This is a genomic window from bacterium, assembly GCA_016708025.1.
Classification (GTDB): domain Bacteria; phylum Zixibacteria; class MSB-5A5; order GN15; family FEB-12; genus FEB-12.
Genome location: JADJGQ010000002.1, coordinates 230,686 through 346,028, shown reverse-complemented (window position 1 = coordinate 346,028; position 115,343 = coordinate 230,686). Strand labels below are relative to the sequence as shown.

At 53.6% G+C, this 115,343-nt stretch carries 95 protein-coding genes and 1 other RNA gene (2 of these 96 only partly in view); 42 read left to right on the top strand and 54 right to left on the bottom strand.

Annotated features, from left to right (window positions below):
- Positions 1-446 carry the 5' portion of a cysteine synthase family protein gene (locus tag IPH75_07735; protein ID MBK7141955.1) on the bottom strand. The gene continues 535 nt to the left of window position 1, outside the view, so the window shows 446 of its 981 coding nt (coding positions 1-446); its start codon is at positions 444-446; its stop codon lies beyond the left edge, outside the window.
- A 377-nt stretch (positions 447-823) separates the two neighbouring features.
- On the opposite strand from IPH75_07735, the gene kdpF reads away from it, so the two are divergent.
- From kdpF to IPH75_07705, 6 genes are read left to right on the top strand one after another with little or no spacing between them, the layout of a single operon-like run.
- Positions 824-910 carry a K(+)-transporting ATPase subunit F gene (kdpF, locus tag IPH75_07730; GenBank protein ID MBK7141954.1) on the top strand — a complete coding sequence of 29 codons (87 nt, stop codon included), beginning with the start codon at positions 824-826 and terminating at the stop codon, positions 908-910.
- Between the two features lie 9 nt (positions 911-919).
- On the top strand, positions 920-2,611 hold the full coding sequence (gene kdpA, locus IPH75_07725; GenBank protein ID MBK7141953.1) for a potassium-transporting ATPase subunit KdpA: 1,692 nt from the start codon (positions 920-922) through the stop codon (positions 2,609-2,611).
- 8 nt (positions 2,612-2,619) lie between these two features.
- On the top strand, positions 2,620-4,716 hold the full coding sequence (gene kdpB / locus IPH75_07720) for a potassium-transporting ATPase subunit KdpB (GenBank protein MBK7141952.1): 2,097 nt from the start codon (positions 2,620-2,622) through the stop codon (positions 4,714-4,716).
- Positions 4,717-4,726: 10 nt separating this feature from the next.
- A complete protein-coding gene (kdpC, locus tag IPH75_07715) occupies positions 4,727-5,299 on the top strand; it encodes a potassium-transporting ATPase subunit KdpC (protein ID MBK7141951.1) in 573 nt (190 codons plus the stop codon).
- Positions 5,299-7,992: a sensor histidine kinase KdpD gene (locus IPH75_07710; protein ID MBK7141950.1), complete on the top strand. Its 2,694-nt coding sequence runs from the start codon at positions 5,299-5,301 to the stop codon at positions 7,990-7,992. Before kdpC ends, IPH75_07710 begins: the two co-directional genes overlap by 1 nt.
- A complete protein-coding gene (locus IPH75_07705; GenBank protein MBK7141949.1) occupies positions 7,989-8,681 on the top strand; it encodes a response regulator in 693 nt (230 codons plus the stop codon). The genes IPH75_07710 and IPH75_07705 overlap by 4 nt, the downstream gene beginning before the upstream one ends.
- Here IPH75_07705 and IPH75_07700 read toward each other — a convergent pair.
- The 16 genes from IPH75_07700 to IPH75_07625 all read right to left on the bottom strand — a co-directional run bounded on the left by IPH75_07700 (position 8,678) and on the right by IPH75_07625 (position 35,114).
- Positions 8,678-9,019 (bottom strand): diguanylate cyclase, encoded by a 342-nt coding sequence (locus tag IPH75_07700; protein ID MBK7141948.1) that lies wholly within the window; start codon positions 9,017-9,019, stop codon positions 8,678-8,680. The genes IPH75_07705 and IPH75_07700 overlap by 4 nt on opposite strands.
- A gap of 32 nt (positions 9,020-9,051) precedes the next feature.
- Positions 9,052-10,518 (bottom strand): glutamate--tRNA ligase, encoded by a 1,467-nt coding sequence (locus IPH75_07695; protein ID MBK7141947.1) that lies wholly within the window; start codon positions 10,516-10,518, stop codon positions 9,052-9,054.
- Between the two features lie 33 nt (positions 10,519-10,551).
- Positions 10,552-12,570: a class I tRNA ligase family protein gene (locus IPH75_07690; GenBank protein ID MBK7141946.1), complete on the bottom strand. Its 2,019-nt coding sequence runs from the start codon at positions 12,568-12,570 to the stop codon at positions 10,552-10,554.
- 432 nt (positions 12,571-13,002) lie between these two features.
- The gene (locus IPH75_07685) at positions 13,003-14,697 is read right to left on the bottom strand and encodes a hypothetical protein (GenBank protein MBK7141945.1); all 1,695 of its coding nucleotides are present in this window, start codon (positions 14,695-14,697) and stop codon (positions 13,003-13,005) included.
- 17 nt (positions 14,698-14,714) lie between these two features.
- On the bottom strand, positions 14,715-18,974 hold the full coding sequence (locus IPH75_07680) for a hypothetical protein (GenBank protein ID MBK7141944.1): 4,260 nt from the start codon (positions 18,972-18,974) through the stop codon (positions 14,715-14,717).
- Positions 18,975-19,266: 292 nt separating this feature from the next.
- Positions 19,267-20,106, bottom strand: a complete 840-nt coding sequence (locus IPH75_07675; GenBank protein MBK7141943.1) for a protein-glutamate O-methyltransferase CheR — start codon at positions 20,104-20,106, stop codon at positions 19,267-19,269.
- Positions 20,103-21,245: a chemotaxis response regulator protein-glutamate methylesterase gene (locus IPH75_07670; protein MBK7141942.1), complete on the bottom strand. Its 1,143-nt coding sequence runs from the start codon at positions 21,243-21,245 to the stop codon at positions 20,103-20,105. Before IPH75_07670 ends, IPH75_07675 begins: the two co-directional genes overlap by 4 nt.
- Before the next feature lie 43 nt (positions 21,246-21,288).
- Positions 21,289-21,747: a chemotaxis protein CheW gene (locus tag IPH75_07665; GenBank protein MBK7141941.1), complete on the bottom strand. Its 459-nt coding sequence runs from the start codon at positions 21,745-21,747 to the stop codon at positions 21,289-21,291.
- A 62-nt stretch (positions 21,748-21,809) separates the two neighbouring features.
- Positions 21,810-23,501: a methyl-accepting chemotaxis protein gene (locus tag IPH75_07660; protein MBK7141940.1), complete on the bottom strand. Its 1,692-nt coding sequence runs from the start codon at positions 23,499-23,501 to the stop codon at positions 21,810-21,812.
- 61 nt (positions 23,502-23,562) lie between these two features.
- The gene (locus tag IPH75_07655; protein ID MBK7141939.1) at positions 23,563-26,727 is read right to left on the bottom strand and encodes a chemotaxis protein CheW; all 3,165 of its coding nucleotides are present in this window, start codon (positions 26,725-26,727) and stop codon (positions 23,563-23,565) included.
- Positions 26,717-27,052: an STAS domain-containing protein gene (locus IPH75_07650; GenBank protein MBK7141938.1), complete on the bottom strand. Its 336-nt coding sequence runs from the start codon at positions 27,050-27,052 to the stop codon at positions 26,717-26,719. The genes IPH75_07655 and IPH75_07650 overlap by 11 nt, the downstream gene beginning before the upstream one ends.
- Positions 27,049-27,495, bottom strand: coding sequence for an ATP-binding protein (locus IPH75_07645; protein MBK7141937.1), 447 nt, complete (start codon positions 27,493-27,495; stop codon positions 27,049-27,051). The genes IPH75_07650 and IPH75_07645 overlap by 4 nt, the downstream gene beginning before the upstream one ends.
- Complete coding sequence (locus tag IPH75_07640; GenBank protein MBK7141936.1) at positions 27,492-28,598, bottom strand: SpoIIE family protein phosphatase; 1,107 nt, start codon at positions 28,596-28,598, stop codon at positions 27,492-27,494. Before IPH75_07640 ends, IPH75_07645 begins: the two co-directional genes overlap by 4 nt.
- 452 nt (positions 28,599-29,050) lie before the next feature.
- Positions 29,051-29,677, bottom strand: coding sequence for a response regulator (locus tag IPH75_07635; protein MBK7141935.1), 627 nt, complete (start codon positions 29,675-29,677; stop codon positions 29,051-29,053).
- A gap of 19 nt (positions 29,678-29,696) precedes the next feature.
- A complete protein-coding gene (locus IPH75_07630) occupies positions 29,697-30,089 on the bottom strand; it encodes a response regulator (GenBank protein MBK7141934.1) in 393 nt (130 codons plus the stop codon).
- A 75-nt stretch (positions 30,090-30,164) separates the two neighbouring features.
- Positions 30,165-35,114 carry a PAS domain S-box protein gene (locus IPH75_07625; GenBank protein MBK7141933.1) on the bottom strand — a complete coding sequence of 1,650 codons (4,950 nt, stop codon included), beginning with the start codon at positions 35,112-35,114 and terminating at the stop codon, positions 30,165-30,167.
- 379 nt (positions 35,115-35,493) lie between these two features.
- Here IPH75_07625 and IPH75_07620 point away from each other — a divergent pair, with 379 nt between their 5' ends.
- A complete protein-coding gene (locus IPH75_07620; GenBank protein MBK7141932.1) occupies positions 35,494-35,907 on the top strand; it encodes a bacteriohemerythrin in 414 nt (137 codons plus the stop codon).
- A gap of 416 nt (positions 35,908-36,323) precedes the next feature.
- Here IPH75_07620 and IPH75_07615 read toward each other — a convergent pair whose 3' ends face one another.
- The 4 genes from IPH75_07615 to IPH75_07600 all read right to left on the bottom strand — a co-directional run bounded on the left by IPH75_07615 (position 36,324) and on the right by IPH75_07600 (position 45,362).
- Positions 36,324-37,691 carry a sigma-54-dependent Fis family transcriptional regulator gene (locus tag IPH75_07615; protein ID MBK7141931.1) on the bottom strand — a complete coding sequence of 456 codons (1,368 nt, stop codon included), beginning with the start codon at positions 37,689-37,691 and terminating at the stop codon, positions 36,324-36,326.
- Positions 37,692-37,727: 36 nt separating this feature from the next.
- Positions 37,728-39,959, bottom strand: coding sequence for a HAMP domain-containing histidine kinase (locus tag IPH75_07610; GenBank protein MBK7141930.1), 2,232 nt, complete (start codon positions 39,957-39,959; stop codon positions 37,728-37,730).
- A gap of 271 nt (positions 39,960-40,230) precedes the next feature.
- The gene (locus IPH75_07605) at positions 40,231-42,771 is read right to left on the bottom strand and encodes a PD40 domain-containing protein (protein ID MBK7141929.1); all 2,541 of its coding nucleotides are present in this window, start codon (positions 42,769-42,771) and stop codon (positions 40,231-40,233) included.
- 371 nt (positions 42,772-43,142) lie between these two features.
- On the bottom strand, positions 43,143-45,362 hold the full coding sequence (locus IPH75_07600) for a HAMP domain-containing histidine kinase (protein MBK7141928.1): 2,220 nt from the start codon (positions 45,360-45,362) through the stop codon (positions 43,143-43,145).
- 269 nt (positions 45,363-45,631) lie between these two features.
- Here IPH75_07600 and IPH75_07595 point away from each other — a divergent pair, with 269 nt between their 5' ends.
- The gene (locus tag IPH75_07595; GenBank protein ID MBK7141927.1) at positions 45,632-46,561 is read left to right on the top strand and encodes an RtcB family protein; all 930 of its coding nucleotides are present in this window, start codon (positions 45,632-45,634) and stop codon (positions 46,559-46,561) included.
- A 99-nt stretch (positions 46,562-46,660) separates the two neighbouring features.
- Here the strand turns inward: IPH75_07595 and ssrA are convergent.
- The 7 genes from ssrA to IPH75_07560 form a co-directional block, all read right to left on the bottom strand.
- Positions 46,661-47,023, bottom strand: a transfer-messenger RNA (tmRNA) gene (gene ssrA, locus IPH75_07590).
- Between the two features lie 412 nt (positions 47,024-47,435).
- Positions 47,436-47,912 (bottom strand): methylated-DNA--[protein]-cysteine S-methyltransferase, encoded by a 477-nt coding sequence (locus IPH75_07585; protein MBK7141926.1) that lies wholly within the window; start codon positions 47,910-47,912, stop codon positions 47,436-47,438.
- Between the two features lie 55 nt (positions 47,913-47,967).
- On the bottom strand, positions 47,968-48,513 hold the full coding sequence (locus tag IPH75_07580; protein ID MBK7141925.1) for a methylphosphotriester-DNA--protein-cysteine methyltransferase family protein: 546 nt from the start codon (positions 48,511-48,513) through the stop codon (positions 47,968-47,970).
- A 337-nt stretch (positions 48,514-48,850) separates the two neighbouring features.
- The gene (locus tag IPH75_07575; protein ID MBK7141924.1) at positions 48,851-50,581 is read right to left on the bottom strand and encodes a serine/threonine protein kinase; all 1,731 of its coding nucleotides are present in this window, start codon (positions 50,579-50,581) and stop codon (positions 48,851-48,853) included.
- Between the two features lie 94 nt (positions 50,582-50,675).
- The gene (locus tag IPH75_07570) at positions 50,676-51,062 is read right to left on the bottom strand and encodes a hypothetical protein (protein ID MBK7141923.1); all 387 of its coding nucleotides are present in this window, start codon (positions 51,060-51,062) and stop codon (positions 50,676-50,678) included.
- A 3-nt stretch (positions 51,063-51,065) separates the two neighbouring features.
- A complete protein-coding gene (locus IPH75_07565) occupies positions 51,066-52,235 on the bottom strand; it encodes a P1 family peptidase (GenBank protein ID MBK7141922.1) in 1,170 nt (389 codons plus the stop codon).
- 44 nt (positions 52,236-52,279) lie between these two features.
- Positions 52,280-53,326 (bottom strand): NAD-dependent epimerase/dehydratase family protein, encoded by a 1,047-nt coding sequence (locus IPH75_07560; GenBank protein MBK7141921.1) that lies wholly within the window; start codon positions 53,324-53,326, stop codon positions 52,280-52,282.
- Between the two features lie 237 nt (positions 53,327-53,563).
- Between IPH75_07560 and IPH75_07555 the strand changes: the two genes are divergently transcribed.
- From IPH75_07555 to IPH75_07545, 3 genes are read left to right on the top strand one after another with little or no spacing between them, the layout of a single operon-like run.
- Positions 53,564-54,232, top strand: coding sequence for a hypothetical protein (locus tag IPH75_07555; protein MBK7141920.1), 669 nt, complete (start codon positions 53,564-53,566; stop codon positions 54,230-54,232).
- A complete protein-coding gene (locus IPH75_07550; protein ID MBK7141919.1) occupies positions 54,229-56,001 on the top strand; it encodes a HAMP domain-containing protein in 1,773 nt (590 codons plus the stop codon). Before IPH75_07555 ends, IPH75_07550 begins: the two co-directional genes overlap by 4 nt.
- A 7-nt stretch (positions 56,002-56,008) precedes the next feature.
- Positions 56,009-57,136: a hypothetical protein gene (locus IPH75_07545; protein ID MBK7141918.1), complete on the top strand. Its 1,128-nt coding sequence runs from the start codon at positions 56,009-56,011 to the stop codon at positions 57,134-57,136.
- Here the strand turns inward: IPH75_07545 and IPH75_07540 are convergent.
- The 3 genes from IPH75_07540 to IPH75_07530 are packed head-to-tail and all read right to left on the bottom strand — an operon-like array spanning position 57,133 to position 59,737.
- Positions 57,133-58,317 carry an aminotransferase class V-fold PLP-dependent enzyme gene (locus tag IPH75_07540; GenBank protein ID MBK7141917.1) on the bottom strand — a complete coding sequence of 395 codons (1,185 nt, stop codon included), beginning with the start codon at positions 58,315-58,317 and terminating at the stop codon, positions 57,133-57,135. The two genes, IPH75_07545 and IPH75_07540, sit on opposite strands and share 4 nt — an antisense overlap.
- A gap of 14 nt (positions 58,318-58,331) precedes the next feature.
- On the bottom strand, positions 58,332-58,751 hold the full coding sequence (locus tag IPH75_07535; protein ID MBK7141916.1) for a hypothetical protein: 420 nt from the start codon (positions 58,749-58,751) through the stop codon (positions 58,332-58,334).
- Entirely contained in the window at positions 58,751-59,737 is a 987-nt protein-coding gene (locus IPH75_07530) for an SDR family NAD(P)-dependent oxidoreductase (GenBank protein ID MBK7141915.1), read from the bottom strand. The genes IPH75_07535 and IPH75_07530 overlap by 1 nt, the downstream gene beginning before the upstream one ends.
- A gap of 51 nt (positions 59,738-59,788) precedes the next feature.
- Here IPH75_07530 and IPH75_07525 point away from each other — a divergent pair, with 51 nt between their 5' ends.
- A complete protein-coding gene (locus tag IPH75_07525) occupies positions 59,789-60,139 on the top strand; it encodes a hypothetical protein (GenBank protein MBK7141914.1) in 351 nt (116 codons plus the stop codon).
- Between the two features lie 454 nt (positions 60,140-60,593).
- Here IPH75_07525 and amrB read toward each other — a convergent pair whose 3' ends face one another.
- From amrB to IPH75_07505, 4 genes are all read right to left on the bottom strand, one after another.
- Positions 60,594-62,045, bottom strand: coding sequence for an AmmeMemoRadiSam system protein B (amrB, locus tag IPH75_07520; GenBank protein MBK7141913.1), 1,452 nt, complete (start codon positions 62,043-62,045; stop codon positions 60,594-60,596).
- Positions 62,046-62,284: 239 nt separating this feature from the next.
- Positions 62,285-62,659, bottom strand: coding sequence for a hypothetical protein (locus IPH75_07515; GenBank protein MBK7141912.1), 375 nt, complete (start codon positions 62,657-62,659; stop codon positions 62,285-62,287).
- Positions 62,660-62,736: 77 nt separating this feature from the next.
- Complete coding sequence (locus IPH75_07510; protein ID MBK7141911.1) at positions 62,737-63,705, bottom strand: SPFH/Band 7/PHB domain protein; 969 nt, start codon at positions 63,703-63,705, stop codon at positions 62,737-62,739.
- A gap of 26 nt (positions 63,706-63,731) precedes the next feature.
- Positions 63,732-64,148, bottom strand: coding sequence for an NfeD family protein (locus IPH75_07505; GenBank protein MBK7141910.1), 417 nt, complete (start codon positions 64,146-64,148; stop codon positions 63,732-63,734).
- A gap of 268 nt (positions 64,149-64,416) precedes the next feature.
- On the opposite strand from IPH75_07505, the gene IPH75_07500 reads away from it, so the two are divergent.
- The 3 genes from IPH75_07500 (at position 64,417) to IPH75_07490 (ending at position 67,221) form a co-directional block, all read left to right on the top strand.
- Entirely contained in the window at positions 64,417-65,115 is a 699-nt protein-coding gene (locus tag IPH75_07500) for a class I SAM-dependent methyltransferase (GenBank protein MBK7141909.1), read from the top strand.
- Positions 65,105-65,659: an ECF transporter S component gene (locus tag IPH75_07495; GenBank protein MBK7141908.1), complete on the top strand. Its 555-nt coding sequence runs from the start codon at positions 65,105-65,107 to the stop codon at positions 65,657-65,659. The genes IPH75_07500 and IPH75_07495 overlap by 11 nt, the downstream gene beginning before the upstream one ends.
- 62 nt (positions 65,660-65,721) lie before the next feature.
- Positions 65,722-67,221, top strand: a complete 1,500-nt coding sequence (locus IPH75_07490; GenBank protein ID MBK7141907.1) for a hypothetical protein — start codon at positions 65,722-65,724, stop codon at positions 67,219-67,221.
- A gap of 5 nt (positions 67,222-67,226) precedes the next feature.
- Here IPH75_07490 and IPH75_07485 read toward each other — a convergent pair whose 3' ends face one another.
- Both IPH75_07485 and uvrA read right to left on the bottom strand, forming a co-directional pair.
- Positions 67,227-67,625, bottom strand: coding sequence for a VOC family protein (locus IPH75_07485; GenBank protein ID MBK7141906.1), 399 nt, complete (start codon positions 67,623-67,625; stop codon positions 67,227-67,229).
- A 6-nt stretch (positions 67,626-67,631) separates the two neighbouring features.
- Positions 67,632-70,535, bottom strand: coding sequence for an excinuclease ABC subunit UvrA (uvrA, locus tag IPH75_07480; GenBank protein MBK7141905.1), 2,904 nt, complete (start codon positions 70,533-70,535; stop codon positions 67,632-67,634).
- Between the two features lie 210 nt (positions 70,536-70,745).
- On the opposite strand from uvrA, the gene IPH75_07475 reads away from it, so the two are divergent.
- The 3 genes from IPH75_07475 to IPH75_07465 all read left to right on the top strand — a co-directional run bounded on the left by IPH75_07475 (position 70,746) and on the right by IPH75_07465 (position 72,039).
- On the top strand, positions 70,746-71,171 hold the full coding sequence (locus IPH75_07475) for an OsmC family protein (GenBank protein MBK7141904.1): 426 nt from the start codon (positions 70,746-70,748) through the stop codon (positions 71,169-71,171).
- Between the two features lie 12 nt (positions 71,172-71,183).
- On the top strand, positions 71,184-71,576 hold the full coding sequence (locus tag IPH75_07470; protein ID MBK7141903.1) for a DUF302 domain-containing protein: 393 nt from the start codon (positions 71,184-71,186) through the stop codon (positions 71,574-71,576).
- Positions 71,577-71,823: 247 nt separating this feature from the next.
- Complete coding sequence (locus IPH75_07465; GenBank protein ID MBK7141902.1) at positions 71,824-72,039, top strand: zinc ribbon domain-containing protein; 216 nt, start codon at positions 71,824-71,826, stop codon at positions 72,037-72,039.
- Positions 72,040-72,232: 193 nt separating this feature from the next.
- Here the strand turns inward: IPH75_07465 and IPH75_07460 are convergent, their stop codons facing one another.
- Complete coding sequence (locus IPH75_07460) at positions 72,233-72,628, bottom strand: hypothetical protein (protein ID MBK7141901.1); 396 nt, start codon at positions 72,626-72,628, stop codon at positions 72,233-72,235.
- Positions 72,629-73,149: 521 nt separating this feature from the next.
- Here IPH75_07460 and IPH75_07455 point away from each other — a divergent pair.
- From IPH75_07455 to IPH75_07405, 11 genes are all read left to right on the top strand, one after another.
- Positions 73,150-73,338: a hypothetical protein gene (locus tag IPH75_07455; protein MBK7141900.1), complete on the top strand. Its 189-nt coding sequence runs from the start codon at positions 73,150-73,152 to the stop codon at positions 73,336-73,338.
- Between the two features lie 1,269 nt (positions 73,339-74,607).
- On the top strand, positions 74,608-74,796 hold the full coding sequence (locus IPH75_07450) for a CPXCG motif-containing cysteine-rich protein (protein MBK7141899.1): 189 nt from the start codon (positions 74,608-74,610) through the stop codon (positions 74,794-74,796).
- A 5-nt stretch (positions 74,797-74,801) separates the two neighbouring features.
- Entirely contained in the window at positions 74,802-76,205 is a 1,404-nt protein-coding gene (locus IPH75_07445) for a hypothetical protein (GenBank protein ID MBK7141898.1), read from the top strand.
- Between the two features lie 30 nt (positions 76,206-76,235).
- Positions 76,236-77,135 carry a GNAT family N-acetyltransferase gene (locus IPH75_07440; protein ID MBK7141897.1) on the top strand — a complete coding sequence of 300 codons (900 nt, stop codon included), beginning with the start codon at positions 76,236-76,238 and terminating at the stop codon, positions 77,133-77,135.
- A gap of 202 nt (positions 77,136-77,337) precedes the next feature.
- Positions 77,338-77,760, top strand: a complete 423-nt coding sequence (locus IPH75_07435; GenBank protein ID MBK7141896.1) for an Rrf2 family transcriptional regulator — start codon at positions 77,338-77,340, stop codon at positions 77,758-77,760.
- The gene (locus IPH75_07430; protein ID MBK7141895.1) at positions 77,750-78,808 is read left to right on the top strand and encodes an Mrp/NBP35 family ATP-binding protein; all 1,059 of its coding nucleotides are present in this window, start codon (positions 77,750-77,752) and stop codon (positions 78,806-78,808) included. Before IPH75_07435 ends, IPH75_07430 begins: the two co-directional genes overlap by 11 nt.
- Positions 78,809-79,280: 472 nt before the next feature.
- Positions 79,281-80,588: a chromosomal replication initiator protein DnaA gene (dnaA, locus tag IPH75_07425; protein MBK7141894.1), complete on the top strand. Its 1,308-nt coding sequence runs from the start codon at positions 79,281-79,283 to the stop codon at positions 80,586-80,588.
- Positions 80,589-80,867: 279 nt separating this feature from the next.
- Entirely contained in the window at positions 80,868-81,980 is a 1,113-nt protein-coding gene (gene dnaN / locus IPH75_07420; GenBank protein MBK7141893.1) for a DNA polymerase III subunit beta, read from the top strand.
- Between the two features lie 47 nt (positions 81,981-82,027).
- A complete protein-coding gene (locus IPH75_07415; GenBank protein MBK7141892.1) occupies positions 82,028-83,110 on the top strand; it encodes a DNA replication/repair protein RecF in 1,083 nt (360 codons plus the stop codon).
- Positions 83,110-84,165 carry an ABC transporter ATP-binding protein gene (locus IPH75_07410; GenBank protein MBK7141891.1) on the top strand — a complete coding sequence of 352 codons (1,056 nt, stop codon included), beginning with the start codon at positions 83,110-83,112 and terminating at the stop codon, positions 84,163-84,165. Before IPH75_07415 ends, IPH75_07410 begins: the two co-directional genes overlap by 1 nt.
- Before the next feature lie 79 nt (positions 84,166-84,244).
- On the top strand, positions 84,245-85,129 hold the full coding sequence (locus IPH75_07405) for a hypothetical protein (GenBank protein ID MBK7141890.1): 885 nt from the start codon (positions 84,245-84,247) through the stop codon (positions 85,127-85,129).
- 11 nt (positions 85,130-85,140) lie between these two features.
- Here IPH75_07405 and mutM read toward each other — a convergent pair whose 3' ends face one another.
- Genes mutM through nadC form a run of 3 tightly spaced genes read right to left on the bottom strand, consistent with a single transcriptional unit; the run spans position 85,141 to position 87,936 of the window.
- Entirely contained in the window at positions 85,141-85,995 is an 855-nt protein-coding gene (gene mutM / locus IPH75_07400; protein MBK7141889.1) for a bifunctional DNA-formamidopyrimidine glycosylase/DNA-(apurinic or apyrimidinic site) lyase, read from the bottom strand.
- Between the two features lie 52 nt (positions 85,996-86,047).
- Positions 86,048-87,061 (bottom strand): biotin--[acetyl-CoA-carboxylase] ligase, encoded by a 1,014-nt coding sequence (locus IPH75_07395; GenBank protein ID MBK7141888.1) that lies wholly within the window; start codon positions 87,059-87,061, stop codon positions 86,048-86,050.
- Complete coding sequence (gene nadC / locus IPH75_07390) at positions 87,058-87,936, bottom strand: carboxylating nicotinate-nucleotide diphosphorylase (protein ID MBK7141887.1); 879 nt, start codon at positions 87,934-87,936, stop codon at positions 87,058-87,060. The genes IPH75_07395 and nadC overlap by 4 nt, the downstream gene beginning before the upstream one ends.
- Before the next feature lie 47 nt (positions 87,937-87,983).
- Here nadC and ilvC point away from each other — a divergent pair, with 47 nt between their 5' ends.
- From ilvC to IPH75_07325, 13 genes are all read left to right on the top strand, one after another.
- A complete protein-coding gene (gene ilvC, locus IPH75_07385; GenBank protein ID MBK7141886.1) occupies positions 87,984-88,940 on the top strand; it encodes a ketol-acid reductoisomerase in 957 nt (318 codons plus the stop codon).
- 180 nt (positions 88,941-89,120) lie between these two features.
- Positions 89,121-91,349, top strand: a complete 2,229-nt coding sequence (locus IPH75_07380; protein MBK7141885.1) for a TonB-dependent receptor — start codon at positions 89,121-89,123, stop codon at positions 91,347-91,349.
- Positions 91,350-91,362: 13 nt separating this feature from the next.
- Entirely contained in the window at positions 91,363-92,427 is a 1,065-nt protein-coding gene (locus tag IPH75_07375) for an HmuY family protein (GenBank protein ID MBK7141884.1), read from the top strand.
- A 430-nt stretch (positions 92,428-92,857) separates the two neighbouring features.
- A complete protein-coding gene (locus IPH75_07370; GenBank protein ID MBK7141883.1) occupies positions 92,858-94,861 on the top strand; it encodes a peptidylprolyl isomerase in 2,004 nt (667 codons plus the stop codon).
- Positions 94,858-95,652, top strand: coding sequence for a hypothetical protein (locus IPH75_07365; protein ID MBK7141882.1), 795 nt, complete (start codon positions 94,858-94,860; stop codon positions 95,650-95,652). Before IPH75_07370 ends, IPH75_07365 begins: the two co-directional genes overlap by 4 nt.
- Complete coding sequence (locus tag IPH75_07360; GenBank protein MBK7141881.1) at positions 95,642-96,139, top strand: adenosine-specific kinase; 498 nt, start codon at positions 95,642-95,644, stop codon at positions 96,137-96,139. The genes IPH75_07365 and IPH75_07360 overlap by 11 nt, the downstream gene beginning before the upstream one ends.
- A gap of 15 nt (positions 96,140-96,154) precedes the next feature.
- Positions 96,155-96,358, top strand: a complete 204-nt coding sequence (locus IPH75_07355; GenBank protein ID MBK7141880.1) for a transcriptional coactivator p15/PC4 family protein — start codon at positions 96,155-96,157, stop codon at positions 96,356-96,358.
- A gap of 17 nt (positions 96,359-96,375) precedes the next feature.
- Positions 96,376-97,161, top strand: coding sequence for a GNAT family N-acetyltransferase (locus IPH75_07350; GenBank protein MBK7141879.1), 786 nt, complete (start codon positions 96,376-96,378; stop codon positions 97,159-97,161).
- A 193-nt stretch (positions 97,162-97,354) separates the two neighbouring features.
- On the top strand, positions 97,355-97,990 hold the full coding sequence (locus IPH75_07345) for a hypothetical protein (GenBank protein ID MBK7141878.1): 636 nt from the start codon (positions 97,355-97,357) through the stop codon (positions 97,988-97,990).
- A gap of 135 nt (positions 97,991-98,125) precedes the next feature.
- Complete coding sequence (locus IPH75_07340; GenBank protein ID MBK7141877.1) at positions 98,126-100,135, top strand: DUF2075 domain-containing protein; 2,010 nt, start codon at positions 98,126-98,128, stop codon at positions 100,133-100,135.
- A gap of 137 nt (positions 100,136-100,272) precedes the next feature.
- Positions 100,273-102,087 carry an oligoendopeptidase F gene (pepF, locus tag IPH75_07335; GenBank protein MBK7141876.1) on the top strand — a complete coding sequence of 605 codons (1,815 nt, stop codon included), beginning with the start codon at positions 100,273-100,275 and terminating at the stop codon, positions 102,085-102,087.
- A gap of 5 nt (positions 102,088-102,092) precedes the next feature.
- Positions 102,093-102,407: an antibiotic biosynthesis monooxygenase gene (locus IPH75_07330; protein ID MBK7141875.1), complete on the top strand. Its 315-nt coding sequence runs from the start codon at positions 102,093-102,095 to the stop codon at positions 102,405-102,407.
- Between the two features lie 82 nt (positions 102,408-102,489).
- A complete protein-coding gene (locus IPH75_07325) occupies positions 102,490-103,092 on the top strand; it encodes a DUF2179 domain-containing protein (GenBank protein MBK7141874.1) in 603 nt (200 codons plus the stop codon).
- Between the two features lie 222 nt (positions 103,093-103,314).
- On the opposite strand, the gene IPH75_07320 is transcribed toward IPH75_07325, so the two are convergent.
- The 13 genes from IPH75_07320 to yidC all read right to left on the bottom strand — a co-directional run.
- Positions 103,315-104,214 (bottom strand): DUF58 domain-containing protein, encoded by a 900-nt coding sequence (locus IPH75_07320; protein MBK7141873.1) that lies wholly within the window; start codon positions 104,212-104,214, stop codon positions 103,315-103,317.
- Between the two features lie 3 nt (positions 104,215-104,217).
- A complete protein-coding gene (locus tag IPH75_07315; protein ID MBK7141872.1) occupies positions 104,218-104,904 on the bottom strand; it encodes a hypothetical protein in 687 nt (228 codons plus the stop codon).
- On the bottom strand, positions 104,894-106,108 hold the full coding sequence (locus IPH75_07310; GenBank protein ID MBK7141871.1) for a site-specific DNA-methyltransferase: 1,215 nt from the start codon (positions 106,106-106,108) through the stop codon (positions 104,894-104,896). The genes IPH75_07315 and IPH75_07310 overlap by 11 nt, the downstream gene beginning before the upstream one ends.
- A gap of 81 nt (positions 106,109-106,189) precedes the next feature.
- Positions 106,190-107,197 carry a MoxR family ATPase gene (locus IPH75_07305; GenBank protein ID MBK7141870.1) on the bottom strand — a complete coding sequence of 336 codons (1,008 nt, stop codon included), beginning with the start codon at positions 107,195-107,197 and terminating at the stop codon, positions 106,190-106,192.
- A gap of 415 nt (positions 107,198-107,612) precedes the next feature.
- On the bottom strand, positions 107,613-108,056 hold the full coding sequence (locus IPH75_07300; protein ID MBK7141869.1) for a polymer-forming cytoskeletal protein: 444 nt from the start codon (positions 108,054-108,056) through the stop codon (positions 107,613-107,615).
- Positions 108,031-108,816: a M23 family metallopeptidase gene (locus IPH75_07295; GenBank protein ID MBK7141868.1), complete on the bottom strand. Its 786-nt coding sequence runs from the start codon at positions 108,814-108,816 to the stop codon at positions 108,031-108,033. The genes IPH75_07300 and IPH75_07295 overlap by 26 nt, the downstream gene beginning before the upstream one ends.
- Before the next feature lie 2 nt (positions 108,817-108,818).
- On the bottom strand, positions 108,819-109,679 hold the full coding sequence (locus IPH75_07290; protein ID MBK7141867.1) for a ParB/RepB/Spo0J family partition protein: 861 nt from the start codon (positions 109,677-109,679) through the stop codon (positions 108,819-108,821).
- Positions 109,676-110,434, bottom strand: a complete 759-nt coding sequence (locus tag IPH75_07285) for a ParA family protein (protein ID MBK7141866.1) — start codon at positions 110,432-110,434, stop codon at positions 109,676-109,678. Before IPH75_07285 ends, IPH75_07290 begins: the two co-directional genes overlap by 4 nt.
- A gap of 92 nt (positions 110,435-110,526) precedes the next feature.
- Positions 110,527-111,126, bottom strand: a complete 600-nt coding sequence (locus tag IPH75_07280) for a class I SAM-dependent methyltransferase (GenBank protein ID MBK7141865.1) — start codon at positions 111,124-111,126, stop codon at positions 110,527-110,529.
- Positions 111,123-112,991 carry a tRNA uridine-5-carboxymethylaminomethyl(34) synthesis enzyme MnmG gene (gene mnmG / locus IPH75_07275; protein ID MBK7141864.1) on the bottom strand — a complete coding sequence of 623 codons (1,869 nt, stop codon included), beginning with the start codon at positions 112,989-112,991 and terminating at the stop codon, positions 111,123-111,125. The genes IPH75_07280 and mnmG overlap by 4 nt, the downstream gene beginning before the upstream one ends.
- A gap of 18 nt (positions 112,992-113,009) precedes the next feature.
- Complete coding sequence (locus IPH75_07270) at positions 113,010-113,573, bottom strand: c-type cytochrome (GenBank protein ID MBK7141863.1); 564 nt, start codon at positions 113,571-113,573, stop codon at positions 113,010-113,012.
- A gap of 199 nt (positions 113,574-113,772) precedes the next feature.
- Entirely contained in the window at positions 113,773-115,158 is a 1,386-nt protein-coding gene (gene mnmE, locus IPH75_07265) for a tRNA uridine-5-carboxymethylaminomethyl(34) synthesis GTPase MnmE (GenBank protein ID MBK7141862.1), read from the bottom strand.
- A gap of 3 nt (positions 115,159-115,161) precedes the next feature.
- Positions 115,162-115,343, bottom strand: partial view of a membrane protein insertase YidC gene (gene yidC, locus IPH75_07260; protein MBK7141861.1) — the end only. 1,525 nt of this gene lie beyond the right edge of the window; only the last 182 of its 1,707 coding nucleotides appear in the window; its start codon lies beyond the right edge, outside the window — the gene reads right to left on this strand; it ends in the stop codon at positions 115,162-115,164.

Below are 115,343 nucleotides of genomic sequence, written 5' to 3'. Positions count from 1 at the left end.
TCCGGGAAATAGCAATGCGCCATTTCTTTGGCGAGACGCGGGGTGATATTGTTGTACGAATCGGGTGATTCGGGAGGAAGCGAGGTATCCGCTTTGACGACATCAACTCCCAGAGCCAGGAGCTGGCTCAGCTTCTCTTTGCTGATCGTGTCGCGCACCACCACTTTGAGGCGATAGCCACGCTGTATGGCGATCAAGGCCAGCCCCATCGCCATATTCCCCGAGGAGTTTTCGATAATGGTATCCCCCGGCTTGATCCGGCCATCCTTCTCCGCCTTCAGGATCATGTGCTTGGCGACTCTATCCTTGATACTCCCGGAAGGGTTGAGGAACTCCAGCTTGGCGTACACCTCGCATGGTCCACCGGTGATGATCCGATTCAGTTTCACCAGCGGGGTGTGACCTATCGCATCCAGGATATTTTCGTATCGCTCGCCTCGTGACATCTCTCTCTGCTCCTCGCGGGATAAGTTAACCCGATCCATATCCACATTTCTCGCCTGAATACAGTCCTGCAATCCAACGTAATTCGCTGTAGCACGGCTGGTCGCCTTCAGGCAGGAGCAATGGAACAATGGATGGGTCTGAATGTCAAGATTAAGAGACAGGTCGACGCGGAGACAGCACTAAGTGATTGGGAGGTAGCTGATTCAGTCTTCGGCTCCTTTTGTCGCTTTGCACATTCTTTATATCTCTGTGGCTCTTCCTTATTCTCCTAAACCGCTGATCTCGCCGTTCTTATCTGACGTAAGGCAGCATCGGCTCGGACGGTTGTTTCCGGTGACGGTGATGCTGCAGAGAACCCGTCGATGAAGGGAAAGCCATGTCGTTCGCGATTGCTGGTGTCATAGCACTGGCGCTTCTGGTGTATCTCGTGTATGCCATGTTTAATCCGGAGAAATTCAAGTGAGGTTACCTCATGTCAATGCATGACCTATTGCAGGTCCTAGTCTATATCATACCGCTGGTCACTCTGGCTCCGCTGTTAGGTGCGTATCTGGCGCGGGTTTTCACCGGCCAGTCACATCCGCTTACATCCGCACTCGGCTGGTTGGAGAGGTTGATCTACAAGCTTGGCGGGGTGGACAGTAATCGCGAAATGAACTGGAAAGACTATGCCATGGCGCTACTTTGGTTCAACGGCCTTGGCCTGGTATTTCTGTTTATGCTTCAGATCTGTCAGCAGTGGCTACCGCTCAATCCGCAGAATCTGCCAAATGTCGGCTGGCCACTGGCATTTAATACGGCCGTCAGTTTCGTCACCAATACGAATTGGCAATCGTACGCGGGTGAGACCACGCTTAGTTACCTGACTCAAATGGTTGGCCTGACCACCCAGAATTTTGTCAGTTCGGCGACAGGCATAGCGGTATTTCTCGCTTTGACGCGCGGCATTATCCGAAAAACGACAAATACGATCGGCAGCTTTTGGGTCGATCTGACTCGCTCGGTCGTCTATGTCCTTCTGCCACTCTCGTTGATTCTGGGGATAGTCTTGATGGGCGAGGGTGTCGTCCAGACATTCTCCCCCGCCGTGACTGTGACAACAGTGGAAGGCTCGGCTCAGACTATTCCGCTGGGTCCGGCTGCATCGCAGATCGCCATCAAGCAGTTGGGGACCAATGGTGGAGGGTACTTCAACGCCAACAGCTCTCATCCTCTGGAGAACCCAACGCCGATCTCGAATTTCCTCCAGATGCTCTCAATCTTGTTGATTCCAGGCGGAATCGCTTTGGCCTATGGCAGATTGGTGGGTAATCGCAAGCATGGCTGGATCATTTTTACCGCGATGTTCCTGCTCTGGTTCGCCGGGCTCTCGCTCTCGCTCTACAGCGAGTATTCAGCCAATCCAGCGCTGGATCTGCAGACCAATATAGAGGGGAAGGAAGTTCGGTTCGGCATCGCGAACAGCATTATCTGGTCAACGGCAACGACTGCCGCTTCCAATGGTTCCGTCAACGCCATGCACTCAAGCCTCACACCGCTGGCAGGAGGTGTGGCGCTCTTTAATCTGATGCTGGGTGAGATCATATTCGGAGGAGTCGGCGCCGGCATGTACGGTTTCCTGCTGTACGTGATAATGACAGTTTTTCTCGCCGGATTAATGGTAGGGCGTACGCCCGAGTATCTGGGGAAAAAGATCGAGGCACGCGAGATCAAGATGACCATTGCCGGTATTCTGGCACCCAATGCAGTAATACTGATAGGTGCTGGCTTTGCCTGCGTACTGCCGATCGCGCTGTCGAGTCTGGCCAATCGCGGACCCCACGGCCTGAGCGAGATACTCTACGCCTTTTCCTCAGCTGCCGGGAATAACGGAAGTGCGTTCGCTGGACTCAATGCGAACACCAATTTCTACAATATTGCTCTGGGGATAGCCATGCTGATCGGCCGATTTGCGATCATCCTCCCCTGCCTGGCGATCGCAGGTTACCTGGCCAACAAGAAGATGTCGCCGCCATCCGCCGGCACTTTCGCGACCGACAACGTCACCTTTGTGGTACTCCTCATCGGCGTCATCCTTATTGTTGGCGCACTGACTTTCCTTCCTGCGTTGGGATTGGGGCCGATTGTTGAACACTTGTTGATGTTGACCGGACAAACATTCTAAGGAGAGATATGGCTGAATCAGTTTCAGGACTTTTCGACAGAGCTTTGCTGGGGTTTGCCATTGGAGCCTCTCTCAAGAAGCTTGATCCACGCGACCAATTACGGAATCCGGTCATGTTCGTGGCCTACATCGGCGCGATCCTGACCACAATATCATTTGTGGCAGGTTGGATTCAGGGAAATTGGTCGGGATTTGATTTTCAGATCAGTCTCTGGCTCTGGTTTACTGTTCTGTTCGCCAATTTCGCCGAGTCGATGGCCGAAGGACGCGGCAAGGCCCAGGCCGACAGCTTAAAGCGGGCGCGAAGCGAGACTTTTGCTCGACTTCTCAAAGCGGGCCGGGAAGAACGCATCGCTGCTACGCTGCTGCGAAAGGGAGACACTGTCGTCTGCGAGTCCGGCGATGTCATACCGTCGGATGGTGAAGTGATCGAGGGGATCGCGAGTGTCGATGAATCGGCCATCACCGGCGAATCAGCCCCGGTCATTCGCGAAAGCGGCGGCGATCGGAGTGCCGTGACCGGCGGTACGCGCGTGATCAGTGATCGAATTGTCATTCAGATAACGGCGGAACCCGGCAATACGTTTGTCGATCGTATGATCGAACTGATCGAGGGAGCCAAGCGCCACAAGACCCCGAATGAAATTGCTCTCGGTATTGTCCTGGCCGGCCTAACAATAGTATTTCTGCTGGCGGTGACGACCTTGAAATTCTTCGCCGATTACAGCGGCGCGGCCGCGGGTCAGGATCTGAGTAAGATCGTCACAGTCACCGTATTGGTCTCCCTGCTCGTTTGCCTGATCCCCACAACAATCGGCGCACTCCTGAGCGCCATCGGCATTGCGGGAATCGATCGTCTGGTCCAGCGCAATGTGATCGCCAAGAGCGGTCGCGCGGTAGAGGCTGCCGGAGATATCGATGTCCTCCTGCTGGACAAAACCGGAACTATTACTCTGGGAAATCGAATGGCTACCGAATTTGCCCCGGCTCCAATGGTACCGGTGCAGAACCTGGCCGAAACGGCGCAACTGGCGTCACTGGCCGATGAAACACCCGAGGGACGGTCTATTGTCGTGCTGGCCAAGGAGCAGTACGGGCTTCGGGCGCAAACATTGACTCCGAGTCAGGCACGGTTCGTGCCATTCACCGCGCAGACGCGTATCAGTGGTGTCGATATTCTTGAACCTGACGGTTCGGTCGCGATGAGCATTCGCAAGGGAGCGGTTGATTCAATGCGCGAATACTTACTGCGTTCCGGCGGTAGCTTTCCGGAAGAGCTAGAGCCGATCCAAAGTGAGATCGCTCGATCCGGTGGGACCCCGCTGGCGGTCAGTATAGACAATCAGGCGATCGGTATCGTGCATTTGAAGGATGTAGTCAAGGGGGGCATCAAGGAACGGTTCGCCCAGTTGCGCAGGATGGGAATTCGCACGGTGATGGTGACCGGGGACAATCCTCTCACTGCGGCGGCCATTGCGGCTGAAGCCGGGGTTGATGACTTCATCGCCCAGGCGACGCCTGAGGCAAAACTGGAACGCATACGGGAAGAGCAACGTGCTGGTCATTTGGTTGCCATGACTGGCGATGGCACCAACGATGCACCCGCTCTGGCGCAGGCCGATGTTGGCGTGGCTATGAACACTGGTACTCAAGCCGCGCGTGAAGCCGGCAACATGGTAGATCTGGACAGCAACCCGACCAAGTTGATACAGATAGTGGAGATCGGAAAGCAGTTGCTGATGACGAGAGGTTCGCTGACGACCTTCAGTATAGCCAACGACATCGCAAAGTATTTCGCAATCCTTCCGGCCATGTTCGGCACATTGTACGCAATGTCCGGCTCCAATACGGGACCGCTCGCGGCCTTAAACATCATGCAATTGCATTCACCGGAAAGCGCCATCCTCAGCGCAGTGATTTTCAATGCGTTGATCATTGTCGCGCTGATCCCTTTGTCGTTGCGCGGCGTGGCCTATCGAGCGGAGAGCGCCGAAAAGCTCCTGCGCCGCAATTTGTTGCTCTACGGCCTTGGCGGGATCATATCGCCGTTCATTGGTATTAAGCTGATCGACCTGATCCTTGTCGCCGGCAGACTGGTAAGTTGAGGTAGAGACTATGCGAACACTACACATAGCACTTCGGGCATTGATCGTATTCACCCTTCTGACTGGAGTAGTCTATCCTTTGCTGGTGACAGCGGTCGGAGGACTTTGCTTTCCTCGGCAGGCCTCTGGAAGTTTAGTCACTGTGAACGGCATGACGGTCGGTTCAGAGCTTGTCGGCCAGAAGTTCACCGATCCCGGCTACTTCTGGTCGCGTCCTTCAGCCGTCGATTACAACCCCCTCCCTTCCGGCGGTAGTAACCTGGGACCGACCAGCGCTGCCCTGAAAGAGAGCATTGTGCTGAGACGAACGGTTTACGCAGAAACCGGCAAAGCCGAAATCCCTGCTGATCTGCTCTGTGCGTCTGCCAGCGGTCTTGACCCGGACATTTCACCTGAAGCGGCCCGGTATCAGGTCGATCGAGTGGCCCTGGCAAGACTGCTTGACCAAACGCAAAAAAGCGCGCTTCTTTTATTGATTGACAGTCAGACCGAGTACCCCGCCGCGGGGATATTCGGTCAACCGAGAATAAATGTGCTCAGATTAAATCTCGCTGTAGACTCGCTGGTAAAGGCGTCCCGGTAATGGTTGATGCATTTCGGCCCGATCCCGATGCTCTCCTGGCGGCCATCAAAAAACGGGATTCACATGCTCGCGGCGGGAAGCTGCGCGTCTTTTTCGGCATGTCGGCTGGAGTCGGCAAAACATTTGCCATGCTTCGAGTTGCCCAGGACCGATTGCGCGAAGGAGTTGATCTGGTCGTGGGCACAGTCGACACTCATGGCCGCGCCGAGACAGAGGCACTGCTCCAGGGCCTGCCGATCATTCCCCGCAAGAGTGTTACGTATCGCGATGTAGTCCTGAGCGAAATGGACCTTGACGCCATTCTCACACGACGACCACAGCTTGTCTTGGTCGACGAATTGGCTCATACCAATGCGCCCGGCTCACGGCATGCGAAACGGTGGCAGGATGTCGTGGAACTGTTGGACAGCGGGATAGATGTCTATACCACGCTCAATGTCCAGCATGTTGAGAGTCGCAAAGAGTATGTCGAACAGATAACCGGCATCACCGTTCGCGAGATGGTGCCGGATACCATTCTGCAACGAGCCGCGCAGATCACTCTGGTAGACCTGACTCCCACAGAACTGTTGCAGCGCCTCAAAGACGGCAAGGTCTATCTTGGCGACAAGGCTGAAGCCGCTTCAAAGAACTTTTTCCAGGAAGACAGACTGACTGCGCTTCGGGAGATTGCCCTGCGATTCACCGCAGAAGCCGTGGACAACCAACTGCACGGGCTGACTGCGGCTCAGCAAAGCACCGGCATCTGGAAAGCGTCGGAACGTCTGATGGTGGCCGTGAGCCATAGTCCGCATTCCGAGGATCTGGTTCGCGCCACCCGTCGCCTCGCCTTCAGTCTCGATGCACCCTGGCTTGCGGTTCATGTTGACACCGGCGCCAATCTGGGTGACAGCGACCGTGAACAGTTGGCTCGCAATCTGAACCTGGTTCGCGAACTTGGCGGTGAGGTGGTCAGTCTGACCGATGTCGACATTGTCGAAGCGCTCATTCAGACCGCGCGGCAGCGCAGCGTGACCCAACTGGTTATCGGGCATCCGGCCAAACGCAGATTGCGGGATTTGTTCGGCGGCGGTTCACTCCTCGACCGGCTGGCAGTGCATGCCACCACCTTCGACATTCATATCCTCAAGCCGATGCGGGACACGGGCGCGGCGCCACAGAAGAAGTCACTTCTGCACTTCGAAGCATCCCCCGTTCGCTACTGGTTCATGCTTTGGGTTATCATCGCCGCAGCAGGCTTGAGTGCACTTTTGCTCCCGGTGATCGGCTATCGTGCGGTGGGGTTTATTTTTCTGCTCGGCGTATTGGTAGTGAGTCTGTTTGTTTCTGTCGGTCCGACGATCTTCGCGGCTATCCTGGCCGCGCTCACCTGGGATTACTTTTTCATCCCGCCACAACGCACATTTCATTTCTCAGAGCCGGAGGATATGGCGATGTGCCTCGCGCTATTGGTGGGAGCGGCAGTCACCGGCACACTGACCAGTCGCATTCGAAAACGCGAACGGTTGCTTCGCTCACGCGAACAGAGAACAAATGCGCTGTACCAGATCGCCAGCGCCATTTCTGCGGCGAGTGATCGCCGTCAATTCGCCAGTGCGGTCAGTGACAATCTCGCCCTGCAGGTGCCGGGTGAATTCGCGATCGCGCTCAAGAATGTCGCGGGTACTTTGGAACAAATGTCTTCTGACCTCCGTGATAGCTGGATAACCGGCGAAAAGGAGTGGACAGTCGCCATGTGGGCGTTTGAGCATGGTAAGGTTGCAGGCTGGTCGACCGATACGCTGGCTTCGGCAACCGCCCGCTATATCCCTTTGATCGGTCCGGGGGAGATCACCGGCGTACTGGCTTACCGACCACACGGCAAATCATATCTCACTCAGGATGAGGAGAACTTGCTCACGGCGGCGTCCCATCTGCTCGCCGTGGCTGCCGAACGAGAACTGCTGCAGGAACGTTCGCGCCAAATGCATCAGATCGCGGAATCCGAACGACTTTACCAGACAATCCTCAACACCGTATCACACGAGCTGCGAACTCCTTTGACCGCTATCATCGGCAATGCCTCGGCACTCAGTAACGATCAGATTGCGACGGATATGACCCGCCGACAACAATTATCGACGGAGATCATTGCCAATGCTGAGCGACTGAATCGTGTAGTCTCCAATCTGCTCGATATGTCACGACTTAACTCCGGCAAGCTAGTACTTAAGCGCGACTGGCATGACTTGAGTGACCTGATCTCCGTGACGCTCGATGCACACAAAGTGGCTCTGGCGGATCACCTCGTTTCGGTTCAGTTGGAGGAAACGCTTCCGCTTGTCCGGGTAGACTTTCAGCTCTTTCAGCAGGCACTTGCCAATCTCCTGTTGAATGCCGGTATCTACACACCGCCTCGAAGCCGAATTGAGATCAGCGCGCGCGTCATTGCCAGAGAGATAGAGTTGACCGTGTCTGACTCCGGCCCCGGATTGCCGCAGGAAGCAATACCACATCTCTTCGAGATGTTCTATCGCGTTCCCGGCTCCAGGACTGGTGGAGCGGGAATCGGACTTGCCATCACCAGGGGAATTGTGGAAGTTCACGGTGGAACAGTCAGCGCCGGCAACAGAGATTCCGGCGGTGCCTGTTTTACGATCAAACTCCCTCTGGAGATGCAACCGCAACTACCCTATGGCAGGAGTGAGCCATGACCGGCGCCCGTGTACTCGTTATAGATGATGAACAGGCTATTCGCCGCTTCCTGAAGATCAGCCTGGAGGCCGAGAGCCACACGTTTCTCGAGGCCGAAAACGGCGAGAGTGGATTAGTGGTGGCGGCGACCCAGCGTCCCGACTTGATCATTCTTGACCTGGGTCTTCCCGACCTCGACGGCGCCACTGTACTGCATCGATTGCGGGAATGGTCCTCTGTTCCGGTTATTATTCTGACTGTCAGGGATTCTGAAACCGAAAAAGTCGCTCTACTCGATGCCGGAGCGGATGATTATCTGACCAAGCCTTTTGGTGTGCCTGAACTGCTGGCTCGGGTGCGGGTCGCCTTGCGGCATAAGCAATCCGGAGAATCCGAACCATCGATTCGCATTGGCGATCTGGAGATCGACTTCGCTGATCGAACAGTCATGTTGCGCGGCGAAACGGTACGACTCACCGCGACCGAGTATGAGTTGTTGAGAATACTGGCACAGCATGCCGGAAAGGTCGTCACACAAAGGCAGTTACTGAAAGATGTTTGGGGGCCCCAATCGGTGGATCAGTCGCAGTATCTCCGGGTCTATATCGCGCAACTTCGCAAGAAACTGGAACGTGATCCGGGCCGACCCGAGTTTATCATAACCGAGCCGGGTGTGGGGTATCGTCTGCGATCAAGCGATGAGGACTAATCGCGATCGAAATGGGGGAGCTGATCCGGGATCGGAATCGAGATCTCCACATAGCCGCAGAATTTCCCCTCTTTCATCAGCGGGAGCTGGTGGATGATCTTCTTCTGTCCGTTTTTCCGGATCGTGTAATGATTGGCAGTGTGGGCTTCATACATGCCAGCCAGTTTGGTTCGCGAGGGTTCAGGGTGGCAGGCCAGAACATCGGTTCCGATAAGTTTCGCTCCACCATCAGCCGCAAACGTGGCAATCGAAGTTGAATTCATTTCAGTGATAATGCCGTCGGCGTCAGTCACCGTGATAGCAATAGCGGCATGATCTCCCCAGTTATCGGTCGGCATTATGTCTCTCCAGTTTTTCTTCACACCTTATCTCAGGCGAGATGAGCTTTCACCTTATCCAAACTAAAGCTCAGTCTTCGCAGTGACTCCTGCTGGCCAAGGATCTCCAGAATGTCCGTTGCCCCGCCGGGGGTGGCGCTGGTACCGGAAATCGCGATCCTGACTGCCCACATTACTGACCCGGCTTTCAGACCAAGGTCGGCACTCAATTTCTTGAGATTTTCGAACAGCGTTTCGCTCTTCCATGGCTGCACACTGTTGAGAATATCGATAGCGGCAGGCAGGACCTGCACCGTGTTCTCGAGCGTTGCTTTCTGTCCTTTGTTAACAAATAATTCGCAGTCGAATTCAGGAAGTGCCTCGAAAAAACCAATCTGCTGCGGGATCTGCGAGAATTTTTCGATGCGAGGCTGGATCAACGACATCAGCCTGGCCATATCAATATCGCGAGTAATGATCTTCTTCACATGAGGGGTCGCGAGTTCACTGAATTTCTCCGGCGTCAGTTTGCGGATGTAGTTTCCATTAAACCAGAGCAGCTTTTCGTAATCGAATATCGATGACGACTTATTGATTCCCGTCACCTTGAATCGTTGGGCCAGTTCTTCCAGAGTGAAAAACTCTTCGGTGGTCTCTTTTGGGCTCCATCCAAGCAGTGCGATGTAATTGACAATACTCTCCGGCAAGTAACCATCCTGCACCAGATCCTGAAAGCTGACCGCACCATGACGCTTCGAAAGCTTGGATACGGTGCCGTCCTCTCCTTTGCCCATGATCAATGGTAAGTGCACATAGTGGGGGCGCTTCCAGCCGAAGGCATCATATAGCAAAACATATTGCGGAGTCGACGACAGATATTCCGACCCGCGCACCACATGGGTCACCCCCATCAGGAAATCGTCAACGACATGGGCAAAGTTGTAGGTCGGATAACCGTCTGACTTGATGAGCACGATGTCCTGAAGATCCGCATTCGCTCGCGAGATATTGCCGAAGACCATGTCATCGAACGAGGTTGCTCCATCCAGTGGCACCTTCTGGCGGATCACATGCGGAACGCCGCTGCTGAGTTTGCTGCTCACCTCTTCTGGCGAGTGATTTCGGCAATGCCGGTTATAGCCGAAATTGCCGGTTTCCTCTGTCGTTTCTTCGGGCACCTGACTATCGCAGAAGCAGTAGTATGCGTGGCCGGATGAGATCAGCCGCTTGGCGTGATCAAGGTAAATGGGAATTCGTTCGCTTTGGACATACGGGCCGTTGGCTCCTTCTCTGCCCGGACCTTCATCGTAATTTAATCCGGCCGCTTGAAGGGTGTCATAGATGATCTGTACGGCGTTTTCGACCAGCCGCTTTCTGTCCGTATCTTCAATGCGCAGGATAAATGTGCCGCCGTTGGACTTAGCCAATAAGTACGAGTACAGGGCGGTGCGAAGATTCCCAATATGCATGTAGCCGGAAGGGCTGGGGGCAAAGCGGGTGACAACGTGGTTCGTGTTCATGCCATCCAATTCGTTTTCTGGTTTTGACTCACGCTATTCGGATTGCGCTTTGTAGTGGCTGATCTGCGACGCGTGCTTTTCAAAGAAATCAAAGTGCGGCGGGAGGACTTTGAATTCATGCGTCGAAATATCAGGCACGAAAGCATCGAGCGGATCAAATATCCGCTCCCACGACCAGATATCTTCGCCTACCCCAAAATACTCGCGTATCAGCTCACTGCCGCGAGGGGCGATCGGGTGCACCATCGATGCTGCGATGCGCACATAATAGAACAGATCAACGAGCGCCTGTGGGCTGATACCGCCGGACTCATCGGACTTTGAGTTTTTGGCCCAGAATTTCGAAATATCGCGAATGTACTTGTCCACCGTTACCATCGCCTGCTGGAACTGGTGCGCATGCATCTGGCGTTCATAGGTCAGCACGGCCTGCTTCGACGCAGATAGCGCTTCCTCGCTCACCTTGTTCGCGGGCATGCGGCCGTTGAACTCCTTCTGGATCGTGTAGAAGCAGGATCTGGTACAGCGATTGAGAACATTGCTCAGCAGATTTCCTTCGACCAGCACCGGATCGGCATCCAGCGGCTTGGCATCGGGATCAAACGCTTTTGGTCTGAAGCTGACCCCCTGTTTGCCCAGTCCAAGCCCGAAGAAGTGTGCGCGCAATTGATCCGAAGTGTAGTGGTCGAGCAATTCGGTCGCGGCCGGAGGTTTGATCGGCCCGCTGCTGCTGATCTTTTTATTGAGAAACTGCACATGCTTGTTCACGACCAACACCGGCAACTGCATTGTCCCTTCAGGTGGAGGAAGGACCGGCTGCTTTCCCTGCAATCCCAGAAACATGGCCATCTCGGCCGGTCCATAGAAGTAGACGTTGTCTTCGCCGATGAATTGAAAGACGCCGGCGTTTTTGTCGCACCACCATTTCTCCCATTCAGGCGTGCTCGTTTTTCCACTCTGACAGCAATACGCGGAAAATGAAATAGGAGCAAAAAGTGACTCCGGCCAGACCCACCAGGTACGCGCCGGCTCGCCTTCCAGTACAGGCGACGGCAGACCCCATTCCTGATTTCCGGTCAGTCGAAACGGCACCAATGTTTTGCCGGTGCGAAAACGGATGCCGGCTGCAACCAGCGTCGCGCACGCACGCTCCCGCTCTTCGAGCGTCTCGAAAACCAATGCCACTGACTGACTCTTGCTGCTTCGCTCGGTAAATCCGTAGTCCGATCCCAGAATCTCGATGACCGACTCCAGATCATCTTTCTTCACGAAAATGACCGGCGGCTCCAGGAATTCCCTTATCGCTTTGACGGCAAACGGACGCGCCTGCGGACTTGCCTCCACATCGGCCAGCCAACCCTCGAGCAATGTTCTGAATTTGGGAACATCAACATACCAATTGCTGACTTGCTTGAGAGTAGGAACCGAACCGGAAAGCGTGCTCTTGGGATTGATAAGGTCCTGCGGTTCGTATTGGTGTCCCAACGAGCATTCGTCGGCATACCCCTTGTCGGACTGGCAGCCATCGATCGGGCAGATCCCTTCGACCTGACGGCCGTTCAGGAAAAGCGAAGTCACCGTGTCAAAAAATTGCTGACCTGTTCTTTGGGTCAGATGCCCTTCTTTGTAGAGCCGTGTCATTAGTTGCGCGCACAGTTCTTTGTGCGTTTTGGCGGGACCGTCGAGGGCCGAGGCGGCAAACAGGTTCAGCGATATATCGAATGCGGAAAGCGATTTCTTTTGCAGTTCATGGTTTTCGCGCACAAACTGCTCGATATCGCCAGTGAACCCTTTTTCTGAGACTGCGATCCGGAAGGCCTCGACAATGGAGGAACCGTAACAATCGGTGCCGGAGACAAACAGGACATTCTCTTTGCCGATTCGATCGCGAAGAAACCGGGCATAGATATCAGCGTGGACGAAAACTCCGCCGATATGGCCAAAGTGGAGATCTTTGTTGCCATAGGGCATCCCCGCGGTCACGATAGCGCGACGGGGGAAGGTCGGCCGAACCTCGTTATCTTTTCGTTTATCATGAGCGAAGGAATTCATCTGACTGCCTAACCTCTGGAACTGCTTACAGTAAAGTCGTTTCTAAGGTAGACAAAATAGGTGATTGTCAGGGGAGTCGCAACATCTTCTTCCGAAGACGGCTCATCTACCAGGCGCGATAATAACTGGCGGCGTGGAACCTAGACAAACGTCCATACAATGATGAGCAATCAGCAATGGTCCGAGCGGATCACGTTCTATTACTCTTGGAATTCTCAGAAGCCCTTTGACGGAGCTCAACCAGAGTCTCAGACGAAACAGCCGGTCGTGCGAGGTCTCTTGCCACTTCTGGGTCCAAGTGTTCAATGAGGCAGCGAGGAACAAGAGAGGCGAGCGAGTTTATCCCGATTTGCTTTGTAGGACAATAACTTGCGGACGGCTGAAGCCGACTTAATTTGCCAGATCGGTTGAACGGAAGGCGCGCATTCAGAGCTAAAGTCGTTGGGTCAATTTAATAATCGCCACGTATTCGCCATAATCTGCCCCTTGCTGTCCGTCTCCCTGAAAACCGATCCTCCGCAGCGAAGCCGTCAGCGAAATCTTCGTCGATATCCGGTAGTTGGCCGCAATATCAGTCAGGAGAGAGGTTGAGGAGGATGACTTCGTGAAACCTATGCCACTTGAAACGAACAGCCGATTATTCAGCGTCCTCCATTGCGGAGTGAGAGAATAGGTCTCAAGTGTTCCCCATTTCTGCGAACCCTGGCGCGATGTCACGAGACTGATCATGGGAATAAGCCAGACATTGCGTCCCATTGTCATATTGGCGTTCGCGCTCACCGTATGCGATTGAAAGCGATTAGCGGCCCGGAAGATATTGTCATCCGATGATCTGGTGTACAGGTAATTCATTCCGATCGCCTGGACCAGTTTGTTGCCGCCAAACATGACCATCTGATTGGTTCCTGCACTTAATGTCGTGAAACTTACCAATGCCGTATCCGAGATCGCGTGATTGCGAAGTGTCAGCAGATTCCCGAGGAGGGACATTTGCCATGATTGTGTCGGCCTGATGCTGAGACTTCCAACATAAGTATATCGAACGGTCGTGTGGAGTTTGCTGCCAACCAGATTGTCGTTTTGACGGGTCACCGCGGCGGTTGTTGACCAGTTCGAACGACGAATGTCCGCCCCCCAGGAGAATTCGCGTAGATCCGTGAGCAATGAAGCAACTCCGAGAGAGGTGTATCCCGGCCCAATATAGCGAGTGCCTGTCTTGAGAGTCATCCGGGCAAGGCGGAGTTGTATGCCGGCACTATAGGCAAAATCCGCGCTGCTGCTGAGTCGCGGCGTGAATAGCTTACTGACAAAAGAGGGTACCTTGTCGTTATCCAGCTCCGGCGAGTTCATGTCCCGCGTGTAGGCGGCTCCACTTGCTTCGGTACTCACGACGAGTGCATCGGAAAAGAGTTTGAGTGTGCCCGCCGCGCCCACGACCAGATTTTCCTGTGGAGTCTCCGTGTACTCGATCCTTGTGCCAATCTGCGTCGAATCAGGCGGGTCAATACTATCGGGAAGTACAGCCTGAAACTTTGACGGGATATCTCTCACTCTGACGAACAGGATGTCAAACGAGGAACGAGATTCCCGTCCAACGCCGATCCTCCCCGCGTAGATCTCCCGATCAAATCCTCCTTCGTTCGATGCGGCGCCGATCCGTCGAGTCATCCCTCCCGTGGCAGCCAAGCGCAACTGACCCGGATTGATTGCAAACCCTCCTCCCCGAATGGTCAGTCCGTTGAGCGTAAGCGGTGTATAGGATTCAGAAAAATCCCCCGCATTGGCGTACCCCCATTTCCAACGTGGTTGGACGCCAAACTGATTGATCTGGTTCACCTGGTGTCGTGCCGATCGGGAACTTCCCTCCGTCGAAAGGAGTATGTTGAACGAGATGCTCGCGGCATTGTAAAAGGAGAGTGTCGGACGAAAATAGAGTCGTGCCGAGGAAGACGGTCGCCGCGCATCACGACCCGAGATACTGTAGTATTCTCCGTAACTTCCGATCTCGCCGCTCAGACCAATCGCCTCACCGCGAACTCCGGTAACGACGGACGGTACGCCTGTTTGGGAGAACAGATCCGATGCAGAAATGAGCAGAAGCAGAATCGCAAACCACAGGGATCTCATAGCAGCGACCGCTCCCGCTATTGAACTGAGGCCATGATCTGGTTGGCCAGTGTTTGGGTCGCTTCCCTGAGACTCTTCGGAATATCCTTAAAATTCCACCCAGCTAAGTTCAAGTCAAACGTCTGCTCGCGGAAAGTCAGATTCAGGTGCATCTGCTTGACCGCTCCCCCCTTCAAATCCGCCAGATTGGCGGCGAAATCGGCACGATTCACCACGATCATGCCGCCGGAGGAAGTGGTCTGCTGGGCCTTCGAGGCAACCTCATAGGCCAAAGTCCAGCGTTTTGCCGCTCCTTCTGCGATCACTCGTTCGGCATTGCGCTTCGTCGCATTTGCAATGGCAATCGTCCACTGCCGTCGCTTGGCAACCTTTTCAGCGCGGGGGAATAGCGGCGTGTTAGCCCAAGCTTCTCGCGCTCTCTCTTTGGCATTCACTGCGGCCTGCCACTTTTGGGTCGCCGCCTCACTTGCCGCGATCGCGGCATTTTTTCTGTCCGCCACGACACTGAGAATCGCGCTGCTGAGTTCTTTGGCGATCTTGCCGTTGAAGTCGTTCTGTAGTTTGGCTTGTACCAGGAACTCCGGTTTGGTCAGATTCAGTGCGGCATTTGCGCTCAGATTGGCCTTGAAAGCGTCGAATATCTGAGTCTCGGTTTCAAATGAAGCGGTAGTCTTTGAGATATTCAGGTCAACGAACGAGCTCATGAACCCGAGATTTGCCTTTCCGGCGACAATGCAGTGCTGCGCTTCTCTTGTTAGAGCTAGGTCGACAGCGGCTTCCTCAAGTTTCAGCGGTCCAAACTCAAATGCAGCCACACTCCCTTTCCCGATAACCCCTTCCGTGCTGACATCCAACAGCGCATCCGCGATCTCATTGACTCCGGAGCCGCTTTCCAGATAGAGTAATCCGCCCAGTGTCATTCCACGCGATATACCAAGTTCGGGCGCATCTTTGGGTGCGAACTTGAGTTTTGCATTCTTAAGGCCAAGTGGCGGCAGATTGTCAACTGGTATGCCCGGTCTACCCGATTTTGCGACCATCTTCGTCTGCAGATCCACTATATCCGATACGCCAAACCCGGCATCGCTCTGGCCATCGAACATGAAATTCGTAGGTACGCCGGTGGCCGCATTGAGCGCCACCAGGATCGCAACATCGATGTCCTTTGTGCCAACCACCATGTCGGCATTAAATCCGAGCTGCACGCTGCCGGTTGGTGTAACTCCCAGCAGAAGCATGACGCGATTCAGTATCAGCCAGTCAATTCCAAATGGCGAGTCCCAGCCCTCTTCAGATATCATTCCTCCCGAGAGTATTAACCCATCGCGACCGGCCTTGGTCTTCACCAGGAATGAGACGATATCATCTTCAATCGCGACATTCAGCGCACCGACCAGACCTACTGACGGCAATCCGGTAAATTCGAGAGCAATTTGTCCAGACTTGAACCATTCCGGTGCCCCTTCCGGCTGCATGGCCGGAAATTCTGCGAGGAGGTAAATGTCTTTCGGGTATCTCCCCAGACTCCCCTGGAGAAGTACAGTCCCGCGCTCTACTCCGAGCTTGTTCATGATTGGAAGGAGTGGTCCGTCACTCACCAGCTTCTCTCCGGGGATTGCGGCGATGAGATTCAGCCCCGGTTTTATGACGGTCGTAAAGTTGTCAGTCCCATAAGCAGCCGCGTAGAATGCCAGCTCCTCCTCACCCAATTCGGACGATGGCATGATCCCTTCGATATTGCTAACGACCAGGGCGACATTTGAGAGGTCCAGATTGTCGAGACCCGGCATAGTGAAATCGGGGAAGTACTTGGTGATCGACCAGTTTTCCGGTTTGAGTCCGAGCATGAAACCCTTTTTGCCGGATGATTCCGCCCGCGTGGCGATAATGTCGGTAGATGAACTCTGATAGTCGACCTTTCCTCGGAGAACCATGGACGAGGCTTCACCGGGACTAAAGGACATGGCAAGTTCGTTGAGTGATGGCAGGTTTTGCAGAAAGTCCGGCCCCTGCAGATCGAGATTATCCGCCAAATTGAGCCCGGTGCGAATGAGATTCCACGGGGTGAGCGAACGCAGCGCCGATTGCGCGAACTTCGCAGTCACTTTGACTTCTCGCTTATTGGCCGACTTGCCACCCGTCATTGGCTCCGGCCTCTCCTTATTCATCATGGCGGCAAGGTTTACCTTGGATGGCAATGCGGGGGTTCCGGTCGTGGTAGCAGCAGACCCCGGAGAGCCGGTTGTGGAGTTGGTCGAGGTCTGCAGACTGGTTGAATCCGGCTTGGCTGCGACAACTGAGTCCTTTTTCGAGAATTCGACTTCAATAGTCCCGGCCTTTTCGAATTTGCCGAAATCGAATTCTCCGCCGATCGTGACTTCACTCTTCGAGATGTTCCACTCCAGCTTGGGGTCGTGGAACTTAAACACATTCTCGAATTTCGGGAAATTAATGATATCATCGAATTCGAATGATGCAATGACATCGGGTTTGCCGGCCGATTCGAATTCGAGAGCGATAGCGCCGGTTACCTCGATCGTATCAGACAGCCGTGCGGCACTCCTGAGAAACGGAAAAGTCACCTTGGAGATCAGCCCTACTTTGAGACTGAGCTTTTTCTCAAGCGAATCGGGCCCCGGCTTGGTGGACTTCTCCCGTTCCCAACTGATCTCCAGTTCAGCATCGGCTTCCGGCATCCAACTGACCAATGAGCGGGTAATAGGAAGAGCGCCGATCAGGGCGATCTCCCAGGCGATCTCTCGACTCGGTTTGTCGCCGGTTGAGAAGGCAAAGTTGACATCGCGGCTGATATATCCTCGGAGTTCCGTATGCGGCTCTTCGACACCAAGCTTGGACATGACATCCGCGAGGTTGGGCGTGCGGTGCAGATCGAATTTCCCCAGGAAATTGAGCCCCTGCTTGAGTTCGATCTCATCCGCGGTTCCGAAAAAATCGCTCGCCTGGTCAGGGAGATCGGCTACTTTCAGATCAAATTCCGTCGTGCCGAAAATCAGATACTCTTCGGCAAGTCCGCTGAGGGCGTCAGGAAAGACCCGCGAAAGAAGTGGGCCTTTCAGCGTCAGGCTTTTCTGGCGGGGATCATGTTCGGACCCCCAGAAGGCGGTGAACATCACTTCATAGGTCCGACCCGATTTGGTCCACTCACCTTTGATAGCGACCGACTTCTTATCTTTGTCTATGAATATGCCGTGTGCGGCGGCCTTCAGGATGACCTTGTCAAAGGTGGTCCCCCCTGCTGCGTCATTCATAGGGATCTGAACGGTACCGCCGTACCTGTTATAAGTCTCCAGTCGACCGGAAACACTTTCAAAAGACGAAGTGCTGAAGTCGCTCATTGGCCCGGTCGCATCGGGCACGATCTCCACGAGAAGTGGCGCTGTTGTCGAAGAAGAATCTGATGAACTCCTCATGACAAACGACCAGATCTCACTTCTCCCCTGATTCACCGAGGGCGGGAATCCGTTCTGATCAACTGCCTGCACCTGCCAGGCGTAGCGCTTTCCTTCCTCCAGTGGAAAGGCATCCATTGGATACTGAAAGCTCGAACTCATCAGCAGGTCATTTTCGTATTGAGGAATATTCGCCAACAGTGCCTGGTGCGTAGTCTGACCTTCAAACACTTCGGCAATTCTCAAGATGTACTGAAGTTGATATCCTGGGGGGACGCTAAGCGGCGTCCAGGTAAAGAGCGGGAAATTTGACGAGAGGGTGTCGCCATCGAGCGGGAAAACGAGCGATGGAGGAGATGGATATACAATAGTGAATGACGCGCACACTGCCGCGGCTAACAGGCTCCCGTTAATATTGTATATCTCCACACATGCAGAATAGTCCCCCTCGGGAAGTCTACCAGTGCGTAAGACCTCATCTCGATAACTCCCATCATAGGAGACAGAACCCCAGTCGATAAATCGATCGGAGTTTAGCTGAATGGTGGAACCGGCAGGTGCGGACATTGGATTGCTTTGGCCGTGAGCAATGACGCCACTTTGCGTCCTGGCCACGGTCAATGAAACAATGATCTCGGCCGCACTGCCGCTATTGTTGGTGATTGAGAGGGAGCCGTTGGTGGGATTTCGTTCAAAGTCGCTTAAGTAAGGCGAGGGAAACGGCTGCATGAAAATATTGACAGACCAATCCTGACCATGCGTGGATGAACCACCGCACAATCCCAGGATCAGAATGCAGCATACAATGAGAATGCCCGAGCGTTTGCCGCCGATAACAGATTCTATTCGAAATTTATCAAGGATCATCAAAGGCGATAGTCTGTGGACGAGGGGCAGACGACAATTGAAGTGGCCCCAGGAATCACCCCGTCGGACATCAGACCTCAAGCACCGGTAGGAAAACTGATTCGTTTGATTGGCGATCGAGCCATATCGAATTCCCCAGCGCTTGAATAATATACAAAAATAGTCCACAATGCGCAAGAAAAATCTGGACACTCGGCTTCCAGATTAGATGCCGGGAATGTGGTTATCATTGCCCTTCGGTTTAGAAAGTCGGGATGAGGCGAGCTGCATGTGGTACTTCCACACCGGGCCACTATTTGAACTGATAGAAGACAGATCTGAGGTAGCGTTTGGGCTCGAATTCGGGACAGAGTCCGCTGATCGATTCAGTGGAGCCGATGATCAGCGCACCATCGCGGGCCAACACTTTGCCAAGGTTTTTGAAAAGCCGGATCTTGTCCGGTTCTGTAAAGTAGATGGCGACATTCCGGCAAAAAATGAGATCGAATGGGGCAGGCGATGCGATCGGTTCCAGCAAATTGGCGCGACGAAAGGTTGTTGTCGCCCGCAACTCGTCCCGTACTTTCCACTGCCCACCAACTGGCTCGAAAAAGCGATTCAGTTTGTCGGGGGACATTCCGCGGTCCAGTTCGAGTCGATTGAAGTGAGCATAACTCGCCTTGGCAACCGCATCGTCAGATATGTCGATCCCCAGAATTCGAATATCGTACCCGGCAAAGTCTCCCAGCATTTCTTTGAGTACGATCACCGTGCTGTATGCTTCCTGTCCGGTTGAACAGGCAGCACTCAGGACGCGGATCGGTACCAGTTTCATGCCGGCTCGTTTGCGTCGATCGATCAAGTCCGGGAAGATCTTATGTTTGAGCAGTTCAAAGGGAGCGGTGTCCCGGAAGAACGATGTTTCATTCGTGGTGATGGCGTTGATGACACGGGTCTTCAACTTGCTTGATCCGTCACCTTTGACCTTGTACAGCAACTCAGACCAACCACCCGAGCCGGTCTCTCGCATCAGTCCGCCCAGGCGGGTTTCGATCAGGTAACCTTTGGTTGTATCCAGATAGACACCGCAGAATTCATGGATACTCTTGCTCCAGGCGGTCAATTCTTCGTTGGTCAGTGCCGGAGTGCTCATGCGCCTCCTCCCTGTACCACCGATGTGATCCGACCGGCAATGGAATCAAGTGGCAATACCACATCCACCACACCGGCCTCGACCGCGGCACGCGGCATTCCGTATACGACGCAGGATGCTTCATCCTGAGCGATGGTGAAACAGCCATTTCGTTTGAGCAGGCGAAGCCCAAGTGTCCCGTCGCTCCCCATGCCGGTCAAAATCACTGCCATCGCCTGACCAGGGAAGTGATTGGCCACCGATCGGAAGAGGTAGTCAACCGCCGGCTTGCAGTTGTTTTCCGGTGGATCATCCGTGATCTGGATGGTCTTCACGCCTTTCATTCCAGGAGCGAGCCGCATCTGGCGACCGCCAGGTGCGATGTAAACCGTGCGCGGCTCGAGCACCATCCCATCCTTTGCTTCGTGGATCTGCAGTGAGCTTTTATTGCGAAGCATCTCTGCGAGCGACTGTGTGAACAGCGGCGGCATGTGCTGGACGATCAAGATGGGAGCTGACAGGTTTCCTGGAATGTTCGGTATCAGCGCGGACAACGCATTTGGCCCTCCGGTCGAGACGCCGATCAGTACTATTCCCGGCTTGGTCACTTTGCCGGCAAACGGTTTATTCTCCACGGTCGAAACGCTGACGCGCTTCACTTGAGAAGGAGAGGTCGGAGCACCTGATGGTGCGGGCGGCGTAACTGCACTGCCTATGGCAGGCACACTTACCGGTGTTCGCCGAAGAATGCCACGCACTCCCAGACGAAGGGAGATGGCCTTGATGCGCGGGGCCAATTCGTTCCGTAGGATCTCGCGACTCTGCTCGGCGGTCAATCCTTCCGGCTTGGTGATAAAGTCAAACGCACCCTTCTGCAGGGCCTGGAGGGTTAAGCGTCCACCCTGCATGGTCAGAGCACTGACCACAATGACCAGCGGTGGCGCCTCGAGTGTCTTGATAGCATCAAGCACTGCGAGGCCATCCATCTCCGGCATTTCCATGTCGAGCGTCAGCAGATCAGGTTTTAACTCGCGCACCTTTTGAAGCGCCAGTTTCCCGTTCTGTGCCTGTCCGATCACCTCAACATCCGGAAGAGTCGCCAGGACCTCGGACATCACCCGTCGAAACAAGATGGCATCATCTGCAACAAATACTCTCACGCGTGCCTGCTCCTATGGCCAGATAGGTTTGCCATTAGATGGTTCATCGAGCGACATCTTCCCAGCGGAAGAGCGCATCTGCGTCAATGATCGTGGTTAGCTTGTCTCCCTCCCGCCAGACACCACGGACCCGCTCACGCAGCGCTCCGTCCATGCTGGCCGGCGGACTGGCGATTCGGTCCTCTTCGAGAGCGATCGCGTCCGTCACGGCATCTACCAGGAAACCGTATGATTCACCCTGATATTCCATGATCAGCATGCGAGTTTCCGGACCGGGTTCGACGCAGCCCAGATTCAGATGGACCGCCATATCGAGTACGGTGACTATCCGTCCCCGCAGATTGCGTATCCCGATCACGCCGGTCGGCGCATCATGCACTCGCGTAACATCGCCGACCTTGACTACTTCCTGGACCAATCGCGCGTCCACACCAAATGTTGCCTTTCCCAGCATGAAGCCGGTGACCAGCAACCCATCGTTGGACTCGTCGTCATAGCGCATTGTTCTGCTTCTCCTCAATCGGATGCCGGACACATTCCACACACCCGCAAACTGGTTCAGGTTCAGATCTTGAACTGCTCGACCATTCCTCGAAGCTGCTCAGACAGGCGTGACAATTCTGCCGCGCTTGACTGCACCTGCTCTCCACCTGACCGAATTTCCGATGTCGCTGAGCTGACACCGGCGATATCCTGTGCCATCGACATCGAAACCGCGGCTGTCTGGGCTACGCGCTCACTGGCATCGCGGACGCCGACTGAAGCCTCAGCCACGTGGGTGGCCACATCCTTGGTCACCGCCGCCTGTTCTTCGATAGCGGTGGCAATACCGGCTACCAACTGGCTTACTTCAGAGATCACGCCGGTGATCCGTTCGATATCAGCGATCGCGCTGCCGGCCGAACCCTGGACACCATCGATCTTTGCTTTGATATCTTCGGTTGCGGCCGCTGTCTGCTTGGCCAGCTCTTTGATCTCGTTGGCCACGACCGCAAATCCCTTACCGGCGGCTCCTGCACGGGCGGCTTCGATAGTGGCGTTTAATGCCAGCAGGTTCGTCTGCGAGGAGATCTCTGTAATGGTCTCGGTCACTTTTCCGATCTCTTTGGCGGCGATGCCGAGTTGCTGCATCAGCGAGGAGATCTCTGCCGCGCGAGATCCGGCCTCTGAACTGATTGCGCGAGCCTTTTCAGAATTCGAAGCGATCTCGCCGATCGTTGCGGTCATCTCCTCGGTCGCCGTGGCGACGGAAGCGAGGTTGCCGGTCGCCTGTTCCATGCTGGTGGCGACAGAGGTCGTGTTGGCGCTGGACTCTTCTGCGGCCGCGGCAACCGTGGAGGTCCGTTCGTGCATCGACATCACATTCTGGGAAGTCTGGGCACTGATCGCTGAGAGTTGCGACGCGGCCGATGCAACCGTATGGGCGTTGCCTGCGATATGCCCGATCACTCCCTGGAGTTTCTCGACAAATTTATTGAAGTATGTGGCAAGTTCACCTACCTCATCTTTGCTGGTCACCGGGATTCGCTTTGTCAGGTCGCCTTCTCCCTCGGAAATGTCACGGAGCATGTCTGCCACGCGGCGGATCGGCTTTACGATCGCACGGCTCAGCATCCAACCCAAAAACATGGCAAGGACCAATCCGACAATGGCTGCGGTCAAGTTGCCGGCCTTAAGATTGTTGGCCAGTACTTCTGAGGCTTTCCAGGTCGAATCCGCTACAAACATGTTGATTTCAACTAGTCGTTCCACACTCTGATGAACTGGCTGTTCCGACTTATCCACCGCATCCATGGCTGCGGCGAATTTTGCATCGGAAATTCTGCTATTGTTTGAGCGGTTGAATGCCATCTCAATATACTCTTCGTGCTGGCGCCAATATGACTCATACAGCGGTACGAATTTCTTCCATTCAATCGCTTCTTCTTTAGTCTGCGGCAGCGGTTCGTATATCTTCCAATTCTTTTCCAACTGCTGTTTGGCAGCAGCGTATTCCAGTTTGCATTCAGAACGGGTCGCGTCTGATACATTGCTGGTGAAAAGCTCTTCCTCGATGGCGTTGATCGTCTCCAATGCAAGGTGCATTTCGAGCAGACTCTCCACCGAGGGGAGTCGAACGACTCCCAATTCTTCAATGGCTTCGTCCGTCTTGATGGCGCCATAGTAGCCAAAAAGGCCCAGCCCCAGGGTGATGCATGCGACTACGGCAAAGCCGGCCAGCAGCTTCTTGGCAATAGTCATGTTGGCAATACTCATTTTCGTGCTCCTGTATCGTCGTTTGAATTGTTGCTTTTTCTACCTTACAGCTCCCTGCTCGTCAAATCGCGGCTATCGCCGTTCCGTTGGCATAGGCGTGCACACTTGTGAGCAGTTTGTCTCTATCCAGTTTGACATGATATTCCGTTACCCCTGCCTCGCGGCCGCGGGCCATGTCCTCTTCGCCTGCCAACGACGTGACAGCGATAACGGGGAGGTGCGAAGTCCGCTGGTCGGCCCGAATTCGCGCGGCCAGACCGAATCCGGTCAGGCGCGGCATTTCAACATCGGTAACGACAATACTGACCGTATCCGTATTGGCATCCAGCAGTTCCCAGGCGGCCTCGCCATCGGGTGCGGCCAAAACGCGGAATCCGTCTTCCTCGAGGTACTTTTTGACCTGGGCGCGGAAGAAATCAGAATCCTCAGCCAGCAGGATAGTGGTCACTGCCGCATCCGGCGCGCTGGCGGCGATCCGCATCTCTTCACGGGCCGCTGCCCATTCGGGATGCACCGTGTCGACCAATTCGTAAAGGTCGGCTATCAGCGTTGTTTCGCCATGGAGGATCGCCGAACCGGCAATGCCACGCTGGCGATGAGTTACCTGGTCGATGACGATTTTTGCCTCGTCCACGTCGACCGGCATGCTTCCAAGCAGACCGACTTCATGCCCATTGACATTAAAGACCAGCACCACCAGATCTTCCTCTCCTTCCACTGAATTGACAGCGGCAGCATCGGAAAGAGTAACCAGCGGTAATGAATTGCCGCGGTACTGCATGGTGCGGTGATTGCCCAGATTTTCCACCTGTGCTGGTGAGATATGCTCAATACGATGTACCAGATCGAGAGGAACCGCGCACGGTGTAGATGGTCCATTGTGGAAGAGCAAGAGCGAGTGAACATCCTGCAGACGCTGAGCTTCAGCCTCTGCAGCGATCTCTACGGCCCGGGAAGTTCCGGAAACCGAGGTCAACCCGGCTTTGTCAGCCAGCCCGGCGGAATCCAGGATCAGGGCAACAGAACCATCGCCCAGAATTGTGGCGCCGGAATACTCGCGCAGATGCTTCAGCCGACTTCCCAGCGGCTTGACCACGACTTCTTCGGTGTCGTGGAATGATCCAACCACCAGGCCATAGGACATTGTCCCGGTCGTAACGATGGCGATCTCGATCGCCGAGGTCGTCGACTGACGGCGGTCGCCTGGTTGGCGCAGTTCCAATGACTCGCGTCGCGTATCGTCTGCACCATGTTGGGTGAAACGGATCGTCCGCCTGTCTTTGAGTTTGGTCCGTCGATCTATTTCCTGCTGCCCCGATTCCTGATCTTCGTAGACCGGCAGCGCGCCGATCACATCGGCAAGACGGGCCAGCGGTAGCAGGCGATCGCGCAGGAGAAGAACTTCGGAATCTCCTACTATCTCAATGCGGTTCTTCACCTCGTCGGCTCGTAAACGCAATAGCTCTTCGATATTCGTCTGCGGGATGGCAAAGCGTTCTTCACGTTCGGAGACGATGAGCGATGGGATGATCGCCAGCGTCAGGGGGAGTTTGATCCGGAAGGTCGAACCCTTGCCGATCGTCGACAGGATCTCGACTTGTCCACCGAGACGGTCCAGATTGGTTTTGACCACATCCATTCCGACACCACGGCCGGAGACATCGGATACCTTGGCGGCGGTTGAAAGACCGGGGAGGAAGATCAGCATCTGTTTGTCTCTCTCCGACATTCCCTGAACCTTCTCTGCTGTGATCAGACCTTTTTTGACGGCTGAATCGGCAACCCGTTCTGAGTCGATCCCTTTGCCGTCGTCGGAGATCTCCACCACAACCTGGCCGGCTTCATGTCGAGCCTCGATACGCACGATCCCTGTCGGCTTTTTGCCTGAGCGAATGCGTTCGTCGGTGGTCTCTATCCCGTGATCGACCGCATTGCGCACCATGTGCGTCAATGGGTCCGACAACCCTTCGATCAGGGTCTTATCCAGGGCGACATCGTTCCCCTCCATGTCGAGTTGTATTTCTTTTCCGAGCGACCGGGAGAGGTCACGAACAACTCGCGGAAATTTGGCGAATACATTGCCGATCGGCTGGAGGCGGGTTTGCATGATGACATCCTGAAGTTCGGAGGTCACCTGATTGACCCGCTGATCGGCCGAGGCAAGCAATTTGCGATTGTCCTGAGCGACAGCCGCGCGAAGTTGATTGCGGCTCAGGACCAGTTCGCCCGCGAGATTCATCAGGCTTTCCAGCAATTTGACATTCACACGGAGCGTTTCATCGCTCGATGCAGACTGGCCGTTTGAGTCGCTTGATTTGACCGTCTGAGTTTTTGCGATCGATGCTTCCGTCACTGTCGCACGGACGGGTGCCGCCATCTGCTCGACCGGAGCTTCATCCGCTGTTTCATGCATGACCCGCGTGTCGGTCATCACCGGAGCTTGCTGTGCTCCTTGCGGATCAAAGATCATATGGATGCGTTCCTGCGGAATGGTGTCAAATATCCCGCCCACCAGATCCGGCTCCAGAACGGTAGCTACGATCAGACGAAGCGGTACTCGATTCCCGATCGCTCCGTCCAGATCTCCCACGGCGGTGTAGTCGACTTCGCAATCAAGGATCTCACTGGTTGCGGTGATCGTATTGAAAACCGAAAGGATATTCTGGCCTTTCCGTTCGATATCATGCACCAGGTCGCAATCGATCCAATAGATGTACTGGCCGGTACGCTGCGCTTTTTCGATATCGGTCTGCGGCAACTTCACCTGCCGTTTGCCGTCCGGGGTTTCCAGTGTTGCCTCAGCGTAGAGTGAGTTTTTCTGTTCGGCCGGAAGATAGGATGAAGCCAGCCCGGTGAGACTGACGAGCAGATCGGAGATATCGAGCTGGTCGCTGGTGTCAATATGATTGATCATCTCACGAAGCTGATCGAATGCGGCCAGCAGGACGTTGGTCACTTCGGCATTGGGGACCATCTTGCGCGAGCGAACCATGTCAAGTATGGTCTCGGCGCGATGGGAAAGCTCTTTGACATTGTTCAAGCCAAAGAAGCTACTGCCCCCTTTTATGGAGTGGGCGGCGCGAAAGACCTTGTTGACCAGTGCATCATCGATGTCGGCGCCGCTTTCTTCAACGAGGAGCAGATCCGACTCGATGGTCGCCAGGTGCTCACGAGACTCGTTGATAAAGTCCCGGAGCAAGCTGTCGTCGACAATGTTATTGGACATGAGCCACTTTCTCCTCGGCAGGTGTCGCATGCAGCCGTTCGACCAGCCGCATACTGCGAAGCAGCCGGAGAATATCTGTCGACACATTGATCAGGCGGACCGACCCCTGGGCGGAGGCCAGTGAATTGTTAGTGGCGATCAGCAGGCCGATCCCGGTTGAATCGAGGGAAACTGTGCGGCCCAGATCGAAAACGACCTCGCGAGCACCATCGACGATCGCTTCTTTCAGGGCGGGCTGAAGAGAAGGAACGTCCAGTGCGGTCAATCGCTGGTGCAATTCCACCCGCGCGACTTTCCCCTCTTTTACCACGTGATACTCACTCATTGCGTGCTCTCCTTACTATATGACTTCTTGATCCATATCGTGGCTTGAGAACCGTTATCGTTGAACTGGATACGGTTTGCATAGTTTGTGGCGATCGCCAGTCCGCGACCGGAGGTTGCCTCTGGTCCCGGTATTTCCCGCTTGGCGGAGCGCCAGTCGAAACCTTCGCCCTGGTCGGTTATTCTGAGGACGATCCACTTGCGGCGCAGTTGTACAGTCACGCGAACGCGCTTGTTACGATCCTGATGATGGCCGTGTACTATGGCGTTATTCAGAAACTCCCTTAGGAGCAGGTCCACCGCGAAGATGTTTTCAGCTAGCCCCTCGTTTGACAACAACTGCCTTGTCCGGGAACAGACGGACTCAACCTCTTCGAGAGACGACGGGACCATACTGCTGAAACCAGGAAACTGTGTATGGACCGAATTGACGGTGATATTCATACCGTGACCCCCAACAACACGACATCATCTTCCGGCGCGGCGATGAGCCGCATCGAATTCACCACGCTGGTGACCGCTTCTTTCAGCGGCATGTGCACAGTTGATCGGCAGGCATCGGTCAATCGCTCCAGCCCGATCTCTCGCGAGCCGGCGGCCTCAATCAAACCATCTGAGTAGAAATAGAGCCTGTCACTTGGCTTGACCGATATTTCCAATTGCCCAAAAGTGGCATCGGAGAAAACACCGATCAGATCACCATCTTGCTCGAGTACCTTTGTTTCGTGCGAATCACCGGAGACGAGCAAAGCGGATGGATGTCCGGCATTGACCAGCGTCAGCTTGTGTGAGGTTCGATTCAATCGGGCGTAAATGACGGAGAAGTATGTATTCCCCGGCAGTACCCGCATGAGCGAGGTATTGATCATGCGGCATATGTCGAGCGGTGCATGCAGGATCGAGCCGTATTCGCTTAACAGCGTTTTGAACGAGGCAGTCCACAGGGAGGTCCCGAGGTCATGTCCGGCAGCATCGGCCACCACAAAATCAGTGATCTGGTTTCCGACCGGAATGACATCGTAGAAATCACCACCGGCGGTGAGGACTTGACGGACACAGGCCTCGAAGCCCGCTTCGGGAATATCCGCCGGCTGGGGCATCATGTGCTGTTGCGAAGTTGCCAATGTTTGGAGACGGGCCGCCTGCAGTTCGGAGAGTGATTCGTATGCGGCGCGGAGACGCAGGTGAGTTCTCACACGCGCGAGTACTTCAGCACTGGCGAGCGGCTTGGTGATATAGTCGACACCGCCCGCGGCAAATCCCTTTACCTTGGTGGTAACATCATCGTTCGCTGAAATGAAAAGGATCGGTGCATCGAGTAACTTGGTCAGCTTTTCGCAGAGATCAAAACTATCCCCGTCCGGAAGATGCACGTCCAATAGGATCAGAGATATCGGGCTATTGAGCGCGCGTGCTTCGGCCTCAGCTTTGGAATGTGCGGTGATCGTCTCAAATCCGGCGGCACGGAGTAGTCCAACCAGGACTCTCGTGGTCGTTAAGTCGTCATCGACTACCAGAATCAGTAACGATTTGTGAACCCGACTCATCACTCTTCTTCTCCCCTTGAGAATGTGATATGGGCAGTGAGCCCTGTCGCAACATCATTAGAGACAGGATGTATCGCGATACGGAACCGGACAGTCGCTCGATTTATCGAGTGTGTCGGAACACGTTGGGCGGCAATCAACTGATTGAATACGGCGGATGTCGTGACCAAGCCCCTTTTTACGCGTATTTCTGCCTTTGTGTTTACTCATTTTATTATCGGCAAGCGACTCTATTACCCAATCGTTTAGGGCGAATCAGCAGGGGGGAATCAGCGTACTTTGGCAGATGCGGAAGAAAGAATGCGGATAAAAAATGTAGTATTAAGTATAGATTCAACTATCGATGCTAACTACTATTCCAAGTTGTTTCAATTGACTCGAAACTGTGCAATCTGGAACGACACAGGAGCAGGGAGTCCGCCATACTCTGAACCGTATTCGTCGGACAGATACTAGGTGGGTTCGCTTGCTACTTCTATCTCTGCTTTGAGATAGTCGGAATAGAGAATATCGACACAGTTCGGACAGAGTCCGTGACGGCACTCAGCTTCGGAATGTTGAGTAATATACTCTTCCACCCGGTGCCAGTATCCCTGGTCATCTCTGACTTGTTTGCAATTGGCGCAGACGGGGATAATGCCGCGTAGGGTCTGAATTTGTTCAAGTGCGGCATGGAGTTCGTTGATCTTGCCCAGCAAAGTTTCCTGTAAGGTGACTGTTCGACAGCCAGCTTCTACACGGGCGCGAAGTTCACAGATATCGAATGGTTTAGTCAGATAATCATTGGCCCCGGTGCTGAGTGCTTCCAGGATGTCGGCTTTCTCATCCCGCGAAGTGAGCATCAGGATATAGCACGGAATGTCAGATTGATGTTCGCGAATTCGACGGATCACTTCGAGGCCGTCCATCACCGGCATCATCCAATCGAGGATCGCCACCCTGGGAGCATCCTGCTGCCGCAGAATATCCAGTGCATCGGCTCCATTGCCTACCTCGATAGATTCATGCCCGGCTTTCCGGAGCATGGCGGACAGCATTGATCTTGAGGTAGGATCGTCATCAACTACCAGGATTCGCATATCTCCTCCCCTGTGGTCACTACGACAATTTGAGACTCTTCAGCTCTTCGAGCAATTTGGCCTTGTCGATAGGTTTGGTGACGTAGGCATCACACAGTTTGTTGTAAGCCGCGCTTACGTACTTGAGCTCGTCGAGCGCAGTGGTCATCACGATCTTGGCCGCTCCCTTGGTATTTCCCGGGATCTCCTCTTCCAGATGTCTGATCTCTTCCAGGGCATGAAGGCCGTCCATTTCCGGCATCATGATATCCAGGCAGATCAGGTCGTAATGATCATTCGATTCCAGGGCGGCGATCACGGCATCGACCGCTTCTCTTCCATTGGCCGCAACGTGCGGAGAGCCGAATTCCTTGAGCAGTTCCTGCAAAAGTATTCGACTGGAGAAATCATCTTCGACGATCAGGGTTTTCATCAACAACTCCTTGCTTCATCCATAGATGCGGATGGACATTTCCATTAGCTCATATTATCGACTGCCAGGCCCGATTTATTGCGCCATTTCGAGATCTTGTTGCATTGCCCTCATCAGGCGATCAACTTCGGCCTCAAGTTGAGACATTAAACCTTGTACTGATTGGAGATTACCTGCTTTTCCGACCTTTTCTATCTCGAATGCCAGCTGTCGTACCATTTCACCGCCCACGTTGGCGGAAGCTCCTTTGATCGTATGGGCTTGCATCTGTACACCAGCAGGGTCTTCCTTTTCAATCATATCGCGAAGTGACTGTACCAACCGGGGAAGGTCTTCCAGGAATCCCCCAACGATCAGGCGGGCCAGATCTACATCATCCGACAATCGCGCCAGCATTCCGGCGCGGTCGAAAACCGGCACGGCCTTCGTGACCGTCGTGGTGGCTCCCACCATTTCGCTCTCCTTCGGATGCCTGTGCCCTTCGATTGCATCATCGGGCAGCCATTTGGCGAGGACCGCCGCCAATTCCTGAATCTCGACTGGCTTGGAGAGGTAGTCATTCATTCCCGCCTCAAGACAAGTCTGACGGTCTTCCTGCATCGCATGGGCTGTCATGGCAATGATCGGAATTTCATGGTTAGGGATCGGTGTCTTGGGAGAACGGATCTGTTTGGTGGCTTCCAGTCCATTCATGACAGGCATCTGAACATCCATCAATACAAGATCGTATGGAATAGACTGCAAAGCGTTGAGGACCTCGTATCCATTAGCAACCGCATCAGCCCGCAATTCGAGTTTCTTGAGCATCCCCAGCGCAACCTGCTGATTGGTCGTATTGTCGTCAGCGAGCAGGATCCGTGACTTCCGGCGATTCTTCAGACTCAGGGACTCTCTGGCCGTATGTCTCGTGACGATTGCCTGTGTATCGCCGCTGGTTCCCCGCTCCTGAGAAACCGCCAGGGCGAGAATCTCCTTGAACTCCTGATGCCGGATCGGCTTGGCCACATACGCGGAGAAACCGACCTCTTGATAGCGCCTGGCATCCCCGCGAGAACCCAGCTCTGTCAAGAGGACTAGTCGGCAGTCGGCCAGTCGATGGTCGGTACTGACAACCATACCCAGTGCTTCGCCATCCATGCCGGGCATCTGCAGATCGACAATGACCAGTTGGAACGGGTCGTGATCCGCCGCGGCACGGTGGAGTGCCATGTATGCTTCCACCCCATCGGGCGATTCCTCCGCGCGAATTCCCCATGAGGTCAGAAGTTTGATCATCACTTCCCGACTGGTGGTATTGTCATCGACCACCAGGGCGTGAATGCCGCGAAGGTCGACAGGTGGCTGCAGTGGCGACGATATATCCTTCGACTGTTTGCGGAAGCGGGCTGTGAACCAGAATTCCGAGCCGGCACCTGGTTCGCTCTCCACCCCGATCTCGCCCCCCATCAGCTCCGCCAATTGTTTGGATATCGCAAGACCCAACCCGGTGCCACCGAACTGGCGGGTGGTCGAAGCATCCACCTGACTGAACTTCTTGAACAGAAGCTGTCGTTTGTCCGCGGGAATACCTATGCCGCTGTCGTGGACTCCAAAACGAAGTAACGTTTCATGATCCGCCTCTTCAATCAACGTGACGCGAAGGCAGACCTCGCCATGCGAGGTGAACTTGACCGCATTTCCCAGCAAGTTTGTCAAGATCTGCCGGAGACGCCCGGGATCTCCGTGCAATCGGTTGGGAACGGGCGCTGCCATATCGCTGATGATGTCCAGCCCTTTTGACTGTGCATTGACCGCCATACTGGCAATAGTATCTTCGATCAGGTCATTCAGGTCGAAGTCCATCAGTTCCAGTTGGAGTTTTTTGGCCTCAATCTTCGAGAAATCAAGTACGTCATTAATAATGTGAAGCAGCGACTTGCCACTCGCGTGAGCAATCTCCGCAAAGCGATGCTGGTCGCTGGTCAAGCCGGAATCCATGAGCAAGCCGAGCATGCCCAAAACGCCATTGAGTGGCGTACGGATCTCGTGGCTCATGTTGGCCAGGAATTCGCTCTTCGCTTTATTCGCCGATTCCGCCTGGTCACGCGCTTGCGCGTAACTTTCTACGAGAGTACTCAAGTAAGCCGCGTTGCGTTCAAGCGCTTGCTTGTTGTGTTCAAGTTCGGTCGCATAAGCACTGACTTTGTCCTCGGCTTCTTTCCGCTCGGTGATATCGCGGCTGATCCCCAGAATCCCGATCAGCTCTCCATTGGGTCCCCAGAAAGGGGTCTTGAGCGTATCGAGGAGACAGCCTCTACCGTCCGGATATACCACCCACTCATCATTATGTTGCGACTGGCGGTTCTCCAGCATCTTGTTATCAAAACTGCGGAACGAGTCCGCTACCGCCTTATCGAAAAGGTCATAGTCGGTGCTACCGACGATCTTCTCGCGGGGTTGTCCGACAAACTCCGCAAACTGCGGATTGCACCCCAGATAGACACCATTGATATCCTTGAAAAAGATCATGTCCGGAATTGAATCCAGCAGTGACCTTAGTTGTGCTTCTTTGCGCCTGATATCCTCTTCGACTTTTTTTCGTTCAGATATGTCAACGAAGGTCTCCAACAATTTCACTTTTCCGGCGACCTGGACAGAGCGCACAGAGAGCATGATCGGATGCAGAGTACCGTCAACGCGGCGAAGTTCGCGGTCTACGTTGTCGAACTCGGAAATCTGAGGTGAAGAGATAGCTCCATTGGGGGTGAATCCAGGTGTGCCAAAAAACACCTGATGATTGCGACCAACAATATTGTTTTCCTTGTCGCCGAAAAGATCGGCGGCACGCTGGTTGACGCGTTCGATGATCTGAGTTCCTGAATCGACAATGATCACACCGGCATTGACGCTCTCCAGAAGAAGTCGCTGGAGTGATTCGTTTTCGCGCAACTTTGCCTCGGCCCGTACACGCTCGGTGATATCATAGATGATCGCGTGATTGAGCAGACGCCCGTTCGCCCGAACCGGGCTTGCATGCACCTCAACATCGCGCAACTCTCCATTGGCCATCCGGTGTCTGACCAGAAAACTGGCACGTGTCGAACCGTTTGCCAGGTCGAGGTTCTTTTTCACCTCACCATCCGGCAAGGTGTGGATATCATAGAGCTTCAGACTCGTGATAGTCTTCAGAGAATAGCCGTAGAACTGACAAGCTGCCGCATTGGCGTCTACAATGGTGCCATCCGCCGGATCCACCAGCAATTGGATCGTTCGGTTTCGTTCGAACAACGCGCGAAAACGACCTTCGCTCTCCGAAAGTTGAGCAGTGCGATGTTGCACCTGCTCTTCCAGCATACTTCGACGGCGCGCAAGTACGCCAACCAGGCCGGTAAGAACCGCTGAAAGCAGCAAACCGGGGATCAACACCAACCATATGGCCCTCGGCGGATAGTTGACATGAAATTCTGGTCCGGGGCGAGCGATGATGGCGTATGACTTGGCAAACGCAAAGAGCGGCGCCGGGAGAAGACTGCCGAATCCGTCACTGCTGGAAGTACGGATCTGTTGTTCCCATACTATCTCGTGACCTGTCGTAGATGATAGAAAGGAGGTATATCCAGTGTCCAACTGATAAAGAGAGAGCACGCTACTGGCGCCGTTTGATACGGAATGACTCCGGACTGCTCCCAATAAAGACTCAAGGTTTAGTACCGCAAGGGCCATCCCGTCAGGTAGTACGCTGTTGGTGTCGCTATATACAGGTGCAACGAGCAGGATCCCCTTTTCTGACCCATCGCCGGTCAGTAGTGCAATCGGCTCGCTGACGGTAGGCTGGCGACTGGCAATCGCGCGATCAATGGCTCGGCGACGGATCGTTTCGGAGGCAAGGTCCAATCCGATCACCTGTCGATTTGATTCCAATGGTTCCAGAAAACGAACAGGATAGCAGTTTGCATTCGGGACGACAGTCTGCTCATCTCCATTGGGTGCGAGTCGCCATACCTCAATTTCCTGCTCAAGAGGTGCATTATCTCGGACAACCGACAAGGATCTTTCATTCGCGCTCAAACGAGGCGCCCAGCCCCAGGCTTGCACCATGCTCTTATTGAGAAGATGACGCGTGTATTCGCTGAAGCGGAGGTGGTTGCGATTCTCGGTATTTCCAAGAAAGGTCGAGAGACCAGCCAAGCTCTCTCGTTGGAGAGACCTCGCCTCTTCGGTAATGAAATGAGCATCCGCGTTTGCCATGCTATTGAAGACCAGCAGGCGGGAGCGATCCTCTATCCCTCGCGCCACATATACACCGATCACGGTGAGCATGATGCCAAGGCAGCCGGTGACGATCATTTCGCCACTTCGCGTAGCCCATCGGGGTAGATAGCTTGCCTGTAATCTGATATGCCGCAGGAGTGACGCTCCGCCGAGGACCACCAGCAGCAGAAGCCCGACGAGTATTGATGGCGTTATCATGGCGGCATGGAGCGACGCCTGCCAATGGTCTGCTTCGCGATCGAGACCGATAACCAGCATCACCTCACCGGTTTGCTTGTCAATCACCGGAGCAAAGGCGGAGACCCACTTCCCGTATTCATCCACATACGGGCCGACAACTACCGAATGCTTAGTCTGAAACAGATTTTCCAGTTCGATCGGCGGCTGTTCGTAGACTGTGCCGGGTGGCGATGACCGGCGGTCACCCCGTGGAATGCTTTCTGGTCCGAAATAGAGAAGCGAGTCGCGACGGGCGATCGAGTAGATAGCTGTGTTGTTGCTCGCGCTTTCAAGGAACGGCACGATAGCCCGACAGTACTCGCGCATATGAGCTGATAATGTCTGATAAGCAGGATTGGAGAGATCGGATTCGGTGAACGTAAGCGCTGGGATCTTTTCGCTGTCCAGAGCACGGGCGATCAGCTCAGCCTGATTGCATATTGATTGCCGAAGGTTCTGGTCAACCAGATCCTCCGACCATTTGAGGAGAAAAACTCCTCCGATCGCAATGGCCACCACGGCCAGGCCAAGATAAAATCGCCTTGCAGTCATCATTATATGTCTTGCCCTGCCCGACGACTGCTTTTCCGGTGAATTGTCTTGTTTGTGACAACACATCTGATTGCTATCCGTGACATTGATTACCCTCTCGTGTTGCCGTCTGCCCGGTCGAAATGAGGCGGAATTAGCAGATCTCAGCTTACCCCTTTTCGGTGATGTTATCGTCACAAAAGCCCAAAGATTGACTTGCCGAGCAACGATGTCCCTGACAGGCGGATCGAAACAGAGAGGATCGGTCTGGGATGATCGTCAATGGAGGATTCCGGCGATAGCCGAGCCGGTCTGACAAGAATGGTCCAACTGCTCAACTTTCATTAAGTCGAGCCGATATTACGAACAAAGTAGATACAACAACAAAAGTGGAGGCGAAGTTATGGCTATCATGACGTGGGGTCCCCAGTTTGAGATCGGCGTGACCCAGGTTGACATTCAGCACAAGAAGCTGGTCGAATTGATGAACAAGTTGCATGACGGCATGGTTGCCGGCAAAGGCGCTGAACAAACTAAAGTCGTCCTCAAAGAGCTGGTTGACTACACCGTCTACCACTTCGGGTTCGAAGAGAAGTTCATGCAATCGATCAACTATCCTGATTATGCCGCCCACAAGAACGTGCATAATAACATCACTGCGAAGGTGAAAGAGATGGCGGCCAAAGCGGCTGGTGGTTCTGTGGCGGTTCAGACCGAGCTGCTTCGCTTCCTGCGCGATTGGCTGATCGACCATATCCAGAATACTGATCGTAAATATGCCCAGCACGCGAATAAGTCGGCAACGCCGGCTCGCTAGTTGGTCGGATCATAGATTTGATTTGGGCCGGTTGTAGAAACCGGCCTTTTCTTTTGACTGGGACGGCTGTGGCAGATACCAAAAAAAGCAGGCCCGGCCATGGACTAGTTACCACGACCGGACCAGTTAGCACCCGAAAACTCGCCATTCAGGTGCAGCCCCTCTCACTCCCGGCGCCATCAGGGAGGGTCGACCTCCCCGGTGCGACCGCAAATTTTTCGTACTATGGGGACAGCCTTCACACGCCGGCAGCCTTGCCGTGCTGATGAGTATTGCAATTACGATGCCGAGTGTGAACGGGATGCGATGAGAAAGCTAATGAACTGCAGGGGAAGGGGATAGCTACTTCGAATACGACCGCGTGTCGCTCGGGCAGAGGGAGTTTACCTCGTAAGTCGATTTGGAGCGGAGTAGTTTTACTCCCACTCCAGCCCGTGGTCGCGGATATACTTCCCCAGATTGGCTTTGTCCGTCCGAAGTTGAGCCGCCGCCGCCGAGGTGTTGCCGCCGTTCTGGCGCATTGCATGAATGATCAAGGCGCATTTGTAAGCCTCAACCTTACCGCTCAGACTATCCGGATCATCGATGAATTTCAGATGGGCCGTGCTGTCTTTCAAATACGAATCAACCTCGGCGGCATCTATGTAGTCGGAGTAAGAACGCTGGTAGATCGCTTCAACCGCTTCCATCAGCTCCCGAACATTCCCCGGCCAATCATACTGGATGAGACGTTCAATTGCCGATTGATCGAAATGCTTGGGTGGTTCACTGGCCTTGACACAATCGCGTTTGACAAAGTAATCCACCAGTATGGGAATATCTTCTTTTCGTTCGCGCAGGGTGGGAAGTTCGATCGTGACCCCTTTCAGACGATAGAAGAGATCATCACGAAAAGTCCCCTGTTTGACCATGTTGGAGAGGTTCTTGTTGGTCGCGCAGATCAGGCGAACATCAGTTGTGCGCGTGGTGTCAACGCCGATGGGAGTATAGGTGCCATCCTGAGCGACACGGAGCAGTTTTGCCTGGGTGGTAATGTCGAGATCCCCGATTTCGTCGAGAAAGATCGTGCCGCCGTTTGCGAATTCAAATTTCCCTTTTCTAGTTTCGTAGGCGTGTGTGTATGAACCTTTAAGATGACCAAAAAGCTCTGACTCAACCAGATCAGGTGATTTGTGATTGCAGTGGAGCACTGCCATCGGCTTGCTCGCACGCTGACTATTGTAGTGAATCGCGTTCGCCACCAATTCCTTGCCGGTACCGGTCTCTCCCAGGATCATGACCCGATTGTCTCCACGGGCGATCATCTCGACCTCTCGGATTACCCGGAGAATAGGCTGGGACTTGCCGATCAATCCATAATCGGGCATATCCGTTCGAGGGTGCAGGAGGCCGGTTGTTTTCAAACGGTAGGCATCGACCCCGTTCCGAACACTTCGCATCAGGCGAACAGCCGATCTCCCTTTCTCCACAAAGTCGAATGGCTTTTCGGCGGCATCGATCGACTGCTCTTCATAATCCCCCGGATATCCGGTGTGAAAGATGATGATCAGATTGGGACGGATCCGCTTGATCAGGCGGGCAGTTTCGATCCCATCCAATCCCTCCATTTTGATATCCAGAACAGCCACCGCAATATCCGCTTGGGCTTCAGCCAGGGCAATTGCGCCTTGTCCGGAAGACGCGGAGATCACTTCGTAATCATCGATGAAAAGACTGACCAGAGCTTCAAGAACGGATGGGTCATCATCGACCACGAGCAGTTTGGCGAGCTGTTGTTTGAGCATAGGTGAAGGCCGTATTGAACAAGTATTCTCTTCGTGTTACTCCTGAGAAAACAGACAGAATCTGATCGTGAAGGTTGTTCCCGATCCCGGTTCGCTGCTGACAGAGATTCCGCCCCCGTACAGTTCAACGATCCGTTTGGTCGTGGCTAGACCTAGTCCGGTTCCGTGGCTTGGCTTGGTTGAAAAAAACGTATCGAATACCCGGTGTAGATCATCGGCCGCTATTCCGCAGCCATTGTCACTGAACGTGACGCTGGCAGTGGATTCCAGCCGCTCCCACCTGACCAAGATAGTTGGTTTCGGCCGATTAGTCAAGGCATCGAGACTATTGAGGATCAAGTTGTTCAAGACCATTCCCAGTTGAGTGTTGTTGGACAGAACCGCGAGAGAATCTGGCCCTGAGACTGACACTATCACCCCCTGTTGGTCCAGCATCTGTCGATGCGCCGCGAAAGCGGCCCGGACTGCGCCCGGAAGATCTACCTGTTCCGGAATTCTCTCCGATTCCAACTTCGTGTATTGCGTGATCAACTGGGTGATGCCGATCGCTCGGGAGACTGCGCTGGAGATCAACCGAATATGCTTGGACACCTTGGCCGGGTCGACACTCCCCGTCATGGTCATCTGGTTGACCTGCGTTAGCGAACTATCCGCCGGGAACAGCGCGTTCCTGATCTCGTGTGCGAAGCCGCCCGCAATATCTTTCGCCTGCCGATATTTCTCCTGCGCGATGATCGTCTCCTGCGCCCGTTTGAGTGCTTCATGGGTCTCCTCCAGCTCGATCTTCTGGCTCCTTATCGTTGCCAGATTCTGCTTGGTCTTCCTGCGGTAGTAGTTGCTCACCATCAGACCAAAGAGAGCGCTAAAAAGTGTGGCCAGCACATAGACCTGATTATCCCGGTAGAAGATCGCGACCAGGGTCAGCCAGCTTTGTCGTTGGATGCGAATGAGATGAGACTCACCGATATATCCTGCGCACATCAGAAGCGTAGCTTCACCGTTGACGCCGCGTTCGGCAACCTCAACGTACTGGTATTGCTGGGGCAAGCTGGCCAATTTCGTCAATCTATTGTCGAAGATCCCCGAGTGTCCGTCGGCCTCATTGATCACTTGAGCGTCAGAGTGGCCATCAAAGGCCGGCAAAGAAGATACATGGCTTTGGATCTCACGCGATGAAATTATGGCAGCAGAAGTCAGGTCACTCTCGAACACGCGAATTCTTCCGTCCCTCAGAGTCACAAACAGCTCGTCGTCGGTATCACCATCCCAGTCGGCCAGCCAGATCGATGTATGCCCTGCGCTATCGCTTTCTTGATTCAGCACGCTTCCATCAAACGCAACTCGCGACAGACCTGTCCCGAGCGGCGCAGAGTCAGCGGAATCGGGTGGCTTATCGAATTCGAATCCATGCGCCAGGTAAATATCTTCGTTCGCGCGGCCTCGGATCATCCGCGTTCCCTCGGGATACTGCGAGATCTTGTGATGGTACTGGACCTTGCCTGATGTATCGATACGCACCAAGTAGCCGAAACTATCCGTGAATAGTGAATCAACTGCCCCTTGCCCGGGGCAATGTGTTGAGACCAAAACCCCTGAACAGAGTGAGTCGCGAATCGGGATCACCCACACGACCATGGAAGCCATCTGCAGTGTCCATTCGATCTTAAAGGGCGAGGACTGGATACAGACCAGCAGGCGCGGTTCAAGATCCCGCTCGGTGTTGAGATAAAAGAAACTCTCAACGCGGCCATCCTGATCATAGTCAGATGTGTGCTGGTAAATGAACTGACCATCCCAGCTTCCATTTCCATTTTTGTCCGGTCCGGTAGCTACAAAGATCCGCTCCAATGAATCGGTCGCCAAAGTCCATTTACAGATGTAGGCCGAGTCGTGCCAGAATCCTGAGATCAACACGGATGTGTCCTGCAACTGACTGTCAATGGTCACGGCCAGATCTGACAGGATCAGTTCTTTGACCGGATGTTCCTGCATGATGACCCCGGAAGGAACCTCCATGCGAAGCAGATGGCTGAAGGAGTTGACCCATGGTGACTGGTTTTTGGCATAAACCCAGGAGCCGGACGGACCGTCGATCTGAGAGACCCGAATGATATGTCTTGAGTGAATGACCGGCGAGGCTTCCACGTCACAGAACAGATGGTTCTCGATTTCGGCCCGATAGGGAAGGTAATCGGTGCTCTGTTCTACTTTGAGATTGATCTCGTCAACTGCAAAGGCCAAACCTGCCCACAATAGCAGAACGGCCATTGCGAAACCGACAAAGAACCAATGAATATAACTGCGTGAACCTGTCAAAAGAGTCTCCCGGATCGAGCGAAATCGCTGCTCCGTAATATAATGCACAGACCGCCATCGGGTACGGAAAAGTTGGCGGGGGGGGGCGACTGCAAGCGGTCGTTTTTCAGGGTCCTGCCAAATAATGACAAAACAAGACCCGGCGGGTGACTGGATCACACCACCGGGTCTGGTACACACTCGATAGCTCGCTATTCGAGTGCCATCATGCTGTTATCTTCTCCTACTTGATGAGTAGCATCTTCTTCGTTTCAGTGAATTCTCCAGTCGTTAAACGGTACATGTAAACGCCGCTGGCGTACTGGCTGGCATCCCAACGAACCGTGTGAGTCCCGCTCGCTTGATCGCTGTTGACCAAGATGGCCACTCGTTGACCGGTCAAGTTGTAGACTTCCAATGTCACGTATGCGGCAGTCGGAAGACTATAGCTAATCTCGGTTGAAGGGTTGAACGGGTTCGGATAGTTCTGGGAAAGCCCGAACTCTACCGGAACAAGGGAGGCAAGGTTGCTGATGGAGCCGTAGACCGTTGCGAATTCTGCTGTGGACGCCTCCGATGAGATAATAGTCACCTCTTCCGAAAACGCGAACAATTCCTGTGTGCCCGGGTCAATTATCCCACGACCCTGCAAGTCGACAGCCAGAATAATCACTTCGTTTCCGGCTCGTTCAACAAAAAGGTCAAATTCTGAACTCAAGAGGCTACCTACTGATCCAGATGTCTGGACTTTAAGTAGAACCGCTCGAAGAGGTAGTTGGCTAGATAGCGAGATTGCATAACGACTACTGTTTGACACGGTTGCCAAGTGATAACCAATGTCTGGTTTGAGAAACGGGCTCGCCGCAGCGCCACATTGCAGAATCGGGCGAGGAGTGCTGGTCAGGTATGCAATGAGAATTGTCAGGTCCGACAAATCAACTTTAGGATCCCCGTTAGCATTAGCGGCCTGCAATACACAGGGTGCGGGTCTCGGTGTCTGAGTCAAATATGCTATCAGTGCACTCAAATCAGAGAGATCGACGTTTCTATCGCCATTATTGTCGCCTCTAAGGTAGCCATGTACTATAAATGAATCCTTCATGTTGTCAAAGTGTGGCTCAAATGAATTGAATCGCGAGTCCGAGAAAGACAACATGCGTTCCGGATCTGACGACAAGGTTGTGTCCCAATGCAATCCCGTTGAGGTTGTGCACTGTGCGGCTGCCTTGAAGTGGATATTAGCGATAAGATGATTTCCCGGGGCTAGCTCCTCAAGTGGACTGTTCGTCAAGACCATACGAAGCGTTCCGGACTGATTGTCTATTTGAGTCTCAATCAGTTCGTCCCAACCTTCTGTTGCAAGACCTCCCAATTGCACACTTATCACTTCGGCGCCTTCGGGAATGCTGAGGGGGATGTTCATTCCAACAACAGGTCTCCAGTTCCTGACGCGAACAGGTTGCACTAAGATTTCTGTATCACACGGTAAGGCCGATAGACCTGGGAATTCAATGAAGTTTGGCTCGACTTCATACTCCACGACAAAGGCATCTGCCCCGAAAAGCGTTCCATCGTGCCACTGACCAGGGAAATTCACACCGTAGTACATATACGCTTCAGTTCCACCCCAGCTATTACTTGGTTCACCGGGTGCCCAATTAGTGTAAACAAATGGTTCTCCAGAGTCCCAAGCCCAGTTACCCTCGGATACTTCACAGCCCCCTATTGCCTTAGAAGTATATTCTGTAGGAATGATACTAGTAATGAACTGGTTCTCACCAGATTCAGAGATGCTTGCCAGATAGCCGCCCCGCGCACGAGCCGAGTCGCGGCACGCCGTCCAGGAAATCCAAGGTAGACCAGCCGATGGCCCTTTGACTACTTCGTACCAGTGGCCTGTCCCCGCCCAATAGATGGGACCATTAGTTGAGACAATCGTACCCCAACTCAGATCTGCAATCGAACCGTATTGACTTCCACCTGATGCGCCAATCGGCAAAGTGTCCAAGTTTCCAGATTGCACATCATAAACACAAACATTACGTGCCGTCGTTACGGTCCATTCCTGCGTCGCGAATGCTATTCGCGTTCCGTCGGGTGACCACGCCGGATTTCGATCTGCGATGTCCCCTCCACCATGTAGCAGTGTATAATTAGTATCCGCTCTGTTCAACAGAGCAAGATAGCTCCCATGTAGACAGCCGGTGCCAAAATAGACAGCGGCAGCTATATTGTCTGGATTAGTCGGATTAAACGACCATTCAGTATCCCAATATGTTCTGCCGTCAGCTCGTTCAGCTGTTCCTCCTGTTGCCGGAACCGAATACATTCCCCAGTTACAGCCTCCTGGAATGTAGTCCCAATAGTAAATTCGACCGTCCGTTGGGTGCCAGATGGCACCATAAGAACCGCCACTGCATCCAGTCAGGACGTCTACTGCGCTCGTTGCCAGGTCGAGAACTGCGATCTGTCGGCCTCCGCAGCTTCGGGAATACGCGATCTTGGTATCATCTGGACTCCACGAGAGGTCATACGCAACATCGTTCGCACTGGTCACCTGGGAAACTGCACCCGTGGCAACATCATAGAAATAGATATTTCCATGGTACTGGCCACCGTCGAATCGTGTGAATGCGATGGTCTTACCATCATGTGAGATCTTCGGAGAAAATTCGTCAATTGCGCTGTTTGTGATCTGCATTTTCCCAGTTCCATCCGGATTGATCATCCAGATGTCATGGTTCCCGGATTCGTTCGACGAGAAGACGATCTTTTCGGCTGCCATAACTGCACTTCCTATGAGAAGGAAGACTATGGCAAACATTAGTACTGCGAACCTCATGTGTACCTCCAGAAAATGTTTCATGTTGCGTGCGTGTGATAGAGCGACGCACGGTTGAATTTCGGAAGTACATTGCAAGTGTGATGCCAATTTTGAAGTGGTATTGTCACACGCGTTACTCATTGCGGGACAATATCGTAAAACCGGAAAATTCGGCGACTGTATTGTCGCGTGGAGTAGTTTACCTACAATAAGAACGATTACACCGGAGTAATTTTACTTCTCGGCAATCTGAAATCGAAGTGAACAACGAGTGTGGATTGTAGAATCATTCCGTGTGAGAGTGCACTATTGCAGTGCACCTTATTCGCAGGTCAATCGCAGGGACGTAGTCTTACCTCAATACTCGTGCCCGCCCCAACCGTGCTGGTGGCGCTGATCGTCCCCCCGTACATCTCGATGATCTTCTTCGTAAGTGATAGCCCCAAACCCGTCCCCTTGTTTGGTTTCGTTGAGAAAAACGTATCAAATATCCTGGGAAGAATTTCCTCGGGAATTCCGGCGCCATTGTCGCTGAAAGTGACTCGTGTGAAATCCCCTGTCGTCTGCCACTTGATACTAATAATCGGAGTGGTTCGATCAGTCAAAGCGTCGAGACTGTTCAAGATCAGATTGGAGAAAACCATGTCGAGCTGTGCCAGATTAGATTCTATAACTGTGTTTTCTGGACCATCAAGAACCACTTTCGCCTCTTTGTTCTCCAGTAGTGGTTTGTGTGCGGCGATGGCGCGCTCGATCACTTTTGGGAGCAGAACGCGTTCCGGCAAATGCTCAGATTCCAGTTTCGTGTAACTGGAGATGATTTGTGTTATGCCGACTGCTCTCGTTACCGCAACACTCAACGGAACCAGGCATCTTTCCAGCTTCTCTTGGCTGATGGTGCCGGTTGAGGAGAGGTCTTTGATCTTTGTGATCGCACTATCTGCCGGAAAGAGCGCGTTGCGGATCTCATGCGCAAAGCCGCCCGCGATATCTTTTGCCTGGAGATATTTCTCGCGCGCGATGATCGCCGGCTGTGCGTCTTTCAGTTTCTGGTGCGCCTCGGCAAGCTCCTGACGCTGGCGGTCGATTATGCGAAGGTTCGCTTTTGTTCTTCGCTGATAGAACGCAGTCACAAACAGCGCCGCCAAGAGTGCAAACGACCCGGACAAAAAGTAGACATGGTTCTTGCGATAAAAGATCACGGCCAGGTCAAGGTTACTTCGTCTGGACAAACTAGCGAAATAGTGGCGTCCGGTATACTCATTGAGGATAAGGGCCGTGACCTGCCCGGTCGAGTCCCTGCCCAGCACTTCGCACTGTGAGGTTTTCGGCAAGAGCGCCAGCAGGTTGAAATGCGCGTCAAATATCCCTGTCCGTTCTCCATCCAGCGGAATGAGCCGGGCATCATGTATCCCGTCAAACCGCTCTATGAAACCCGCGTCACCAGCAGGAAATCCGGGCTCGGAGTGATACAGTTTTTCCAGAGCGGCCGAAAACACCTGAACAGATCTGTCTGCGTTGAAGACCAATATTTCCTTAACCCCGTCATCATCCAGATCAATAGCCCACATGCTTGGGCTGAATTGCGAATCTGACACCTGGCTGATGGTCTGGCCGTTCGCAGAGATTCGCTCCAACAATCCTGCGGAGAGTCTTGTGTCACCGGTGGTGTCATCAATGGTCAGTCCAAGGATGTAGAATTCAGATCGGGATTTGGCAATATCCAGAGGAAAGCTAAACGGATAGGTGGACTTACTCAGTGCAAAAGCAACCTTGCCTTTTCGGTCTACCCGCCCGAGGTACCCGAATCTGTCCCTGAAAATGGAGTCGCTGACACCCTGCCCGGGAGCTTCTGTTGCGAAAATGACCCCGGGATCACTCGTGTCGCCGCAGGTAAAAACCGTATACACCGGCGACGCCACTTTAAGCCGCCATTCAAGATGGAATGAGTCGGCCTCAATACAGACGAGCTCTCGCGGCTGGCTATCCCTGACCGCGTTGAAATAGAAAAAGAGCTCGGTCTGTCCGTCAAAATCGTAATCGGCTGTCAGAAGATGCCTCGAATTTCCCGACCACTTTCCGTCTCCGTCGCGATCAACAACTTGAGCGATCGAGATCCACTCCACCTTCCCTTCCGGCGAAACCGCTTTGAACAGATAGAGTGAGTCACTTCGCAGAGCAGTTCCGAATATCCAGACTGAGTCTCCCCGAGGGACAACCGCGATGTCTTCTATAAGGGTTCCCAGAAGCGCCATTTCGTCGAGTGCAGCCCGATGACCAAAAGGGCTCCAATTGAGGTGCCCCTCAGGGGATTCGCTTGGCAACGGATTCATCGCTCGCACATATGTAGAAAGCTCATCAGGCCGATTTGCTACCGTTACAGCACGAAGTGAGTGGCGGACTGGCGGGCGGTCACACGGGCTGGTCGCGGCATCTTTAATGACAACTGAGTATGGAAGAAGAGATGTGTCGACTGACGGATCGTATTTGAGTTCGATCGACTTCGACTCCGCCAGAAGTGGCAACAGCAAAACGACCAGCAGTACCGGCATTGAGCGCAACAACACCTTTGCTGTACTCAGAAGAAAAGCTGATTTTGAACGAATGATCGAATTCAGGTGTGCTCCCGGTTGCCTGTTTCGATTGAGAAGATAGCCGCAGTATCAGCCGTGGTCAATCAAAAACGTCGAGATCGATGGGGTGGGTGTCAATTGTCCCGGCAGTATCAGTATCGTCTTGCCTTTTGTCCACTTATCCTGCAATATATGTCTGCTCGCCTAAGCAAACAATCAACCGTCACGTCCGAACATTCGGGGACTCAATGGATATTCGCAATCTGTCTGCTGAACCGCTTGGCAAACTCTTCTCCTGGCTGCCGCCTGACCTTCAAGCAGAGACCGTAGTCTTTCTCCCCGACGCATGCCCCGGCAAATCCCCCCTTCCGACGGGAACTGCGGTGCTGACCTCACAGTCAAACTGGCGCAAGTTCGCCGTGTCTGATTGCGGATGCGGCATGCGACTGCTGGCATCAGATCTTGACCGAACCCGATTGACTCGCGAGACCTGGAACGAAGTAGCTTCTTTACTTCGATTGAACAAAGGGCGCGTTGGCGATCTGGGAGGAGGGAATCATTTCCTTGATGCGTTGGTGCCGGTCGACGGCGGGCCTTTGCATTTCCTGATCCACACTGGTTCGCGCAATGAATCCGGGCTGGTGGATGCCCTGATCGATCAGCCTGCGCGCTTTGACGAAGAGTTCGGACGAATCGTCAAGTGGGCCTCGGAGAACCGTGCGGGTGTGCAGCATGCGCTGGAGCATCTGTTTGGTCCACTGTCGGTAGTATATGATCTTCCACACAATACCTTCGAACAGCTCGCCGATGGCCGGGTGATTATCCGGAAAGGATCGATCCGACTTTATCCCGGTGAAGTCTGTGTGATACCGTCGCACATGTCCGGCGATGTTTCGCTCTTGCGAGCGACCGACAAAGTCAGCGAGTCGCTCTATTCGATGAGCCATGGCACCGGTCGAACGATGTCGCGTGGCGAATGCAAGCCGCTGGCGGATACGTTTGATTTCGAGGACTTGCGGAGTCGTATTCTGATGCCGGACGGTATCGAGGATTCATCGCTGAGAACCGAGGGGCCATACGCTTACCGGGATCTCGATGAGTGCCTGATGTTGATCGACGGCTACGTCGAGGAGATCCAGCGTTTCCGTGTGATCGGGTATATGGGACACCTGGGGTGACCTAAGCGCCGATCCTGCTATAATTGATGGCAACGATTTTCCTGATGAACCGGCGTCGCTCTTGAGCCACGGCGAATGATCTATCTGATAGGGAAAATTTGGTGGAGGTGGGGGGAATCGAACCCCCGTCCGAATACAACGTCAAGCTGTCTTCTACGTGCGTAGCGTCCACCTATTTGTCTCGTATTCGAAGCTGTCGTGACGCAGACCACTCCAAACACCAGCCGCTTTATTTAAACGATCCGTCGCGACACCAGACCATCGAGTCTCCTTTAGCGACGCCGTATCCCGAGCATGGAGACATACACTCGAGTACGACGGACCATCAACTAACGGTTAAGTTAGGCGGCCATGGCGTAGTTATTTTCGCCATTTGTGGTTTGCCTAGTTTGATAACGGGGACCCAGACAACCCCGGCACGCCAACAACCCCTCGCTACATCCGTCGAAACCTGTCACCCCCATATCGGAAGATCCAAGATTCAGGATCGCAAGAGAGTCCTGGCAGACTCTCCAGTTTTCAAAGAACAGGTCCCACCATAAATGGTGGGGTACGGTAATTAGAGTCGTCGATACTGGTCCGCTTCGCGCTTTGCGAAGAGAGGCTATCCATCTCAACCAGTACTCAGAATCAGGCCGCACCAATCCGCTTCGCGCTTGGCGAAACATTCGAGTACAGTCGATTCAATATACTCTATCGGTCGATTGCTTCCAATCACCGCAACTTACATAACGTATACTCCGGATAGTTGTTTCAAATTCAAAGAATCGCAACTACCATCGTATTCCCTTGTTATACAAAGCAATAGGGCGAGTCGATGACTGCAAAAGAGACAGGATGACGATTTCCGGTGGGTTATAAAGCAGGAAATGGATTACAACGCCAGCGTTCGCTGGGAATGCTCCAGCTTCAGCAGCCACTCTTTGCGCCAGAGGCCGCCGCCGTAGCCGCGAAGTTTCCCCGTTGCTTCGATCACTCGATGGCACGGAATGACGATCGAAACATAATTCGCGCCGTTGGCTCGTCCGACCGCGCGTTGCGCGCCGGGTCGATTCAGATCGACCGCCATCTGACCATACGAGCGAGTCTCGCCATACGGAATTTTGAGAAGCTGCTTCCAGACTGTCCGCTCAAATTCTGTTCCGGCGATATCCAACTGGACTGTGAAGGTTGAAAGCTTTCCCTCGAAATAGCGCGCCAGTTCATCGCGAAGTTTCTCGAGATGCTGATTCTCCCCCGATACGACCTGCCGGCGATACCGCCTTTCCACACGTGCCTTGATGCGGTCGACACCGCCACGGTCATGCCATTCGAGAAAACAGATCCCCTTCTCGCTCGCGCCGGCGGTCATTTCGCCGAGCGGGCTCGATAGATCAATCGCGACAATTTGATCAAGTTCAATCAGCTTAGTGCTGGGCATAATACTCCCCCGGGGTTTTACCGAATTGACGGACGAATGCATCGCGGAAGGCCGATGGCGATTCATAGCCGACCGCATAGGCAGCATCGAGATACCGCTCCCCCTTCTCGATCAGTTCGCGCGCATGTTCAAGGCGCAGTTTGCGATGAAACGCCAATGGAGTCATGCCGAGTGATTCTTTGAAGTGTCGACGAATAGTGGAAACATCGACACCGGCGATCTCAACCAACCGCTTCTCCGACATCCGTTCCTCGCGCTGTTCTCTCATCCGGCGGATCAGTTCATACAGCCAGGCAGGGAGATTATTCGGGAATCGTTCGGCACGGCAACGTTTGCATCCACGGAGCCCGGCACCGATAGCATCCTCGCGGGTCGGATAAAAACGGACATTCTGGAGTTTGGGCAGTCGCGCGCGACATGACGGGAGGCAGAAGATCCCGGTCGAATGGACACCGACATAAAAGCGGCCATTGAAAGAAGAATCGTTGGTTTGCATAGCCCGGACCATCTGCTGGTAAGAGATCGTTTTCATGGGAGTAATGTACGAGGGATCGGGGGAATCGTCTACCGGAAATCAGGCAAACAATTTGACTGTATGCAGATGTGATACGGCCGGGCGGTGCCGGAGCGGAATCATCATCTTGTTGTGTGAAAGCGGGTTGACGTTTTGGGAGAAGCGATCAATTTAGCTGTTTGCAAGGCGAGAGGATGGCAGCCAGCCTCGCCTCTTCTATCCGGCCTCTATTAATGGGGACGGAGTCGGGAGCAGTGAGTAATGTAATACGGGGGGATAGATTGGATGAGCCTTGGAATGTCTGTCAGGGGAATAGACAATCGATCCCACTTAGTCTCTCGACAGTGGGCGATGCTCAACGAGTGCGGTCGGTCGGCACTATTCGCACGATTGAGTACTCCGCAAAGGTAGTATCGGTCAAGAATGGTTCAAGACGATCTCCCTTCGACGGATCTTTGATGACGATTGGAATGTCGCTGAGCGAGATTCCTGAATTGTTGTAAGCGGTTGGTTCAGCCTCCGTGGTTTCATCAGTGTAAATTACTCCATGCCTGTAGTGCTCTGATATGATCCGCAATTTGATTCTGAGTAACCCTGAAACTCCAGCTGCCGGTCGAGCCGTATTCATTTCGTACCCGAATCCCCCAGCAGGCTGGGCAAGGGAATAGTAACTCCAAGCCGTTGCTGTCGGTTCAAAGACATCGCTAACACCTAGTTCGCTTATTCTGGTGACAAGGGCGAAAGTCTGTCCGCTATCTGTAGCGCCAATGGGAAAAAGAGAAACGGATCGCGACATAACGATTGGTTTATCTCTCAGCTCATCTTGCAAAGGGAGTCGTGGCTGAATGGCTCGATGGAACCAGAACTCAAGAGAATCATCATTGCCTCCATTGACTTCCTTCACAAGCAATGGCCACAGCCGACTCCAATCATGCTCCAGCTCCACTGGCGCTTTCCCCGAAGCAACGACCGTCTGCAAAACTTGAACGATCCTAATCCTGTCCAGCGAGCGGTTCCGCCAACTTTCAAAGTAAGCAATTGTTGCCACAAGGATTATGGCAACGGAAACTCCGATCGTTATCGTTGGACGATGACGCTTTACGAATTTGTGAGCTCTGCCAAGCAGTCCTGTTCGACGTGCCGTGATCGGCCGATTCTCCAAAATGGCTTTCAGATCCAACGCAAATTCATGGGCACTTTGATACCGCCCTTGAGGATCGTGTTCAGTTGCTTTCATCAGGACCGTTTCTACGTCCATCGGAATTCGGGCGTGACGGCGTCTTGCCGGCACGGACCGTCCAGCGAGGATCGCGCTTACGTATTTCTCGTCAGTGTCGCCGTCGTAGGGGAGTTGTAACGTCAAGAGTTCGTAAAGTGTAACCCCCAGTGAATAGATGTCAGTGCGCTTGTCGATGTCGGCACGATGCGCAGCCAGCTGTTCTGGCGACATATACTTGAGCGTCCCCATGAAGTCACCCGCGCGCGTCATGCTGGTCATATCGTCTGCGTGAGCAATGCCAAAATCAGTCAACTTCAAACGCGAGCCTGATTCTGTCAGGAGAATGTTGTTCGGCTTAATATCACGATGAAAGAAGCCCTTGTTGTGCACATACTCGACGGCTTCACAGAGGTCTATAAATTTCGCTAACACATTGTGTATATACTCTGTCGTGATGGTGGCCGTGACATCGCCGCTTTTCGACGCTTCCTTTCTTATTTGAAGGAGTCTGTCCGCTAGAGAACCACCATCGGCAAGCTCCATGGCCAGGAAGTGTATTTCCGCTTCCTCCCCCCGACTGTACACTCGGATAATATTGGGATGGTCCAGCTGGCCAACAATCCAAGCTTCACGATCAAATCGCTGATAAGCAACTGATTGTCCGATTGATGGGTGGAGGACTTTGAGCGCCACTGGGCGTTTCATAGACTCATCGAAGGCGCGATAGACGGAACCCATTCCCCCGCTGCCAATGAGAGATTCTATAATAAAGGGGCCCAGCTGAGTTGGAACTGGACGTGGAGGCTGATTGCCAGAAACGGATTCTGTCTCATCCATATCATGGAATGGCTTGGGTTGCTCTTCCATAGTGCCTCGTTGGTGCAATTATCCCAATAATAGTCTTTGGTGCCCACATTGAAAAGCGAAAAGTGGACAGAAATAGGCCCGCAGCCCCGCACTATCAGTCTCGCTGAAGCAGCCGACGTCCAACCCACGCCCCAATGAATGTCGCCGGGAAACAGCAAATCATCATCCAGACAAATTCAAATGGCCAGAGGTTGTGGTTGGTCGGGTCGAATGTGCAGTCAACGATGATCCGGATCACTTGTGCGATCGCCACACCGCCGCAGACTGCCAGTGCAAGTCTGGCATATGGTCGATCGGTGGTTGCTCCCAGATAAAGACCTGCGATAGCGCAGAAGATAGCCCAACCCAGAGCGATACCGGAGGTAGAGTTGTTCAGTGTGGAGTACGACATCGGCCAGAGAGTGATCGCGCCGATGATCAACCCGAGGAGGGCGGGATACCAGGATCGAGAGCTTATTGAATCACGCCTGAATCGTGTCATAGGTCATTCCCCGAGTCGATTGTACTTCTTCATCACTTCACGTAAGCGGTCATGCGGCATGCCATACAACGTGTTGCCGTTGGCCCCGGACATCGTTTCCGCGCCAACCAGTACATTGATGATCGCTTCCTCGGTAGCTTCCACCGCTGCTCGATACAACTTATCCAGATTCCATTTGGTGATCGAGCGCTGCGTCATCGTTGTGTAGGTGCTGTCGTACTCAAATGGCGAAGTTGAGAATGCCAGAAAGACGTCTCCTGAACCATTGCCGGACGTTGTGCCGGTGCGTGCCATCCCGATCGCGCTTCGCTTCGCCATATGTCTCAGATACAGCGACAGCATGGGGGCATCGGTCCCGATCACGACGAAAACTGAACCATCGGTCCATTCCTCGTCAATCACTGGCGCCAGATCGGTAATCTCCTTACCGACCGGAACGCCGCGGATCATCAGGTCATCGCGTCGTCCGAAATTTGCCTGTACCAACACTCCGACAGTGTAGGTGGTGTCGCCAATGGTCACTTGCCGCGACGCGGTCCCGTTTCCCCCTTTAAATCCATACAACCACATGCCTGTTCCGCCACCGACATTCCCTTCGGCGATCGGCCCACTCTTTGCGGAATCAAGAGCATCAAACAGATCCTGTTTGGTGATGTGAAAGCCGTTGATATCGTTGAAATCACCATCCCAGGTTTCGCCGACAATTGGATACCCGAACGACATATCTTCGACGCCACGCTCGCTGAATGTCCGATAGTTCCACTCACCGATGGCATCGCGCACCACCCCTGCGCTGTTGGTGTTGGTAATGCCGATCGGTCCCCAACGCATCCCGTAGTCATCGATATAGAGTGCCGCAGACATGTCAGCATCGCCATTGAGAGAGAAGTAGCCACACGGATAGTAGTCACCATTCTTGCCGTGTGGGAGAATCACCGTCACACCCGTACGAATTGGCCCCTTGCCGACAATCAGTTTTCCTTCTCCCTCAATGCGCGTTTTGTATCCAACCAAGACGCCCGGAATATCGGTGATCGCGTTGTGCGGACCAGTGACGCCGTCAAATGGAATCCCCAGATCTCGAGCGCGCGGCTTAGCCTCGATCGGCAAAGAACCGAAAATCAGAAACGCGATCAGGAATACGAAGGTCAAGGAAGAGACTCGATCAGTCATCTCAGGCCTCACAAGTTACAGGATGTCGGTGCCCGGATAGATCTCTACGGCTTCAGATAGGTGCCGCGGAAATCGTTTGTCAGCAGATCTTTCAGCGTGATGAAAAGCGAACGGGAGCGGAAGCCGAGTTCCGTCTTCGCTTTCTGCGAGGAATAGGCCCAGTCATAATCCAGCATTTTCACGATATCGGGATAAAACGAAACCTTGTGCCCGGACCCGAATTTGGAACGGAAGTGGTGGTATCTCCCGGCGAACCATCCGACAAAATCCACCAGGCCACGCGGAATCGACCAGATGTGCGGTGCGATCTTGAGCTGAGCGGAGACATGGAGGATCAGATCACGCTCGGTGATATTGTCACCGCCGAGAATGTAGCGTTCGCCCGGCCGGCCCTTGACCATCGCGGCAACAATTGCGGGAGCAACATCGCGGATATCGACGAGATTCATCCAGTTGTGCATGCCGGGAAGGATCGGCTGGTTGAACCGTTTGGTTGCCTTGCCGCGATCGTCGCCGGTGCGCGAGGGGGCGACCATGATCGACGGATTGACTATCACCAGTTCCGGGCCGGGCTGTGCGGCGAGTTTGAGCAGTTCTTCTTCGGCGGCCCGTTTGGTCATGATATAGGGGATCTGCAGATGACGCAGATTAAACTCATGCTCTTCATTCGCCAGACTGTTTGGATGAGAGAGTCCGGGACCATTGGTGCGAAGGACCGCGCCGACTGCCGCAACGCTGGAGACATGGACAAATCGTTTTACACCGGCCGCTCTGGCGGCGAGATAAAGATCGGTCGCGCCGAAGGTATTCACGCCGGTGAATTGGGTCAGGCGATCCTGTCGGAAATCTACCAGCGCGACGGTATGAATGATGGCATCAACACCCTTCACTAATTCCGCCAGTTGCGGCTTGTTGCGGATATCGGCGACCCGCTTCTCCAATCCGAGCGAATCGATATAGTCGGTCTTGGAATTGTCGCGAACCTGGGCGATCGGACGATATCCCTGGGTCGTCAGCTCATAGAGGAGCTGTTTCCCGAGAGAGCCGCTGGCCCCGGTTACAAGGACGGTTGATTTGGTGTCAATTGCCATCAGGCGGTGAATATATGGATTTGGAGGCTGGCTGTCATTTCTTTCAATAAGGAGTAGTCGGTCTCGGTTGGCTCGTCGGCCCGTCCAGGACCAAGTTGTTAACATGATTTTATGTACCGTGCATAACCATTATGCCTAATCTAACAATATACCTTGCAGCGCATTACGCGAATGTGTACTATTTTGTAGCTAAACTCTTCAACATTCCTCCCGATACAGTTCTCAAGAGGCTATATAATGAAGAGATTAGACAGATTCCTGACTCTCCTTTTGCTGCTTTTCTGTTCCGGTAGTCTGATTGGAGCAGAGGTATCCGGCGTGGTGAAGCGGAAACCGGCCGATCCGGCGCCGACCCGTTCAGCCGACCGGTATCGCGGTCGAACTGCTGCCGCGCCAACATCTGATGGAAATGCTTCCACCTGTGCCTGTAATCCGGGCCTCTATTCGGTGGTCTGGCTGACCGGTGATTCATTGCCGCCCGTCACACAACCGGCGGTCATGCCGAGCATGGCGCAAAAGGATATGATGTTTCAACCTCCCGTATTGGCAGTCGGGGTTGGTACGACGGTTTCATTTCCCAACAAGGATCCTTTCTTTCATAATGTCTTCTCGTATTCCAAGCCGCGGAAGTTCGATCTCGGGCGATATCCGGAGGGAGAGACCGCCGAGGTGACTTTCGACAAGCCGGGGATCATCAAAGTCTTCTGTGAGATTCACTACTCGATGCGCGCTTACATCCATGTGCTGGAGACTCCGTATTGTGTCACCTCGGACGACAAGGGGAATTTTTCATTTACCGATGTTCGTCCCGGCAAATATGAACTGCATGTCTGGCAGGAGAATCAGCCGGAGATCAGCCAGCCGCTGGTGGTGGAGAGTGAATCGATCCAATTGGAGATCGAATGAAGTTTGCGCTTACGTTGACACAACGTTATCTGCTTTTCCTAGCGGCTATCATTACCGCGTTTATCATAGGCTCGCAGGTTATCACCTCGCATGTGGTCAAGTCAGGACTGGTGGAGATGTTCCGCCAGCGCTTCAGCCGTGCGCAGGTAGTGCTGGAGCAGTACACTGACCTGCATCGCTATACCCGGAGCCGCGAACTGGAAGCGGTCCTGACTTCGCCCCGCTTTTTGGCGACGCTGGCAACGGAAGACTCCGGGACGATCGCGATCGAACTGCCGGCGTACGAAGAGCATCTCGATGCCGACTTTCTTGCCTACTTCGACCTCAATCGACAACTCTCCTATGTAACGAATAGCCTTCCAACGTCAGTAACTCGTCAACTGCAGTCGCGTCGCCTGACCAATTTGCTTGAGCTGGAGACAGACTTCCTGACAACGGATAGTCTGAATTACGAATTGCATATCAGCCAGGTGACGACCTCGGATGGTCTTCGGCTTGGGTGGCTGGTCACCGGAAATTCCATTTCGCAGGGACTGGCGGCGGACCTTCGACAACTGACCGGCTTTGATGTCATTATCTCACATGCGGGCCGGATAATTGGCCACAGCAGTTCGCCGTTGATCGCGACACTCGAGCGACAGGGAAAACTGCAGCAACTGGCCACTGATCAGCAATTGCTCAGTACGTTGTCGATCGAGGATGAGGAGATAATTCTGTCCAGCTCTTCAGGTTTAGGGAGTGCAACGACTGTGACTTTTCTTGGGTCGCTGGATGAACATATCGATCCAATCAAATCCGAGATAACTACGTATCTGCTGCTCTTTGCCGCAGGCGGTGGGTTACTGGCGATGTTGGTGATCTACCTGGTAACGTCTCGTCAGATAGGCAGACAAGTAACCAATCTCGTGCAGGCCGCCGAAAGGATCGCCTCCGGCCAGACGGAGTTTCAGATCGAGCCGCTATCCAAGGATGAACTTGGCTTTCTCGCGGGAGAATTCGAGAAGATGAGGCGACAGATCGCCAAACACCGCGAAGAGATCGAGAAAGCGTACGATGCCTCACTTCGTTCGGAACGGCTTGCGGCGATCGGCAAACTGGCGACAGGCATTATTCATGATTTCAAGAGTCCGATGGCGGTTATTCGCGGGACAGTCGAACTGATCCAGCGAAAGGACCCCGCCAATAACAAGCTGGTCGCATATTGCGGGACAATTCAGGGGCAGGTCGACCGCATGGTTGATCTGGCGCGTGATGTGATCGACTACAGCCGTGGCGAAAGCCGGCTCGATCTTTCGCCGGTTGACTTGACGACTTACTTCGCCGAGATACGCGAATTTCATAGCGGCGCATACCAGGCCGCAGGGATACAACTCCTGATCACCAGCAGCCCGCATGTCACTTTGACGCTCGATCCCAATCGTTTCCGCCGTGTCGTTGATAATATTCTCAATAATGCTCGGGAGGCGCTCAAACCCGGAGATCAGGTTGAGATCAGTTGGCGATTGACCGAGAGTTCATTGCAGGTTGAGATCGCGGACAATGGGCCGGGGATCCCCGAGGCGATCAGAGAGCATCTGTTCGAACCATTTGTCACCAGCAATAAAGAAGGCGGGACCGGCCTCGGCCTCGCCATTACCAAGAAAATAGTAGATGACCACGGCGGCGCGATCTCGGTAGTATCCGCGCCGGGTCAGGGAAGTTGTTTTGTTGTCGCTCTCCCCCGTGCGTTGACCAGCCCGGCGCGCACGGATGACGTTGTTTTAGCGTGAGGTAAACATGTATCGGATTTTCATGGTTCTCGGCCTGATCCTCCTGTCGGCTTGGCCGGTCTCGGCGGATCTGTCTGTCAGCGGCATGACGGATATCGTTTTCAAGAATGCCGACAATGACGATTACACTAATATCACCTTCAAAAAGCACTCGCCATTCCACACGCTGCGCACTCGACTCTTCTTTGACGCTACACTTTCTGAGAACAGTTCGGCTTTTCTGCAACTGATGACCGACAACAACTCGGTGATCATATACGGGGCGTACATACGGTTCACCAATCTTGCGGGAAAATATGTTAATCTGCAGGCGGGGTACATTCCGACGACGGTTGGTTCGTTCGGCGCACGCGTTTATAGCGACAAAAATCCGTTGATCGGCACGCCGCTCGTCTTTAATCATCACTCCAATCTGGTTGGGTTCATTTCCGATTCGATGCGGTCGGTTGCGCAACTGCTGGGCCGCCGCGACACCCGCTACAATCTGGGTCTGCCGGTGGTTTACGATGCCTGTTGGAATACCGGCGCCGAAATGTATGGCTCGGTTGGCAAGCTGGATTACTCGCTTTCGCTGCTCAGCGGCGCTGTTTCGTTGCCGACTCTTGAGCAGTACAAAGACGTTCCCCAGGTGACAAGTAAGCTCAATTACTATTTCAATCCCGGCTTTATGATCGGGGCGGCCGGATTTTATGGTCCCTATCTTTCCGAGTATGTCTATGGCGATGAGATCCCTGAGGGGCATGAGTATGTCGATTATATGAATGCGGGGGCAGGGTATGATTTCTACTGGTCAAGCCGATATCTCGAAGTATTCTCGGAGAGTTACTGGGCGATGTGGGAACACCCGTACCTTCCGGACCTCTCTGTCACCTCAGGCTATTTCGAGGCAAAGTACAAACTGGCGCCGGGATGGTACCTTGCCGGACGGTACGATTACTTCGAGCCAGGAACTGTGACGACTGAATCGGGGAGCGAAGAGAAGTGGGATTATCCGTTGAAGCGATACGAATTCGGTATCGGCCATCGGTTGAACCGTCAGGCACTGCTCAAGCTGGTTACGCAGTTGAATCGATGTGAGATGAATAGTGAGCTGGATGTCGACCTGTACGCGATGCAGTTGTCGATCAGCTTTTAAGAGCTGAAAGTTCGGCTGTACTGCTCGAGCTGGTCAACCAGTCGGTCAATATCAGCTTCGTTATTAAACAGATGGGCAGAAACCCGGATTGAGCCTTCTCGTTGCACCAGCGTGATGCGGGCATCCAGGATCTTGCGGTGCAACACCGGTACCTTCGGCGCGGTGAAGCTGACAATCGATGAGCGGTGCCTTTCTTCCAGCGAAGATGTGATCTGATACAGCGGATTCGTTTTCAAATAAGCGATCAATCGATCGAGCAGTGCATGATTGTGGCGCTGAATGTTTTCAATACCCAGTTGCTTGAATATCCCCAAAGCCGCTTTCATGCCGAGAATATTCCAGACCGCATAATACCCCATTTCAAATGTCTTGGCGGTATTCAGCCAGGGCTTGTCGAAGTGGAATAGGTCGGAGTATTGTCCTCCCCAATCTACGCCGAGCCAGGAGCCAAACGGGATCTTCATCTGCGATCGAATGCGGTCGGAGATGTAAAAGAAACCGGAGCCCTGCGGGGATAACATCCATTTCTGACAACCAACAGCAAAGATATCGACATTAGCCTGCTTCATATTAATCGGTTCAGCCCCCATCCCCTGAATGCCATCGACGACAAAATAGAGCCCATGCTCACGGCAGATCTTCCCTATCTCTACCAGATCGCACTTGAATCCATTAAAGAACTGCACGTATGAAATTGCGAGGACTTTGCTTCTGGGAGTTATCGCCTTAACCAGTTCATCGGTGCTGAACATGCGGTCATGCGATGGCACATATTTGAGCGTCAGCCCCTTATTTTCGGCCGCCGCTCGCCAGCAGTAGATATTGACGGGAAAATCAACATCGGAGAGCAAAACTTCATCTCCCGGTTGGAGAGGCAATCCAAACGCGGCGATATTGATACCAAAAGTGGTGCTCAGCCCGATGCCGACCTCGCGAGTTTCCGCTCCGATCAGAGCTGCGTAGTCATGGCGAAGTTCATCGGCGGCCGCCATCGCCAGTTTGGTGTCATCTTTGCGGCAGGTCAGTCGCATCTCCATATTCTCGTCGATCGCCTCTTTGATCGGCGTGCAGATAGGACCATAGGACGCGGTATTAAGATAAGTGACGGACGAGGTATGTGGAAAAAGTGAACGAGCCCAGGCGAACTTTTCGGCGATCTGTTCAGGTGTGGGAGTCGGCATATCGCTGCATCAGGTTAGAGCGTGTACAAATGGGCGATGATCGCCAACGATCCCCCAAGCTTAACGATATGCATCAGCATGATATAAAGTACGTAGGACATGGGGAGTTTGATCCGGACTGAAAGCCGCATGCCGACCGGGGCGGCGCCAAGGATAAAGGCAAAAAGTGCCGAGCCAAGTCCCGCTTTGGCGCCGGACAACGGCAGGATCAGGTAGAAGAAACTATAGGCGACAGACGGAATGATGACGTAGAAAAGCATCTCCATGAAGAAGTTCATGCCGGTCCAGAGACATCCCTCTTCTTCGAGCATCTCTTTTGGAATGCCGGTAGTCAGTTTGAGCCGTTTCTCCAGGAAATCAAAGAGGAGAGAAACAACCAGCAGATAGATGCCGCCGATCCCGGCGCAGTAGATCAGAAGTTCAAACGATACCATCAAAGCCACCCATGTTCTTTGTACCAGGAGTATGTTTCCGCGGCGCCCTGGGCGAACGGGATGGTCGATTCAAAGCCAAGATCCTCTTTGGCCTTGCGAACATCAACTTCCCAGGAATCCAGCAGTTCATTGCATTTCTCGACCGTCAGCATTGGCGTCGCTCCGACCAGTCGTGCGCCCCGTTCGGAGATAGCGGCGATCCGCCGAAAAAGTGAGCCTGAGACCGATATGGTCATCGCCTTTTTCCCCACAGCATCCTTCATCTGGTCGACCAAGTCTTTGATCGTGTATGCCTGTTTTTCAGCGAGATGATATATTGAGCCGGAGCGGGTCTCCTTGAGAGTCGCGAGTGAGATCCCGGCGCAAAGGTCATCGACATGGACCATCTGCACTTTGCGGGTGACATCGCCGAAGTATACTCGCAACCGCATGTTGGCCAGCTTGAAAAAGCTGAATGCCTCTTTGTCCCCCGGTCCGTAGACGGCGGATGGACGGACGATCACGACATTAAGTTGGTCTTTGTAAGCAGTGGTGGCTTCTTCGCCGGCGCGCTTGGATTCGCCATAGGTGGTCACCGGATGTGGTTCATCCGACTCGGCGACCGGTCGCCCATTGATGGACGGGCCGCTCACAGCTTGTGATGAGACGTACACCACGCGAGTGACATTGGGATTATTGCGGGCCACGGCGGCCATTAGGTTGGCAGTCCCCTGACCGTTGACATGGAAGAATCCGTCGCGGTTTTTTGACTTCACTACACCGGCGTTGTGAATGACGTAGTCAACCTCGGCGACCATCGCGGCGAGTGACGCGGGGTCGGTAACATCGCCGTAGCGGTAGGTAACCGCCAGGCCGTCAAGAAGGCGACGGTCGCAGTTCTGCCGGATACCGGCAATCACCCTGAACCCCTGTCGCAGGAATGTCAGACAGAGGCGGGAGCCGATAAAACCGTTAGCGCCGGTGATAAGGATGGATTTCGTCGCCATGCGGCGAATGTACAGATTTGTACGCTGCCCGACAAGAGGTTATATTGCCGCATGCAATTCGGCTATCGACTGGTGACCGACCCACAGGGACGGATCGAATACAAGCAACGACCCGGGAAAAAGAAGCACTTTCATCTGGCGATATTTGTCGATGAACCGCCCGATCTGCTCGATGAGATCCGGATGGTGGAGTATCGGTTGCATGAGACTTTCGCGGAGCCGATCCGGCATAATGATGACCGCGAGTCGGGCTTTACGGAGCAGTTTTATACCTGGGGGAAATTCACGGTCGAGGTGATTGTGCTTTTCCACGACCTGCACACCGAGTCATTTCGGTTTTATCTCGATTATGAACTACCGGCGGATTATGGGTTGAATTACGTGCAGGTGCCGGTGGAGTGAGGGTCCGGACGGTTATTGTGAATCCCACCATAAATGGTGGGGTACGGTTTTCATGAGGGGAGTCTTTTTGAGATGCAAAATGCTGGAGTTTTCCTAGTATCTGTGCGGGGAGGATCAATTCGCTTCTCGTCTTCGCTCGAAGCGACAGGGTGAAGATTGCATTTATAATCGTCGGTTCGAGCGGAGTCGAGAACCGACGGAGGTTTTTCTGCAATTCCCGTTAGTGAAGACCCTGACCCGTCCGCCTTCGGCGGACACCCTCTCCCAAGGGGAGAGGGGAGATTTGCTGCTAATGAAAATGCTCTGAAAACCCGAAAGAATTCCCTTCTCCCTTTGGGAGAAGGTGGCCGGAGGCCGGATGAGGGATTATGTGAGCGGCAGACGTCCTCGTCTGCCCTTTGAAGGGATTTGCCGTCAGCCACGGGCAGACCGGGAGGTCTGCCGCGCAACAGTTCTACTTCTTCTCCTCAAACACCATCGCTGAAAACTTGTAGACCTCGGCGTACTTGTCTTTGTAGCCGTTTTTCGGAAGGCCGGCTTTCAGGCAGGTCTGCTCCAGAAATTGTTCAACTGTGAACCCGTGCTCAGTCGCTACCTGCGGGAGGAGAAGCCCGGAGTGCATATCCAGTTTGATCAACAGGCCATCGCGGCCGATCACGATATCATGCGAAAAATCCTTCACCCGCTCAAGGCGGGAGAGGAGAGATATCTCGATATGCAGTTTCTCGAATTCTTCTTCGGCCAGTTCCGCAAACCGAGGATCCTCGAATGCAGCCGCTTCGGCCATCGCGGCCACCGCATCGGCCAAAGTCTCGCGCGCCTGGATCCGTCCTACACAGCCGCGCAGGTCACCATCCAGCATGAGGGTGACAAAAACCCCCTGCTTGCGATCTTCGAGAGTGGTGATAAGCGGGACATCATATTTCCTGCTGCGCAGGCGCGCCGCAATTGATTCGCGCGCAATCGTCAGCAATGACTGCTTTTCATCATCGGTCAGTTCATCAAACTTATCCCGCTTGGCCGGAGAACCGAGATCTCTTTTCAGGCGAGGGCCGATCCGGTGTGTCCCCTGCTTGATGATCGCGGCAGAGAGATAGCCGACCACTTCGTCGAAATCTCCGGTGACCGTTGCCGAAGTACCATACTCCAGGAATTTCATTTCAGCGCCGCCAAGCAAACGTGCGGCCATCATCACCGAGGCAACCGGCCCACCGCCGCAGGCCTCTCCCTTGCCGGAGGCTAGCGTATCGATAAGCAGTTCGGGATCGTATTTTTCAATCGCGGTCTGAATGGCGAAATCGAGTTTCCGCGCCGCTTTCTCCGGATGGAAATGGGAGAGGTCAGTCGAGGCGATCAACAGAGCGTTGCTGTCTTTGAGGGTGGTAGCCAGTACGCCGCCAAGGGCGCGAATCGAATCCGGCTCCTGGTCCCCCATCACGATCGCCACCATTTTGAATTTAGTGCCGAGGACTATCTGGAGAAAGGGGAGCTGGACCTCGAGCGCATGTTCCCCGCGGGTTGAACCGGAAGCATGCCCCATGCTGGAGAAATAGACAGAGGGGTGCATGGAGGCGATGCGCGTCGCCATCTCTTTGTCGATCTCGACCACGCCGATCGGGGTCTGGTAGCCTTCGCCGGAATAAACCGCGGAGCCTTTGAAGAAAACGGTGTGTGAGGGGGAGACGATAACGACTGTGTCAAACTCTTCGCCTTCGAGCAGTTTGAAGGCGCGGGCCGCGATCTTGCCGGAATAGAGGTAGCCGGCATGCGGCGCGACCAGACCGATCGGTCGGCCGGAGATGGATGGTTTGTCGACCTCGGCAAAAAGCTGGGCAATGGTTTTGGTCAGTTCGACCGGGTTGGCCGGATAGAATGTTCCGGCGACAGCAGGCTTGCGTACGTCCACTTTATCTCCAATCTCCAGTTTTCAAATATATCGGCATTTCGCCGGTAATCCAGTGGGTAAGCTAACTAGTTGGGGGAGAGAAGTCAAATGGGGGGATTGGGGAGAAATAGACAGATTTTGCTACGGCATTTTACCCTGTGCCCCACCCCAACGGGTGGGTTCATGGTAATCCGGTAGGTCAGACGCGGTTCGCCAGCTAGGCGCAGCGAATTATCTGCGCGCCTGACATTTCATGCCTATCACCCCACACATATAAGAATGCTTATGAGCTCCAGCACCGCGTAGGCGGCCAGTCCATATAGCAGGCATCTCGCCTTCCGCACATCAGGAAACAACGAAGCGTCATCGTTTGCCATCATGCTGCCGGTCTTGACCAATTGTCGAATGCGTGTCACCAGGATGTCAACTACGGCCGGAATACACAGAGCAATGATGAGGGGACCAACAATCCAGATCGTCTGAAGCATGCCATCATCGGAACAGGTGAGTGGAAGAACAACATGGGTATAGGTTAGGATTATGCGAAGCCAGAATGCGAGCAGCAATCCAAAGCCGATCCACAGTAAAGTGTGCGCTGCCTTTCGAATCGAGGCTGGAAATTGCATACCGGTCATAATTTGGAAACCCAGGTTCTCACATTCGCCATCGGCGAATTCGGAACCTGGGCTACGTCGTAAATACAATCTGGAGCCTACCCCTTCGCGAGCGGAGGCGGAGTGGCAGCTTTTGGCACGGTCGGTGTGCCGCTTGTCGGGCGAACTCCCTCGACAAATGCCGATAGCGCAGAAATGATCCCGCTCGCTTCGTACGGCATGAAGATCTTGTTCGCGCTTCCTTCAGCCAACTTCGGCAACATCTCCAGATATTTCAGCGTGATCAGTTCCGCATCCGGCTTGGCGTCGTGAATCGAATTAAAGACAGTCGTGATCGCCTGTCCCTCACCCTCGGCCACCGTCACCTGCCGATATTTCTCGGCATCGGCGCGAAGTTTCACCGACGCGGCGTATCCTTCGGCATCGAGCACCTGCGCCAGCTTTTTACCCTCGGCGCGGGTGATATCGGACTGCCGTGAGGCCTCAGCATCGAGAATGGTCGCGCGTTTGTCGCGCTCGGCCTTCATCTGACGGCTCATCGCTTCGGTGATATCGACCGGCGGGTCGATACGCTGCAGTTCAACACGGTTTACTTTGACACCCCACTTGTCGGTGGCGGTATCCATGACATCGCGAAGTTGCCCGTTGATCTTGTCGCGCGACGACAGGCAGGCATCGAGATCCATCTCGCCGATCACGTTACGCAGGTTGGTCTGCGCCAGTTTGGTGGCGGCAACGATATAGTTGTAGATCTCGTAGCGGGTGCGGGCCGGGTCGGTCACCTGGGCGTAGATGATGGCGTCGACCTCGACATTGACGTTATCCCGCGTGATCACCAACTGCGGCGGAACCTCGATCACCACTTCGCGCATGTCGACCTTAAGGACGGCATCCATAAACGGGACGACCAGATTAAGGCCGGGGCCAAGCGTCCGCTGGTATTTGCCCAACCGCTCGACCAATCCGCGCTCGAAGGGGCGGATGATCCGGATCGACATCAGGACGAGGATGAAGACCAGGACGACGGTCACGCCGAGAAATATGATAACAGGATTCACCGTTTGCATGAGATTGTCCTTTCGTGACTCTCTATTTACACAGCCCGCTGGACCCGGACACGGGTACCGGTGACTGCGATGATCCGAACTTTCGCGTTTTCTTCGATCGCTTCTTCCGCCATTGCCTGCCAGATCTCTCCCTCAAAGCGGACTTTGCCGCCGTTGTCGGGGTCGATCGCGGCGGTGACCAGCGCGGTTTTGCCGATCATGGCATCGACATTGGAATCATCCGATGGCTTGATCAACTTCTTGGCCGCCTTACGGCTGAGCGGAAGCAGCACGATCGTCACAATGATGAAAATCCCGATCTGCCAGTAATACTCCAGCGGATTGAGTTGCGCGTATACCCCGGCGGCTGCCGCGGCGATAGCAAAGGAAACGAATATGAGTGTTGGCGTGAACAGTTCGATGATCAGGAACACGACTGCCGCCGCCATCCATATCCAGAACATGGTTTCCACAGAGACTCCTTTCAATCGGGATGCTGGTGGTAACCCACCACAGCCTATTACTCAGCCAGGGGCGGAATATTCAGCGATTCTTTGTGAACAAAATCACCACTATATGTGGGTGAAAATCAACTAAAACCGCCAGTCGTTTGCGCGGGCACACCTCTGGTGTGCCCGGATGGACAGACCAAGACGGGCAGACGGGGACGTCTGCCGCGCAATTGTGGATTCCCCACCCCCTCTCGAGGCCCCCCCTTTGGGAGAAGGTGGCATGCGGGCAATCAAGTTCTTTAAAGAATTCAAATGGTCATGTCGCTGGGGGAATCAGCTTGACAGAAGTGACAATTCCGGACAAATTGGCGTCAGTATGCACGACCCACACCAGGAATTTTTCGATCTGGCCGCCGCCGAATGGGATCTGAAGTTTACTTCGGAAGACTTGGAGCGGCTATCCCACCTGGTGGCGAACCTTCCGGTCAAGCCCGGTATGGAGATCCTGGACCTTGGCTGTGGGACCGGAGTGCTGTTCGATATGTTGCGTCGCAGAGTGGGCGATAAGGGATCGGTGACGGGGGTCGACTTTTCAATCGCCATGGTCGAAATGGCGCACCGGAATTTTCCATTTGCGAATGTGTCGGTGGTGGATGCCGATGCCACGAGCCTTCCGTTCAGGGATTCGATCTTTGATCTGGGGGTCGCATTTTCGGCCTTTCCGCATTTCTCTGACCAGCAGAAGGCGCTCGATGAGGCGCATCGGGTACTCAAGACCGGGGCAAAGCTCTATATCATTCACCTGCAGTCCTCCAAAGAGATCGCGGCGATCCATCACCGGATTGGCGGCGCTGTCGACCAAGATCTCTTACCAACCGGCGAAAAGATGCGCCAGATGTTTCAGCAGAGCCATTTCACCGATATTCAGATAGAGGATCATCCCAACCTCTATGTTGCTTCGGCTACCAATGCCAAGTGACCCTGCGCCAGGCAGTCGTACTTCGGCCCCACGGTTTATCGCCTTTTCAGCTCTCTTCCTCGCGTTAGCGGTTCTTCTCCCGATTGGATTTCATGCCTTTGGTCTCGGCGGTCGGCTGTTTTTGCCCATGCATATACCGGTCTTGCTCGCCGGATTTATCGCCGGTCCGTACGCCGGGCTGATCATTGGACTTCTCGCGCCATCGCTCTCTTTCCTCCTGACCGGCATGCCGCCGACTTACGCGGTCCCGCTGATGTCGATGGAATTGCCGATGTACGGTCTGGTGGCCGGAATAACGTATCGCTCTCTGCACTTCAATATTTATGTCGCGCTGATTTTGGCGATGATCGTTGGGCGGCTGATGTTTGCGCTGGGATTGTTGCTGCTGGGCAATTTCATGGAACTTCCGTATTCCGCGGCACAGTTTTTCTCTGCCGGCGGAGCGGTGGTTGCCGGACTACCGGGGATCGCGGTGCAGTTGGTCATTATCCCGTTATTGGTGGCGGCGCTTAAGCGAACCCGCTTCGGTACGGAACTCCACTGATTTTGCTGGACGATTACTCTCCCGACGCTATCTTTAGTCCCAACCTGACAAGGAGATCGATCGTGCCAAGGGCCTGGGGCCGTATTCTGACTGTCTGTATCATACTTTTCTTTCCTGCGCTCGTTCAGGGAGGGATCGGATTTCGTTTTGAGCAACGGATTTCTCTCCCGAAACTGAAAGAGGCAGCCACGGTTACATTTGCCCAACCGGACAGCAGCAGTGCACCAATTCTCCTGGCGACGGACGGAAATCAGGTGATCGTTTATTCGGTGGAGCGGGATTCGCTCTTGTTTTCGCGGACGGTCGCACGCCAATATGAACGATGCCGACAGATCTTCCTTGCAGATATCAACCGGGATTCCATTCCCGACCTGATATGCGGACTTACCACCAAAAACAGATTTCGGGTGATCATGCTGGATGGTCGCTCTGGGTATCGTGATTCATCGGTGATTAGTTTTCCGGCATCGGCTGCAAACTGCGATGCTCCGAACCGAACGCTGGCAATAGTTGAACTGGGAAAAGACCATCGCTCTGAGCTGTTCATATCGGCAGATACCGGGAAGATCGACGGCAGGGCGCTTGGGTTCTCGCGGTTGTATCGGTCGTTTCCGCAATCTATCGGATGGAGTATCGACCGTTCGATTAAGAATCCATCCGTTATCAGTCTGGCCGACAAAAGTAGATTCATCTGGGGAGAAGCGTCCCCCTGCTCTCAGATCCCCTACTCTGCAAGTCACAAGTTGAATTCAACTGCCAGCGTGATATCGATCGATCCTGATGGAAAGATCGGCAAGTTTGGATTGGTCTATCCCAATCCGTGCGGTGCTTTGCCGCCGCAGTTTCATTCGATTGACCCGGTGCTTCGACTCAGCCGTTTTGATCCTTCCCGGATCACTCAGACGGAAATGATCACCGAGGCGGATCGGCAATTTCATTGCGGCGATGATACAACGGCTCAGCATCGGCGGACATTAAATTATTCATGGATGCACAACCCGGGCACGCTGGAGCATATTTGGTCCTGGGATCTGAACGCGCAGTATCACGATTTTCGTTTTATCCCGGGGTTTGTCGATCACTTTTTTGCGATGGATGAACGCGGGTTGGCGATGTTTCGACTGTCGGACGGAACAGTGGCTTCGCATCTCGACCAGATACCCGAAGGCGCGCGCGAATGGGTGCTTTCTAACAATGATGGCGTGCCGCGATTGCTCTGCGTCAACGGCAATGACCTCTCTCTTTACTCTCTGGACCTGACCACCGACACACCCGAAGACGGGGAGAATGGGTTACCGGTCAATTTTCAGATGTTGCGGCTTTACCCCAGTGCCATGGGATATGGATTGACCATACCAGTGGAGGTTCCCCGTCCCGGTCGATTGACTGTCCAGATACTGGATAAGAATAATAAGATCGTCGCGACTCTGATTGACGAGCAGTCCCTTCAGGAGCAGCGGATGCTGAATTGGGAAAGCAGAAATGCACCATCGGGGATCTATACGATCAGAGCGGTCTTCGATGGACAGACATTGACCCGCAAAGTACTGGTGATCAAGTAGCGCGACTACGGCGCGACGACTTCCACTTTGATCCGGTCAGGATCTTCAAAGAAGACTGCATACGAATCCGAACCGCCAGCATGCGGGTGCTTGTCATCATAAAGGATGGTGACACCCCGTTTGCGGAGCTCTGCCGTCAGTGTATCAATTTCGGCTCTGCTCTCCGCATGAAAGGCGAGATGATTCAGGCCGGTTCGGCATCGGTGATAAGGGATATTCTGGAAGCGAGGCTCGGTCTGAACAAACACTATATATGTGGAGCCGAGGATATAGCTGACCCCGCTCTCCCATACTTGATACTCGGAGTAACCAAAAAGCGGCAGCAACCAACCCCAGAACGCTTTACTCCGTTCCAGGTCGCTGACATAAAGTTCGACGTGGTGAAGCTGACCTCGTGCTGACATAAGAGGTCACGCCGATTTTGTCAGCACTTTGGTCGCAGGCTTTTCGCCGTTCGTCGGTTTCAGCATGTCTTTCAGAAACTGGCCGGTGTAGGAGTCCTTTACTTTCGCCACCATCTCGGGAGTTCCGGCCGCAATGATCCGACCGCCGGCATCCCCGCCCTCGGGGCCGATATCGATGATCCAGTCGGCAGTTTTGATAACATCGAGGTTATGCTCAATCACCAGCACGGTGTTGCCACGATTGACCAGCTCCTGCAAGACCTCGAGTAGCATCCGGATATCTTCGAAATGCAACCCAGTGGTCGGCTCGTCGAGGATATACAGCGTTTTGCCTGTCGCCATCTTGGAGAGCTCGGCCGCCAGTTTGACGCGTTGGGCCTCGCCGCCGGAGAGGGTGGTCGCCTGCTGTCCCAGTTTGATATAACCAAGCCCGACATTCAGCAGAGTCAGTAGTTTCTTTTTGATGCGCGGGATATGCTCAAAGAAAGCGACTCCCTCATCGACCGTCATGTCAAGAATGTCGGAGATCGATTTCCCCTTGTAGACAACCTCGAGCGTCTCGCGATTGTAACGTCTCCCCTTGCAGACCTCGCACGGTACATAGACATCCGGGAGGAAATGCATTTCGATCTTAATGATCCCATCCCCTTCGCATGCTTCGCACCGTCCACCGCGGACATTGAAGGAGAACCGTCCCGGCTGATAGCCACGCGCCTTGGCCTCCGGGAGTGTCGCAAACAGATCGCGGATCGGGGTGAAGAGGCCGGTGTATGTTGCCGGGTTGGAACGGGGCGTCCGACCGATCGGAGATTGATCGATATCGATCACCTTATCGATCAACTCGACTCCCTCGATCTTTTTGTATGGTAGAGAGGGGGTCCGGCTATTGTAGAAATGGCGCGCCAGAATGCGGAAGAGTGTTTCGTTCACCAACGTTGATTTACCCGAACCGGAGACTCCGGTCACGGCGACAAAAACGCCGAGCGGAATTTCGGTATCAACTGCTTTCAGATTATTGCCGGTGGCGCCGGTCAGTTTAAGGACATTGCCGTTAAATTCCCGCCGACGTTTCGGTGTCGGGATCTCCCGCGTGCCGGAAAGATACTGACCGGTGATCGATCGCTTGTTCCGTTTGATATCATCGGGGGTGCCGCTGGCGACTACTTCGCCGCCATGCACACCTGCACCCGGGCCAAGATCAAGCACGTAATCGGCGGCTTCAATCGTGTCGCGGTCATGTTCGACCACCAGCACCGTGTTGCCGATATCGCGCAATTCGCAGAGCGTGGCGAGTAGTTTCTGGTTGTCTCGCTGGTGCAGGCCGATAGAGGGTTCATCCAGAATGTAAAGTACACCGACTAGTCGTGAACCGATCTGGGTGGCAAGGCGAATGCGCTGAGCCTCGCCGCCGGAGAGGGTCGCAGCCGCACGGCTGAGTGTCAGGTAGTCGAGTCCAACATTGCAGAGGAATCCGAGCCGTTCTTTCACTTCTTTGAGTATCTGCTTGGCGATCGTTTTCTGGCGCGGGGTCAGATTGATGTCGGTGAAGAACTTGAAGGCCGACTTGATCGACATGTCACAAACCGAGTCGATCGTCTCACGGTCGATGATCACCGCGAGAGCCTCCGGTTTCAGTCGCGCCCCTTTGCAGGCGGGGCACTGCGACACTGTCATATAATGCTCGATCCAGGAGCGAACATCGGAGGATTCGGTTTGCCGGTAACGTCGCTCCAGATGCGGGATCACTCCCTCGAACTTGGAGCGGTAGGTGCCCGAGCCGGAACCTTTGCCGGAGACATGTTCATACTCAAACTTTATCTCTTCCTTGCCGGAACCATGCAGAACTACTTCGCGGATCTTCTCCGGGATCTGATTGAACGGAGTCGAGAATTTGAAATTGTAGTGAGCCGCGACCCCTTTGAGCATATACCGATACCAGTTGGACATATCGGCGCCCCCCCACGGGTGGATCGCGCCATTCCCGATCGAGAGTGTCGGGTCGGGAACTACCAGATCAGGGTCGATCTCCATCTTCTGCCCGAGACCATCACAAACCTTACAGGCGCCAAATGGCGAGTTGAACGAAAAGAGGCGCGGGGTTGGTTCTTCGTAACTGATATTACAGTTAAGACAGGCAAACTGCTCGGAATAAAGCAGGTCCTGGTTCTTGATATTAACGAGGACTGTCCCTTTTCCCATCTTGAGCGCAGTCTCGACCGAGTCAGCCAGGCGGCGTTTTGAACTGGCTTTGACCACCAGACGGTCAACGACTGCCTCGATCGAGTGCTTCTTGTTTTTCTCCAGCTCGATATCGTTTTCAGTTTCGACCACCTCGCCATTGATGCGGAGCCGGACAAACCCTTCGCGCTTGGCTTCATCGATAATGTCTTTATGCTCCCCTTTTTTGCCACGGATGAGCGGCGCAAGGATCATCAGGCGGGAGCCTTCCTCGAAACTGAGGATAGAGTCGACGATCTGCTCCACCGTCTGCTGGGTGATCGGTTGTCCGCATTTAACACAGTGCGGCACGCCGATACGGGCGAAGAGTAGTCGAAGGTAGTCGTAGATCTCAGTGACTGTGCCGACAGTCGAGCGTGGGTTTTTGGCAGTCCCCTTCTGTTCGATAGAGATCGCGGGAGAAAGCCCCTCGATGAAATCAACATCGGGTTTCTCCATCAGCCCGAGAAACTGCCGCGCATAGGCGGAGAGGGATTCGACATAGCGCCGCTGCCCTTCGGCGTAGATCGTGTCAAAGGCCAGCGAGGACTTGCCGGAACCGGAGAGGCCAGTGATAACCGTCATGGTGTCGCGCGGAATGCGGACATCGATATTCTTCAGGTTATGCTCGCGCGCCCCTTTGATATGCAGGAATTCTTTATTTTTTTGATAGCGGTCGCCGTTGCCAGCCATTCTTTTTGCTCCAGGAAAAGGTCAACCTGTAATATACCATCGACCGGGCCGGTCACCAAGGCCGATTCCGGTTTCCAGTGTCACATTTGTCCGCTCTGTAACACCAGATTTACCAATCAGTTCAGACGGATATTGTCCACCCCTGCGGCGTTGTTAGGGTTGCGTTTCTGCCGAAATAGCGTACTTTCTCTCCCAGAAAGAAGGACAACTATGGCTATCTTGCATGCGAAAATGAACTGGGGGGGCGGCCTCAAATTCACCGGCACCAGCGCGTTTGGTCATTCCATCACCACCGATATCGCCAAAGACAAGGGAGGGGATGAATCCGGTTATCGTCCAACGGAGTTAGTCTTATTCGCAGTCGCCGGATGTACTGGCGTGGATGTCGTCCGGATCCTCCAAAAACAGCGCCAAGAGCTGACCGGGCTGGAGATATCGGTTGAAGCACGCGATACCGAAGAACTCCCGAAATATTTTGAAACAGTGAATGTCACTTACCGGTTCAAGGGGAAGAATCTGGATTTGCACAAACTGGAGCAGGCTGTCGAACTTTCCGAGAGTAAATACTGCACCGTGAGCGAATCGCTGAAACAGAATGTAAAGGTAACGACATCAATTGAGATTCTCCCCGACTGAGAGGTAACGCGCATGAATATGGAATTTGCCCTGACCAAAACGACTGCCAAATCTATGGATGATGTTGTGGCGGCATTTGAGAAGATAGTGCCGGAACATCAGTTCCGCATCCTGCATACACACGATGTTCAGGCGACGCTGGCCGAAAAAGGGTTACATCGCGACCCGCTGAAAATCATCGAGATCTGCAATTCCGGTTTCGCCCATAAGGCGCTGCAGATCAATATGGATGTTGCTCTGTTTATGCCCTGCCGGTATACGGTATATATTGAGGCGGGGAAAACGATGGTCAGCCTGGCCAAGCCGACCATGATCAGCATGATGTTGCCACAAGCCGAGTTTAAGGCGCTGGCCGAGGATGTTGAGAATCGCTTGATCGCGATCATGAACGAAGCGATCAAGTAGAAGAGAGGATTCAGTTCGGCGGTTTTGTCTGCCGACATTAATAGTATGCTAAAACGACGATTGACCAGAGGTTTGCTGTTTGCGGCAGTAGGCGGTGGATTGGGACTCGCTGTCTCATACGTCTACGCTGCGTTCGGCTCCACCTGACAGATCATGTGCAGCCCATGGATCACGACGACCATGGGAATCGTGGCCGGTGCGGTCATGTCGTTTGAGGAAAAGCGAGAGAAGGAACCGGAGCAGAAGAATGCCGATCTTTGAGTACAAGTGTGCTGATTGTGGAGCGAAGTTTGATGAATTAGTCGGTTCGCCCGATGAGCAGGTCCCCTGCCCGAAATGCAAATCCGAGAAGACGGAAAAGCAGTTGTCGGTTTTTGCAGCCGCAGTCTCATCGGGAGGCGGCACTTTGCCAAGTATGCCCTCCTGCGCTCGCCCGGGTTGTGGTTCCGGCGGCTTTAGCTGAGCGAGTTGATTTTTACCAAGTGCGGTCGCACTTGATGGAAATACTGACGAAAATCCGACTGCTATCATTCACAGCCAACAGACTATTCCACTAGCTATTTCTGTTAGGAATATCAGCCCCAAACAGATTGGAATCACTACTGCTCGGGGTGGAGGCAGGCTCATTCCCACATCGCTCAATTAGGATGATCTCATCAGCTTCGGATCCGTTTGCTTCCAAGTTGCCATGCGAAATACGCGCCCAAGGAGACATCAAACGCCATACAGAAATCCGGCCAGAATTCCGGTACCCCCGGATTGTTGATGAGCGCTCCGTGGAAAATGTCGAAAATTCCGTGTCCCGCCAGGGCGACCATCACTATCCAGAGCGACTTCTTATAGCCGACAACTGCCGCAAGAATAAAGACCACGCCAACCAGTATCTCTATCAGCAGCGTGCTCGAGTCAGCGCCTATCACCGCAAACAGGGTGTAAAGGGAAGCGACGACGAAGGTCACAACTGCGTAGAAGGATCGGTCACGATCCCAACCGACACTGGTCGCCAAGACTGCTATTGCCGCCGCCAATAATGCTCCTACAAGTAGAGCCATAATGCACTCCCTTTACCACAATGAATTTGTGTGTCCCGACCAATGAAGTTACTGACAGCGGTATGGTCGAATGTGATCGTCGATCTGTCGTGAAGTTTTGCTCCCAATATGCGGGGTCGTCCGACTCGACATCGCTCGCCGGAATATATCCGGTGGTAGACCTTGGTCAAGGAGTAAATGGGCCCAAGAAGTCGTCTATTCGGCACCGGCTCTGGAATAGCATTGGGTGGTTCGAATCCGCTGAGCCTGTTTAGGTAGGTCGGGTTGAAGACGGCTTCACAAGACCGAAATGCGAGCTCTATACCAAATTGAGTCTGAAACCCGACAGCTTTTCAGCTAAACGAGTGTCGGGTTTCGCTCCGTGTGTCCTTGAGTCCAGGCTTCCTCTTGTGAATCCGCTCAACCCGACCTACAAATCAAGAAAACTCCCCCCTCCTTTTTCCTCGAATATCCCGGACATCCGGTAGTATATTCTCCTGTATCCGTCGGTTGTCCGACGGCACTTCCAAAAAGGAGATACCATGATGCTACCTGCACACTCTGCCACAGCCGGTGCTGCGGCGGCTGCCGCCGCTATTCAGGCGGCCAAAGCGATTGGAACGATCGTCAAGATCGATCCCACAGAATTCACGCGCATCCTCGGGAAGCTCGAGAATGGGCTGGTGGTACATGGGATCGGCGGGTTCTGGAAAAGAAACATCAGTACCTGACCAACTATAAGGGGATGTTTTTCTTCACCGAGACAGTGGATGCGTTGCCGTTGTCGTACAAGGTAGAGATAATCGAGGCGAAGAACATCTGGGTGCCGAGTATGTAGGGGCGGCCGATGGCCATTGAATTCAATTCACGCGTAGTGCGGGTCGGACATGCAGGATTCAAGTTCGCTGACGTCTTTATGTATCCTTGTATTTATTTCGCATTTCGATTTGCCGCATTATGGCATCGAGGTGCAGACTTCTGCTGCAGTCCTGAGTGGCGATTCGGCATCACTATTATTATGATTGGCCTCCTGCTAACAATAATGTTATGGACGATGATTCCTCAGGCTATCTGCGCTTTTCAGGCTAAGAGAGCAGGAGATTCTTCGGAGGCAACAAAGGGAAAGACTCCCTATTACATGAAACGGTCGCGGGGATACATCTTAGCCGGATTGGTTTTAGTTCCGATCCTGGAAGTGGTGCACCAACTCAGCTGTTGAGAGGTTGCTTCGTCGACCGCTCACTCCGCTCGCATGCTCCTCGCAATGACGTCGCAAGCTAGCGCGCACATGAGAAATTTGTAGGTCGGGTTGAAGGCGGCTTCACAAGTCTGGACTGACATCACAAGACTGACCGAAGCCTGAAACCCGACAGATTGTTGAACTATGAAGGACTGATAGCTTAATGAATACCAGCCTACAAGGTGAGAGCAGAACCGTAGACACTTCCTTGCTCATCAAGTTCCATCGAGCAGTCTCTATAGTTGGGTGTCTTATGTATGTCCTGGCCCGATCAGACTTCGGCGGGCTGCCTCCAACTTTACAAGAAATATTGAATAACAGTCTGATTCAAGGATCGCTGTTTTGGATAATGTTCGCGGCTGCCGTAGTTGGCGTTTGGTTCGGCAGGCGGTATAGCTCGCAACAGAGTGACAAGAAGTTCGGTCTGGTTTTTTCCGGAGAAACCTACAGACTAGCCAATTTCAAACCTTACCTAGTTTTTCTTGCGTTCATCGCAGTTTTTGAATTGGTGGTCCTCATTTTTCGTCTTGCAGGCTAAGCGTCGTAGGTCAGGAAGAAATTGTCGGGCTTCGCTACGTGAATCCTTGAGTTCAAGCCTTCGCTTGTGAATCCGCTCAACCCGACCTACATCACGACCCCGCATTTCCACCAACCAATTCCGTTGTATTTGTCAAGCGCAATCGACAGCACGAAAAATTCTCTCTCCTCATTTGCGCTTTGGCCGTTGACAGCGCCGAACCGGTTACCGTATTTTCCGGCCATGGAACAGTTTTTTCTCTGCGCCTGCTGTGGCGAAGAAAACGACATCACGATCGACCAGCTCGAGGGTGATAACCAGGAGTTCGTGCAGGACTGCTCAGTCTGCTGCCGACCCAACGTCATTATCGCGAAGTTTAATTACCACTCTAATGAGTTCGACCTCGAGGTATATCAGGAAGATGTAGGGTAGGCGCTATGTCCAGGCTTCGCCTTATCGGCACTGGACTTTTCGCCGCCGCGCTGCTGACCCGACTGGGGTTCTACTTCCTGACCGGCTACACAGCCGATGACGCTTTCATCACTTTTCGGTACGCTGAACAGATCGCTCTCGGGAATGGGTTCGTTTATAATATAGGCGAACGGGTCCTTGGGACTACCACTCCGCTCTTCACGTTACTGCTGGCTATCACTACTTTGCTGCGTATCCCGGTTATCTGGGGAGCGCTGGCTATCTCTTTGGTCGCGTCCGGCTTGACCGCTGTAGTGCTCTACAAGTTCGCACGGGCACTTCGGTTTACGCATCTGGCGATCCTTCCGGCCGCGCTTTATATCGGATTCCCCCGGTCCATTCCGGCGGAGATATCCGGGATGGAGACGGCGTTCTTTACGCTTCTGGTGATCTCGGCCTTCTATTTCCAGCATCGCAAGTTAGGTATCTACGCGCTTGGTATGGCGACCCTTGCTTCGGTCACACGTCCTGAGGGGATCGGGCTGTTGGGATTGTTGCTGGCCTACAATCTCTGGCAGGATAGGTCATCCTGGCTTCGGATGCTCTTCACTCCGGTCATGATTCTCGGCCCCTGGCTCCTTTTCTCCTGGCAATATTTCGGTTCGATCATCCCGCACTCTGTCACTGCCAAACTGGCGCTGTATAGCCAGTTCGGCACTATGCCACCGACTGAGGCACTGGTTTATCTATTGTATCTCTCTTCTCCCTTTGGATGGATCACGCTGGTCCTGTTGCTGATTGGCGCGTGGGAGTTGAATCGGTCGCAGAATGCCGGCCAACTGGAACTGACCTGGCTGGTTGGGATCTTCCTTTTCTTCTCCTTGAGCAGGACACATCTCTTTCATTGGTATATCACGCCGATCTATCCGGTATTTCTGATCTTTGTCGCGGCGGGGATCAACTACCTCTATGGCCGCATCCGGATCGCACCGTCGAGAAGTGCCGAACTGGGGGATTGGATCGGTGTGGCGGCCATGGTCGGTTTGATGGCGCTGGCCTTTACGCAGGTCAGTTATTACCGGGAGATGCAACAGACTACCGAGCGCGTGCATCGGGAGATCGGGACTTACTTATTTGCGCAAGCACCTCCGGATGCGATTGTCGCGGCGGAAGATATCGGGTATATCGGCTACTACTCGAAGAGGAACATACTTGACCGGGATGGGCTGGTCTCGCCGATCGCGGTGGAATACAATCGGACTGGGCGCTATTTCGATCTGGTCAATGATACCCGCCCGCAGTATCTGGTAGCCTCGATTGACTCCCCCATCAGCAGGTTTATTGATGACGAGAACTTTCTTGTGCAATATCATGAACTTAGGCGGTTTTCCGACCGTACCACCGAATATCGGGTCTACCAGCGTCGATAGTCTGGCCGACCGAAAGATAGAGGAGCAGTCATGAGTTCAGCAGTCAAGATTCGACGGTCCCGCATGGAGGACCTTCTCCCCGCTTTCAAGATGGTTGAGAGATCATTCAATCATCTTCGGAAAAAGCACTCGATGAAACCGATCAAGTTCCCCCTGCAGGAACTTCCGCCGGTGCAGAAACATCTTTTCGCGACTGATGGAGAGCGGTCCTGGTGCGCCTGGAAGGGGAATAAGATAGTTGGCTACACGCATGCGCTCCTTCGCGGCAAGCAGTGGTATCTGGGGTATCTGTTCATCGATCCGACCTTGCAGGACAAGGGAGTTGGGCGGAAACTGCTCGAAAAGGTCTATGTGAAAAGGCCGGGAATGACGCACGCGCTCTGCACTTTCTCTTACAATATGCAGGCAGTCGGTATCTACTCGCAGTTCGGGATGGTCCCGATTCAAGGGCTTGCCTGGCTGGGACGACATCCCTCAAAGATCAAGATGCCAAAGCCAACTGGGCTTCAGGCTTCAACCAAGTTGAGTGCGGCCGACCTGAAATGGATCATGTCGCTGGAAAAGAAAGTCCGCGGCTACGAACGGGCGGTCGAGTGGAAATTCTGGACCAGTAACGAACACTTTGAGCCGTTCCTCTTCCGCGACAAAGGGAAGCGGGTCGCGTATGGCCTGATTTACAAGAAAATGGGGATCGGACCGATCGGGGCGGTCAATAACGACTACATGGTCAAAGCGGCTGCCGAATTGATCCGTCGGACCAATCCATCCAAAAAGGAAGAGATCTCGATCTGGGTGCCGACCGAAAATATCCCGCTCTACCAGTTTATGATCAAATCTGGGTTCAGGCTGGGGGAGATCGCGGTCTTTATGTCAGACAAATCCTATACAGACTTCCAACGCTATTGCCCAACCCATCTGGCGATCTTCTAAACTGACTTTTTCGGAGGCAGATGGTTGGTCTGCCTCCGTTAAAGAGGACTGGGGCGGTCATTTTCATGTATTCTCAAGCCTACGTTCAAAACAGGGCAATATCTATCGAAGTTGTTGTGTCACAAAAGTTACAATCCCGCTTTGGTTATCTTCGATATTACATAATTCTGGTGTCTGCGGAATAGAACCGTTATATTTGAGCGTGATTACCAAAAAGACTGAATATGCTATTCGCGCATTGTGGGAGCTGGCACACAACCCAAGTGAGCTCGCAACCGCCAACCAGATCGCGCAGCGCCAGTCGATCCCGCCGAAGTATCTGCCGCAAATTATTTCCGAATTGAGTCGCGCGGGGCTCATTCTGTCGGTGCGAGGGTATGGTGGTGGCGTAAAGCTGAGTCGCCCCCCACGAGAGATCTCGTTGCTGCAAGTTATCGAGGCAATGCAGGGGAAACTAACGATGTTTGAATGCCAAATCGGCAACTACGAATGTGTCAATCTCCCCAACTGCGAGTTGCAGTGCACTTATGGGAAGGCCCAGACCGCCCTCGAACGAGTCTTCCGGGAAACAAAACTCTCGGACATTCGGTTCAAGCAGCAAACGAGAGGACGCGATGGTCACTAAAGAAACTGTTCTGCACATCCTGAGCGGAATCGAAGACCCTGAACTGAAGCGGCCGTTGACCGAACTTGACATGGTCAAGTTCGTGGAGATCGACGGCGGCGCGGTTACGGTCGGTATTACCCTGACTGTTCCGGGATGCCCGCTCAAGGATAAGATCACCCAGGATGTTACTGCCGGTGTTCGGCTTATCCCCGAAGTAACTTCGGTCAAGGTCGTATTCGACGTGATGACCGATGAACAGCGCACGCGGTTACGCGAGAAGTTGGGATTCGGAAAAGCTCCCGGACGTGAACCTGCCACTATCATTAATTTCGCCAAACGCTTTATCGCCGTTTCATCCGGCAAGGGTGGAGTCGGTAAGTCGACAGTGACAGTGAATGTCGCCTCGGCGCTGGCACGACTGGGAAAAAAAGTCGGACTGCTCGATGCCGATGTGTATGGATTCTCCATTCCCCGCATGCTCGGGGTGCACGGTCAGCCGACCATTATCGATGACAAGATCGTCCCGCTCCGCAAAGGGGATAATCTCCAGGTCGTGTCGATGGGATTTTTCGTCAACGAAGATGATCCGGTTATCTGGCGGGGCCCGATGCTGCACAAGGCGATCAATCAGTTCTTGACCGACGTTATGTGGGATGATCTGGATTATCTCTTTCTGGATCTTCCGCCCGGAACCGGCGATGTGACGCTGACGATCGCGCAGGCAATCCCAGCCGCGGAACTACTAGTGGTCACTACGCCTCAGGCAACGGCCACACATGTGGCAGGACGCGTGGCGAAACTTGCCGAACGCACGCATCTTCGCGTGATCGGTGTGATCGAAAACATGGCTTATTTCGAAACGAACGGTCAGCGCGAGTATATTTTCGGAAAGAATGGCGGCAAGGAACTGGCGAAGCGCCTTGGTGTCGATCTGCTTGGCGAGATTCCGTTGCAGGTGTCAATTCGTGAGGGAGCGGATTCAGGCCGACCGGCGGCACTTCAGGGAGATGCGCAACAGATCAAGATGTTCGAGGAGATCGCTCGCGCGATAGAACAGACTGAATAGCGATAACCGTTTGTGATTCATTCCGGTTGTCCACAGGGGAATGTAAATGTGCGACGCGTTGGTCCGACGCGTCGCTTTCTTTTCCACGGCCGTGTCGGCCTAACGTTGTATCAATCAACTAATTCAAAATTGTGTGAATTATTTGTTAGCTGCCGCTTGACGTCTATCCACATGACCTGATTATTAGCTCAGCGATGAAATTGATTGATTCACATGATGTTAATGAACTGTGGATAGTTTCTAGCCGCTCTGCTAAGCTCTTTTGCGACAGAGTGATTTTCTGAATCTTATTAACACTGACATGTTGACAAATTTGTGGGAATAGGTGGGCAGCATTTTGCTCCGGGATGGTAATCGACTGCTCGCGAAAGGATTCAAAGCAACCACCCATGTTGATAACTGACCCAGGGAGGAGCGCACATTGCTCGAAGTAAGTTCCAACTCTCAACAGTGGACCGATTGCCTTAAGTACATGGCACGTCGGGTCAAAGAACAATCCTTTAACATCTGGCTGCGCAACACGCGGGGAGAACCGAACGGGAATGGCGAGTTCAAGATCGCTGTCCCGAATCAATTTGTCGCCGACTGGATCAACAGTCATTTCCGCGACATTATCGAAGAATCGTTTACAGAGGTTCTCGGGCATCGCTATCAGCCCGTCTATATCATTACGGCGCAGCAGGAGGCGGTGGATCAAGTGGCGATCAATTTTGAGTCCCCAGTTCCGATGTCGCTCCCGCCGGCGGCATCCAACGGCCACCATAATCTGAATCGTCGATATAACTTCGACACGCTGGTGGTCGGCGACTTTAACTCTTTTGCCTGTGCTGCCGCACGAGCGGTCGCGGAGGCACCCGGGATGAACCGGTACAATCCGTTGCTCATTTATGGCGGCACTGGTCTCGGGAAAACACACATTGTCCAGGCGATCGGCAATTATATTGTCGATCAGTTCCCGACTCGTCGGGTGATGTATGCGACCTCGGAGAAGTTCACCTCGGACTTCATCGCGGCGATCACGGACCGCACGATCTCGGACTTTTCCAAGATGTATCGGGATGTTGATCTCTTGATAATCGACGACATCCAGTTCTTCACCGGGAAGGAATCGACGCAGGAGCAATTCTTCCACACCTTCAACTCGCTCTACCACAGCGGAAAGCAGATCATTTTGACATCTGACCGTCCGCCGCGGGAGATTAAAGGATTGGAAGAGCGGCTGCTGTCTCGCTTTTCGATGGGACTGGTGACCGATCTGCAGGCCCCGGATCTGGAAAACCGTACCGCCATCCTGCTGAAGAAGCTGGAGACGGAGGGTACCTCGATGCCCGATGCGGTGGTGACCTATATTGCCGACCAAGTCACCTCAAACGTCAGAGAGCTTGAAGGCGCCTTGATTCGTGTGCTGGCGTATGCATCGATGAAGAAGGTTGCGGTCGACCTGGAGATGGCCCAGAAGGTGCTGGGTGACCTCCTGGACAAGCAGAAGAAGGAAGTGACGATCGAGGCGATCCAGAAAGAGTCGGCCAGACATATGGGAATCGAGATCGCGATGATGACGGCCAAGAAAAAGACCGCCAAGATCGCGCTGGCTCGCCAGGTGGCGATGTATCTCTGTCGTTCTCTGACGGACAATTCGCTCAAATCGATCGGCGCCGCCTTTGGTGGACGCGATCATTCCACGGTCATTCATGCCTGTGATCTGATCTCACAGCGAATGGCGGCGGATGCGACTTTTCGAGAGAAAATCGACAAGATCTCAGCGTCATTATTGTATTAACAAAGGATGTGAGTAAGCATGTGTACCCGCTCTGGACAACTTAACTTCTGTATCTTCTGTGGATAACTGGATGAGTTGGCCGAGTACTGTACACAAAGAGTGTTGGGATCGTAGAGCGGTTGTTACTCTCCTTAAGAAGATGCACAACAACAACAAAGTGATTCCGGCGACAATAGAAATGACCTTTTTGCACAAACTAACAGCCCTTATTACCAGTATTCCATATATATCTCAGTCTAATTATGAGATTATGTGTGGGGAACACGGGAGACTTGCTTCATGAAATTCTCTTTGCCAAAATCTCGTTTGAGTGGCGCACTGCAATCTATTCTGCAGGTCGTACCGACCAAATCGACCTTACCCATTCTCACCAATATCCTGTTTGAGGCGCTGGAGAATAAACTGAAGCTCTCTGCTACCGATCTGGATATTTCAATTACCGCCACGGTGGAATGCACGGTGGCTAAACGCGGCTCTGTCGCCCTGCCGGCCCGAATCCTGTTTGAGATCATTCGTGAACTTCCCGAAGCTGAGATAACATTCGAGGCGGTTGGAAATCGGGTGGAGATGAAGATTCCGAATGGCGCGTACAAGATCGCCGCGGTTTCGCCGGATGACTTCCCGAAACTTCCGACTATCAATACCAAAAAAGAGATCCGTATCGAGTCTGCGGATTTCATCAGGATGATCCGCAAGACCACTTTTGCCTGTTCGACCGATGAGACTCGTCCAGCGTTGAATGGAGTCCTCTGGCAGACCAAGGGTGAGCGGACTCAGATGGTCGCCACCGATGGTCACCGCTTGGCTCGCATCTCAGTCAATAACAGCAAATTGAAAGCGATGACCGAGGATCTGATCATTCCGCCGAAAGTACTCAATCTGATTCCGAAATTCGTCGAAGACAGCCAGAAGGATATTGGGGTGATCTTCGGAGAAAACAGCATCATCTTTAATCTCGACAGTATCGTGCTGACCTCGCGGTTGATTGAGGGTCCTTATCCGAATTTCGAGCAGGTCATTCCTGCAACCAACGACAAGAAGATGATCGTGGCGAAAGATGATCTGGCCGGCGCGGTCCGACGGGTCTCCATTCTTTCCAACGCACTGACTCACCAGGTTCGCTTTTCGATAAAAAGGGGGTCGCTTACTTTGGCGACCAATAATCAGGATGTCGGTGGTGAAGGACGCGAGGTGCTGGATTGCGACTACACTGGCGAAGCTGTAGAGATCGGATATAACTCGCAGTATGTGAATGATATTCTGTCCCGCATCGATGGCAACGAAGTCATCTTTGAGCTTTCTTCGCCGGTCGCCGCGGGGTTGGTATATAGCCCGGAGACCAGCAAGGAAGATTTCCTTTGCCTGGTGATGCCGCTGAGGCTGGCAGAGTAGTTGGCTGAACGGTCGACTGCGGATGCAGGTCGCCCGGTGATCCGGTCATGATTGTCGAGCGTGCGGCTGTCACCAATTTCCGGAATTTCGGATCGCTCGAGGTCCGTTTCTCGCCGGGAGTGAATGTTTTTTTCGGCGCCAATGGCTCTGGAAAGACCAATTTACTCGAAGCGTTATTTGTTCTTTGTCTCGGCCGCTCTCAACGGACAGCGGCCGATGCTGTTCTGATCAAACAGGGCGAAGAGGTCTATCGGATCGAGGGGGATATTAATCAGGAAGGGCGCACCCGGACGATCGCGGTCGCCTATCAGAAGGGTGGGCGCAAAAAGATCACACGCGACACCATCCCTATTCGAATAGCCGAGCTGTTTGAAACGGTCTGCGCGGTTTCCTCCGGGCCGGAGGATTCAGACATTCTTTCAGGGGGACCATCGGTCAGACGAACTTTCCTCGATATCTACCTCAGCCAATATTCCCGGGCTTATCTTGATCGTTTGAAAGATTATCATCGCGTGCTGGCGCAGAAAAACGCCGCGCTGAAGATCCAGATGGATTGCTCGGCCTATGACGAATTGTTGATCCAGTATGGTGCGCGGATAATCCAGGCACGTCAGGAATTTATCGGTTTATTGAGAGAGGTAGCATCGCGGCATTATGGCGCGATCGCCAACGGAGAAAAACTTGATATTCGCTATGAAACCTGTGTACCATCGGATATGACCGATCTGACAATTATCGAGGGTGGACTGGCCTCGGCGCTGGCTAAGGGTGTCGCGCGGGAGCGTGCGACCTGCCAGGCAATGATCGGCCCTCACCGGGATGAGTTGGCGATATCAATCGGCGCCTATCCGGCACGGACGCACGGTTCGCAGGGTCAGTGGCGTACCGCCGCAGTTTCACTCAAGCTGGCAGTCTACGAAATGCTTCGGGAGAAACGAAAACTGGCGCCGGTACTTTTGCTGGATGAGATTTTCGCAGAATTGGATCTGGACCGTGCGCATCGACTGATAGATGCATTCTCCGGATATAATCAGCTATTTCTGACCACTGCGGTTGAACCACCGGAGCCGTTGCGCAAAAACGGACGGCGGTATCGCATCTCGCGCGGGACACTGGAGGAGATCTCCTGATGGCCGGGTTGCGTATAGAGCAGGTAACCAAATCATTTGGGTCGAACAAAATTCTGGACAATGTCTCGCTGGAGTTGGCCGAGGGTGAACTGCTGGTTATTTTGGGGCCATCCGGTTGCGGTAAATCGACCCTGCTTCGGTTGATTGCCGGACTCGAAGAGCTGGATGCCGGCGAGATCTTCATTGGTGATCGCCAGGTCGACAAACTTCGGCCGCGCGACCGGAATGTGGCATTAGTCTTCCAGAACTATTCGCTTTATCCGCATATGACCGTGGCGAAAAATCTCGCCTTCCCACTGACGGTTGCCAAAGTCCCGAAGACTGAGATCAAAGAGAAAGTTGCCAAAGTGGCCGCGATGCTTGGTCTTGAGAATCGCTTGCAGGCGAAACCGAGCCAGCTTTCCGGCGGGCAACGCCAGCGCGTGGCGTTGGGGCGAGCGATCATCCGGGAGCCTTCGCTTTTCCTGCTCGATGAACCGCTCTCCAATCTCGATGCTGACCTTCGCGCGCGGATGCGTCTGGAGATAGTCGCCCTGCAGAAGCAGTTGAAGAAGGCGATGATCCATGTTACGCATGATCAGACCGAAGCGCTGACCATGGCTGACCGGATAGCATTATTGGATCAGGGGAATCTGATTCAACTGGGGACACCAGAAGAGCTCTATCGCCAGCCCGCGACAACTTTTGTAGCGTCATTCATTGGCCAGCCGAAGATCAACCTGGTCGAGATCGAAGTAATCAACGGATACAGCAGGCCGTTCAATCTAAATGTCGGCAATCAGATCAGCGGCAAAGCGACGCTGGGCATTCGACCGGAAGCGATCGAGGTCTGGGCGGATGAAGAATACTCCGGCCAGGTAGAATCGGCTGAATATTTGGGAGATCAGTATTTCGCGCGGATACGACATGAGAATCTGCTGCTGACTGCCTCGAAGATCGCATCAGAACCGCAGGTGGGGCGGAACGTGACATTCTCGCTCAAGCGCGAGGATTTGCTGTTTTTTGATGCAGACACGGGCAAGCGGCTGGATGTGGCGGTCGCATTGAACGAATAGAGCGCGCTCTTTCAGGAGGGGTATTGTGTTGAGGTGGTCATTTTTCCCCAAGACAATTTTGGTATTAGCATGTTTATGGGTGGCCGTACTTTCATGCTCTTCAAGCCAAGAGGACATTTCTGGCGCGATCCTCTACGGTAGAGATTTCAGTCAGATGTATTTACCCAGCGAAAGTCATGAGACATTCTCCTGGCTTGAGCTTCCCGAAACAAGTGCAGAACACGCATTCCTTTGGATCGGCGACACAGTGATTTTCAGAGGGCGAGCAAATTCGTCTGACCACGGGCGTTCGCGTGGATTTAGGGACGCCAATTGGAAAGTATTTAAATGGACAGCCAGTGGTGCAAAGGTAAGCGAGTGTGCTGTTTTCTTCAATGCCGACAGTCTTCTTTGGCCGATTGACTTCAATCCGTTGAGTCTTCAGGTGCTCTGCTATTCGCTACAGGATACGGGAGTCTATCACTTGGTGCAGGTCGATTCCTCCTTACAGCTCCAGGACACCATTTCCCATTTCTCCTTGGGAGAGAGTGAGCGCACAGTCTGGAATTTGCTGTTATCCTATAACGGGGTCATCTGTCAAATCGAGCGAGAGAGTGTACTAGCCTATCAACTGCTTGGAGATTCGTTAGGTGAAGCTACTGAGATCTGCAAAGGAGACCTTGTTGCTGTATCTCCTGATCGCACGTTGGTACTCTGCCGAATACCGACTGTAACTTATCAATCCCTCGTTGTGTACAACTTGATAAGTGGTAAGTCAGCAATAGTGCATCAAGGAGAAGAGTATGCTGATGCTTGCTTTTCACCGGATAATAGATTCGTTGCCTATGGATTAGTAGACCATGGCTTGCTTCGAAAGGTTCACTTAAGAATATTCGATCTCCAGCACAACAAGACAATATCCACTCCAGTCACATCTGCGTTTCCTGGACCAATTTGGGTTAAGCTAAGCTCGGAAGGTGACTGAGACTGTATTGGTCAGCGTAGCCTCTGACATTTCGGGCAGAAATGGGCTGAACGCTGGCCGATCTGAATTCGTTTGATAGCCGACCCGCACCGTTCACACGGTTCCCCTTCATTCCCGTACGCCTTCAAATAGTTCTGAAAACTCCCCGCTTTTCCATTCACATTGGCATATGAATCAACGGATGTCCCCCGCAAACGGATCGCCTTCTTGAGCAAGAACTGGATATGACCGTGCAGTTCTCTCAGTTTGGTCGCTGAGAGCGAGGTGGTCAGCCGCCGCGGGTGAATGCGGCTCAAGTAAAGAGATTCATCGGCATAGATATTCCCGACCCCGGCGATGAAGGCCTGATCCATCAACGCCATCTTGATTTGCCGAGGCCGACGGTGTGCCAGCTCGACAAACAGTTCGGCAGACATCTCCAGCGGTTCCGGCCCAAGTTTCGCCAGGCCGGGTTGTTTCCAGAGCAGGTCGTTGGGAAAAAGACGTAGCCTACCAAACCGTCGGAAATCGTTAAAGCGAAGCTGCATCGTATCATCGACAGTGAGTGGTTCAAACTCAAATGTCACCAGATCATGTTTGGTGACCGGAGCATCGCGGTGAATCCAGAAAAAGTGCCCGGTCATTTTGAGGTGTCCCCAGAGAGTAAGGTTGTTGGAGAGTTGGATCAGGATATTTTTCCCACGACGGGCGACTCCCTCAACCTTCTTGCCTGACAGGAGTGTCGCGAAAGAATGTGGCGCTAGTCCCTTGGCGATAACGATCGTGCTCGGGTGGGCGTTGGCGGAGTCGACCGAGCGGATAGTCCGTCCAACTACCGTCGCACGAAGGCCACGGACCACAGTTTCAACTTCGGGGAGTTCAGGCATGGGGTAGTATAATGCAGGAATCAGCGGCTATGCAACAGCTGGACCGGATAGGCTACTGTTTCACCACCGTAACCTCGCCGGCAGAGACGAGCATTCGCTTGCCGGCATGGAGGAGGACCAATGCCCCGGAAGAGTCGATATCGGTCGCCACTCCTTCGATGATGTTGTCACCGGACAGGAGCCGGACCGTTTTGCCGAGCATCACGGAGAATTTCCGCATCCGTTTCTGCGCTTTTTTAAGCCCGTACTTCTGGTAGGCGAGATACTCTTCCTCGAAATTGCCGAGAAACGCCTTAAGCAGGTCAGCGCGATTGACGACATGTTTGGTCGCGACACGGAGCGAGGTGGCGGTCTTTCGGATATCAGGCGGGAAATCGGCCGCTTTTTGATTAACGTTGATGCCGATCCCGACTACCACATGGTTGATTCTATTTTTCTCGGCTGAGAGTTCGGTCAGGATGCCAGATATCTTTTTGCCGGAGATAAGAATGTCGTTCGGCCATTTGATCGCAATTTCTCCGGGCGCGTACTGCTCCAGAGTTTCTGCGAGGGCAACTGCGGTCATGATGGAAAGCCCCGGCGCCTGATCCGGCTTGATGCGTGGGCGAAGTAGGATTGAGAGATAGATGCCCGATCCTTCCGGAGAGAACCAGTTTCGCCCAAGTCTCCCTCTCCCTTGGCTCTGCTGTTCGGCGGTGACGATCAGCCCTTCCGGCGCGCCGGATTCGGCCATCTGCGAGACCAGATCATTGGTTGATTTCACTAGTCGGTAGGAATGGATCGTTTTGCCGATCAGTCTCGTTTTGAGGCGATAGCCGATTTCGGTTGCGGTTAACAGATCGGGGGCAGAGAGAAATGTCACCAGCTTGCCGGTGATTTTCAGCCTGTATCCCCAGCTCTGGATCTCCTGAAGGGTGGCATCGAGATGCTCGGGAGGCATCTTGAATTTGGTGAGTAGCCGTGGAACCGGCACAGTCTCTTTACTTCGGAGATAATACAGAAGTTGGTCGGCGATCTCTTGCACTAAGATGCCGGAGTTGACGAAATCACGAAAGCGGCTCATCATTCAACCTGCAGAGAGAAATCAACAACCGGCGCGGAATGGGTGATAGCGCCAACGGAGATGAAATCAACGCCGGTCTGGGCGATCGGCCCGACTGTCTCGAGCGAGACATTTCCGGATGCTTCGAGTTTCACCTTGGGATCAAGTGTGCGTGCGATCTGAACCAGATGGCGGAGCGAGTCTACCGACTGGTTGTCCAAAAGCAGACGGTCAACATTCGCCGAAATCGCCTCGCGAAGTTGCGATTCGTTGGTGACTTCGACCTCGATTGTAATTTTGTCGCACTCTGCCTGAAACTGTATGCGGAAATCACTCGATTGCAGATATTCACGTGCCATCTGTACGGCTCCAACTATCGACCCCGCACTCGCGATATGATTGTCCTTGATGAGGATCATGTCGTATAGCCCCATCCGGTGGTTCATGCCGCCGCCATGGTGTACCGCCATCTTTTCGAGATGACGCATGCCGGGAGTGGTTTTGCGGGTATCCAGTATTCTGGCCTGGGTGCCGGCGGTTTTTTCCACGAACCGTGAGGTCATGGTTGCCACACCGCTCAAATGCGCCAGAAAATTGAGCGCGACTCGTTCGGAGGCGAGGACGGTCTGATTGAAGCCGTCGACCTCAAAAATCACCGACCCCTTCTCAAATCGATCGCCGTCATGGAAATGCGGGGTGATCCGATTGGCGGAATCGACAATGTCGTACACCCGCAATGCGGGTAACATCCCGGAGAGTATCCCCGACTGTTTGGCTACCAGTCTCGCTTTGATAGGGTTAGGTTCCAGGCAGGCGAGCGAAGTGAGGTCTCCCCGACCGATATCCTCGGCCAGAGCCTCTTTGACCAGACGGTGAATTGACTCCAGTAGCAGGTCCATGGATGACTTCAATTGGCAATCGAAACTTCTTCGGCTATATTACGCCAATGCGAGCGAAAGAGAAAGCCCAAAAGCGGATAGCGGTAATTGGCTACGGCGGCCAGGGTCGGGCGATCAGCCTGAACCTTCGGGATTCCGGCTGGGATGTTTCTATCGGCTTGCAGGCAAGATCCCGGTCGCGAGTGCGGGCAAAACGGGATCGGTTCACACAGGTCGGGACTGTCAGGCATCTGGTCGAACAGGCCGAAATTATCTGTTTTGCTTTTCCAGATCATCTGCACGGGAAGGTCTTTGACCAGGAGGTCCGCCCTTACCTCAAACCCGGCGCCACGCTCTGGTTTCTGCATGGGACCTCGATCCAGTTCGGTTTTGTCAAACCACCGCGGATGTGTGATATCATAATGATCGCTCCCCATGCCCCCGGCCCGGCGGTGCGGGAGAAGTTTCTGGATGATCGCTCAATCTCCGCTTTCTGGGCGGTTGAGCAGAACCGATCTGGCAAGGCCAAGCAATTAGCCTTTGCACTGGCTGAGGGGTGCGGATTCAAAAAGAGAAATCTGGTCAAAACGAGCTTTAAGGATGAAGCGATTGGCGACCTATTCGGTGAGCAAGCCGTGCTCTGTGGCGGGATGGCAATGTTAATCTCGGCCGGCTATGAAACGCTGGTCAGGCGTGGGATCAAACCGGAACATGCTTATCTCGAGGTTGCCTATCAGCTTGACCTGATCATCTCGTTAATCAAAAAGTATGGAATGCAGGGGATGTGGGAGCGGATCTCGGTTGCCGCACGGTTTGGCTCGCTTCTGACTGGCCCAAAGCTGATTGATCGCACGGTGAAAAAGAAGATGCGGCAGACGCTGGATGAGATCAGCTCCGGGCGATTCCCCAAAAAACTGGCATCTCTGACCAAGCAGGATATTGCACGGCTCAACAAATCACTTAAGCGGCTGACCCCACCCTCGTTTGACCGCGCCGCCACCAAACAGAGCCGTCGCTCCAAATAATCTCCCACTACTTTGTGTTCTTTTGCTTGTATCCGAATGGGGTATAAGCGGGTAAATCAAGACTAAATAGCCGCAGAATATAGCTTTTCAGTCTATTTTGTGACAAATCGGTGACAAACATATCCACGCAATCTCTAAGTTTCCCCCAATGAGAATGACCCTGACTGGTGGAAATAAACGATGCGATTCTGTCAACTTCTGATACTGCTTTCTCTCGGACTTGCTACGTATGGGTCCGCGCACGCCGGATCTTTGACCGGCCGCGTGCTTGATGCGGAGACTGGCAATCCGATCAGCGATGTGAACATCCGCCTGATTGAAACCGATCAGACAGATGCCAGCGACAACAAAGGGATCTTTCAGTTCACCACGGTGACTGACGGCACCTACCACCTGATTGCGACGCACGTCGCGTATGACCCCAGTGATACCCTGACTGTGACCGTTAATGGCGCTACAGTTTTTGATCTGACTCTGGCTCCGATGCCCTGGGTGCTCAACGATGTCGTGGTCACTGGCACGCGCTCTCCGCACCTGTTAAAAGATGTTCCGGTGCAGACCGAACTGATCACCCAGCGTGATTTCCAGCGGACCGGCGCAAAGTCGGTCGATGAAGCTCTGTCTTCCACCATCGGGACGACGATCTCCAACAATGATTTCACCGGTTCCGGCGCCAGCATTCGCGGGATCGACAAAGATCGCGTGATGGTGCTGGTGGATGGTGAGCGGGCGGTTGGCCGCGTGAACGGGACGATCGACCTGAGCCAATATTCACTGACCAATGTGCAGAAGATCGAGATCGTCAAGGGTACGGGTTCAACCCTCTATGGCTCCGAGGCGATGGGCGGCGTGATCAATATCATTACCAGTCCGCCACAGCAGGATACCAAGGCCGGAAAGTTCTACGCCGACTACGGCACACACAAGACAGCCAGTCCATCGGCTGAATTTATGTGGGGGGGGACCAAAGCGGCGCTGACAGCCGGTGCCAAGTACTATGCCACCGATGGCTTTGATCTTCTCCCCGAAACACCGCACACCAACGGCGCAGACAAGATCGGGCGGTGGAATTTCGATGCTAAGTTAACCAACTACCTCTCTAGCGAGTGGCGCCTGACCACTACCGGCCGCTTTATGCATGAAAAACGGAACTGGGTTGAGTCTGAGGAATGGCCCGGCTTCACGCTCGTTTACGACGACGAAGAGACTAACAAGCGGTATGAGGGGTCGGTTGGCATGCAGTTTCTCTCCGGCGAGAAATACTCCATGCACTTCAAATTATATGGGACATTCTACGACCATATCTGGTCGAAAACCGACCAGGAGACCGGGACCTGGGTGGATACCTCGGAAACACAGGATTCTTATTGGGAAGCTTCCTACAGTTCCAACTACGTCATCGGCGACAACCATGTCGCCACCTATGGCGCTAACTATGTCTACCAGGATCTGACCTCGTCGGAATTGAGCGGCGAGAAAAAGGCCTCCCGCTCCGGCGCCGCCTACCTGCAGTATGAATATGCGCCGGTCAAAAGGCTGACATTCCTTCCCGGAGTGCGCTACGAAAACCACTCGGCGTTTGGTGGTAAGTTTAATCCATCGATGAATATCATGTACCAGCCGAACGAAAATATCAAATTCCGCGCATTCGGCGGGTATGGATTCCGGGCTCCCTCGATCAAGGAGCAGTACTTCATTTTCGACCACAGCGCCGCGGGATATATTGTTTATGGCGGTCAGGTGGATCTCCCCGACAATATCTCATTCGATCCGGATCATCCATATCGCGAGATGAACGAAGAGAACTCGCTCAACAGCTCGCTTTCGGTGGAGTTTTCGTATGGGACGATCGGTCTGCATCGGCTCACCTACTTTTACAATCACTTGCATGACCTGGTCGAGTTTACGATGGTCGGCTCCAGTCCGACCTACTGGCGCGGGATCTATGTCTACCAGAATATCGACCGAGCCTTCACGCAGGGGATCGAGTGGGAGTCACGAATTCGCCTGGCTTCCTGGCTCGACCTCTCTTTCTCATATAACTTCCTCGAAGCACACAATCTGGAAAATGGCGAGGACCTGATCAACCGTCCGCCGCACACGGTGAAGGCGGTTCTGTCGGTCACCGACAGCAAGTCTGGCTTTGGTGGAAGTTTCTGGGGGAATTACCAGTCACACAAACTCTGGACTTCCCGCTCCAATACGGGCGAGCAGGAAGAGGATCCGACCTGGGCGCCGCATCGGACCACCCTTAATTTGAATCTTTTCAAACGTTTCTCCGGCGACAAAGAAGCGTTTCTCCGGCTGGAGAATCTGCTGGATGAAACGGATGTCGTGTATGGTTACTGGCCGGGACGTCAGATTTTTGCCGGTTTCCGCTTTGGACTGCAACTCACAGATAAACAATAGAAGGAGTAGAATTGTGAAAGCATTGTTTGCGGTCTTGACCGCACTTGTACTGATGATCGGGCTGATCGGTTGCTCGGATGATGATAATCCGACCAAGTCGAATCCGCCGACGAATACGTCCACGTCAACCTGGGACGAATCTGGCCAGTTCTGGCGCTCCACGGTGGATGCCTCGGACTACGACCAATTTTCTTACTTCTCATTCACCACTCGCGATACAACTACCACCGGGGTTCCGAAATTAGCCGCAACTTCGTGGGATCTCGGCTTCCGTCGTGAAGTTGTCAAAACCAATGGTGGAGAGTCCAGCAACAACTCGGGAGATATCCTGGCATTCAGTCTTGGTGCTGTCGATTTTGCTGCAGTCGTGATCGGTGATACTGCAGGTAAGACCTTTGTTGCGGACCAGGTCGAATATTTCTTTGACGATTGGTATACGTACACTGGCCCGCCCAATCACCTTCTCATTCCGAACATGAATGTCTATTCCATGTTGGATGCCGGTGGACACAATTATGTAAAGTTCCGGATCGACTCTCTCACAGGCGCCGGCATGCCGCCCGACATGGGGACGGTGTGGATGACATATTACTATCAGGCGACTGCGGATGATCTGACGCTGCCCGGTCCGACAGTTTCAACGCACTTTGCGGTCGATAGCGGAACCGTTTACTTTGATTTCTCGTCGGGCACGGTTGTCACACCGACCACTCCCAGCAACTCGACCGAGTGGGATCTTGGGTTTTCTTCCTACAACATCTTCCAGAATAGCGGTCCATTCGGTTCGGGAGATGCCAAAGGGTTTTACGCCTACACCGAGTTGACTGACCCTACCGATATTGATGGGTTCACTTCGCAGCCGGTCGGTGCGCCGCTTTTCTCAGATATCCCGAGTTCAGCCATGACCGACTGGTACAACTACACCGGTCCGCCACTGCATCAACTGCTCTCGAAAGGAAATGTCTATCTGTTGAAGACAGCCGGTGAAGTTTATAAACTTGAAATTGAAAGCTACTATGCGAACGTGGGCGGTGTGCCAACCTCAGGGCACTATACGTTCATCTGGAAACAGCTCTAGTCTTTCCTCGTGTGATATACTGCCCCCCGGTGTTGTCTGGCATCGGGGGGTTCTTCTATCCGGTTCACCCGACCAAATTCCTCCCAATTTGTTAGGATTCAGTCAGATGGCGACATGAATGTCGGCTGGCTGTGCAATAGATGAACAGGGTTGCACAGAGGCCCAGTACTCCCCTCTCCCCTCGCTTGCCCCAACTGACTATCGGGCAGCCAGCTAGCCCGGCCAGACAAGTTCAAACCCGTTTTTCCGGCGGCGGCACAAACTTTGCTTTTTGAGGTGATGCGACATGACGAGATAAAACGTCACTGTTGTTAGACCAGGCCCTCGACTGACCATCGGGGGCTCTTTTTTTGCCTCACTCGCGGCGCTATCTCTTATCCGGTAAAAGAGTTGACCCTGCCAACGCCGCACGATAGATTGAGCCAGCACTATGAAAATGATCCTCCAACGAGCTGCAATCGTCATTCTGGCTATCGCCGGGATCTATGGTGGCTACCTGATGTATGATTCACTCCGGGAACGCTCAATGCCGGAGAAACTAGCCGCCATCATTCATGATGAAGATATTCGGACCCTCACACCCCGCCTGGCCGATCTGATCAAAGATGATTCGATTCTGGTTCGCGCGCGCGCCGCACAAGCGATCGGGCGGATCGGAGACAAAAAAGGGGGTGAACTGCTGATGGAAGCATTGCATGATCCCTCCATTCTGGTGGCATCAAAAGCGGCTTTCGGCCTCGGCCTCCTTGGCGATAAGCAGTATGCGGAGAAGCTTCTTGAGGCTGCAGAGAGTCTCCCCGGCGCTTCATCGGCGCAGGCGGTACTCGCCGCCGGACGGCTCTCCGACAGCAGTATGGTTGAGACGCTCGACAACTTGACCAGTTTTCTGGGAGATGCATCCCCCGAAGTGCGCGAAGCGGCCTGCTATGGGCTCTTCTACGCGAAAGCAACAGACCAGCTTTCCGCAGTCGAGAATCTGCTGATGCTCGAGCAGGACAGCATGGTACAACGGGCGGCGCTGTTTACGCTCGCACGGTTAGGGGCCGATGTTCAACCGGTGTACGCACGGTTCCTGGCGGATGCTGATCCCGGCGTCCGTTCACTGGCTGTGCGCGGCATGGGGAATGTGAAAACCCCCGAAGCGCTGCAGTTTCTGGGAATGGCGCTCAATGATGTCGACCAGGGGGTCGAAGCCGAAGCTATTGCCGCGCTGGCCAAGCAGGGTTCGTACGAAGCCTCCAACTATCTCTGGCGGAAATTGCCGCAGATCTCCGGCGACAAGCTGACAGTCGCACTGATCGACGCGCTGGCACAACTCAAGGCAGAGCAGGCGATTGATGCGGTCACCAGCCTGACCACACTCAAGCCATCCGACAATGTGCTGGCGGCCGGAATGAAATATCTTGCCACTGTCCAATCGGACCGCGCGGTCAATCTGATCGATTCGGTGCGGACAATGAAACCATCGCCATATGTGCGGGCCGCGTGTGTGGAAGCATACGGATTGATGGAACGGGACGCAGTACTCCCCCGGGTGGCGCAGATGTTCGCCGATGAAGACCCGCTGGTCCGTCTGTCGGCATTCGAGGTGCTCACCAAACTAGATTCCGCCAACCTGGACTACTATATCGGTCAGGCGCTCAACGATCAGGATATGGTGCTCCTGGTTACGGGCGTGGATGCGATCATCAATTTCAAGCTGGATCGGTTTTTCCCGACATTGTCGGAGATCATGGCACGCGGGACGGAGATCGACTCGGACATCCGCCGCACGATCATAGATGGTCTGCCGAAGCTTTTTACGGAGTTTGGAAAAGACTCCGCATTGGTGCGACTGTTGATCGATGGAATACTCGACAAAGAGTATATCGTCCGCCGGTCTGCGGCGATTGTATATGAGAAAGAGATGGGCGAAGACCGCTGGGCGCAGGTTCCGCCGGCCCTGGCCAGAATCACCGAAGGGCAGGTGCGAAGCGCAGTCGAGCGGTATACGGTTAACCCGACTGCGCGGATCATCACCGACAAAGGCGAAATAGAGCTGGAACTTCGCTTTGATATCGCTCCTCTGACCGTGATAAACTTCATTGAGCTGGCCCAGTCCGGGGTTTACGACGGTCTGAAATTCCACCGGGTGGTGCCGAATTTCGTTGTCCAGGGGGGTGACCCGCGCGGCGATGGCTGGGGCGGGCCGGGGTATCAGATCAGATGCGAATACTCGGACCTTCCGTATCGGCGTGGGACGGTCGGGATTGCGACCTCCGGCAAAGATACCGGTGGCTCGCAGTTTTTCATCGCCCTTTCGCCGCAGCCACATCTGAATGGACGGTACACCGTCTTTGGCGAAGTAACCGATGGTATGGAGATCGCCGACGAGATAGTTCGCGGTGATATTATCCAGAAAATCATGATTTTCGAAGGGAAACCAACCAAGTGAAGCGAATACTGATCGTTTTCGGTATGATGTTGGCCGCGTTGTCGGTCTCGGCGCAAACCGAATCGCCGGAGCAATTGATAGAGAAGATAGTGCAGGTCGACAAAGCCCAGCGCGCTCAGGTCAAGGACCTGGTGGTGCTTTCGGAATATATCAAGGGCGAAGAGAAGGATGACGGGACATTTGAAGAAAAGGTACGGTTCAATAAACGGATCTCCATTAAATACCTCGCCGACACCGCGCTGATGCACGAAGAGTATCTCTCCGGTATCAAGGAGGGGAAGCCGATGTCTGACAAAGACTGTCAGGACGCAGCGAAAGAGGATCGTGAGAAAAAGAAACGTCGGGCGACTCCGAATATCAGCTATCCGATGCTCAAACCGTTTTATCCGGAGAAACGCGAAATCTATACGATCGACTATCTTGGGGTTGCGGGTGAGCGCGTGGATGGATACCTCTGCCACTATTTCAAGGTGACGGCCAAAGAACCGGCTGATACCCTGTTGAATGGCGACTATTTCTTCGACACCGAATCACTGCATCTGGTGCGAGTGACCTTCTCGCCATCAGCACTCGTCAACCGGACGATGTTTAAGATGTCCAAGATGAACATGGCGCTGAATTATCTGCCGACCGCTGAGGGATACTGGATCCCGACTCAGTTTTCATTCAATATGAAAGCGAAAGCGATGTGGCTGATCAGTGTCCCGACCGCCGCGACTGAGACATACTCCGAACCGATCATCAACGGCGGCGTACCCGATTCGCTCTTTGAGGTGAAAGATGAAGAGTGACGAATATCGCACCGAGCTGGTTCCGATCGCGATGCCGGCCGACTGCAATCTGGTCTTTGGACAGTCGCACTTTATTAAGACGGTCGAAGACTTGTACGAGGCGCTGGTAACATCCGGGATGGGGATAAAGTTTGGGATCGCTTTCTGCGAAGCATCCGGCAAGCGGTTGATCCGGACCGACGGGAATGATGCCGAGATGATCGCGGCAGCAACGATGGCCGCCAAAACTGTCGGCGCCGGACATACCTTTTTCGTCTATATGAAGGCAGGATTCCCGATCAACGTGCTCAACCGGATCAAAGAGACGCAGGAGGTCTGCCGGATCTTCTGTGCGACGGCCAATCCACTGCAGGTGATCGTCGCGGTCAGCGAGCAGGGACGTGGGGTGTTGGGGGTTATCGACGGTGAGCCGCCACTCGGTGTTGAGGCGGATGCAGACAAGAAGGAGCGTGTGGAGTTCCTTCGGAAAATTGGCTATAAGCGTTAGCCGGAGAGTATTTAGATGAAACGATTTGAGTTGGAGCGGTCGGCCACCGAAAGGCTGATCATAGAAGAGTCGGAATACAAGGGGCACCAGTTGGTGTCGCTGCGTATCTATTTTCTGTCCGATGACCAGAGCTGGCTTCCGACAAAAAAGGGAGTCACGTTCAAGCGTGAACAGCTTGACGAAGTCCTCGGTTACCTCAATCAGATCAAGGGGAGCTGACCAGCTCCCTATTTTCAATGTTCACATTCGCCATCGACAAAGAGCGTCTTTTCAAACATTTCCAGAAAGACCCGGTTCTGTTTGCATACCACATCGGCGATCTGGATGAGCGCTATTTTCGGCATTGCCAGTTTGCCTGTACGTACAACGAGACCGCCCACATTCTGGAATCAGTGCTGATCTACAGCGGTCTGACGACTCCGACAGTTCTGGCGTTTGGCATGACGGATGGTTTCGCAGATCTGCTTCAGGAGTTGATGCCGGTTCTACCTCTGCGGTTTTATAGCCATTACCAGATGGCCTATAGCGGGCAGTTTCTGCATACATATAATGAGGTTGATCTTGGGCTTCATTATAAGATGAAGCTGGGGAAGTTCGTGCCGGCGAAATCGCAACCGGAAGCTGGGAGTATCAAATCGCTCTCGCTTGCTGACTCAGAAGCGGTTGCCGCGTTTTATCAGGCCGCGTATCCCGATGGCTATTTCGAACCACACATGCTTGAGACCGGCAAGTTTGTCGGGTTGGTTCGTGATGGCAGGCTTGTCTCGATTGCCGGAGTTCATATCTACTCTCCGAAATACAAGATCGCGGTACTTGGGGCGATTGCGACTCTTCCCGAAGAGCGCGGACACGGCTTCGCGACTGTGTTGACTTCGCATCTCTGCGATCAGCTTATCAAAGAGAAATTGATGATCTGCCTGAATGTCAAAGCCGACAACCAACCGGCGATTCAGAGTTACCGCAGCCTGGGATTTGAGAAAGTACACGAATACCAGGAAGCGCTTTTTGAGATTCGCCGCTGATCTCCCGAACATTTCCTCACTGATTTTGCACTAACGAGTATTGGTTCAAGGCTATAGCTATGCCTGCCCCCCAATAGCTTCGCGCCAGACGACAATCGCTAAGCTATTGTATAACAATAGAATACTTCTTCGGCAGCGACTTTGCTTTCTCTGATGATGGGACTGCTGAAACGTCCCGATGGAGATTGTCATCATGAGCGCGTCGAGAATCCTATCAATCATAGCCGGCTCCGCCGTAGCATTGGCGCTTTCGGTATCCGCTGGTGAACCGCAAGCAAAGAAGCAGCCGATCCCTGAACCATTGAAGGAGTACTATTACTCCGGTATGGCGCCGGATCAGTTGGCGTATGCGGTTGATGTCTGGTACGACGCGGTACTCAAGGGTGATCAGCCGCGTATCGCGCTGACCGAACAGTCAATGTTGGCTCTGTTGCAGCGGGATCTCGATTCGACGACCTATGTGGTTGATCAGTTTCGTCAACTCCTCTGGCAAGCGCAGGTAGCCTCGGTGGTTTTACCGGATACCGGCCAGTCGCTTTCGGATGATCTCCCGGTGCTGGAGTTACTCGACCGTGAGCATTTCTCCTATGCGCTGGATATTTGCAAAACCAAGGAGCGTCTGGTGACCGCGATTCGACGGTCTGACGCGATAAGCAACAAATATCGACTTATCAGTGACTACATAGAGGTTCTGCGCCGCCAGGTGGGGCTTCCGAAACTGAAATTAGCGGGGAATCCGTCGGCGGTGAATGCGCAGACGAAGAAGCCGGGTGCGCCGGTTGATGTTCAGGTATCGGAGGGGGATATCAAGAATCCGTTGCAGAATTAGTGGGAGTGTAAGTCATAGCAAGATATCGGCATTTGTCTCTCTTCTCTTCTTCTTGTGTGAGCCCTTCGTCAGACGCCGCCGTCGCTCCCAACGGCGGCGTTGTTATTTTGGGTGAATTGAATTACATTTAAGTAAATGGAATGTTACAGCAGGAAATTATCACAGGTTGTCAATGAGCCGACTGATGGCGTAATTGGTTACCTATCTCGGCTTCAAGCAGAAGCCGGTTTTGCGACTCAGTACACCAGGCAAATTGAAACTTGGCAGAGAGAAGTTGAGCTAGCGCAATTAGTTGCGCGTGACCTCATTGGAGCTATTCCGGGAGCAACCGATTGGCATATTCTGTTCGAGTATGATATTCCTCGCAGACAGAAGAGACCTGATATTGTAATTCTCGCAGATGACGTTGTATTCGTGATCGAGTACAAGGATGAAGCGAAAGAAGTAGATCGCGCAGCCATTTGGCAAGTCTACGATTATGCTCTCGACCTCAGGGATTTTCACGTAGAGAGTAGACATCGAGCAATTATCCCGATTCTTTGTCCCAGCCTCTTTTGTGGCGAAAACTGTTCCTATCAGCAAGAATTCGCAACTCCTCATAGTGTACTGATTTCAGGCGCACTTGCACTATCAAGTACAATTCTCTCGGCCTATCTGGCAGAGCACAGTGAAAAGAATTCTACAATTGACGCAAATGCTTGGATTAAGTCGTCCTATCAGCCAACTCTTACCATAATTGAAGCTGCAGAGCAGCTTTTTGGCAATCATGATGTTCGCGAAATTTCGCACAGTTACGCCGATAACCTTACCAACACCACAGAAGCAATAGTTGATTTTGTGAAACGTGCGCAATCTGAGGGGGAACGGTACATTTGTTTCGTTACCGGCGTGCCTGGCGCCGGAAAGACACTTACCGGTTTGAATGCTGTTCATGACCCCAGGTTGCGACAAGACGATAGGCCCAGTGCCATTTTTCTATCGGGGAATGGTCCGTTGGTTGCAATCGTAAGATCCGCGTTGGTGAATTGTGCGACAACGGATGGACGCAGGATTCCAAAGAAGCAACTGACACGCGAAGTTGAAGCTTTCATACAGAATGTGCATAGTTTCTTGAAATTTCACCTTGCGGACAGTGCAATGGTGCCACATGAGCAAGTAGTGGTTTTTGATGAAGCTCAGCGCGCTTGGAATGCGGCACAAATGAAGAGAAAGTGGCAAGTTGATGCTTCTGAACCAGCGCTCCTCCTTGATATTATGGAGAGGTGTCCTCAATGGTCAGTGATCGTGGCACTCATTGGAAACGGTCAGGAGATTCACAGAGGTGAAGCTGGTCTCGCGGAATGGGGTAAAGCTCTCGGTGAACGGTCTTCCAAGTGGAACGTCGCCGCTTCTTCAGCATTCTTGAACCGCAATGACGGGGAAATGGGCCAATGTCTGTTCGCACAAAATGTACCGAACAATATTGTCTCGAGAGTGGACGAGAGATTGCATTTATCGGTGAGCGTTCGCAGCCCGCGAGCAAAGCGAATTGCAGATTGGGTCGGCTGTCTTCTCGATCTCGATTGCGAAGGAGCAAAAGAGCAGGTATCGCAGATTCGCGATTTTCCGCTTGGGGTCACAAGGGATATCAACTTCCTACGAGATTGGTTGTTTGAACGCAGCAGACGGGATAGTCATCATCGCTGTGGACTTGTTGCTAGCTCTGGCGGACTAAGGTTGCGAGCACATGGAATTGAAGTATCAACGTCCTTCACTCAAGGGTACAATTGGGACCAGTGGTTTCTAGGCGATCCTGAAGATGTGCGTTCAAGTTTTTCACTTGAGGTAGCGGCTACTGAGTTTCAATGCCAGGGTTTAGAATTGGACTGGACGGGCGTCTGTTGGGCCGACGATTTAGTGCTCGGTCCGGACGAAACGTGGCGCATCCGGCAATTTAGAGGCAATCGCTGGATGAACGTGAGAGATGAAGCGACCAGACAGTTTGTTATCAATAAGTATAGAGTGCTTTTGACTAGGGCTCGCGAGGGAATGATCATATGGGTGCCAAATGGATCAGATAAGGACCCAACGCGCGCCAAGGCTTTGCTTGACAAGACCTACAGATTTCTTTTGAACTCGGGACTGACTGCATTGGATGAATCGTAATAGGCAGAGCGAATACCGTTAACTCGATGAGATTCAAAAGAGTCCAAGTCGGTCAGTTGACGTTGCAGCCCGTTGCGTTCGGTCCACTTTTTGACGATATTCCCCCCACTTAAGATACCCGAACAGAAAGACCAAGAATGACCATGTCGACCACCAGCAATGTTACCCCCAAGCGGACGGAAATCGACCCCAACCTGACCTGGAATCTGGCCGATATCTACCCCAGCGATGCCGCCTGGGAGACTGAATTTGCCGCCCTCCAGCAGATGGTCGCCAAAGCCCAGAGTTTTGTCGGGCGACTGCATGAATCCCCCGCCATCCTCGAGGAATGCCTCAAACTGCAGAATGAACTTGGGATGCGGATGCACTCGCTCTACCAATACGCCTACCTGAACAAAGATCTCGACAACCGGGTCTCCAAATATCAGGCCATGACGGAACGTGCGGCGATGCTTGGCTCACAGGCTGGCGCGGCATTTTCATTTGTCGAACCGGAACTGCTCAAATTGGATGATGCCCGGCTGATCGCGATGGAAAAGCAGTTCGCCACTCCCGGGGTTTACGACTTTTATATGCAGGAGTTGATTCGCTCCAAGGCGCATGTCCGTTCACAGGAAGTGGAAGAGTTGCTGGCGATGGCCGGGATTATCGCCCGCGGACCGGATTCTATCTTCAGCATGCTCGACGATGCCGATATGACTTACCCCTCGATCACCGATGAAAACGGCAATGAGGTGAAGCTGACCAAACAGCGGTTCGCCAAGTACATGGAGTCAGCCGTACAGCGTGTGCGCAAAGACACGAGCGAAGCATTTTACTCCTCATACAAAGCACACCTGAATACGATCAGCGCCTCGCTGGGAGCCTCAGTCAATAAGGATGTCTTTTTCACGCGGGCGCGGAAATATGAAAGCTGCCTGCATCGAGCACTCGATGCCAACAATATCCCGGTATCGGTTTATCATGCACTCCTTGACACGACCGAATCGCACCTGTCGGCGCTGCACGCCTACACCAAACTTCGCAAGCGGGTTCTCAAGCTGGATTCGATCTGGCCGTATGACATGATGTGTCCGCTCTTTCCTGAATCGGATTACACGGTGCCGTATAGCGATGCCGTCACCCAGGTAGTCGAGGCGGTCAAACCGCTTGGCGCCACCTATCAGAAAGTGCTGACCGACGCGTTTAATTCACGCTGGGTCGATGTGTTCGAGACCGAAGGAAAGGGTTCCGGCGCCTACAACTGGGGAAACTACCAGTCGCATCCGTTTGTCCTGATGAACTACACCGATACGGTAGATAATATGTTTACGCTGGCGCATGAAATGGGACACGCCATGCACAGCTACCTGTCGAATCGGAAACAACCGTTCGCCAAAGCGCAGTACTCTATCTTTGTCGCTGAGGTAGCCTCAACCCTTAATGAGGGGCTGCTGTTGCATTCTTTACTGCAAAAGGTGACTGACACCCAGCAGCGACTGTATCTGCTGAATCGGCATATCGACAACACGTTCGGGACATTCTTCCACCAGGTGCTGTACGCCCGCTTTGAACTGATTATCCATGACGCGGTGGAGAAGGGGAATGCGCTGTCTCCTGATATGCTCTCCGAGATCTGGGGGGATCTGACGCGGAAGTTTTATGGCCCTGACCTGACGATGGATGAATTCACGCCGCTCAAGTGGTCGCGTATCCCACATTTCTACAACATGTTTTATGTCTATCAGTACGCGACATCGTATGCGGCCTCGCAGGCGATCCTGAAGAAATTCCTGGATGGCGAGCCGGGGATAATCGACAAGTATCTTGAGATGCTTTCCTCCGGCGGGAAAGACCATCCGATTGAACTGCTGAAGATCTGCGGAATCGATATGACCAAGCCGGATCCGGTTATGGCGACGATCGATCTGTTCCGCGAACAGGTCGACGAGATCGACCGGCTGGTGAAATAGCCGATATGCCCGAGTATCAATTTGTGATCGCCTGGCGCTTCAAGGTGAAGCCCGGGCGAGAGCAAGAATTTGAAGCGGCATATGGTCCAGTCGGCGACTGGGTCAGGCTGTTTTCGAATCATGACGGCTATCTCGGGACTGAGCTGATGCGGGATTCCCATGATGATCGGGTCTATTTGACAATAGACCGATGGCGCTCCGCCGATGACTTCAATCAGTTCAAGGAACTTTATCTGAGTGAGTACGAGCAGCTTGACCGGATTCTATCCGACCTGACCGAATCCGAAACACTGCAAGGGTATTACCTGACGGAAGTGTAGAGATTTCGCAAGCTCACCCGCTCCGTGACGATTTTCAAAGGCTAGTGTTGCCGATTGGACCGCCATCGTGTACTATTGCGCGATGGAATCATCTGTTGCTCTCAATCTGTCGTCGCTCCACCCGGCAGTCATACCAATCCTCATCTTTTTTGCCCGCATTTGCGATGTCTCGATCGGGACCATGCGCATTATTCTGGTTGGGCGCGGTCATCGATTTGTCTCGTCGTTGCTCGGTTTTTTTGAGGTATTCATCTGGCTGCTGGCCATCAGTCAGATAGTCACTAATCTTGGCTCAATCGTGAACTTGCTCGCCTACTGCGCCGGGTTTGCCGCCGGGACGTATGTTGGAATGACCATAGAACGTCGGCTCTCCCTCGGGACTATGATAGTCAGGGTGATAGTGCCGGTGGAATCCTCGCACCTCATTATGTATCTCATCACCAACAACTACAAAGTGACCCATATGGATGCCGAGGGAGCGTTGGGGAAAGTAAAGGTCATCTTCACGATCGTCCGGCGCTCGGAGCTGAAGCATGTCATCGGGATTATCCGGTCGTTCGACCCGAATGCGTTTTATACGGTTGAGGATGTTCGGATGGTGTCGGAGTATGGGTTGCCGAAACCGGCGGGGAGCACACGGTTCAGTGTATTTCAGCCATCGATCTGGTTTCGGAAGAGTAAATAGACTGAGGCAGGTTCAATGCAGGGGGTTGCTTCGTCGGCCAGAGGGGAAATTCGATATCTAAGTTGACGTGCTGGCTGGCCTTCTCGCAATGACGTGAGTTGGTCATTGCGAGCGAAGCGAAGCAATCAATTCTCTATCATGTAGGTCGGTGTTGAGCGGATTCACAAGAGTGAGTGTGGATTACAAAGACACGCGAAGTGAAACCCGACATCCAGCGAGAATCTAGTACAGCCGTTCCCGTTTGGCCAGGAAGGCGTACAACGCCTTGTCGAACGGCATCGCGGTGTCGATCGGATGGTAATCGATATTCGACTGGCGACAAGCTGTCGCGATCTCCTCGGAAAATGCTTTCGCCTGCAATGCAAAATCGCGCTTGATCTGGAATGGCGAGGTCGTGATCTCTTCCCCCGTCTCCATATCCTTGAAAATAACATCACCGGAGAATGCCAGGTCACGCTCGCGCGGGTCAAGAATATGGAAAATGATAACTTCGTGCTGGTTATAGCGGAAATGCTTCAACCCGGAAATGATCTTGTCGGCATTGTCCAACAAATCAGACATGATGATCACCAGCCCGCGACGTTTGATCCGCTCGGCCATTTCATGCAAGGCGGATGAGATATCGGTCTTTTCCGAAGGAACCTGCCCCGCCATTTCATTCAACAGGACATGGAGATGACCTGAACGTGAGCGTGGCGGAATGTAGCGACGGATCTTCTCATCGAACGTCACCAGCCCGACCGCATCCCGCTGACGAAGCATCATATATGACAACGCACCGGAAAGCATCAGGGCATAGGTATGTTTGGTCAACTTGGAGCCGGACTGGTAGGCCATCGACTTGGAGCAGTCGAGCAATAGATACCCTTTGAGGTTGGTCTCTTCCTCATACTGTTTGATGAAAAAGCGATCGGACTTGGCGAACAGCTTCCAGTCGATATCTCGGATATTGTCGCCCGGCATATACTGACGGTGTTCGGCGAATTCGACCGAAAAGCCATGGTAGGGGGATTTGTGCAGACCGGCGATGAAACCCTCGACCACCATGCGGGCGCGAAGTTCCATCCCTTTCAGTTTGGAGACGGTTTCCGGGTCGAGATATTGGCGGTAGTCAGTGGTCATAGGTTATTCATTCACCGGCTTTTTGCCAAGATCGACAAATATCAAAAACGCCATATAGGCAATGATCCCTAAGAGAAGCACGCCGGAGATAGCCAACAGATCATCGTATACCCAGCAGTATCCCTGTCCGGTCAGGCCGACAGTGTGCGCGACAATGGTCAGCCCAAATAGCCAGAACAGGATCTTCTTGGTCGTTACCGGCGCCGACGTAAAGAGGAAAACAAAACCGATTGCGAAAAACAGCAGTGTCTGACCGTTCACATGAGTATGAGCCAGGCCGAGGTTATGACGGAAATGCGACTCTTCCTCGACATGCTGGGCGGCATCGATCTCTTTCTGTTGAGCGAGCGCCATCAAGGCGATCCGGGCGACCTCGGCAGAGTCGAGCGGGATATCTTCGCCGGCATCAAATGAATCCCAGACCGGCGCCTGGACCGCCTCGGAATCGGAGGCGATCTCTTCGATATCTTTCACCAGCTCTTCATGGAGCGAAGCGCTATCGGTCATGACCGAATCAGCCTTCAGGTAAAGCGGGAGATCTCCTTCGCCGACCTTGCCGCTCGTTTCGTAAAAGATCCAGACTGCCCAGAAGCAGACCAGGAGCATTAACGAAGTGAAGATCCCGACAAACAGTTTGCCGTATGGCGGGAGATTGCGAATCTGCTGCTTCTCAAGAAAATTATCTGACATGCTGACCACTCAATTTTAGCAGTGCAGTATTATTGCCGGCATATGATTCATCCAGATCAGCCAACCCCTGTTTAATGAGGCGGGCATTGATGAATGTCCGGTTTTTGAGATAGAGATAAACGCGAGATTGCCGTTGCTCTCCCGCGAGTACGTTTTCATGGCGTATAAAGAGCTGCTCATTCTTGAGCGTCTCGCGGAGATACTGCATGGCCGGCGCTTCCTGTTCGGGGCGCGTGGTCACTCCCAGCAGTTCGATGACAGCATCGTTGCTGAGGCGGAGCCGTGTAGCGGAGAGTATCTCTTTCACGCGGAAGAGTTCTTCACGTCCGGTATCGGTGCTGTCTAGTTTTGAGCCAAACCGCACCTGCTTCAAGTCCGCCGTTTTATCCAGTTTGAGCGGATCGACAAATTGATACGGCAATGGCCGAGCGGGGGAATCGCCGGGATCCTGCGCGAATGTCAGACCTGTTGCTTCGGAGAGTTTTGCTTCCATCAGCGAACGATACTCCGGGTTGATCTCGTAACCGATTGAGTTTCGGCCGAGATTCATCGCGGCTTTTGATGTTGTCCCGCTTCCGAGAAATGGATCGAGCACGGTTTCTCCGGCAAAACTGAACATTTTGATCAGGCGGTGGGGGAGTTCCTCGGGAAACATCGCCAAGTGACTGTCCTGCTTCTCACCGGAGAAATTCCAGTGACCGCTGAAATAGAGATTCCATTCTTCGGTGGTAAGTTTCGATAGCTCTTTCATTTCAGCCGATGGTTTCGGAGCTTCTCCGTGCTTTTTGAACAGCAGGATAAATTCGTAGTCGATCTTCACCACGCCATTGCGGGGATAGGGGAATGATCCCATCACAGTCGCGCCGCCGGTCGTATTACAGGTGGTGACTTTCTGCCAGATGATCGATCCCATGAAATCAAAACCGATCGTTTCACAGAAGCGAGTTATCTCCGTCCGGATCGGGATGACTTTGTATCGTCCGTAGTAAACTGACCGGGCGAACTGGTCGCCGATATTGATACACAGCCGGCAACCGTCATGGAGAACGCGGTGGCACTCCATCCAGACCCGATTGAGGTTGTTGATATACTCTTCGTAGGAATCATCGAAACCGATCTGATTCGCAGAACCGTAATCTTTGAGTTGCCAGTAAGGAGGCGATGTGACCACGAGATGAATCGCACGATCATCTACCTGCGACATCGAGCGTGAATCGCCAAACAGAACCGTATGCCGGGTGGAGCGCTCGGTCATAGTGGAACATCCTCCCGCACAGGGAGATCGCTACGCTTTCTCTTTCACGGTTTCGAGGATCCGCTTGATCACTTCCATCGTGTCGACACCGTCAGCCTCGGCATTAAACGAGGTGACAATGCGATGGCGAAGGACCGGATAGGCGGCAAAACGAACATCCTCGGGCCCGGGAGTCGGACGCCCTTCGAGAATCGCCTTGGTCTTTGCGGCGAGAATCAAATACTGGGAGGCACGTGGACCGGCACCCCAGTTGACCCAGTTTTTCACGAATTCAGGCGCAGTCCCCTCTTTCGGGCGAGTCGCCCGTACAAGTTGCACGGCATACTCGACCAGATGATCAGAGACCGGCACACGTCGGACCAAACGCTGGAAGGTGACAATGTCTTCCGCCGATAAAACTTTCTGCAGATCGACCTGATGCACGGCCGTGGTAGACTTGACGATATCTTTTTCTTCCTGTTCGGAAGGATAGTCGACAAAGACATTAAACATGAACCGGTCAAGTTGCGCCTCGGGAAGCGGATAGGTCCCTTCCTGTTCGATCGGGTTCTGCGTGGCGAGGACAAAAAATGGTTCATCCAATTTGTAGGTCTGTCCGGCGGCGGTCACTTCATGTTCCTGCATCGCCTGCAGTAAGGCTGCTTGTGTTTTTGGAGGAGTGCGGTTGATCTCATCCGCCAGAATGATATTGGCAAAGACCGGACCTTTCACAAAGCGGAATGACCGTTTGCCGGAGGCGTGGTCATCTTCGATGATCTCTGTGCCGGTGATATCCGACGGCATCAGGTCGGGAGTGAACTGAATGCGATTGAATTTGAGATTAAACACGCGGGCCAGGGTGGAGATCAGCAGCGTTTTGGCCAACCCGGGTACACCAACCAGCAGGCAGTGGCCGGAAGAGAGCAACGAGATGATAAGTTGTTCGACAACTTTATCCTGGCCGATAATAACTTTGCCGATCTCGCGTGTGATCTGGGTATAGGAAGCGTGAAGATGTTCTACTGCTTGCAGGTCAGAACGTGCGTCTGAAGAGGACATGCTGGCTCCGTGGTCATTGAGTGTTGTCTGGCCATTGTACTCTGAAGCAGGGTACTCTGTTTCGCCAAATCCGGAATTGGGCTTAAGTATATAGGAGAGAAGAATTCAACACAACCCGAAAGCGGTTGCTGACTCCCCGCGATTGCGCCCAATGATATGGTTGATGACACCCGAAATCTGACTTGGTGAAGAGGTGATTTCCACCGGGGAAAGATCACCACTGGCCTGTGAAAAAGCAGAAACTGCGCGTCGATATGACCGCTAACTAGTAGCGGTACAATGAATAAGAACTGGCCGAACTGTGGACAAGTTGCCTCTCATAACCGAGTTTGTCTAAAATCAAGTCTCTTAAGGTCAATGAGTTAGCAGCCTATCCACAGTTCCGGTCTGATTTCCACACCACCCACTTCAAGTGTTACTTGAAGCTTTTCTTGTCAGAGCTGAACAGTTCGTCCTTTTCCTCGGACTTGGTGGCCGGCGGCAGGAATCCAAGATCGGTACCGCGCGTTCCGCCCTTCATATTGCACTGGCCGCAAAACATGGCTCCCTGCTCGATCACCAGAGATTTCGTCTTGATATCTCCTTCGAGCTCGCACTTTGCCTGCAGTTCAACTTTTTCGGAAGTGGCGACATTGCCGATCATGTGACCTGCGATGACCGCGGTATTGGATTCAATATCCGCTTCCACCAGGCCGGTTGACCCAACCGTCACACAGTCAGAACAAATGATCTTCCCCTTCACCGTGCCGTCAACTTTGAGTGCCCCTTTTACATCGATCGTCCCGGTGATGAGTGTGTCTTTGCCGATTATGGTGTTCATTAGGTCATCCACCTCACTGCTGAAGGTTTTCTTTATCATATGGGTTTTCCAGTGGATCTATTGGTTTCTCGTTTATCCGTATCTCATAGTGAAGGTGCGGCGCCGTTGACTTGCCGGAGCTTCCGGACAACGCGATACGGCTCCCGACCGCCACCTTCTCTCCCTGTTTTACCAACAGGGAGTCATTATGTCCATATAATGTGCTGGTGCTGTCATTATGTTTGATCACCACCATCCAGCCATACGTTTCATCCGAGCCGGCAAATTCTACCTGGCCCGAGCCGGTTGCCAGGACCGGGGTACCCTTGGCACAGGCGATATCGATCCCCGGATGGAACTTCTCGTCTTCCTCCGGCTGAAAGCCCTGCGAAATGAACCCGCGCAGGGGCAATCCTGCCGGCAGCGACGGATCGAGATCAGCCGGTCGATCCAAAATCGCAGCTACCGGTTTCGGCGAATCAATGATCGCCGAGTCGGAGTACTCCGGGAACTTGTAATCGATCCCTGCCAGACGAGTCAACCGTCGCACGGTCTCATGCGCCTGGTTCAGATTCTCCTCAAGCAACCTCACCTTATATTTGTACCGCCGCAACTCATCGTTTTCTGTCTGCAACCGTTCGGCCATCGCGGTGCGATAGACCATGGTGCCGTAGAAGACGAAAAACAGCACGATCCCGAGGACGACCAGTCCGATTCCGACACCGATAAGTTGCAGGACGACCAATCTGACTTTCCATTCCTTGGGCGCATGCGCGTCATCCGGAATGACCATGATCGTCACGAATTTTGTTTTCGACATCGTTATGCCGTGATCTTGCGGAACAGCTCGAGCAGCCGTTCGAGATCATCATCACCGTAATATTCAATTTCGATCCGGCCGCGTTTCAAACCGGGAGTGATCTTGACCGAAGTCCCGAGCGTCTGTTTGAGATACGATTCGATCTCACTGATCGCGGGGAGTTTTCTTTTGGGAACGAGACGGCGTTTTTTCGTGCGCGTGGTCGCCTGTTCCGTCGCACGCACCGACATGCCGCCATCGATAATGCGTCGTGCGGTGTCGAGCATCTCATTTTCAGAGGGCAATCCAAGGATCGCGCGTGCGTGACCTTCGGTCAATTCGCCGCGACGCACCATCTCCTGAATGGATGATGGCAAAGTGAGCAGGCGAAGCGTATTCGTCACCGCGGTGCGGCTTTTGTTCACCCGCACGGAGAGATCCTGCTGAGTGAGACCGCATTGCTCGATCAACTTTCTATAGGCGGATGCGAGCTCAAGCGGATTGAGATCTTCACGCTGGATATTCTCAACGAGCGCGAGTTCCAGCATGCGCGTGTCATCATCAACATCATTAATAATAACCGGCACATGCGTGAGACCGGCGATCTTCGCGGCGCGGAACCGTCGCTCACCGGCGATCAGCATAAATCCATTGGTGTGTTGCTTGACAACGAGCGGCTGCATCATGCCGTTCACACGAAGCGATTCCGCGAGTTCATTCAGTTTTTCCTGATCGAACTCATGACGCGGTTGCATCGTGTTCGGTTTGATCTGTTCGAGTGCCAGCATGCGATAGCTGCCGGAATCTGCCGAAGTTTCCGCGGCTGATGGATCTTCAGTCGGGATCAGCGCGCCGAGTCCTTTTCCCAGGACGAGTTTACTCATCGCGCCATCACCTCTTTCGTCAACGCCATATAATTCTCAGCTCCACTGGAGAGAATGTCGTACAGGATGATCGGTTTGCCGAACGAGGGCGCTTCGGACAAACGGACATTTCGTGAGATCACCGTCTCATATACTTTTTTATCAAAATGCTTGCGCACTTCTTCGGATACCTGCTTGGAGAGATTGAGACGCCCATCAAACATAGTCAGCAGGACACCTTCGATCTCCAGTGCGGGATTGAGATGTTGTTGCACCAGTTTGATCGTGTTCGTCAACTGCCCGAGACCTTCGAGCGCATAATATTCACACTGAATCGGAATGATCACTGAATGCGCCGCGGTAAGGGTGTTGATAGTCAACAAACCCAGCGAGGGCGGGCAGTCTATAATGATATACCGATATTGATCGGCGATCGACGCGAGTGCGGATTTGAGTCGTTGTTCGCGCGACAGCATGTTCACCATCTCAACCTCCGCGCCGACCAGCGATATGGAGGAAGGAATAACATGCAGGAACTGCAGTTCGGTCGGGATGATCGCCTCACCGGCTGACTTATGGCCGATCAAGACATCGTAGATGGAACTGGCCACCGTGTTTTTGTCGAGGCCGATCCCGGAGGTCGAGTTCGCCTGGGGATCCATATCAATGAGGAGAGTCTTCTGTTCGGCTGCGGCGAGACAGGAACTAAGGTTAACAGCGGTGGTGGTTTTGCCAACTCCGCCCTTCTGATTGGCGATAGCGATTATTCGATGCAAGCGACACTCCTTTGCGCCGGTCTGAAAACGGAAGTGTCATATGGTAAAGCGAGTTGCGATGGTAAGCAACAAAAAAATCCGGGAAAGAACAGCTACCTGCGGAAAAGCGTAAGTGATTTAACGAATTGATCGGTGCTGATTTTGTATGGAATGACTGTCATCGTACCGCCGCTAACCTCAAATTCAGGCTTCGAGAAGTAGGCAAAAACGCCAGTCGGCGAAAGCGCCGGGAGAATGCGGCGAAGGAGCTGCGGCGTCAGCTTGACATAGCGAAGCGTGATCAGGTCGAATCGAGTATCCAGAGGGACTTCTTCGAAAGTCCGGGGGATCGGTTTGCCCTGCAGATTGAGGTCAGCAAGCATCCGCTCGAGTGCGGCGGTCTTTTTCTGGGTCCGCTCAACCATCAGAGTCTCCCCTTTTACCCGTCCTGAGAGCAAGATAATGATGGAAGGGAGGCCGCCACCGGAGCCGATATCGAGGTAAGAGCCGAAATCTCCCTCGATCAAATCGAGAGGGAGGAGCGATTCGGCGACCATGCGATCAAAATCGGCGCGCGATGTTTCACGTGAAACAAGATTGACCTTCAGATTCTCTGCCATCAACAGATCCCAGTAGCGTGTGAGGCGCTCAGGTGCCAGGTGGCGTGTGATGATCTCCCCTATTTCAACTTCGCGGACCGCCAGCTCTGTCATGCGACCACCGATTTGAACCGCTTGAGGTGGACCGAGAGTACCGCCAGATCACCAGGTGTGATCCCCTCGATACGGCCAGCCTGACCAAGTGAGCCAGGTTTGAATCGACTGAACTTCTCGCGGGCTTCGTTGCGGAGTCCGGATATCGCCTGATAGGTGAACTGCTCCGGGATCTTCTCATGCTCGAGCTTCTTGAAATGGGCGATCTCTCTATCCTGCTTCTCGATATATCCATGGTAGCGAATGGCGATCGCAGCCCGTTCCATCGTTTCGCGGGCAAAGTGTTCCGACCCGAGCATGGCCTGAATGTGAGGGATGATCTCCGGAATGCCGACATTCGGTTGCTTGAGGAGAGTCTCGATAGTAACCGAGTCGAACTTTGTGAATCTCTCAGACAGATCCCCCAGTTCACTGACTTTCACGCGCGCCTTGCCGAATTTCTTGATCAGTTCATCAGTCGAGTTCTTGAGAGCCTCGAATTGCAGGTGATCATCGCTACTGATCAAGCCATACTTCCGGGCGTATCCGGCCAAACGGTCGCGAGCGTTGTCTTCCCGAAGAGCGAGACGATATTCCGATCGCGAGGTAAACATGCGATACGGTTCGGTGGTTGAGCGGGTGGTCAGGTCATCGACCATCACTCCGATATATGCCTCTGAGCGGTCGAGCACAAATGGCTCTTCCTTTTCCATATAGAGAACAGCGTTGATCCCGGCCATAATTCCCTGTGCGGCTGCTTCCTCGTAACCCGATGTCCCGTTTATTTGTCCGGCGAAGAACAAGCCTCGTAGACGGCGTGTCTCGAGCGAGGTGTTGATCTGGTAGGTCGGGCAGTAGTCATACTCCACCGCATAACCGGGGCGGGTTACTTTGACCTGTTCCAGCCCAATTACCGTGCGAATAGCCTCGGTCTGGACCTCTTCGGGGAGCGCGGTCGAAAAACCGTTCGGATATACCTCGCTGGTCCCATTCCCTTCCGGTTCGAGGAAGACGTGGTGAGTCGCCTTATCGGCGAAGCGGAAGAACTTGTCTTCAATCGATGGACAGTATCTCGGCCCACTCGATGTTATCTGACCCGAAAAGATCGGCGAGCGATGGAATGACGCGGAGATCACCTCTTTGGTTTTTGCCGTGGTAGACGTGAGGTGACAGGGGGTCTGCTCGAACGGTCGATAGGGTGATCGATAGGAGAAGAACGGAATAGGGTCTTCCCCTGGCTGAATTGAGCATTTTGACCAGTCGATCGTGTCGCCATCGAGGCGAGGCGGGGTTCCGGTCTTGAGACGTCCCAACTCAAAGCCAAGTTCGCGGAATGACTCAGAGAGTTTGTAAGCGGCCGGTTCACCGAACCGTCCTGCCTCGGTCTGCTTCTCGCCAATATGAATGAGGCCCCCCAGGAAAGTCCCGGTAGCGACCACAATCGCTTTGCATCTGAAGGGGGTGCCATCCTCGAGGCGGATTCCCACTGCCGAACCAGACTCAGTTAGGATAGCTCCGGCGAGTCCCTCGACAACAGTTAAGTTCTTTTGGCGTAAGCAATAATCTACTATGAACTGGTTGTAATATCGGCGGTCGGCCTGGGCGCGAGTGGACCAAACGGCCGGGCCGCGGGAGAGATTGAGGCGACGGAACTGGATACCGGTTGCATCGATCGCCTCTCCCATGATCCCACCGAGGGCATCGAGTTCTTTGACGAGCTGTGATTTTCCGATTCCCCCAATGGCCGGATTGCAGGACATCAGAGCAAGGCGCTTCGGGTCCATCGTGACGATGGCGGCGCTCTTCCCCATGCGGACAGCGGCCAATGCTGCTTCTACGCCGGCATGGCCGCCTCCTATAACAATCAGATGAAAATCAATGCTCATACTCCCAATATAAGGGATTTAGTGAGCCGAAGCATCACCCATCGGCGCGCCAGGTGGCGGAATCGGCTGGGGAACCTGATTCATCACCGGCGGAAGTGACTGCAAATAGGCGAATATCGATTTGAGATCTTCGTCGGTCATGGTACCGATCACCTGCCAAGGCATCGGCGGGAGGATTTCGCGACCCATTCCCATATGCTTGCCAGTCCGCATAGCTTCAATGAATGAATCTTCGGTCCAGGCACCGGTACCGGTCGTCTCGTCGGGCGTCAAGTTAGCGGCAAAGCTGATGCCCCATGGTCCCGCCCAGGCGGAGAGGTGCATATTGGTAGCGCCAATCCAGCCGGTCGGGGTAAGACAGGCAGTCGGGTATTCGGGGATAGGGTCATTTTCCGGCTGACCTGAGAGTTCGCGGCTCATGTCGAACTCAGGACCTTTCGGCCCCATCTTCTTCGGGGTGTGGCAATCGTTGCAGCCAGCGACCATAGTCAGGTACTTGCCACGGGCAATCATCTGTTCTTTGGTCATTCCGGCAGTCTGGGCGGCATCGGCTTTGTCAGCCTCAGCGTTCTGGCCGCACATGACGAGCACGCTGCAGCACGCGAGCGCCATGAGCACTGCGAGCAGTTGGAAAGAACGGTTCATGGTAGGGTCAACCTCCTGTAATAGAATGTAGTTTGGTAGTTGTGTTGTGCAGGTCTGCCTGCGTACCTCACCCTGCCCGGAGGGAAAGCAGTCGAATGTCAGGTTGGATAGGGCAACCCGGTTTCACGTGAAACCTTTATTTGCCGATACAGAATTTCCCGAATATGCGGCCGAGGATCTCCTCGGTATAGACACGTCCCGTTATTTCATCCAGTGAGAGTGAACCCTGGCGAAGCTCAAAAGCAACGATTTCGGGGGATTCTTCCGCCCGATTTTTCTCAATGGCGCTCTTGACCGCTTTGATCGCCACTGCCAGCTTCTGTTTATGTCTGGCCGAGGTCACCACTAACCCTGAGGTCATGTCCGGCATCCGCCTTCGAATCTGCTCGGTGATCTGTCCGGTCAAATGATCCAGACCGTCACCGCGCCGTGCTGACAACCGAATAAACGGGAGTTTGTTGGTCGATGTTTCAGTCTTTTGTTTGGCAATATCGATTTTGTTGAGCAGAACTATCGTTTTGTTGGCTGGTAAGTTAGACATATCTTCGTCAAGCTCGCGTTGCCAGCTTCGTCGAGTTAAATCGACCAGCCAGAGTAGAAGGTCGCTCTCTTTGATAATCTTTCTGGCTCGCTCTATCCCCTCTCGCTCGACCTTACTCCCCTTTTCGCGGAGGCCGGCGGTGTCGACCAAGTTTACAGCGAATCCAGCTAGTTCAATCCACTCGGAGAGATAGTCGCGGGTTGTCCCGGCGACTGAATGGACGAGCGCTCGTTCTTGTCTGAGAAGTCGGTTGAAGAGCGAGGATTTTCCCGCGTTGGGGCGTCCGCCAATCGCAACCGTGAACCCCTCGGAGATGATCCTCCCTCCCTGGTAGGTTTTGAGGAGGTCGCTCAGGTTTGCGGCAACCTGTTCAAGTCGGGCGGTGATTTCGGATCGTTCGGCCAGCGTGATCTCTTCTTCGGGGAAATCAATGGAGGCTTCGACCTCTGAAGTAACGGCCACGATCTGATCGCGCAGTGACGCGACATGCTCCGTATATGCTCCCAACAGATGCTCCCGCGCGGTCTGGTAGGAAGCATGGGAGTTGGCGGCGATCAGCTCCGCGACCGCTTCGGCGCGGGCGAGATCGATCCTGCCATTAATAAAGGCGAGGCGCGTGAATTCACCGGGGTCGGCGGCGCGCGCTCCCGAACGGAGCAGTTCGTCGAGAATCAGTTGCACCACCATCCGTCCACCATGACAGAAGATCTCTACCTGTTCAAGACCGGTGTAGGAATGACCCGCCGGCATGGAGACAGCCGTGACCTCATCGACCAGCTCGGCCGTGGAGGTACAGAAGCGGCAATAGCGAAGATGAAAGTGATCGAGCGGTTGAATGTCGCCGGATGGGGTACGAAGATGACGGGAGGCGATCGCCAGGCTGTCCGGTCCTGCCAGGCGAAGGGCGGCTATACCGCCCTCGCCCGGAGGAGTGATTATCGCAACAATGGTGTCGCCGGTTATCGCGCGGCTGGTACGCATTGGCTACGCCGTCTGGATCTCCGGATTCATCGGCTTGGAACGTTTGTACACGAAATAGTCCAGCAGTGAGAAGAGCGAGAAACAGGCCCAATAAAGAACCAATCCGGCCGCCAGCTTATAAAAGAAGAAGGCAAAGACCAGCGGCAACAGATACATCAGCATCTTATTCTGCTGGTTGGTCGCCA

What these genes read in the sequence shown, in the direction of transcription:
- IPH75_07330 (MBK7141875.1), top strand. Translation starts at nt 102,093, where the DNA reads ATGCCCGAGTATCAATTTGTGATCGCCTGGCGCTTCAAGGTGAAGCCC.
- dnaN (MBK7141893.1), top strand. Translation starts at nt 80,868, where the DNA reads ATGAAATTCTCTTTGCCAAAATCTCGTTTGAGTGGCGCACTGCAATCT.
- IPH75_07710 (MBK7141950.1), top strand. Translation starts at nt 5,299, where the DNA reads ATGGTTGATGCATTTCGGCCCGATCCCGATGCTCTCCTGGCGGCCATC.
- IPH75_07270 (MBK7141863.1), bottom strand. Translation starts at nt 113,573, where the DNA reads ATGTGCGGCCAGAACGCTGAGGCTGACAAAGCCGATGCCGCCCAGACT.
- IPH75_07700 (MBK7141948.1), bottom strand. Translation starts at nt 9,019, where the DNA reads ATGCCGACCGATAACTGGGGAGATCATGCCGCTATTGCTATCACGGTG.
- IPH75_07685 (MBK7141945.1), bottom strand. Translation starts at nt 14,697, where the DNA reads ATGAGATCCCTGTGGTTTGCGATTCTGCTTCTGCTCATTTCTGCATCG.
- IPH75_07465 (MBK7141902.1), top strand. Translation starts at nt 71,824, where the DNA reads ATGCCGATCTTTGAGTACAAGTGTGCTGATTGTGGAGCGAAGTTTGAT.
- uvrA (MBK7141905.1), bottom strand. Translation starts at nt 70,535, where the DNA reads ATGGCTGGCAACGGCGACCGCTATCAAAAAAATAAAGAATTCCTGCAT.
- IPH75_07545 (MBK7141918.1), top strand. Translation starts at nt 56,009, where the DNA reads ATGTATCGGATTTTCATGGTTCTCGGCCTGATCCTCCTGTCGGCTTGG.
- IPH75_07470 (MBK7141903.1), top strand. Translation starts at nt 71,184, where the DNA reads ATGAATATGGAATTTGCCCTGACCAAAACGACTGCCAAATCTATGGAT.
- IPH75_07445 (MBK7141898.1), top strand. Translation starts at nt 74,802, where the DNA reads ATGTCCAGGCTTCGCCTTATCGGCACTGGACTTTTCGCCGCCGCGCTG.
- IPH75_07450 (MBK7141899.1), top strand. Translation starts at nt 74,608, where the DNA reads ATGGAACAGTTTTTTCTCTGCGCCTGCTGTGGCGAAGAAAACGACATC.
- IPH75_07660 (MBK7141940.1), bottom strand. Translation starts at nt 23,501, where the DNA reads ATGAGTATTGCCAACATGACTATTGCCAAGAAGCTGCTGGCCGGCTTT.
- IPH75_07395 (MBK7141888.1), bottom strand. Translation starts at nt 87,061, where the DNA reads ATGATGAGCCGCTTTCGTGATTTCGTCAACTCCGGCATCTTAGTGCAA.
- IPH75_07535 (MBK7141916.1), bottom strand. Translation starts at nt 58,751, where the DNA reads ATGGTATCGTTTGAACTTCTGATCTACTGCGCCGGGATCGGCGGCATC.
- ilvC (MBK7141886.1), top strand. Translation starts at nt 87,984, where the DNA reads ATGCGAGCGAAAGAGAAAGCCCAAAAGCGGATAGCGGTAATTGGCTAC.
- IPH75_07345 (MBK7141878.1), top strand. Translation starts at nt 97,355, where the DNA reads ATGAGCGCGTCGAGAATCCTATCAATCATAGCCGGCTCCGCCGTAGCA.
- IPH75_07655 (MBK7141939.1), bottom strand. Translation starts at nt 26,727, where the DNA reads ATGTCCAATAACATTGTCGACGACAGCTTGCTCCGGGACTTTATCAAC.
- IPH75_07550 (MBK7141919.1), top strand. Translation starts at nt 54,229, where the DNA reads ATGAAGTTTGCGCTTACGTTGACACAACGTTATCTGCTTTTCCTAGCG.
- mnmG (MBK7141864.1), bottom strand. Translation starts at nt 112,991, where the DNA reads ATGAGCATTGATTTTCATCTGATTGTTATAGGAGGCGGCCATGCCGGC.
- IPH75_07600 (MBK7141928.1), bottom strand. Translation starts at nt 45,362, where the DNA reads ATGCCGGTACTGCTGGTCGTTTTGCTGTTGCCACTTCTGGCGGAGTCG.
- IPH75_07495 (MBK7141908.1), top strand. Translation starts at nt 65,105, where the DNA reads ATGCCAAGTGACCCTGCGCCAGGCAGTCGTACTTCGGCCCCACGGTTT.
- IPH75_07585 (MBK7141926.1), bottom strand. Translation starts at nt 47,912, where the DNA reads ATGACCGCCGGCGCGAGCGAGAAGGGGATCTGTTTTCTCGAATGGCAT.
- IPH75_07500 (MBK7141909.1), top strand. Translation starts at nt 64,417, where the DNA reads ATGCGGGCAATCAAGTTCTTTAAAGAATTCAAATGGTCATGTCGCTGG.
- IPH75_07555 (MBK7141920.1), top strand. Translation starts at nt 53,564, where the DNA reads ATGAAGAGATTAGACAGATTCCTGACTCTCCTTTTGCTGCTTTTCTGT.
- IPH75_07605 (MBK7141929.1), bottom strand. Translation starts at nt 42,771, where the DNA reads ATGGCAGCCGAAAAGATCGTCTTCTCGTCGAACGAATCCGGGAACCAT.
- nadC (MBK7141887.1), bottom strand. Translation starts at nt 87,936, where the DNA reads ATGGACCTGCTACTGGAGTCAATTCACCGTCTGGTCAAAGAGGCTCTG.
- IPH75_07510 (MBK7141911.1), bottom strand. Translation starts at nt 63,705, where the DNA reads ATGCAAACGGTGAATCCTGTTATCATATTTCTCGGCGTGACCGTCGTC.
- IPH75_07325 (MBK7141874.1), top strand. Translation starts at nt 102,490, where the DNA reads ATGGAATCATCTGTTGCTCTCAATCTGTCGTCGCTCCACCCGGCAGTC.
- IPH75_07595 (MBK7141927.1), top strand. Translation starts at nt 45,632, where the DNA reads ATGGATATTCGCAATCTGTCTGCTGAACCGCTTGGCAAACTCTTCTCC.
- IPH75_07625 (MBK7141933.1), bottom strand. Translation starts at nt 35,114, where the DNA reads ATGATGACTGCAAGGCGATTTTATCTTGGCCTGGCCGTGGTGGCCATT.
- IPH75_07675 (MBK7141943.1), bottom strand. Translation starts at nt 20,106, where the DNA reads ATGAGCACTCCGGCACTGACCAACGAAGAATTGACCGCCTGGAGCAAG.
- IPH75_07310 (MBK7141871.1), bottom strand. Translation starts at nt 106,108, where the DNA reads ATGTCGCAGGTAGATGATCGTGCGATTCATCTCGTGGTCACATCGCCT.
- IPH75_07460 (MBK7141901.1), bottom strand. Translation starts at nt 72,628, where the DNA reads ATGGCTCTACTTGTAGGAGCATTATTGGCGGCGGCAATAGCAGTCTTG.
- IPH75_07665 (MBK7141941.1), bottom strand. Translation starts at nt 21,747, where the DNA reads ATGCGCTATGACGACGAGTCCAACGATGGGTTGCTGGTCACCGGCTTC.
- IPH75_07305 (MBK7141870.1), bottom strand. Translation starts at nt 107,197, where the DNA reads ATGTCCTCTTCAGACGCACGTTCTGACCTGCAAGCAGTAGAACATCTT.
- IPH75_07515 (MBK7141912.1), bottom strand. Translation starts at nt 62,659, where the DNA reads ATGACCGGTATGCAATTTCCAGCCTCGATTCGAAAGGCAGCGCACACT.
- IPH75_07350 (MBK7141879.1), top strand. Translation starts at nt 96,376, where the DNA reads ATGTTCACATTCGCCATCGACAAAGAGCGTCTTTTCAAACATTTCCAG.
- IPH75_07560 (MBK7141921.1), bottom strand. Translation starts at nt 53,326, where the DNA reads ATGGCAATTGACACCAAATCAACCGTCCTTGTAACCGGGGCCAGCGGC.
- IPH75_07290 (MBK7141867.1), bottom strand. Translation starts at nt 109,679, where the DNA reads ATGAGTAAACTCGTCCTGGGAAAAGGACTCGGCGCGCTGATCCCGACT.
- IPH75_07580 (MBK7141925.1), bottom strand. Translation starts at nt 48,513, where the DNA reads ATGAAAACGATCTCTTACCAGCAGATGGTCCGGGCTATGCAAACCAAC.
- kdpA (MBK7141953.1), top strand. Translation starts at nt 920, where the DNA reads ATGTCAATGCATGACCTATTGCAGGTCCTAGTCTATATCATACCGCTG.
- IPH75_07615 (MBK7141931.1), bottom strand. Translation starts at nt 37,691, where the DNA reads ATGCTCAAACAACAGCTCGCCAAACTGCTCGTGGTCGATGATGACCCA.
- IPH75_07610 (MBK7141930.1), bottom strand. Translation starts at nt 39,959, where the DNA reads ATGGCCGTTCTGCTATTGTGGGCAGGTTTGGCCTTTGCAGTTGACGAG.
- IPH75_07680 (MBK7141944.1), bottom strand. Translation starts at nt 18,974, where the DNA reads ATGATCCTTGATAAATTTCGAATAGAATCTGTTATCGGCGGCAAACGC.
- IPH75_07280 (MBK7141865.1), bottom strand. Translation starts at nt 111,126, where the DNA reads ATGACAGAGCTGGCGGTCCGCGAAGTTGAAATAGGGGAGATCATCACA.
- IPH75_07340 (MBK7141877.1), top strand. Translation starts at nt 98,126, where the DNA reads ATGGAATGTTACAGCAGGAAATTATCACAGGTTGTCAATGAGCCGACT.
- IPH75_07690 (MBK7141946.1), bottom strand. Translation starts at nt 12,570, where the DNA reads ATGAATTCCTTCGCTCATGATAAACGAAAAGATAACGAGGTTCGGCCG.
- IPH75_07530 (MBK7141915.1), bottom strand. Translation starts at nt 59,737, where the DNA reads ATGGCGACGAAATCCATCCTTATCACCGGCGCTAACGGTTTTATCGGC.
- IPH75_07360 (MBK7141881.1), top strand. Translation starts at nt 95,642, where the DNA reads ATGAAGAGTGACGAATATCGCACCGAGCTGGTTCCGATCGCGATGCCG.
- IPH75_07695 (MBK7141947.1), bottom strand. Translation starts at nt 10,518, where the DNA reads ATGAACACGAACCACGTTGTCACCCGCTTTGCCCCCAGCCCTTCCGGC.
- mutM (MBK7141889.1), bottom strand. Translation starts at nt 85,995, where the DNA reads ATGCCTGAACTCCCCGAAGTTGAAACTGTGGTCCGTGGCCTTCGTGCG.
- IPH75_07565 (MBK7141922.1), bottom strand. Translation starts at nt 52,235, where the DNA reads ATGACTGATCGAGTCTCTTCCTTGACCTTCGTATTCCTGATCGCGTTT.
- IPH75_07630 (MBK7141934.1), bottom strand. Translation starts at nt 30,089, where the DNA reads ATGAAAACCCTGATCGTCGAAGATGATTTCTCCAGTCGAATACTTTTG.
- IPH75_07650 (MBK7141938.1), bottom strand. Translation starts at nt 27,052, where the DNA reads ATGAGTGAGTATCACGTGGTAAAAGAGGGGAAAGTCGCGCGGGTGGAA.
- pepF (MBK7141876.1), top strand. Translation starts at nt 100,273, where the DNA reads ATGACCATGTCGACCACCAGCAATGTTACCCCCAAGCGGACGGAAATC.
- kdpB (MBK7141952.1), top strand. Translation starts at nt 2,620, where the DNA reads ATGGCTGAATCAGTTTCAGGACTTTTCGACAGAGCTTTGCTGGGGTTT.
- kdpC (MBK7141951.1), top strand. Translation starts at nt 4,727, where the DNA reads ATGCGAACACTACACATAGCACTTCGGGCATTGATCGTATTCACCCTT.
- IPH75_07315 (MBK7141872.1), bottom strand. Translation starts at nt 104,904, where the DNA reads ATGTCAGATAATTTTCTTGAGAAGCAGCAGATTCGCAATCTCCCGCCA.
- mnmE (MBK7141862.1), bottom strand. Translation starts at nt 115,158, where the DNA reads ATGCGTACCAGCCGCGCGATAACCGGCGACACCATTGTTGCGATAATC.
- IPH75_07440 (MBK7141897.1), top strand. Translation starts at nt 76,236, where the DNA reads ATGAGTTCAGCAGTCAAGATTCGACGGTCCCGCATGGAGGACCTTCTC.
- IPH75_07295 (MBK7141868.1), bottom strand. Translation starts at nt 108,816, where the DNA reads ATGTCGAAAACAAAATTCGTGACGATCATGGTCATTCCGGATGACGCG.
- IPH75_07635 (MBK7141935.1), bottom strand. Translation starts at nt 29,677, where the DNA reads ATGCGAATCCTGGTAGTTGATGACGATCCTACCTCAAGATCAATGCTG.
- IPH75_07410 (MBK7141891.1), top strand. Translation starts at nt 83,110, where the DNA reads ATGGCCGGGTTGCGTATAGAGCAGGTAACCAAATCATTTGGGTCGAAC.
- IPH75_07485 (MBK7141906.1), bottom strand. Translation starts at nt 67,625, where the DNA reads ATGTCAGCACGAGGTCAGCTTCACCACGTCGAACTTTATGTCAGCGAC.
- IPH75_07455 (MBK7141900.1), top strand. Translation starts at nt 73,150, where the DNA reads ATGATGCTACCTGCACACTCTGCCACAGCCGGTGCTGCGGCGGCTGCC.
- IPH75_07640 (MBK7141936.1), bottom strand. Translation starts at nt 28,598, where the DNA reads ATGAGTCGGGTTCACAAATCGTTACTGATTCTGGTAGTCGATGACGAC.
- IPH75_07380 (MBK7141885.1), top strand. Translation starts at nt 89,121, where the DNA reads ATGCGATTCTGTCAACTTCTGATACTGCTTTCTCTCGGACTTGCTACG.
- dnaA (MBK7141894.1), top strand. Translation starts at nt 79,281, where the DNA reads ATGGCACGTCGGGTCAAAGAACAATCCTTTAACATCTGGCTGCGCAAC.
- IPH75_07525 (MBK7141914.1), top strand. Translation starts at nt 59,789, where the DNA reads ATGCAATTCGGCTATCGACTGGTGACCGACCCACAGGGACGGATCGAA.
- IPH75_07620 (MBK7141932.1), top strand. Translation starts at nt 35,494, where the DNA reads ATGGCTATCATGACGTGGGGTCCCCAGTTTGAGATCGGCGTGACCCAG.
- IPH75_07430 (MBK7141895.1), top strand. Translation starts at nt 77,750, where the DNA reads ATGGTCACTAAAGAAACTGTTCTGCACATCCTGAGCGGAATCGAAGAC.
- IPH75_07705 (MBK7141949.1), top strand. Translation starts at nt 7,989, where the DNA reads ATGACCGGCGCCCGTGTACTCGTTATAGATGATGAACAGGCTATTCGC.
- IPH75_07645 (MBK7141937.1), bottom strand. Translation starts at nt 27,495, where the DNA reads ATGAATATCACCGTCAATTCGGTCCATACACAGTTTCCTGGTTTCAGC.
- IPH75_07370 (MBK7141883.1), top strand. Translation starts at nt 92,858, where the DNA reads ATGAAAATGATCCTCCAACGAGCTGCAATCGTCATTCTGGCTATCGCC.
- IPH75_07320 (MBK7141873.1), bottom strand. Translation starts at nt 104,214, where the DNA reads ATGACCACTGACTACCGCCAATATCTCGACCCGGAAACCGTCTCCAAA.
- IPH75_07505 (MBK7141910.1), bottom strand. Translation starts at nt 64,148, where the DNA reads ATGTTCTGGATATGGATGGCGGCGGCAGTCGTGTTCCTGATCATCGAA.
- IPH75_07575 (MBK7141924.1), bottom strand. Translation starts at nt 50,581, where the DNA reads ATGGAAGAGCAACCCAAGCCATTCCATGATATGGATGAGACAGAATCC.
- IPH75_07475 (MBK7141904.1), top strand. Translation starts at nt 70,746, where the DNA reads ATGGCTATCTTGCATGCGAAAATGAACTGGGGGGGCGGCCTCAAATTC.
- IPH75_07540 (MBK7141917.1), bottom strand. Translation starts at nt 58,317, where the DNA reads ATGCCGACTCCCACACCTGAACAGATCGCCGAAAAGTTCGCCTGGGCT.
- IPH75_07300 (MBK7141869.1), bottom strand. Translation starts at nt 108,056, where the DNA reads ATGATAAAGAAAACCTTCAGCAGTGAGGTGGATGACCTAATGAACACC.
- kdpF (MBK7141954.1), top strand. Translation starts at nt 824, where the DNA reads ATGTCGTTCGCGATTGCTGGTGTCATAGCACTGGCGCTTCTGGTGTAT.
- IPH75_07355 (MBK7141880.1), top strand. Translation starts at nt 96,155, where the DNA reads ATGAAACGATTTGAGTTGGAGCGGTCGGCCACCGAAAGGCTGATCATA.
- IPH75_07570 (MBK7141923.1), bottom strand. Translation starts at nt 51,062, where the DNA reads ATGACACGATTCAGGCGTGATTCAATAAGCTCTCGATCCTGGTATCCC.
- IPH75_07415 (MBK7141892.1), top strand. Translation starts at nt 82,028, where the DNA reads ATGATTGTCGAGCGTGCGGCTGTCACCAATTTCCGGAATTTCGGATCG.